Source organism: Clostridium sp. AM29-11AC, assembly GCF_003480545.1.
GTDB classification, from domain to species: Bacteria; Bacillota; Clostridia; order Lachnospirales; family Lachnospiraceae; genus Otoolea; species Otoolea saccharolyticum_A.
In genome coordinates this window covers 115344-227949 of the sequence record NZ_QUJI01000003.1, presented here as the reverse complement: position 1 = coordinate 227949, position 112606 = coordinate 115344, and the positions used below count along the sequence as shown (strand labels likewise).

Sequence of the window (112606 nt, the reverse complement as noted above, 5' to 3'; positions counted from 1 at the left end):
GCGTCCAGTTCGTTCAGTGCGCCCTTTATGGTGGTGCAGCCTTTATCCAGCATTTCCGCTATCTCTGCTATGGGGTAGACAATGTATGTCCGTCCCTCGCTGTCCTGCCAGCCGTTCTTCTGCGAAAGGGTGGAACGGTCTAACAGCAGCGCATATAACTCTCTTGCGGTGTGGGATAGGTCTGTTTCCAGCAGGAAACGGGGGTAAGGCAGGTAAGCGGGCAGCTCCGTTCCTGCGGTCATATAATCAGCGATAGGGTTCACCTCCTTGTGGTGTCTGTCTGTGGGTTCTGTTACGCTTTTAGGGGGCGTTTTTAAGGGAAAAGGATAAATGTATCACGCACCCTTTGACACCCTCCAAAAAAGCCTTGATTTATGCGGGTTTGAAATGCCCTAAAGCGTGACATTTCTCCCTTTGTTTCCGCTTCCGTTTGGCGGCGTTTATCCGCTTCATGCGTCCGGCGCAGTCCGGGCAGTATTTCCCCCGGTTGGATTTTGGGAAGAAGAACGCCCCGCAGACAGCGCAGCGTTTCCGGCTTCCCCGGCGCAAGAGGGCGGCTTCCAGTGCTTCATCAAGGGGCAGGACAGCGGCGGTAAACCAGCGGCAGAGCAGCGAATAGCTGATACTCTGTACACACACGCAAGGCTCGCCGTCCTCCAACAGCAGGCAGTTCCCGCTGTCATAGTTGCAGCACTCATGCACAAGGCGGCGGGCTGCCCGGTACTGGCGGTAGTCCATGCGGGGGATATTACCGTTCATGGCTCTGCTCCTTTCTGCGCTGCGGCTCGCTCCGGCGTAAAATCTGGTCGATATTGCCCTTGACAGTCTGCAAGCGGCGGTACTCCTCCCGTTTTGCCCGGTAATCGTTGTAGCCGCTGTTTTTCTCTTTGATAAGGCTTTCAATCTCTGCTTGCAGGGATTTATAGCTCGGCAGCTTGGAAATGCCGTTCTCCCTGAAATAGCGGGCGGCTGCGTCTGCTATGATAAAGTCACTTTCATGCTTCTGACGGTAGGCTGCTTTTGCTTTGGCGTTTTTCTGCTGTTTCAGCCCGTCCCGGACAGGGCGGGTCTTGGAATAGGCAAGCACCTGCCGTTGCAGCTCCTTTTTCCCGTTCAGCGTCTTTTCCACCTGCTTCAACCACGCAAGGCTTTCCTGCATGGCGGCATAGGCGGCAGAACAGGCTTCGTCCAGTTCCTCCGGGGAGGAAAAGCCGTACTGCTGATAGGCGGTAACGGTAGCTGCCATTTGCTTTAGGTTGTGCTTTGCCGCCCAGCGGTCATAGCCCACGCCCTTGCCCTCGGCTCGCTTGGCTTCCCGGTCAACCATGCGCTGCAAGGTGTTGTCTGCCGGGGTGGTTTTTGCAGCTTTTTCCCCTTGTAACGGCTTTTTAACTGCGGCAGGGTATTCGGGTATGGCTTTGGTCTGTTCGGCAGCTCTGTGGGCGTTCTGCGTGAGCAGGGCAAGGACAGCAGCCTTGTCAAAATCGTCCCCCAGCTTTCGGGCTGTGATAGGCTTTGTCCTGTCCGGCGTGAGGTAGGAAAGCCGCCCCCGGCTCTCCTTGACGGTCACACCCTCCCGCAGCAAAAGGGAAGAAAACTCGTCAAAGCTGCCAGCTTGGGAAAGTGCCTGCCGTATCGTCCGGCGCAGCTTCGCCTTGTCCGTTTCAAACTTGGTGGGCTTGGTCGGCTGTCCGGCGGCTTCTCTGGCGGCGTTCTCTTTGTCAAGGGCAAGCTGCCCTTTCTTTGCCGCCCAGTATTCCCGTTCGGTTATCCGTTCCTTGCTGCCGTTCAAGAGGTCGATTTGGTAAAGCCCCTCCCGGTGGCACATTTCCATGACTTCGCTCTTGAAATATTCCATAGCGGCGTTGGTGCAGCGGTGCTTGCAGCCCTCCAGCGTGTCGGCTGGTCTGTCCATGTAGGGCAGAAGCGGGACTTCGTAAATCCGCAGGGAGTTGATGACGATATGCACATGGATATTCCCGCTGTGGTTATGCCCGTCCGGGTGGGTGCAGATTAGGGCTTGGTGTCCGGGGAAATGCTCCTTGCAGAACTGCTCGCCCAGCTCCTGCGCCCGGTCTACGGTCAAGCCGTTGTCTGTCCCGTCCCGTGGGTCAAAGCTGATGATATAGTGGTGGCTTTTCACATCTTCCCGTTTTTGGTTTTTCTCATAGCGGAGATTGGCTCGCATACAGGCAACAGCGAAATCCTCGCCCCCGCAGTTGAGGGAAGAAATGCGGTAATCCTCCCTCGGTATCAGCCGCCCGTTTTCATCAAGGGTGGCTTTCATGGTAAACTCGTCATGCTCAAATGTGAGATAGGCTTCCGCTGCGCCATAGTCGGCGTTTTTAGAGCTGATATGTTTGAATGTTGCCAACAGCGTCACCCACTTTCTGCAAGACTTCAAACTTTAGGGCAGCAAGGTCGGAAACCGCCGCCCGTACCTCCCCGGCAAGCTGCGGATAGGGACTGTGCCACTCGTTCAGCGTCCGGGCTATCTGGTTTAAGTTGCCGCCGATCCTCCCGTATTCGGCGGTCAGCTTCCCGACAGCGGCAAGCAGCTCGTCATTGATGGGGGAAACGGTTATGATGGGGCGTATGGCTGCCCCGGTTATGGCTTGCCGGATAAACTCGGCTTGGCTCATGTGGTAAGCAGAAAGCCGCTGGGCAAACTCGGCGTATTCTTCCTCGGTCATGCGTGTTTTGACTACCCGGCTGCGGTGCGGCGTGTTGTATCGTTTCATAGGTGGTTGACCTCCTTTCTGTGCGTGGTGTCCTCTCACTAATAGGAGAAAAACAGGGTGTGAAGCGGAACTGTTTTTGAAAAATCCGAAAAATATTTTGAGGGGTTTTTCAGCGGCGCAAGCCGCATAAGCAGGGTTTGGGGAAGGCACTCCCCAACAAGATTCCCGCAGGGGCAAAATGAGCGATAAGCGAATTTTGGCACCTCGGTAGAATCTTGCTCTAAGAAACTGCCGGCCTGCCGTTCACTTGCTACTGCCACTTTTTCAGAAAATCTATAACCAGCTTTTTTTATAAAAGGCTGCGGGCTGGCGTTTTTCCCTTACTCCCTACAAACCACAAAAGAGCAGAATGGACGGACTTTCCGGCAAGAACTTTTCCGGCGGCTCGGTCTTTCCCGACAATAAGGCGTTTCGGAAGCTGCGTTTTGCCCGCTGTCTGAAAAAAATGGCAGCCTTTTTTGGTTTCACTGTCTAATACGGAACTTTTGGAAATTTGCCAAAAATGGACGCAAAAAAAGCAGCAAATCTTTTTCGGATTTACTGCTTCATGTGCCGCTGCGGTGCGGCGGGATGGATATTCAGTTGAAATAAAAGAGGATGGTGGTACTTTAGTCTATCGACTCTTTACTAACTATTAGGTAATCTTGAAAGATTTTCCTTGAATTTATCTAAAGAATGTTCATTGTTTCCCGCAAAAATAAGTGGAATTGTATATTCATATGATATGCCATTTTCATAGTCCGATAATTGTATTTTTATAGTATCATCCCTCTCATCTTTAGGTGCTATATATATGAATGAATTTTTATTTATATCAGATATTTTCCCTTTTTCAGAAGAAACAGTATAACCCCAGTCTGTTAAATTTGTCTTTATTGTAACTTCTGTTTCTGTTTCTTTTCTAGTCTGCAATGCTGTTTTATCGATTTGGATATCAAAAGGAGTCGAACCTAACAATTCACTGTTTATATTTACAAGTTCTTCTCCATTTGTTTTAGAAATATTAGATTCATCTTCATAATTTTGTTGAGATTCATCTTTTGGTGTTTCTCTGTTACATCCTAATAAAAAGCATAAAATAATTAGTACTAATACAGAAAGTTGTTTTTTTTGCATTTATTTCTCCTTTCATATTATCAAAGAAAGCACTGAGAGTACTTTCAAGAAATTTTGAAATATTCTCAATGCTTTCTATTTTTTGATCATAAACTTGCCGGTAATGATACTATGTTAATTTATCTCTTTCGCGTAACCTTTGTTGCAATATACACATGCACCATTCACCCATTTGTGAGACATTTCAATCGTCTCAACTTCATAAATGCTTACTTCTCCACAAATTAAACATTGTTTGTAATTATATACATGACGTGTCGCACATTTATCCCAGTCATCATATATATATACCAGGCATTTCATCTTCATATCCATAGTACTGGGGAGAACCCCAACTATGAGTATGAGCGGCAAATACAGTCATTGGAGCAGCTACAATTCCAGCTACTACTGAAAGTGCTAAAATAGATTTTCTTAAATTCATAAGTTCCTCCCTTTCCTTAAAAATACATAGCTCTTTGTTACATTGTCATTTTAACATAATAATTGGTAAAATGCAATAATTTATTTTCTATTTACGAGAAAATACTGTGCATATTATCTTATTTAGGAATAGTTAAGGCGGCTACCTAAATCTTTTTATTACTTTACCGCACATGAGCATTCGCACCGGGGTTGTCGTTGCCGTAACCTTCCAGCAGGTTGATGACACCCCAGATGCCGAGACCAGCGCCCAGAGCGATAACGAGGGTCTGAAGAACGGTGATAGCCTGATTGAAAAATGCCATAAATTATAGTTAGCCGGAATCATTTGAAAAGTTTGATTTAGTCATTCATAGGCATACAAAAGCCGGAACAATCGGCACCCGGTTTCCGGGGCCTGATTCCGGCTGTCCTCCTTTTTTCATTATTTTTTGGTGATTGTCCGCTTTGTACGCCGATGGCCCCATCCGGGGCGGTTGAGGCGGGTAGATAAGATCACTCCTATTACAATAAATTTGGACAGGAAAGCCGGACAGCCAGTCCGGCTTTCCCTCCATCTCGTGCCTAAGCTACAATGAGAGGAGCAACTGGCTGACCAATCACTCCTTGGGCTTGTATGTCCGTGTGAAAGACTGTTAGCCATCCTCTCGTTGCAGCGTTCGATTTAAGCAGGTTGAACCACCGGATGTCGGAGAGTTCGTGTCACACAATAGATTGAATCGGCAGCGAGAAAAGATGGATTCCGGTTGCAGATTCTTTGTATTGGAGGAATGTGAATGAACTGCGTTGGCATCGATGTTTCCAAGGGTAAGAGCATGATTGCAGTCATGCGGCCCTTCGGAGAGGTAGTGGTTTCACCCTTTGAAGTACGTCACACCGCCAATGAACTGAGCGAGCTGGCAGGACTGCTCAAAAGCCTGGACGGCGAGACCCGTGTGGTGATGGAATCCACGGGTAATTACCATGCTCCGGTGGCCTGGCTGCTCCACGACGCGGGCCTTTATGTCTCGGTAGTCAATGCAATGCTGGTGCATGACTACGGAAACAACAGTTTAAGACGGGCCAAAACCGACAAAAAGGATGCCGTAAAGCTGGCCAACTACGGTCTTGACCACTGGCTCACATTGCCGAGATATATCCCGGAGGAGGATACCCGACTCATGCTGAAAATCTGCTACCGGCAGTACCAACAGTATTCCAAAGTTCAGACCATGCTGAAGAATAACCTGATCTCCCTGCTGGACACCACCTTCCCAGACGCAAATCGCTTGTTTACCAGTCCGCCCCGCGCCGATGGCAGCGAGAAGTGGGTGGACTTTGTCGCTACTTTTTGGCATTGCGAGTGCGTTTGTGGCCGGTCTGAGAAGGCCTTTACTACCCAATACCAGAAGTGGTGCAGAAAGCACGGCTACAATTTCAGCGAGGATAAGGCGCTGGATATTTATGCCTCTGCTTGCAGACACTTCGGTGTCATACCGAAAACGGATACGGCAAAACTTTTGGTAGAACAGGCCATTTCTCAACTCCAGACAACTTCTTCCGCGTTAGCTGCTCTCAAACAGGAGATGCAATCCCTGGCAGCTTCTCTGCCGGAGTATCCTGTAGTGATGGGGATGTTTGGTGTTGGCCCAACCCTCGGCCCTCAACTCCTGGCTGAAATTGGCGATGTACGCCGTTTTCATTCCAAAAAAGCGTTGGTTGCCTTTGCGGGTATTGACGCCCCGCCCTACCAATCCGGTCAAATAGATGTCCGTAGCCGTAGCATTTCCAAGCGAGGATCTGCCTCACTGCGCAGGACGCTCTTTCTGGTGATGAGCGTCATCCTGCAATGTGCTCCAATAGACGAGCCGGTGTACCAGTTCATGGACAAGAAACGCTCTGAAGGCAAGCCATATCGTGTCTACATGATGGCCTCTGCCAACAAGTTCCTGCGCATCTACTACGCTTCTGTGAAAGCCTACTTGGAATCCCTGGAGCACGACTGATTTTTACACTCTATACCATCTGGCTGGCCGCCGTTTTAATTTTGAGATGCTCAGCGGCTTGATTTTGTATTGCATTTTTTCGCCTCCCTAAAAATCTGAAATTTCTACTTGACTTTTATTAGCAGGTCTTTCACAGCGGAACAGATTTACACGCCCTCTGCGTCTACTTCATACACATCGTAGACCTCGTTGGGCTTGAGCTTGAGCCGGGTGGACAGGAACGCCTCGATGTCAAAGGCGTTCTTGGGGTCCGCGTCGGCGGTGTACGGGTAATTGGGGTGCTTGGTGATGTCGTACTTGTCCGAGAGGAAAGGCCGCACACCGCGCAGCTGGAGGATACACTTGCCGCCGTCCATGACGGCCAGTTCATCCTGGCTCATAAGCTCTTTGCCGAGCTTTTGGTAGTTAAGAGAATGGGATGTCTCGCGGCCCCGGCTCTCGCCGGTGTTGTAGGTGTCGATGGTCTCCTTGCCCAGCACGGCGGCCAGCTCCTTGAGGGTTGTCGGCTCTTTGCCGCCCAGGAAGATGGAGGTATCCATGTTGCCGATGATGGTATCGGCGTTGTCCTTGTAGATAGCTTTGAGCTGGGACTGTGCTTGCAGCACCAGGCAGGCGGAAATCTCACGGCTTCGGATGGTGGCAACCAGCTTTTCCAGCCGAGGGATCTGTCCAATATTGGCGGCCTCGTCAATGAGGCACCGCACATGGACCGGCAGCCGCCCGCCGTACACATCGTCCGCTTTTTCGCAGAGCAGATTGAACAGCTGGGTGTAGCACATGGAGATCAGGAAGTTAAAGCTATCGTCCGTGTCGCTCATAATCAAGAACAAGGCGGTTTTCCGGTCTCCCAGGGTATCCAGCTCCAGCTCGTCGTAGGCCGTGACCTCCCGCAGCTCCGCGATGTCGAACACGGCAAGGCGCGCACCGCAGGAAATCAGGATGGATTTTGCGGTTTTGCCCGCAGCCAGCTTGTACTTTTTGTACTGACGGACGGCGAAGTGGTTGGGCTTCTCTGCCTCCAGCGCGTCAAACATCAGGTCCACGGGGTTCTTGAACTCCTCGTCATCCTCCCGGACCTCCATCGCGTTGATGAACTCGATGAGGGTGGAGAAATTCTGTTCCTCCACCGGGGCCTCGTAGTGGATATACCCAATGAGGGCGCAGTACAAAAGCGTCTCGGCCTTAACCCAAAAATCGTCCCCGGCCTTGCCCTCGCCCTTGGTGTTGGCGATCAGCGTCGTGACCAGTTTCAAGATGTCCTTTTCGGAGTGGATGTAGGCAAAGGGATTATAGTGCATGGACTTCTTGAAGTTGATGGTATTGAGGACTTTGATCCGATAAGGCTCATAGATGTCCTTGCCGTGCTTATCCTTCATGGGCTTGCCGTCCTTGCCCAGCTTGGGTGTGCCGCGCTGAAGCATTTTGCCGCACTCCACCAGGATGGTGCCTTTTGGGTCTGTCACCACATAGGAGCTGTGCATCTGCATCAGGTTCGGTTTCAGCCAGAAGCGGGTCTTGCCGGAACCGGAGCCACCGATCACCAGCACATTTTTGTTTCTGGCGGTCTTGGGGTCCTTGGGGCGGCTGTTCATGGTCAGGCTCTCGGTTTTAGTCAGAATCACATTGTTCTGGAACACCGGGTCGATGTAGGGTGCGATGTCCTCATGGGTGCCCCAGCGGGCGCTGCCATACTCCATACCGTGCCGGTACTTCTTGGCGTTCTTGCTTTTGAGATACACGGCCAATCGCAGGCCAGCGCCGCAGCACAGCCCCACCAGCAGGTCCAAAGGGTGCAGGCTGGGCCACCAGCTGGCCAGCGCCACCGGCAGCGTGGAGAAGAACGAAAGCATTTTTGCCGAAGCGTCCGCACCCACGGCCATCCGCCATCCTTCACCGAAGTTGGTTGCGAACAGCCCCATCAGGATATAGGGCATATTCAGCAAAAGGAGCTTTTTGATGTCAAGTTGCTTTTTCATCTTCATCGTTCCAGCTCCTTCCGCTTGTTCCGGTCCACAACGGCGTGTTTCACCAGCTCTTTGAACTGGCTCAGCTTTGCCAGCACGGACGGACGCTCTGTTTTCTGCGCCTTTCTGACCTTCTTGCCGGTGTACTCGGTAAAGGCAGCGGTCAGGGCATCCGCATCGCGGCCTTTGAAAAAGATCAGGTACTTGGGCGGGGAGCTGCTGCGGTCCTTCTTCACCGCATAGTCAACGCCGTATTTCCGGGCGATCTTTTCAAACTCCTTGATGGAGGGGTCGGTGATCTCGATGTTGGAAACGCCCTGATTCTGGCCGATCAGCTGCTTCACCGTCTGTTTGCCGTGGGGAATCACGGGGGTATCCCGGCTTTTCTGCTTTTGCAGCTTCTTTTCCTTGCGGTGGGCAAGGTACTTGGTGATGGCGGCCTTAAACAGCCGCCCGGTAAACTTTGTTCCGCTGACTACCAGCGTCAAAGTCCTGTTTTCCACTTCCTCCTGCATAGGTCATCGCCTCCTTTCCACGGATTTTGCAGGGGTGGCGCTTGATACTAAGGCGGGACCACCAGCCGCCGCAGCAGGTATTTCATCATGGCAGGCTCCTTTCAACGCAGCTGATCGGAGCGGTCATAGTACAGATGTCCCTGGCGCACCTTGGCATGGCTGAGAATCTTGATGTGGCCCTTTTCCTGGTTCTCCAGGCTTTTCTGGTATCCGGCCTCCGTCAGAAACAGGCGGGTCCGTTCGCCTTTCCAGCCCACCGGCGAATCGTGGGTCAGCACATCGAAGATAATCATGTGCCGGGTGTCCTCGGCAAACCGCTCCAAATCCATGTACTCATGGCCGTGGTAGTTCTGCGCCCCGGCCTTGAGCCGCATTTCCTCCATCAGCTGGCCCACGGTCTTACGCTCAGGCATGGCGCGCACCTCCTTTCCCGCGTCCCTGGCCTTTCACAGTCAGGATACCGTCCAGGGTGGTAGCGGTGATCCGCAGGCGCTCAGCGGTGGCGATGTCATTCTTCACGGTCTCGTCGATGCCGTGGCCGCAGACCACCAGCACATGGGACCGGCGCAGATAGTCTCGCACCATATCCAGCCCGTCCTTGTGTTCCTGGGGAATCTCGTCCTTGAGGAAGGTGGACAAGAACAGAACCGGGCAGATGGGCGAATACCCGGCGTCGTACACCTGGCGGCAGTAGGTGGCAGCGTTCTCGGCGTTCTCATACTGGTTGTTGCTCCAGGGAGCCGTAATGTAGGCAAGAGGTCGTTTCATGGCAAAATCCTTTCTCCCGGTATTGCCGGGCAACAGAAAAGCGGCTGTTTACCAGCCGCCTGTGTTCATATCGTGATTGACTTGTACGGTGTAGTGATTGCTGATCGTGGTGGGCGCGTTGAACAGCACTGCAAGCAAATACTGTTTCATATTGCGGACCTCCGTGGTGTTTTTCTGCATACCGTCCATGACAAATCGGATATGCTCGCTATCCAGCTTCAAGAACCGGGAGCGCACGACTTCATGGGGAAAGTCGCTGCCAGCGATCCGAGTGGTTTTACGTTTGGCACAAACGGTCTCCACCATCAGCTCCACAATCTCGTCCAGGTCCTCACGGTAGGTCGAAAACTCTCTGCACAGATAGTCATACTCGATGTTCTCCAGAATCAATTCCCGATAATTTTCTATCTCTGAGACAGACATCGCATCCCTTCCTTTCCGTTCCGGCAGCTGTGCTGCCGCTGTTTCCCGGAAGGGAATGGAATCGGTACTTGCTCCATGAGTATTTTGTTTTTGAGTATTTGGTTTCTCTATATTTAATTCTGCGGGCTTTTCCGTATCCGGTTTATCCAGATACGGGTTTTCCGTATCTGGTGAAGCCGTATCTGGTACAGCCGTATCCGGCCTTGGCGTTTCTGGCTGCCTGGGCTGGGGTTTCTCATAAATCACATACTCGGTGTCGCTGATCCGGCCTTGTTGGTCCCGCAGCTGGTTCCGCACGATGTAACCGGCGGTTTCCAACTCCCGCAGCGCACTGCCGATGGCATCAACGCCCTCCTTGCAGATTTTCGCAAGTCCACGGGTAGTATAGTTCCAGTCATCAGGCAGGGATAACATCATGGAAAGAAGCCCCTTTGCCTTGAGGGATAGTTCGTGGTTCCGCAGGTGATGATTGCTCATCACGGTATAATCTTTGGTCCGTTCAATGCGAAAAACGGCCATTGACTTCACTCCTTTCTAATTTTAGGGCATGAAAAAAGCCACAATCCTTCGTGAAAAAGACTGTGGCTTTCAGCTGTTTTTGTTGTTCTGCCAGGGCCGGTAAGGACGCTTGTACTTCGGCGGATGACTGAACATCGGCTCATGCTCCGAAAACGGGAGGGTCTGCAAAACCCGGTCAATGTCGGTGGATTCCATATCATACTGGGACTGGCAACTTTCCCGGATGGCATCTTTGATGCTCTGGACAGTACACATATTCATTCCTTTCCTTTCGTAGTGATAATGAGTTTACGGGTGGCGGCGGCGCTTGTCCGGTTTGAAGTCGAGCACATGGCCCTCGATCACACGGGCATACCGCTTGATTTTGATTTCCCGACGCTTCTGGCTTACGAGGGCGGCCTGATACCCGTCCTCCGTAAGAAACAGCCGCATATCATCGCCGGGGCAGCCGTAGGAACAAGGGCGCTGAACGGAAAACTCGATCATCCAGCGGGTGCTGTCCTGAAAACGCTCTACGGCCAAGATATTGTGTCCTTTCAGCTCACGGGCTGAAATATCCCTCATAGGCGGCTCCTTTCATCGTTCCTGGTCTCTCTGGCGCTTCTTCTGCCACGCCTCCAGCAGTTTGATAATGGTTTCCTGCATCCGCTGGGGCGTATAGCTTTTGGGGAAATACTTCCGCAGGGTGTCGGAGGTGAAAGTCACTTTGTCGAGATCACTTTTCTTTTCCTCACCCATGATGACGCGCATCATATCGAGGGTCAGATGTCCCTCCTGGCTGTATTTCTTGAGTCGCTGAGCCTGGGAGAGAGAGGGGGTAGCCTGTTCGCTGTCCATCGCGTCCAGCAAATCCCGCTGTTCTTCTTTTTTGAGAAAGGACAGCTCATAAGCCGGATTGAGGGCGATTTTCTTTTCATCGACCATATCCAGCAGTTCGGGAATCAGCTCCGTCAGGCGGATATAGCGCTGCACCTGGTTCCTACTCGAACCAGCCTGCTGCGCCAACAATTCATCTGCACGCAACTTCGTCCCAAGTTGGGACGAAGTTAAGTCCCCCCGTGCGCCTTGGTGTTTCATAGCCTCCAGCTTCATCTTGTAAGCAAAGGCCCTTTCGCTGGGGAGCAGGCTTTCACGTTGTAAGTTGCTGTCCACCATGATGATAGTGGCAGCATCATCGTCCAGGTCTCGGACAATGACAGGCATGGTTTCTTTCTCGGCCAGCTCACTGGCCCGGTGCCGCCTGTGACCGGCAACCAGCTCATAGCCGCCCTCCGGGTCCGGGCGGGCGATCGCCGGAACCAGAACACCATACTGCCGAACGCTGTCGGCGGTCTCCATCATGGCCTCGTCATCCTTGACTTTGAAGGGATGCCCCTTAAATGGGTGCAGCTCAGACAGCGGAATTTCCTGTATCTTCTCCAGCTTGGCATCCTGGCGGCTTTCCTCGGTGGAAAACAAATCATCGTATGGAGCCAGCTCTACTTTTTTCGCGCTGCTTTTCAAGTTTTATCACCTCCTTGGTCAGATTCTTATAGCCCTCGGCCACCTTGCCATTAGGGTCATGGGCAAAAATGCTTTTGCCCTCGGCGCTGATCTCCTTTGCCCGGACAGAATGGGGAATCTCGGTGCCGAACACCTTGATTTTGCTGCCATAGGTCTCCCGCAGCAGGGCGGCAATCTCCTTGGCGAAGTTGGTGCGGTTGTCCACCATCGTCAGCAATATGCCGTCGATCTGGAGCTTGGGGTTGATCTGCCGCTTCACCTTGTTTACGGTCTGGAGCAGCTGTTCCAGGCCCTTGGCGGGCAGGTACTCCGCCTGAACGGGGATTATGACCCTGTTGGCGGCGGCCAGGGCGTTGACCGTGAGCATACCCAGGGATGGCTGGCAGTCAATCAGGATATGGGAATACTGTCCCTTGAGCGTGTCCAGATACTGCCGCAGGATGGTCTCTCGGCTCATGGCGTTCACCAGGGAGACCTCCATGCCGGAGAGCTGGATGTCTGCGGGCATCAGGTCAACGCCCTCCGGGTGGTGCAGGATACCCTCGCCGGGGCGCAGCGGCTCGTCCATCAGGATACGGCCCATCGCGTCGGACAGGGTAAAGGGCAGCTTGTCCGGCTGGGGGTGGCCCAGGCTGATGGTCAGGCTGCCTTGCGGGTCCCCGTCGATCAGCAGCACTTTCTTTCCGGCCTGCGCCAGCCCAATCCCCAGGTTCGCGCAGGTGGTTGTCTTGCCAACGCCGCCTTTCTGGTTGGCGATGGCGATGATTTGCGTGTTCAATGACTTCACCTCATTTCTGAATTGTTCTATGGCTTCTGGAAATAGAAAAAGCCGCCACTTCAAAAATTGAAAGTGACGGCCTTTTCTTATCCCGGAATGAAATTCCCCGGAAACGCAAAAAGCGCCCAGTAGAAAATACTGAGCGCTTGGCGATTAGATTTATTCTCTTTTGTTCAAATTAGGTCAAATTCAGACAAACCGTTTTCACGAAAAAGGTCTCTTGGAGATGTATAAATAAACATCCCCTTGGCATCCCAAAATCGCGTCTCGGTTGTCCTATTTTTTAACCCATAAGCCCTCTTTTTGGGGTGGTTGTCCACCATTTAACCCATAGAAAACGGGTTAAAAGAGGCTTCGTTCTGTCAAATTGCGTCAAACCATTTGAAAAGGAAAAACCCCGGAAACCGCGTAGTTCCGGGGTTTTTGACCACTTTTGATAAAGTTTAGCGCTTGCTGAACTGCGGAGCGCGACGGGCAGCCTTGAGGCCGTATTTCTTTCTCTCTTTCATTCTCGGATCACGTGTTAAGTATCCTGCCTTCTTGAGAACTGGTCTGTACTCAGCGTCTGCCTGAAGAAGCGCTCTGGAAAGGCCGTGACGGATAGCGCCTGCCTGTCCTGTGAATCCGCCTCCGTGTACGTTTACAAGTACGTCGAACTTGTCAACTGTCTCTGTAGCAACAAGCGGCTGACGAACTACAACCTTTAATGTCTCAAGGCCGAAATACTCGTCGATGTCTCTCTTGTTGATTGTGATCTTACCTGTACCTGGTACAATATATACTCTGGCGATAGATTTTTTTCTTCTGCCTGTTCCGTAGAATTTTGCGTTAGCCATTAGTGTTTCCTCCTTCCAGCACCTTTAATTAAAATTTGATCTCTAAAACTTCCGGCTTCTGAGCTGCCTGCTCATGCTCTGGACCTGCATATACGTGAAGTTTCTTAATCATGCTTCTTCCTAAAGGTCCCTTTGGAAGCATTCCCTTAACTGCTAACTCGATAACCTTCTCCGGCTTCTTAGCCATCATCTCTTTTAAGGTTGTCTCTCTCATTCCGCCTACATAGTCGGAGTGATTGTAGTAGATCTTCTGGTCAAGCTTCTTGCCTGTAACCTTGATCTTGTCAGCGTTTACTACGATTACGTAGTCGCCGCAGTCGATGTGTGGTGTGTAGATCGGCTTGTTCTTTCCTCTTAAAATCTTTGCTACCTCAGATGACAGACGACCTAATGTATAACCTGTAGCGTCAACTACATACCATTTTCTCTCAATTGTTGCTGGACTAGCCATAAAACTCTTCATTGGTTGACCTCCTGTTTACTCAGTTTTCGAGATTAACTTTATCAATAAAATATCTGTTCCGGGGCTTTGGTACAGACATTTCTCACTGATGTCACAGTTATACATTATATTACACGTTGCCAGACGTGTCAACCTCTTTTTCCCTTTAAAATCAAGGTTTTTTCCGGTTTTTATGGCAGTCCTGCCGCACCGCCTGCGTGCTTTCTGAAATTCTTCCGGCAGGGAGAGGCGCCTTTTTTGATGTATTCTCCTGTATGGCTTCCTATGTAAACTTTATATAGATCATTTATATAGGAAGAAACTCCTTCCGCTCAGCGGCGCGGCCCTTTCTGGGATAGTCTTTCCGTGAGAGCCTCTACCTGAGCCCCGGAACCTCCGTCTCCAGCTCTACGATAAATTCTTCCCCGTCCACCACTACGCGGTATTTTTTCTTTGCCACATAGGGGTTTCCGGACGCTGCAGCTGACGCCACGGCCATGGCAACGGCCTCCCTCTCCTTTGCGCTGCCCTTCTCAGGCACAAAGTCGAGTTTTTCCTTCATTGCCTTTAATTCCTCTAACTCCTTTACGAAGGCATCCTGCGCCTCCTCCACGGTGACGGCCCGGAAGGTTACCTTGCAGCCTGGCTTCAGCTGGGCTGCCTTCGGAAGATCTACAGAAATCACTCCCGCAATCTTCGTGTAGCCGCCGGTTGTCTGGTGATCTGCCATCATCACGATGGGCTGTCCGTGGGACGGAACCTGAACGGCGCCGAAGCTGATGCCGTCTGTGATAATGTCTCCGCCGTTTTTGTGCTCAATGGTCTCCCCCTCAAACCGCAGTCCCATGCGGTCTGCCTCGTTGGTGAGGGTGTAGGTGCTGCTCAGAAAGGTCTGAATTCCCTTTTCTGTAAAGCAGTCGTCCTGAGGTCCCAGGATCACCCGCAGCTCGCAGGAGGCCCCTGAGAAGTCATCGGCAGGGAGAACGCGTCTGCTCATGTTCGGAAGAGTGGTCTTTGGAGCAGTGAACTCAATCTCATCCCCAGGTCCCAGCTTCCTTCCCTCGAAGCCTCCCAGGTTGGATTTCAGGTGGGTGGACTTGCTGCCCATCACCACCGGAATATCAAGCCCTCCGGCAAATGCCACATAGGCGCGGCTTCCGCTCTTAATTCCCATAAAGCTCATGGTATCGCCTTTTTTTGCAAGGACTGCCTGATACATGGGGATATCCTTTCCGTTGAGCTTCGCCCCCAGATCGCCTCCGGTCACTGCGATGATATTGTCAGAGGTAAAGGTAAACATCGGCCCCATGAGTGTCACCTCCAGGACAGCCTCATTCTCATCATTTCCCACCAGAATATTGGCCTTTCTGAAGGACAGAGTGTCCATGACTCCCGCTGCCGGAACGCCGAATTCCTGGTATCCGGTGCGGCCCATGTCCTGGATCGTTGTGATAAATCCTCCGTTTGCAAATTTAATGCCCATGTCCTACACCTCCTTCGCGTATTTCACATACTGGTACGTGCTGTCTGCTACCTGTTTCTCGATCTCTCTGTACTCCTTCTCTGTGACAGAGCGGAATTTGATATACTGACCTGCAGAGAGAAGGATCGGCTCCTCCCTGTCGGCGTCGTAGAGCTTAAGAGGGGTACGCCCGATTAACTGCCAGCCTCCCGGCGAGGCCACCGGGTAAATTCCCGTCTGCTCTCCGGCAATTCCCACAGAGCCGCCCTCGATCTTTACCCTGGGGCTTGTGAGACGGGGCGTCGCAATCTCCTTGCTCATTCCGCCCAGGTAGGGGAAGCCGGCGATAAAGCCCAGCATGTAGATCAGGTATTTCTTCGAGGTGTGAATCTTTATCACCTCGTCCACCGTCTTGTGGTTGTGCTTTGCCACGTTCTCGATGTCAGGCCCCATCTCTCCTCCGTAGAGGACAGGGATCTCGATCACCTCAGGCGGTGGAATCACGATGCTTCCCAGAGAGCCCATAAGCCCCTCAAACTCCTTCGTCAGCTCCTGAAAGCGGATAACCTCCGGCCTGTAATTGACCAGCAGAGAGCGGTAGGTGGGAACGGTTTCCACGATTCCCGGAATGCCGCTCTTTTCCACTGCAATCTTAAAGGCCCTGATCTGTCTGTTGATCTCAGGGCTTATCTCATTTCCAAACTCAACGCTCACAGAGCTGTCGCCTGCGGCGAGATATCTGATTTTTCCCATGGCCATTTCCTCCATTCTTCCAACATGCGCCGGAAACCCTTTCCGGCCCCGGCGCATCAATTTCTGGTTCTTATCAATGATAATTCTGTGTTCAGCGCACCTTCGCGGCTGCCTCTTATCCGAAGATGGTGAGAATGCTTGGCAGGGATCTCACCGCTCCGATTCCCGTTAAGATTACAGCCACTATGCCGAGAACCAGGAGAATCGTCGGATGTTTATAGTGATCTCCCACAATCTTCTTATTCCTGCTGGCTGCCAGAATCGTGATCAGCGTCAGCGGAAGAATCAGTCCGTTGACAGCGCCTGCCAGTACCAGAAGGGTTGCAGGCTGTCCGAGCAGCGTCATAACAACGGTTGATACGGCGATAAAGCCAATGACAAACCACTTCTCATTCTCCATAATAAACGGATGCAGCGTCTTTAAGAAGGAAACAGAGGTGTAGGCTGCTCCGATAATGGAGGTAGTGGCGGCAAAGAAGATAACAAGGCCGAAGATCTTATATCCAATCACGCCTGCTCCTGCCCGGAAGGCCTCTGCCGGCGGGCTGGCAATCCATCCCTCTGAGCCTACAATCTCAGGCATGGCTGTCACCACACCCAGAACTGCCAGGAACAGCAGGATTCTCATGGTTCCTGAAACGCCCACGCCCATTAATACAGACTGGCGAACCTTCGGAAGATCCTTCTCACCCTTGTATCCTGCATCGAGAAGCCTGTGGGCTCCTGAGAAAGCGATATAGCCGCCGCAGCTGCCGCCCAGAAGGGTGATTAGCGGAAGCACCAGATCTCCCGCCTGGTCAAAGCTGGCGATTCCCGCCACAGCCTCTCCCACCGGAGGCTTCGACTTGATTACCACGTAGAGAACCACGAGAATCATAATGCTTCCCAGATACTTTGTCAGCTTATCCATGCCTTCCTTCGCGTCCTTGGATAAGAAGATCAGGATTCCGATGGCTCCTGAAATGATGCAGCCTGCCGGAATCGGAAGGCCGAACATGACATTCAGTCCCGTGGCTCCGCCGCCTACGTTTCCGATGTTGAACACAAAGCCGCCCAGAGCCACTAAAAATGCGATGAAATATCCGAGTCCCGGGATCACCTTATTTGCGATATCCTGGCCTCTCATACCGGATACGCCGATAACCGACCAGATGTTTAACTGTGTCGTCACATCCAGAAGGATCGTGCACACGATTACCATGGCGAATGTAGACATATACTGTCCTGTAAAGGTGGCCGTCTGCGTCAGGAAGCCAGGCCCGATAGCGGAAGTGGCCATCAGAAATGCTGCTCCTATGAGGGCAGTCATATTGCCCTTTTCTTTTTTGTCTCCCATATGTAGTTTCCTCCAAGATTTTGTTTTCGCCCCTCGCCGGGCACAGGTCTGCTATCTCATCAGATTGGAGATAACAACTCCCTCTTTCTCAAGGGTTTCTCTGATATTCTTCACGAATTCCAGAGCCTTCGGGTTATCCCCGTGCACGCAGATGGAATCTGCCTTGATGTCGATGTCCTTTCCGCTGATGCTCTCGACCTTTCCTTCCTTTACCATGCGGACTACTCTCCTGATGGCCAGATCCTTATCCTTGATCACAGCTCCCGGGAGCTTTCTGGAAACCAGAGTTCCGTCATCATTGTAAGCCCGGTCTGCGAACACCTCGCTGGCTGCCCGGAGGCCTACTTCCTCAGCTGCCGTGATCATCCTGGAGCCTGCAAGTCCCATGAAAATAATGTCCTTGTCCACCTCGTAAACGGCCTCACACATGGCTCTGGCCAGCTTCTCGTCCACAGCGGCCATATTGTAGAGGGCTCCGTGAGGCTTCACGTGCTGAATCTTTACTCCATGACCCTTGGCAAATGCCTGCAGCGCGCCTAACTGGTATTTCACATAGGCCTTGGCCTCCTCGGGAGTCACTGCCATGTTCCTGCGGCCGAATCCCATCAGGTCCGGAAATCCCGGATGGGCTCCCACTGCTGTGCCAAACTGCTTTGCCAGGGCAACGGTCTTTTCCATCACCATGGCATCGCCTGCATGCCATCCGCAGGCTACGTTGGCAGATGAAACGTACTTTAAAATCTCCTCATCCATTCCGATCGTGTAGTTGCCGAAGCTCTCTCCCAGATCACTGTTCAAATCTACAAAATACATAGCACTACCTCCTGTTGTTCCTTCCTGTGAAAACGGGCAGTCAGCTCTGCCGGCTGCTATTTTCGTTTATATAGACAAAATTTTAACTGATTCACCTGTGCTTTTCAATCATATTTTCTTTTTTCTTAATTTTATTTTTAGAAATAGAAAAAAACCGTGCAGAAACGCACGATTGTTCTGTGCGTTTCTGCACGATGTGTATTTTCGCACCGGAGGGCTGCCTCTGTCACTGCAGCTCTTCCTTTCGCTCCAGCTTTCTCTTCATGGAAAACCGGGTAATGCCAAGCAGCGCGGCAGCCTTTGTCTGGTTTCCGGCACACAGCTTTAAAGCCTTCTCCATATACAGCCGCTCCAGCTCCTGCACCTCCTTTTCCAGATCCACTGGCCCCTTCTCCAGATCCTTTATGGGGAAGCTCTCCCCCTCCTTATCTGTCTCCTCCCTGCTTCTTCCCGCCAGCTCTACGTGTTTTTCCAGTACCCGTCCGGGGCTCAGAAGGAAGCATCTCTCAAAAATGTTTTTCAGCTCTCTCACATTCCCCTTCCAGTCGTAGAGCAGAAGTTCCCGCATAAATGAGGGCTCCACCTGGTCGATGCTTCTGGCAAACTGCTTATTGTAATAGTCCAGATAGTAATCGCAGAGGACCGGGATGTCCTCCCTCCTCTCCCTGAGTGGCGGAATCACAAGCTGCATGACATTCAGCCGGTAAAACAGATCCTGCCTGAACAGACCCTGCTCCACAGCCTTTTCCAGATTTCTGTTTGTGGCTGCAATGATCCTCACATCCACCTGAATATCCTCCAGCCCGCCTACCCTCTTGATCTTCCTGTCGTCGAGGAAGGTCAGGAGCTTTGACTGCATGGAAAGGGGCATCTCCCCCACCTCGTCGAAAAAGACGGTCCCTCCGTCCGCCATCTCGATGAGCCCCTTTTTCGTCCTCATAGCCCCTGCAAAAGCCCCTCTCTCATAGCCGAACAGCTCATTTTCCAGAAGGTTTTCCGGGATGGCTCCGCAGTTGATCCGAACCATCAGGCCGGGACGTCTGCTCATATCGTGGATCAGGCGGGCGGCCACCTCCTTTCCTGTTCCGGTCTCCCCCCGGATCAGCACATTGACGGAGCTGTTTTCCCCCAGTATCCCGATATGCCTTCTGATCTGGCCCACGGCGTCGCTGATTCCCAGAAACTCCTGTGTCTCTCCCTTTAGATATTCCAGAGACTCTCTGCTTCTGGCCTGCTCCACGCTCCTCTTCACGGCCAGCTCGATGTCATCAATGTCAAAGGGCTTTAAAATATAGTCATAAGCCCCTCTCTTTACGGCCTCCACTGCCTGCTCCACCGAGCCGTAGGCTGTCATCAGAATCACCTGGACATTAGGATCCAAAGCCTTGAAGGTGGCTATCTCGTCTATGCCCTTGCTCTTTTCCAGCAGATTGTCAAGCAGCACAGCCTCCGGGTGGAACTTTTTTGCTTTCTCCACCCCCTCCTCCACAGTTTCGGCAGACCAGGTTTCATGGCCCCGATCCCTCAGCCCCTCCTCTAAGGTGTAGCGGATCAGAAATTCGTCGTCTACGATTAAAATTCTGCTCATATCATCCCTCCATGCTCAGAAAACATTCCTCCTGCAGTCTCATCAGCTCTCCTGCCCCGTATGTTTCTCCGGCTCTTCCAGACCTTTTGTCTCAAAGCAGAGCCGTACCCTGGTTCCGGCTCCCGGCGAACTCTTAAGCTCCAGAAAGCCCCTGTTCTGCTCCACCAGCTTCTTCACGATGGCAAGCCCCAGTCCGATCCCGTTGACGCTTTTCGTGTAAAACGGTTCCATCGCCCTCTCAAGTTCCTCCGGCGTCATCCCGCAGCCATTATCCGTAAGGGTGATCTCAGCCAGGCGGCCGGGCCACTTTTCTCCGCTGCCCTGAGCGCCGCCTGCGGTCCGGGCCGTCAGGCGGATCACCCCCTCCTGTCCCTTTCCTATGGCCTTGACACTGTTTCCGATAAGGTTGTGGAGTATCTGGCGAAGCTCATTTCCATTGAGCCAGGCCTCAGGCTCCCCCTCCACTTCCGCGAAAAAGGAAATTCCCTGCTGCTTCAGCCCCTTTACGTAGAACAGCTCCAGCTCCCGCAGAATCGGCTCGAGGGCAGTCAGCTCCCTGACGCTGTCCTTTTTCACCGCCAGGGTAAACAGATCGGTAATCAGGGCAGTCACCCGGTCAATCTCCCGTATCATGCTCTCGCAGAGCATCCGGTCGCCCTCCTTTGCAGCCCTTCCCTGCAGCAGCTGGATGCCTGAGCGTATGCCGGCAATGGGATTTTTGATCTCGTGGGCCAGCGCTGCAGACATGCGGCTTGTATACTCCATCTTCGTATAGTTGTCCATATTTTTCAGGAGCAGCTCAAAGGTAGTCGCCAGCTGCCCAATCTCATCCCGGCGTCTGACCGCCTCGAAGCGGTAGCTTCTGTAGCCTCCCCTGTTTTCATTGATCTCCTGGCAGGTGCGGCCCATATTCCGGATGGGCAGGGCAATATTGTAAGAGATAAAAATGCTGGCCTGTATGATAATGAGGAGAGCGGCGATGGCGCCGATGACCACATATCTCTGGCTTTCCACCATCTGCTCCAGAAATGCCTTCCTGTCCACCAGAAATTCCAGCTTCCAGCCAAGGGTATTTCCCCCTTCCTCTGCAAGCACCGCCAGTTCCCTCCCGGCCGGAATCCCGGGATCTGCGATCACCTGCCCTCTGCCGTCCGTTATCCTCAGATACTCATGGCATTCTTTCCGGTACCGCTCCCGTATCTCCTCCTGTGAAGCCCTGGGCGCCAGGAAATCGATATTCTGGTTGGTGACAGTGAACATCTGCCTGGCCATGGATTCCAGGCTGTTTTTCTGAATGGTATAGCCATTGTAAAAGGAAATGGCGCCGAATCCGCAGATAACGATGATACCCACCGCCAGAAACGGAAGCAGAATCTCATTTTCCAGCTGAAACAGCCAGCTCTCAAATCTTCTCACCAGACGCTTCACCGTCATCTCCCTCCTTCCCCTCTTTCTTAATGTCCCGGCCTGCTCTTCTCTCTCCCCAGAGAGAAACAAGCAGATACACTGCCGTGGAGCAGGCTGTGGCAGGAAAAGCCCAGTATACGGGAAGGGCCATCCGGTAGAACAGACCGCTGCAGACCGCCCCTGTGAAAAAGGCTGCCAGCGCTCCCTGCCTGCTGCCCCGTTTCCAGTACAGCCCTCCGTAAATCAGAGGCGTAAACATGGCTGAAAACAGTCCCCAGATATCGCTTCCGAAGGAGAGAATGTCTCCCGGCGGGTTGAGCGACAGGAGAAGGGCAGCTGTCCCGCCGATGAAGATGAACAGTCTTGTGAGATTTAAGAGCCGCTCCTCTGAAAGTCTCCGCCCGGCCAGCTCGTTTGTCACGTCGTAGGACAGGGAAGAACCGATCAGAAGGAGCTGGGAATTGGCCGTAGAAATGCAGGCCCCTATCACGCTCAGCAGGAAAAAGCCGCTGAACCTGGAAAACATCATGTTGTTGACTGCATAGACAAAAATATCATCCGTGGCGCACCGGTCTATCAGCTCAGGGTACAGAATGCGAAGTCCCAGCCCGATCTCTGTCAGAGCAAAGTAGACGGCGGCCAGAAAGAGAAGGGCCCACACAATCATCTGCCGCGCGCTCCTGTGATCCTTCGCCGCCACTATTCGGATCAGATACTGGGGATTCGCCGCCAGTCCCATTCCCCATCCAAAGAAGGTGGTAGCATACATAAAAGCAGAGTATCCCTCAAATACGCCTCCCCCTTCCGCCGCAAAACCCCTGGCCGCTGTCCGCTCTTTCACCAGGCTGTCCGTCAGAAACCACGCTCCCTCCACACGGCTCAGCACTGTAAAGTACACGATGGCAACGCTGATCGTGAGCATCACCAGGTTGCAGGCATCTGATTTGGTGACCGAGTTAAATCCTCCGAAGGTAGAGTACAGGATAAACAGGTAGACGAGAAACACTGCTACCTTATAGTCAATGTTCAGAAGGCTGGCAGCCGCAATCCCGAACCCCTTGATCTGGATCACCAGATACAGGATGTAGCCTCCTGCCGTCAGAAGGCCTGACATCACCTGCAGAAGCCTGGAATCAAACCGCTTGCCGAACAGCTCCGGTATCGTATAAATTTCATACTCCCTGAGCCTCCCCACAATGGAGTACAGAAGCAGGGCTCCGATAAACCATGGGATCACGGACACTGCCAGCACCCGCGTTCCGCTCTGGTACACATTTCCCGTATAACCCAGAATGGTGGCAGCCGAGATCCAGGTTCCCACAAAGGTAAAAAAGAGCGCTCTCGTCCCGTTCTTCCTCTCCCCGATGAAAAACTTCGATATGGAATCGCTGTCCCTCAGCGAAGATTTACCGATAAAGAGAAGAAGAAAGGAGTAGAGCGTAAAATATGTCAGATATACTAACGTCCGGCTCATTGCCAGGCATCCTCCCTTTCCAGCTTATGCCATACAGGCATCGGTAAGCGCCGCCCTTCCGGCCGCGCCGTCGTCCCCCGATTGCCGCTTTATCCCTCATACACCGCCGTCAGAAAACCGCTTCCGGGAGCTTCTCCCTCCGCATCCGGCCCTGCCAGGCGGTAGTAGCCAAACTTGTCCCCCGGATGAAGCCTTCCGGCTGCCCCGCAGGTTCTCTCCCCTGTCCCGGCGGCCTCCGGGCCTGCAGAGGCAGGGCCTGTAAGCCCGGTATCTGTCACATACACCCGTTTGGCACCGTTTCTCACCGCCTGGTGAATCATGCGCCGCAGGACGCCGTCAAGCTCCCCGTCCTCGCACCGCTCAATGGTTAAGACAGAATAGCCCTCTGAGAGATGCCTCTGATCCAGGCAGTAGCTCCAATGTCTGTTTTCTCCCCTCACACAGTCTGCCGGCTCCTTCTCATACTCCATACTCACCAGCGTCAGCCCCTTAGCCGGGATCGTCGGACCTGCCGCCGCCCTGTCCCTGGCCTCCAGAATCTCCTCCATATACTCCGGCGGCCATACGCCCATGCCGATCTTTACAAGGGTTCCCGTGATAATGCGTACCATATTGTAGAGGAAGCCGCTTCCGCTGATGCGGATCACAATCACGTCGTCTGCCCCCCTGTCAACCGTAAGGCTGTAGATCGTGCGCACCGTCTCTTCCGCCTGGGTTCTCACCGTGCAGAAGCTCTTAAAATCATGCTCTCCCACCAGAAAGGCGGCTGCCCTCCTCATTTTCTCCACATCCAGGTCAAAATAGCAGAAATGACAGTACAGCCGGTTTAAAGGCATATCGATTTTCCGGTTCAGGATCTTATACTCATACGTTTTCACACAGTTGGCCTTCCTGGGGTGAAACGTCAGAGGCACCTCCTCTGATTTCTGAACCCTCACATCCTCCGGCAGCCTCTGGTTCAGGGCAAAGCAGATTTTCTCCGGCGGGATCCGGCTCTCTGTGTCGAACACCGCAATATTTCCCATAGCGTGCACGCCGGAATCGGTGCGGCTGGCTCCCACCACCTGAATCTCCTCCTTCAAAAGCTCTGAGAGCGCCCTGTTTAAAACCTCCTCTATGGTGATTCCGTTTGGCTGCAGCTGCCAGCCGCAGTAATTGGTACCATCATAGGCAACCGTCAGTCTGATCCGTTTCATCTGAACATTCCTTTCCTGTCTTGTACTCCTGTAGTTTCCATCACCAGACACATTTTAGCGGTTTATCTTCCCTGGCCGGAGAGACAAACCGCTAATCTGGGTTATAAGAATATTTTAAGAGCTGCCATAACTGCCAGATAAGCAAAGAACAGCACATAGGCAATTCTGTCCCTGCTTTCGTAGCGCAGAGGCTTCATCTTCGTTCTTCCTTCTCCTCCCCGGTAGCACCTGGCCTCCATGGCCATGGCCAGATCCGTGGCCCGGCGGAAGGCGGAGATAAAAAGCGGCACCAGAATCGGGATCATGCTCTTGGCTCTCTGAATCAGGTTTCCGCTCTCGAAATCGGCTCCTCTGGCCATCTGGGCCTTCATAATCTTGTCCGTCTCCTCCACCAGAATGGGGATAAAGCGCAGCGCAATGGACATCATCATGGAGATCTCATGCACCGGAACCCGGAAGCGGTTAAGGAAATGAAGTCCCTTCTCCAGACCGTCTGTCAGCTGGTTCGGCGTTGTGGTGAGCGTCATCACCGACGAGCCGATCACCAGATAGATCAGGCGCAGTCCCATGAAAACGGCAAGCCTGACTCCCTCCCTCGTAATCTGCAGAAATCCCACCTTCACAATAGGGGTACCCTGCGTGAGAAACAGGTTGAAGCTGACGCTGATAATCAAAAGAAATACCACCGCCTTAAGCCCCTTAACCATGAATTTAAACGGAACCCTGGAACAGCGGATCACAGCTGCCAGCACAAGGGTGGCCAAAACATAGCCCCACACGCTGTCAGCCAGAAACAGCGAGATGATAAATACCATGGTTCCAAACAGCTTTGTTCTGGGATCCAGACGGTGGATACACGAATCCACCGGATAATACTGTCCCAGCGTTATATCTCTAATCATACTCTCTCCTGCCTGCCGAGGAATGAAAGCAGCGCATCCCTGGCCTCCTCTACTGTCGTAATTGTATCTGAAATCCCGACGCCCTCAGCCCGAAGCTCCTGCACAAGGTAGGTCACCTGAGGCGCCGCAAGCCCCATGGATTCCAGCTCCTTCCAGTGCCTGAACACCTCCTTGGGCGTCCCGTCAAACACCTTCCGGCCGTGATCCATCACCATCAGCCGATCCACGTACCTGGCCACATCCTCCATACTGTGGGAAACCAGAATAATGGTGAGTCCGTGCTGGCGGTTCAGCCGCTCGATCTGTTCGAGAATCTCATCTCTTCCCCTGGGATCCAGCCCTGCCGTGGGCTCGTCCAGGATCATCACCTCCGGCCGCATGGCCAGCACTCCTGCGATGGCCACCCGCCTCTTCTGTCCTCCGGAGAGCTCAAAGGGGGAGCGCTTATAGAACTTCTCGTCCAGTCCCACCAGCTTCAGGGCATGTCTGGCCCTCTTCTCCACCTCCTCAGCGGAGAGCCCCAGGTTTTTAGGCCCGAAGCAGACATCAGAGAACACATCCGCCTCAAAGAGCTGGTGCTCCGGATACTGGAAAACCAGCCCGACCTTGCTGCGCAGCTCCTTCATGCTGTATCCCTCGCTGTATATGCTCGTCCCGTGAAATAAAATATCCCCGGAGGTGGGCCTGATAAGCCCGTTCAGGTGCTGAATCAGCGTAGACTTTCCTGACCCGGTATGGCCGATCAGCCCGATAAACTCTCCGTCCCTGACCTCAAAGCTGACATCCTTTAAAGCCTGCTGCTCAAAGGCAGTTCCGGAGCTGTACTTGAAGTTTAAATCAATGGCTCTGATGGCAGTCTCACCCTGCCCCTCTTTCCCGCCGGCTTCTTTGGCCGTTTCAGAAGACCGGGGTTCCTCCGCTGCCGGCTTCTTAAGAAGCTCTCCGGGGCAGACAGAGAGAAAGGCATTTGTAAATTCCTTCCGATCCAGAATGCCCTCCGGCATATTTACCCCGGCATTCTTAAGCTCCCAGGCCAGCTCTGTCACCTGAGGAACGTCCAGGCGGTATTCCTTCAGCTGCTGTACCTGGGCGAACACCTCCCTTGGCGTCCCATCCATCACCACGCGCCCGTCATCCATCACAATCACCCGGTCTGCATGGATCACTTCCTCCATGTAGTGGGTGATGAGAACAACTGTGATTCCCTCCTTCTGGTTCAGCTCCCGCACTGTGCGGATCACGTCTGCCCGTCCATTGGGATCCAGCATGGCCGTGGGCTCGTCCAGGACGATACACTCCGGCTTCATGGCCATCACCCCGGCAATAGCTACCCTCTGCTTCTGTCCTCCCGACAGGCGGTTCGGTGACTTTTTCCGGTAAAGGGTCATTCCCACCGCCTTCAGGCTTTCATCTACCCGCTTCCAGATCTCCTCTGTGGGGACGCCCAGATTTTCCGGACCGAAGCCCACATCCTCCTCCACAATATTTCCGATAATCTGGTTGTCCGGGTTCTGAAACACCATGCCCGCCGTCTTTCTCACATCCCAGAGACGATCCTCATCTGCCGTGTTCATGCCGGCCACCCAGACTTCGCCCTCTGTGGGAAGCAAGATCCCGTTTATGTGCTTGGCAAAGGTGGATTTTCCTGAACCGTTATGGCCCAGAACCGCTACAAAGCTCCCCTTCTCAATCTCCACATCCAGATGATCGATGGCACGCTTTTTCTCCTCAATTTTATCTTCCTCATCCCGCCTGATATAGTCAAACACCAGGCCTGCTGCTTTAATTATATTCATCTCAATTCCTTCTAAAATCCAGACCCTGCCGTTCCTGCGACCTGGCAGAAAACGACAGTTTCCCACATCAGCTGTCTTGTTAAATTTTAGATTACTTTCAGGAAAGAGTCAAGCGGTTTACTCGCGATGCGGCGTATTGGAAGCCTCTCCCTTCCCGCCGCTTTCTCAGGCCTCCCTGACAGCTGCCTCAAAGATAGATGCACAAAAGCAGAAAGCGGAGGGAGTGCAGATGGCTTTTCCCGCCTGCACGCTCTCCGCCTGCTTCTCATTATTCTGCCCCATCCGGCTCCGGCTTTCGGCATCTTCTGTGTCCGTCGGCCCAGAAGGCCTGTGAGCCTGTGAACTGCTTACAGACTACTCTGCCCGGCCATTTACGTCCAGGCGCCGGCCGTCCACTACCGTATCATAGAGCATTTTTCCGCTTGCATCAAAATAGTAGGCATTTCCCGGTCCCAGCTCGTACCAGCCGGTCGCCATGGCCCCTGTCGGATCCAGATAGTACCAGGTTCCGTTTTCATTCAGCCAGCCTGTCTTCATCCTTCCCTGTTCGTCCAGATAATACCAGCGCCCTCCGACATTCTGCCAGCTGGTTGCCGCATTGGCATCCTGGTCAAAATAGTACCAGCTTCCGTCAATATATCTCCACCCTCCGGAGGCTCTCACACCGTTTTTGTCCGTGTACTGGTATCTCCCGTTCACCTGTTCCCAGCCCTCGCTCATCCTGCGCAGGGTGACAATCCTCTCCGACTCAAACGCGTCTCCGGCAGACAGGGCTTCCCCGCTGCCTGAAGCCAGCGCCTTGACAGTGTAGAAATAGACTCCCTCCTCCTGCATATAGGCAGTGAGATCCGCAGAGGTTCCCGTGAGAGTCAGCATATTCACATACTGGTTATCTGCAGCATTTTCCTCTCCGCTCTCCTGAGTTCCTGCGCGGTAGAGCCTGAGCTGATACGCCTTTGCATAGGGAACCGGTCTCCAGACAGCTGTTCCCTGGCTGGCACTGTCCCATCCGGCGCTCTCCGTCTGCCCCAGCTTCAGCACAGGCGTGTAGGACACCGTAACCTCCAGAACGCTTCCGTTTTCTCTCTCTTCTGCTGAAATGTATTCTGCCCCGCTTACCCGCACAGACGGGCTGTTTCCATTTTCACCAAATGTCAGGCCTTCATCCGCTCTCAGGACAATTTTCCCGGTGCGTGCCTTTCCCGGCTCCCAGTCTGACACCCTGACATCCCATGACACGTTTTCCACCGAGCTTTCGCTTCCGGTAACCTGTACCTTTGGCTCTTTCACGGTCCCCGGCTCATACTCGTTTCTTATGCCAATCTTCACCTCGGCAATTTTGCCGTCTGCCAGGGCGGGAAATACCATCCCCGCTGCCAATGATATGACCGCGCCTGCCAGGACCATTCTCCTGTTTCTGCTTCCTGCCATTTTGCTTCCCTTCCTATCTGTCCTGTCCCTTCCATTCTCGAGCTTTCTCTGCCCTCTATCTTCTCCAGATTCCGCTTCCGTCTACATAGAAGGTATCGATCGTCGTATTGACCGCCAGCTCTCCGCTTCCGGGATAGAAATAATACCAGTCATTTCCTATCTGGCGCCATCCCTCATACATGGCTCCGGAATCGCCCAGATAATACCGCTTTCCATTCAAATCCAGCCACTGATTCCTGTACATGGCCCCCACAGTCCCGTCAGGCCCCGGATTCAGGTAGTACCAGCCGGAATTAGTCTGAATCCAGCCGGTGAGCATAACTCCCCTGTTTCCATCTGAGACAGGGTTCAGATAATACCAGTTGTTGTTCTTATACTGCCAGTCCGTCAGCATCCATCCGTCAGCGTCGAAAAGGAACCACTGATTGTTGAGAAGAAGCCAGTCATTCTTCTGATAGCTGCCGTCCGGGTAGCGGTACCACCAGCGGTCGCCCTGCTGGATCCATCCCACCTGGGCGGTTGTGTTGTTGCCTGCGCTGTTCTGATTGTTGTAATCGATTTTTCCGGAGCCGTCTGACACTGATTCCTTTCCTATATAAATCTCATCTGAATCTGTCCAGTCGCTGCTCTTTGCATAATCCTTCTGGCTGTCATTCTTGGCCACAGAGCGCACTTTAAAGCTGTAGGTTCCGGCGCTGGTCATATAGGGATAAAAATTAATCTTGTTGCCCTGATACCCTTTCACCTTGTATACCGTGCTTCCTCCCCGGTAGAGGGTAATATCATAGGCATCCACCCGATCCACGGAATCCCACTTTGCAAGCCCCAGAGTCGTATCGCTCCACTCGGCCTCCTCCGGAGCCTCAAAAGTTCCCTCCACCGGATCTGTCTTGATCGTAACCTTCAGCCGGTCGCTTCCGGAACGGCTGGCTGAGACAAATTCTCCTCCGCTCACCTTCACATTGCTGGACTTATACGTGCCCTTAAAGGTGTACTCATCCGGATCCTTGGCCTCCAGAATTACCTTAAACGTGTAGGTACTTCCGATCTTAACCCCGCTGCTGCCGACGGAGCTGCTCCACTCAGGGTCTTCCACAATCTCATACTTGGCGCCGTCTGAGACCATGACATTTGCCCCTTCTCCCTTGGAACCGTAGGATAAATCCGGCAGATCGTCCCCCGGCTCCAGCTCTATCTTAACATCAATATCCACCTTGGAGATCGTCTTGGAAGCCGCAAACACAGTAAGGCTCCCCCCTGCCGCAAGTAAGGCAGACATACAAATCAACGCCAGCGCCTTCGCATACCCCGCTCTGCTTTTCATACTACCATCCTCCTTTTTCCTGCTCTATCTTATGTCTCCCCATCGATCGCCTGCTCTCTCTGCTCTCCTGCAGGGTGCCGGCGCCGGGAAAGCCCTCAACGCTATTTTCTATCTTTATTATAAACATCGGGGCCGACAGGCGTCAACTTACGATATTCTTGCGAAATCTTAAATATATTTCCTTATTTTTCCTGACGAAAGGCCTGGGGGAAGCTCGTTTTCAATGACAGGGAGGCCCTGAGCCTTCTCTGAAGGCAGTCGGAAATACGGCTGCCTGAGAAGAAAGGTATCAACCTTCTCACCGCTTCCCCTCATCTCCATCCCCATCCAGAAGCTTCCACCCCGCTTTGTAATTTTCCTATCAAAAGTCATCCAGTACCCATGGCAAAAGGAGAGAGGAGGAAGGCATTTTGTGACTTCGCTGGAACAAAATGCCTTCCTCCTCTCTCCGCCCGCCACCATCCTTCCTTTTTTCCCCACAAAAAAATCCCCCGGGGAATTCTCTCCCCGGAGGATCGGTACAGTCAGTCTTATACTAACTCAAGCAGAACTTCCATCGCTGCATCGCCCTTACGAAGGCCGATCTTAACGATTCTTGTGTATCCGCCGTTGCGGTTAGCATACTTTGGTGCGATCTCGTCGAACAGCTTAGCAGCCATATCTACGGACTTTGTGTTTTTCTTTCTTCCAGCCTTAGCGGTCGGAACCTCGGTTACTCCGTAGAGAACCTTTAACATCTGTCTTCTTGCGTGAAGTCTGGATGGCTTATCCTTCTTGATTTCCTTCTCAACTTCCTCGTAAACAGTTACTTTCTTTCCGTCAACGACTTCCTTCACTCTCTTGCCGTCAGCGTCCTTCTTGGCAACCTTTGCTGTTACCTTAACAGTCTCGTAGTTGTCCTTCTCCTTAACTGCAAGTGCAATTAAGCCCTCGGCGATCTTCTTTACTTCCTTGGCTCTTGCCTCAGTTGTAACGATCTTTCCGTTGTATAACAGGTTTGTCACCTGGTTTCTTAATAATGCTTTTCTCTGGCTGGAAGTTCTTCCCAGCTTTCTATATCCTGCCATTATAAAATCCTCCATTTGTGGAACATCCGCCCACGCATCTTCGGGCTTACTGGACGGATGCTTTTTGTCCATAAATCAGTTTCGGTTCAGAAGGAACCTCCCTCCTCAGAAAGGAATGCCCTTCTGCGAAGGCGGGGAACGTATTCCTCACTCTCCGCTCTCCTGCAAAGAATCTGCCCTTTGCAGGACTCCGGTTTCCCGGCTTTCGCTGTCCTCCAGCCATCTTAGGACCGTGGATTACTCCTCGCTCGGATTTAACTGTAAGCCCAGCTCCTTTAACTTGGCAAGCACCTCTTCCAGGGATTTGCGGCCCAGGTTTCTCACCTTCATCATATCCTCAGGAGTTCTGTTGCACAGCTCCTCCACAGTGTTGATGCCTGCGCGTTTTAAACAGTTGTATGAACGGACGGATAATTCCAGTTCATCAATGTTCATCTCGAGAACCTTCTCCTTCTCATTGTCTTCCTTCTCCACCATAACCTCAGCGGTTCTGGCGTTTTCGGAGAGGTCAATGAAAAGGTTCAGATGCTCGCTTAATACCTTAGCTGCAAGGCTCACTGCCTCGTCCGGAGCCAGGGTTCCGTTTGTGAAAACGTCCAGAGTCAGCTTGTCGTAATCTGTAACCTGTCCCACACGGGTGTTCTCAACAGACATGTTCACGCGCTCTACCGGAGTGTAGATGGAATCTACTGCAATCACGCCGATAGGAAGATCATCGCTCTTGTTCTTGTCAGCGCTGATGTATCCCCGGCCCTTTGTGATGGTCAGCTCCATGTAGAACTTGCTGTCAGCTCCGCCGCTCAGTGTGGCGATTACCTGATCCGGATTTAAAATCTCAATGTCAGAATCAGCATTGATGTCAGCGGCTGTCACGACGCCCTCGCCCTCGAACTCGATATACGCTGTCTTGGGCTCGTTTGTTTCGCTGCTGTTCTTGATTGCCAGACTCTTGATGTTCATGATAATCTCAGTCACATCCTCCTTCACGCCGGGGATGGAACTGAACTCATGCAGAACGCCGTCGATTTTCACCTGACTTACTGCTGCTCCAGGCAAAGAAGAGAGCATAATTCTTCTTAAAGAATTTCCTAATGTAGTGCCGTAGCCTCTCTCGAGCGGTTCCACTACAAACTTGCCATATCTTTTGTCTTCTGAAATCTCAGCAATTTCAATTTTCGGTTTTTCAAAATCGAACACTAATAGCCCCTCCTTCTGGGAAGTTAATTAAGGGCTGGCCTTAATTATTTGGAGTATAACTCGACGATAAGCACTTCGTTTACAGGAACATCAATCTCGTCTCTGGTCGGTAACTCTTTTACTGTACCTCTTAAGTTCTCCTGATCAACCTCTAACCAGGCCGGTACAAGTCTTCCTGCTGTTACCTCTAATACGTCTTTATATCTCTGTGAAGATTTGTATTTCTCTTTGATCTCGATTACATCTCCGGCCTTTACCAGGTAGGACGGGATGTTTACGCACTTGCCGTTTACAAGTACGTGCTTGTGGTCAACGATCTGTCTTGTCTCTTTTCTTGTGCGGCCGAATCCCATTCTGAACAGAACGTTATCCAGTCTGGACTCCAGAATAATCATCAGGTTTGTACCAACCTGTCCGTTCATTCTGGAAGCCTTTGCATAGTAGTTTCTGAAAGGTTTCTCTAACACACCATAGATGAATTTTGCTTTCTGCTTCTCTCTTAACTGGAGACCATACTCGCTCATCTTCTTATTAGCTCTCTTTGAATTTCTATTTGATTTCTTGTCGATTCCTAAGTAAATTGGATCAAGGTCAAGAGATCTACATCTTTTAAGAACAGGAACTCTATTTACTGCCATCTTAACTCTCCTCCTATATTAGACTCTTCTGCGCTTCGGCGGACGGCATCCGTTGTGTGGTACCGGAGTTACGTCCCTGATGCTTGTTACTTCCAGACCGCAGGCCTGAAGGGCGCGGATTGCTGCCTCACGGCCTGAACCAGGTCCTTTTACCATAACGTCTACAGATTTTAATCCATGGATAAGAGCTGCCTTTGTTGCAGTTTCTGCAGCCATCTGTGCTGCATATGGAGTAGATTTCCTTGAACCTCTAAATCCCAGACCGCCTGCACTTGCCCAAGATAAAGCATTTCCCTGTGCATCTGTTAAAGTAACGATTGTGTTATTAAAAGATGACTGGATGTGCGCCTGTCCGCGTTCAACGTTTTTCTTTACACGCTTTTTTGTCACTTTCTTAGCAGTTGACACTTTTTTAGCCATTTTAAACTAACCTACTTTCTCTGATATTGAATCCTGTTAAACCCACTGTATCACCTAACCTGATTCATGTTTACATTGTTACTTAATTATTTCTTCTTGTTTGCTACTGTCTTCCTTGGTCCCTTACGTGTTCTCGCGTTGGTCTTTGTCTTCTGACCGCGAACCGGAAGGCTCTTTCTGTGACGGATTCCTCTGTAGCATCCGATCTCCTGAAGTCTCTTGATGTTCATGGCGATCTCTCTTCTTAAATCACCCTCAACAACCTGAGTATCAGCGATGATTGCTGCCAGCTTTTTAACCTCGTCGTCTGTTAAATCCTTAACACGTGTGTCAGGATTCACGCCAGCCTCTGCGAGAATGCGGTTGGAACTTGCTCTACCGATTCCGTAGATGTAAGTTAAACCGATCTCGACACGTTTTTCTCTTGGTAAATCAACACCTGAAATACGAGCCATGTGTTTAGTACACCTCCATTAGTTTTTCTTTCATTCAATCCACAAGTATTGCTAAATGCTTGATTCATATGAACAACTTATCCTGGTGGTTCACATGAAAAGCGGTGTGCGAAAAAATCAGGCAGACTATTTATCAGCCCTGTCTTTGTTTGTGCTTTGGATTTTCACAGATTACTCTGATACTGCCTTTTCTCTTGATGATCTTGCATTTTTCGCAAATTGGTTTAACCGATGATCTAACCTTCACAGTAATTCTCCTTTCCGTAATAGTCCGTCCACCTAAGGACACACAACGCGCAGTTTGTTGCATATTGCAGTCCTCAAATGCGGGCCTACAGGTACATCTATCAAACAGTCCGACCTCTCTCAGCCTGGGTTCACAGCTTCAAAAGGGCAGATCTATTCTGATGCCTCAACAAAGTTCGCTAGAGCATTATAACACTTATTTTTATAGATTGCAAGCGGATCTTTGCTTATTTTTCCTTGTTTTTACGGGATTTTCCGGTACCCGGAGACTGCCCGGGAAGGGGAGGCTGCAGGAAGTGCAGATGGATGTAGCGGGACGGGATGGAGGATGGCGGGGAAGATAGCTCGGAGGATGGTACGGAGGAGACGGAGAATGGTACGGAGGAACGAGTGAGAAAATTTTGTTCCAGCGAAGTCACAAAATTTTCTCACTCGTTCCTCCTTCCACTACGGTGCTGCCCGCTTTCGGCTGAGCACAGAATTTTCTGCCGCCGTGCTTTTTCTGAATCGTTTTTCCTGAGCATTTCTCCCGACTGAGCGTTTCTCCCGATTGAGCGTTTCTCCCGAGCCGTTCCGCCGAGCCGCCATTTCCAGTCCGTCTTTTCCAGTCCTTTTTCCGGCCCGTTTTTTCCGGTCCTTCTCCCCGTAAAACTCTCCCGCTCCGTCTTCCTCCCTATCTCCCAATCTCCCCATCTAACTATCCGCCTATCTCCCCGCTTTCATCCGCTCTGTCCCCTTCCCCCATCTCTCTTTTTTCTTCCCCCAGAAAAACAGAAGGAATGTCCCGGAAGGCAGAAGAAAGGTGCGGATTTTGTGACTTCGCTGGAACAAAATCCGCACCTTTCTTCTGCCATACCCCCATTCCCCCTGTATCTTTTCTCTCCTTCTACTTATCCCTCCAGATAATGCGTCCCTTGGAGAGATCGTAAGGGGACATTTCCAGTGTTACCCGGTCACCCGGTAAAATTCTGATATAGTTCATGCGGAGCTTTCCGCTGATGGTTGCAAGCACCTTGTGGCCGTTTTCCAGCTCTACCTGGAACATGGCGTTGGGGAGCTTCTCCACAACGGTTCCCTCAATCTCGATTACGTCTGCTTTGGACATTATACTCTACCTCCCGGCTAAATTTCTCTCTCTTTTTTCCAGTTTCTGATAAAGAGGCGGATTTCCTCATTTACTGTGGGACGTCCGGCAAGAATTGCCTCTGTGAGCCCTGCCTCTGAAAAATGTGTCGGCTGCACATGTTTTTTCTTCTTTTTCTTCGGCTTTTCCACAGGGCGCAGCTTTCCGTCCGACAGGTAAACGTATTCCGGTGTTTCCTCTGTTATGATAAAAAAGCTGTCCTTGTCATGTCCCGCAAGGGAACGGACAAGGCTTCCGACTTTATATTCTGCCATGTTTCACCTCAAAAGTCAAGGCGGCGCAGCCCGCCGTCTGTTCCTGTCAGCGCAGAGATAAGATCTCCGGCTCATCCTCGGTTATCAGGATTGTGTTTTCATAGTGGGCTGAAAGAGAACCGTCATCTGTCACCACGGTCCAGTCATCGTCCAGCCACACAACCTCACAGGAGCCCTCGTTAATCATCGGCTCGATGGCCAGAGTCATGCCTGGCTGCAGAAGAATTCCCTTCCTGCGCCTTCTGAAATTGGGGATCTCCGGATCCTCGTGCAGGTGGGAGCCGATCCCGTGTCCTACCAGATCCCGGACTACTCCATATCCAAAGCTCTCGGCATAGGCCTGAATTGCTGTGGAAATGTCGTTCAGGTGATTGCCCGGCTTCGCAAACTTGATGCCCTCAAAAAAGCTCTGCCTTGTCACCTCAATCAGCTTCCTGGCCTCCGGGCTTATCTCCCCGATCCCGTGGGTCCTGGCTGCGTCGGAGTGGTATCCCCTGTAAATCACTCCCGCATCCAGGCTGACAATGTCGCCCTCGTCGATGATGTGATCCTTGTGGGGGATTCCATGCACCACCTCGTCATTGACCGACACGCAGATGGAAGCCGGATAGCCGTTATAGTTCTTGAAGGAGGGGATGCAGCCGTAGCTGCGGATAATTTCCTCTCCCAGCCGGTCAATGTCAAGGGTTGACATGCCCGGCCTGAGAGCCTTTGCAAGCTCCTCGTGGGTGATGGCGAGAATCCTTCCCGCCTCCCTCATCAGTTCAATCTCCCTGGGAGATTTAATGGTCACTGCCATAATATCTGCTCCTGAAATAAAATCCTGTCAACTGTATCTTTCAGGCTGCCCTGGGCAGTGCGGACTGCCCTGCCATATCCGTTCCCGGCGGCATGCCGGGGCAGATGGCCGGGCACCGCTCCGTCCAGACTTATCCGAAAATTTTTACAATGCTCTCGAATACCTGATCCATACTCTGTGTGCCGTCTACAGAAACGAGGACGCCTGCCCTCCTGTAGTAGTCGATTAACGGCTGTGTCTGCTCGTGGTAAACCGCCAGGCGCTTCTGCACAGTCTCCGGCTTGTCGTCGTCCCTGAGAACCAGCTCTGCGCCGCACTTGTCGCAGATTCCCTCTGCCTTAGGCGGAGCAAACTGTACATGGTAGGTGGCGCCGCAGGTAATGCAGGCCCTGCGCCCGCTCATTCTCGATACGATGTTCTCATCCGGTACATCCACGTCAACTGCATAGTCAATCTTCTGTCCCATCTCCTCCAGAGCCTTTGTCAGGCTCTCTGCCTGAGGAATGGTCCTCGGGAAGCCGTCCAGCACATAACCGTTCACGCAGTCCTCCTTCTTGATTCTGTCGAGGAGCATTCCGATTGTTACCTCATCCGGAACCAGAAGTCCTTGATCCATGAACTCCTTCGCCTTCATACCAAGCTCTGTTCCCTCCTTGATATTCGCTCTGAAGATATCTCCGGTGGAAATGTGAGGAATCCCGTATTTCTCGGCAATCCTCTTAGCCTGTGTTCCTTTTCCCGCCCCTGGTGCGCCTAACATGATAATCTTCATAAGATCCGCCTCCCGTGTTATAAAATACCCTGATATTGAAAATGTTATATAGTTTTTATATCAGAAAAGGATTTCCCCTCTTTTTGCAGGGTTCTCCCAACCTGACTTTCCCATACCTGAGGCCTGTCTCTCTGTCCGGCCTCTCCCATCGGGACGCCCCGGCCGCCGCAGTGCGATCCCCGCGGAGCGTTTTTATATAGCAGGGAACGAAGTTTCCTGTTATATAAAAAAGAAACGCCCTCTGCCGGGAGCAGGCAGCATACACATGCCGCCTTCCTCTCCCGCCCAGAAGGCGAATCGTTTAGTCGTTCAAAAAGCCTCTGTAATTTCTTACAAGCAGCTGAGCCTCTATTGCCTTGATTGTCTCCAGGATTACGCCCGCGATGATGATCAGGGACGTACCGCCGAAGGACAGTCTGTTGATATTGAACACACCGGATGCGATGATCGGGATCAGGCATACAATTACCAGACCGCAGGCACCGATGAAGATAATATAGGTCAGAATGCCTGACAGATAATCGGACGTCGGTTTTCCGGGACGGATGCCCGGGATGAAGCCGCCGGCCTTTTTCATATTGTTTGCAATCTCCAGCGGATTGAAGGTAATGGATGTGTAGAAGTACGCAAACACTACGACCAGTCCGATGTAGATTAACACGCCCACTGAATAAATCGGAGCCTCCGGACGGAACCAGGAGCTGGAATTTAAGGCCCTTAAAATATGGCCCGGTACAGAGAGCGGATCAACCTTCAGGAACTCGGAGATGACAACCGGGAAGCTCATCAGAGAGGATGCAAAGATAACCGGGATAACGCCGGCTGTGTTTACCTTCAGAGGGATGTTTGCGGACTGGCCGCCAACCATCTTTCTGCCCTGCATCTTCTTTGAATACTGTACCGGGATAATTCTCTTAGCATCCTGAAGAATAATAACAAATACCACGATGGCAGCGATAATAGCCACAATGATGACCACAGATACAACCGCAGCACCGATGGGCCTTCCCTGAACGAAGCGCTCGTACAGAGAAATCATGTCACTTGGAATCGTGGAGAGGATATTAAAGAGAAGGACTATAGAGATACCGTTCCCTACGCCGTGCTCTGTAATACGCTCACCAATCCACATGAGCATGGCGCTTCCGGCGGTCATGGCTGCAACCGTCACGATGACGTTCAGCGCTGTGAACTCCAGAAGCAATCCCTGGCCTCCGAAGCCGATTGCCATGGCTCCTGACTGGAGCAGGGCAAGTCCGACTGTCAGATAGCGGGTGTATTCCTGAATTTTCTTTCTGCCCTCTTCCCCGTCACGCTGCATCTCCTCCAGTTTTGGAATCGCAATGGTGAGAAGCTGCATGATAATGGAAGATGTGATATATGGTGTGATGCTCAAAGCGAATACCGAGAGGTTCGTGAAGGAACCTCCGGTAATCGTATTGAAGAACCCAAATGCATCGTTAGACTGTCCTGAAAACAGCTCGGCAAAGAAATCTGTCTTTACGCCCGGGATGGGAAGCTGGGAACCGATACGGATCACAACTAACATCGCGAATGTAAAGAGCAGCTTCTGCCTTACCTCCTTCACTCTAAAAGCGTTCTGGAGTGTTTTTAACATACTAGATCACCTCGCAGGTTCCGCCAACAGCCTCGATCTTGGCCTTTGCTCCTTCACTTACTGCATCTACTTTTACAGTGAGCTTCTTTGTGAGCTCGCCGTTTCCGAGAATCTTAACGCCGTCGCGCGGATTCTTAACGATACCTGCTTCGATTAATGTCTCTACTGTCACTACTGTGTCATTCTCAAATCTCTCAAGAGCGCTTACATTGATGCCGATAATGTCCTTACCGTTTCTGTTTGTGAAGCCTCTCTTAGGAAGACGTCTGTATAAAGGCATCTGACCGCCTTCAAATCCCGGTCTTGTAGCTCCGGAACGTGCCTTCTGTCCTTTATGTCCTTTACCAGCAGTCTTTCCGTTTCCTGAGCCATGGCCACGGCCTCTTCTGAAGCTGTCGCTGTGCTTAGAACCTACAGCTGGCTTTAAGTTGGATAATTCCATGACTGCACCTCCTTACAAAATCTTAGTTCTCTTCAACTTTTACTAAGTGTCTAACACTCTGAATCATGCCTCTAACAGCGCCGTTGTCCGGCATCTCAACTGTCTTGTGAAGTTTGTTTAAGCCTAATGCTTCAACAGTTGCTCTCTGCTTCGGAACAGCACCGATAGGGGATTTTACTAATGTGATCTTTAATGTCTGTGCCATTTCTAATCTCCTCCTATTAGTTCAGAATCTCTTCTACAGATTTACCGCGGAGCTTTGCAACCTCTTCCGGAGTCTTTAATGCGCATAATCCTGTTAAAGTAGCTAAAACAACATTTGTCTTGTTGTTGGAACCTAAGGATTTTGTACGGATATTCTTATATCCTGCAAGCTCCAGTACGGAACGTGCCGGACCTCCGGCGATGATACCAGTACCTTCAGGAGCCTTCTTTAAAAGCACGTTAGCGCTTCCGAATTTTCCAAGGAAATCGTGCGGAATGCTGTTATTCTCATCAAACGGAACTGCTACAAGGTTCTTTGCTGCGGCCTCCTTGCCCTTGCGGATAGCTTCCGGAACCTCAGCGGCCTTTCCAAGGCCGGCACCTACGTGGCCGTTCTTGTCACCAACTACTACTAATGCGGAGAATCTCATTGTACGTCCGCCCTTGACAGTCTTGGATACGCGTTTGATTGCCACTACCTTATCTTCTAACTCGAACTGGGTAGGATCAATGATTGTACGTTTCATCTGTATTGTTCTCCTTCCTACTAGAATTCCAGACCAGCCTCACGAGCTGCGTCTGCTAATGCCTGAACTTTACCCTGATAAATAAATCCGCCTCTGTCAAAGACAACTGTTTTGATACCCTTCTCTAATGCTCTCTTTGCGATTACAGTACCAACATAAGCGGCAGCCTCTACGTTGTTTGTCTTAGCAAGCTCGGCCTTAACTGCCTTCTCTGCTGTGGAAGCAGCAACTAAAGTATTGCCAACTGTATCATCAATGATCTGAGCATACATATGATTATTGCTTCTGAACACTGCTAAACGCGGTCTCTCGGCTGTACCGGAGAAACGATTGCGTAATCTAGCGTGCTTTTTCTCGCGAATTTCGCTTCTTGACTGTTTGCTAACCATCTTCACACTCTCCTTAATTATTTCTTACCTGTCTTACCAACTTTGCGTCTGATTACCTCGTCAGCGTACTTGATTCCCTTGCCCTTGTACGGCTCAGGTCTTCTCTTGTCTCTGATCTCGGCTGCGTACTGGCCAACCTTCTCTTTGCTGATACCCTTAACGATGATCTTGTTCTGTCCGTCGAGAACTGTCTCAATTCCCTCCGGATCCTCCATCTCTACCGGATGAGAGTATCCAAGGCTTAATGTGAGCTTCTTGCCCTGCTTAGCTGCCCTGTAACCAACACCGTTGATCTCGAGAACCTTCTCATATCCCTCTGTTACGCCGTGGATCATGTTGTTGATTAAGGTTCTTGTAAGGCCGTGTAAAGATTTCATCTTCTTTAAGTCGTTCGGTCTTGTAACGACGATCTGTCCGTCCTCTTCCTTGATGGACATTTCTACTGGTAACGCTCTCTCAAGTGTTCCCTTTGGACCTTTTACAGTCACTACATTGTTCTCTGCGATTGTAACAGTTACACCTGCCGGAATCGCAACTGGCATTCTTCCGATACGTGACATGCCTGTCTACCTCCTACTTAGATTTTCGGAGAAGCCGCATGGGGCTTCTCTGTTTTCAGTTTTCTATCTATGGAAATTCCCGTCAGGCCGGAGGCCTGTGGGATTTTCTATCGCGGGTTTTTGGTGGGGCAAAGAAATGCGTCTCGGGACGTATTTTCGGCCACCACAGTTCGCTCAGCTAAGCTCTGCTGTCGCCTTTGGCTCTGCATCGCTAAGATTCGCGAACGGCCTCGCACTAAATTCGCCTGTCGCCTGACGGCTCGGGCTCATTAAGTTGCTTTCGGCCTACCAAACAAATGCGAGGACCTCGCCGCCTACTCCTAAGCGTCTTGCCTCTTTGTCTGTGATAACGCCCTGGTTTGTGGAAACGATGGCGATTCCAAGGCCGCCGAGTACCTTCGGCATATCCTCTGTGTTAGCGTAAACACGGAGACCTGGCTTGGAGATTCTCTTGATACCGGAAATGATCTTCTCGTTTTTGTCCTTTCCGTATTTTAACTCGATGCGGATGGTGTTGAAACCGTTGTCCTCAACGATGTCATATTTCTTAATATATCCCTCTCTTACAAGGATGTCAGCGATAGCTAACTTCATCTTGGAAGACGGAACATCTACTGTATCGTGCTTAGCAGTGTTTGCATTACGGATTCTGGTAAGCATATCTGCAATCGGATCGCTCATTGTCATTTTGAGTTTGCCTCCTTATTTTCTCTTCATATGAGGTTCAGCCTGTTCTTCCGGACAGTTCGGCTCCGGGCGCTGAACCCGGGAGAGCTTCCCGTACCCACGGGGCTTTCTCCCTGTTTTATTTGCTTTCGCGGCAAAGATGCGTTTCACCACGTTCTCTCTGCCACTACAGTCCGCTCAGCTAAGCTCTGCTCTCGCCTGCGGCTCGGCCTCGCTAAGATTCGCGGACGGCCTCGCACTAAGCTCATCCTTCGCCTGCGGCTCGGATTCGCTAAGTTGCTTTCGGCCTACCAGCTTGCCTTCTTTACTCCCGGGATTTCGCCCTTGTAAGCTAACTCGCGGAAGCAGATACGGCAGATGCCGTATTTTCTTAAATATGCGTGTGGACGGCCACAAATTCTGCAGCGGTTGTACTCTCTTGTGGAGAATTTTGCCGGACGCTGCTGTTTAATCTTCATTGAAGTCTTAGCCATGATAATCCTCCTAATTATTTCGCAAACGGCATGTTGAATAAGGTTAACAGTTCACGAGCTTCCTCGTCTGTCTTAGCGGTTGTAACGAAGATGATGTCCATACCTCTTACCTTATCAACCTTATCATACTCGATCTCCGGGAAAATCAGCTGCTCCTTGATTCCGAGCGCATAGTTTCCTCTTCCATCAAATGCGTTAGGATTTACACCGCGGAAGTCACGTACTCGCGGCAGAGCCAGGTTGATTAAACGGTCAGCAAACTCATACATCTTCTCTCCGCGAAGAGTAACCTTGCATCCGATAGCCATACCCTCTCTGATCTTGAAGTTAGCCACAGACTTCTTAGCCTTTGTTAAAACTGCCTTCTGTCCTGTGATGATTTCCATATCTCTTACTGCGGAGTCCAGAACCTTAGCGTTTTCCTTAGCCTCGCCAACACCCATGTTGACAACAATCTTGTCTAACTTCGGCACTTCCATGATATTCTTGTATCCGAATTTCTTCATCATAGCGTCTACGATTTCGCTCTGATAAATCTCTTTTAATCTAGCCACTTTTGTTCCTCCTCTCCGTAATTAGTCGATTACCTTGCCGGTAGCCTTTGCAACGCGGACTTTCTTGCCGTCTCTTACCTCAAAGCCAACTCTTGTAGCCTTGCCGTCAACAACAAGCATAACGTTGGAAATGTCAACCGGACCTTCCTGATGAACGATGCCGCCCTGCTGGTTCTGAGCGCTTGGCTTTGTGTGCTTTGTAACCATGTTGCATCCCTCAACAGTTACGGTATTCTTCTTTGTATTTACGGCGAGAATTTTGCCGGTCTTGTCTTTATCTTTACCTGTGATAATCTTTACCAGATCACCTTTTTTGATTTTATGCACAGTCGGCACCTCCTTACAGTACTTCCGGAGCCAGAGAAACGATCTTCATGAACTGCTTCTCACGAAGCTCTCTTGCTACCGGCCCAAAAATACGAGTTCCTCTTGGGTTCTTGTCATCTTTGATAATTACTGCTGCGTTCTCATCAAACTTAATGTAGGAACCGTTACTGCGGCGAGCGCCCTTAACGGAACGTACGACAACGGCCTTTACCACGTCGCCTTTTTTTACAACACCGCCTGGTGTTGCATCTTTAACGGAAGCGACGATAATGTCACCGATATTAGCATATCTTCTTGTAGATCCGCCCATAACACGGATGCAAAGAAGCTCCTTCGCACCTGTATTATCAGCAACCTTTAATCTGGTTTCCTGCTGAATCATGCCGAATACTCCTTTCTGATTAACTACCTTGCTTTCTCGATAATCTCAACAAGTCTCCATCTCTTGTCCTTGGATAAAGGTCTTGTCTCCATAACTTTTACAGTATCACCGATTCCGCACTGATTCTCCTCATCATGTGCTTTTAATTTATAAGTTCTCTTAACGATCTTGCCGTATAAAGGATGTTTTACGTGGTCTTCGATAGCAACTACAATTGTCTTGTCCATCTTGTTGCTTACTACCTTGCCAGTACGTGTTTTTCTTAAATTTCTTTCCACGGTAGAGCTTCTCCTTTCGATCATTTCCTCGTACAGAGGATTGCATCTGTTCCCTCTTCTTCAGAGGACTCCGTTATCTCATCGGGCATCGCGCAGGTTTTCCTGCCCCGCCCTGTCATCAGCCATGAAGGCTATCTATAAGCTGTGCAGATTAAGCTAACTTGGATTTCTCTGTAATAACAGTCTGAATCCTGGCGATGTTCCTGCGAACTTCCTTAATTCTGCTTGTATTGTCTAACTGGTTGGTTGCATTCTGGAATCTTAAGTTGAAAAGTTCCTTCTTAGCAGCTACTAATTCTTCATTTAATTCTGCAGCTGATTTTGCCTTTAAATCTTCTACAAACTTATTAATTTTCACTGTTATCACCGCCTTCTAAATCTGCCTTAGAAGCAATTTTGCACTTGCATGGAAGTTTGTGCATTGCAAGACGTAATGCTTCTCTCGCTGTTTCCTCTGGTACTCCCGCGATCTCAAATAATACGCGGCCTGGTTTTACTACTGCTACCCAGTATTCAAGAGCGCCTTTACCGGAACCCATTCGAGTCTCTGCCGGCTTCGCAGTTACTGGCTTATCTGGGAAAATCTTAATCCAAACCTTACCACCACGCTTGATGTAACGTGTCATGGCGATACGGGCTGCTTCAATCTGGTTGCTTCTAATCCAACATGGTTCTGTAGCGACTAAACCGAACTCACCGTAGCAAATTACGTTTCCTCTTGTAGCTTTTCCTCTCATGGAGCCACGGAACTGTTTACGACGCTTAACTCTCTTAGGCATTAACATTATTTATCGCTCCCTTCCTTATTTCCTTTCACAGGAAGAACCTCGCCTTTGTAGATCCAAACCTTAACGCCAAGCTTTCCGTAGGTTGTATCTGCCTCAGCGAAACCATAGTCAATATCTGCTCTTAATGTCTGAAGCGGGATTGTACCCTCGCTGTAGAACTCTGTACGGGCCATATCAGCACCGCCAAGACGTCCTGCAACGGCTGCCTTGATACCCTTAACTCCTGCCTTCATGGATCTGCCCATAGCGGACTTCATGGCACGGCGGAAGGAAACACGGTTCTCAAGCTGCTGTGCAATGTTCTCTGCAACCAGCTGAGCATCTCTGTCTGGTCTCTTAACCTCTTTGATGTCGATAAATAACTTCTTGTCGGTAAGCTTCTGAACCTCAGCCTTAACCTTCTCGATCTCGGAACCGCCGCGGCCGATAACCACGCCTGGCTTAGCTGTGTAGATGATTACCTTTACTCTATCAGATGCGCGCTCGATCTCAATCTTGGAAACACCGGCGCTGTATAATTTCTTCTTAAGGTATGTTCTGATCTTGTGATCCTCAACCAGATTGTCAGCAAAATCAGCTTCAGCATACCATCTTGAGTCCCAGTCTTTAATAACACCGACTCTTAAGCCGTGTGGATTAACTTTCTGTCCCATATTTGCCTCCTTAATTATCTCTCGTCAAGCACTACAGTGATGTGGCTCATTCTCTTCTCGATTCTGTAAGCTCTTCCCTGTGCTCTCGGTTTAACTCTCTTCATTGTCGGTCCCTTGTTTGCGTAGCACTCTGCTACATACAGGTTCTCAACATTCATCTGGTTGTTGTTCTCAGCGTTTGCGATTGCTGACTCTAACAGTTTCTTTATTAAAGTAGAAGCATATCTGGGATTGTAAGTTACAATACCAAGTGCTGTCTGCACGTCCTTGCCTCTGATGGCATCTAATACGAAGCATGCTTTCTGAACGGATACTCTAGCGTAAGATAACTTTGCGGATGGTCTTGTATCCTTGTTAGCATTTCTTTCTCTCTTAATCTGGGATCTATGTCCTTTAGCCATTTGTGAAACCTCCTTTCAAAGCGTAAGTCTATCTGCGGGCTTTCTTCTCGTCTTTTCCGTGGCCTCTGTAAGTTCTTGTGGCAACGAACTCACCAAGCTTGTGTCCTACCATATCCTCTGTTACGTATACCGGAACATGCTTTCTTCCGTCATGAACTGCGATTGTGTGTCCTACCATCTGTGGGAAGATAGTGGAACGGCGGGACCAGGTCTTGATAACCTGCTTCTGGCCTGCTGCGTTCATAGCATCGACTTTCTTTAAAAGATGCGCGTCTGCAAATGGTCCTTTTTTAAGTGAACGAGCCATTTAATTACCTCCTATCGAACGATTACTTGTTAGCGTTTCGTCTTCTTACGATTAACTTGTTGGACTGTTTGTTTTTCTTTCTTGTCTTAAGACCAAGAGCTGGCTTGCCCCAAGGTGTGCATGGACCTGGACGACCGATACCAGTCTTACCCTCACCACCACCGTGTGGATGGTCATTCGGGTTCATAACGGAACCGCGGACTGTAGGTCTGATACCCATGTGACGCTTTCTACCAGCCTTACCAATGTTAACCAGGTTGTGATCTCCGTTTCCTACAACGCCGATAGTAGCGCGGCAGATAATCGGAACCATTCTCATCTCGCCGGAAGGTAATCTTAATGTGGCATATTTGCCCTCTTTCGCCATTAACTGAGCGGAGTTGCCAGCGGAACGAACCAGCTGTCCGCCCTTTCCTGGGTAGAGCTCGATGTTGTGAATCTGAGCACCAACCGGAATCTCGGAAAGCGGTAAGCAGTTTCCTACCTTTGCCTCAGCCTCCGGGCCGGACATAACCTTCATTCCGTCTGTCAGTCCCTGTGGTGCCAGGATATATGCCTTCTCGCCGTCTGCGTAGCAGATTAAAGCGATGTTTGCTGTTCTGTTCGGATCGTACTCAACACCGATAACGGTTGCCGGGATACCATCCTTGGAATTTCTCTTGAAATCGATGATTCTGTATTTTCTTCTGGAGCCGCCTCCGCGGTGTCTCACAGTGATTTTACCCTGATTGTTACGACCAGCGTTCTTCTTTAAGGATACTACTAAGGATTTCTCTGGTGTTGTCTTTGTGATCTCGGAGAAATCAGAGCCAGTCATATGTCTTCTGGAAGGTGTATATGGGCTGTATGTTTTGATTCCCATGACTTAAACTCCTTTCTGATGCCGGATATAGTGTTCATCCGGTTGGTTTGCCGGAGGACTTACAACGCCTCCTGGTGTGTTCTCAGTGAAAAGCGACATAAGGTTCGCCGCTTCCCCTAATTATAATCCTGCGAAGATCTCAATCTCCTTGCTGTCCTCTGTCAGCTTAACGATTGCCTTCTTTGTCTTTGCAGTCTTTCCGAATACCAGACCTCTTCTCTTTGTCTTTCCGTCGAGGTTCATGGTGCTTACAGCTGCTACCTTTGTTCCTGGGAACATTCTCTCAACAGCCTCTTTGATCATGGTCTTGTTTGCTTCCGGATGAACTAAGAAAGTATATTTCTTGTCGCTCATAGCGTTCATGCTCTTCTCAGTTACAACTGGTTTGAGGATTACATCATAGTACTGAATATTTGCCATTATGCGTACACCTCCTCGATAGAAGCTACAGCAGCCTTAGTTGCCACTACAGTGTTATATTTCAGAATGTCATATACGTTGATTGTGTTTACGGAAGCTGTCTTAACTGCCGGAATATTTCTTGCAGATAATGCAGCGTTTGCGTCAGCGCCTACTACCAGGGCCTTCTCAACCTTTAAGTTCTTCAGAACCTCAGCAAATTTCTTTGTCTTGATCTCTGCGAAGCTTAACTCGTCAACAACGATGAACTTGTTCTCGTTTACTCTGCTTGTAAGAGCGGACTTGAGAGCCAGTCTCTTCTCCTTCTTGTTTAAGCGGATTGTGTAGTCACGTGGTGTCGGAGCGAATACTACGCCGCCGCCTGTCCACTGCGGAGCTCTTGTTGAACCCTGTCTTGCGTGACCTGTTCCTTTCTGTCTCCACGGTTTTCTTCCTCCGCCGGAAACTTCGGAACGTGTTTTAGCTTTCTGTGTTCCCTGACGCTTGTTGGCTAACTGAGCTACTACAGCAAGGTGAACTAAGTGCTCGTTCACTTCTACGCCGAATACAGCATCGTTTAACTCTAATGTGCCAACTTCGTTGCCTTCAATATTGTAAACAGATACGTTTGCCATCTGTATGTTCCTCCTTTCCTATAAAGCCTACTTGCTGACTTTAACAGTCTCTTTGATTGTTACTAAGGATTTCTTTGGTCCTGGCACTGCGCCCTTAACAAGGAGCAGGTTGTTCTCTGCGTCAACCTTTACAATCTCCAGATTCTGGATTGTCACTTTTACGTGGCCCATCTGACCTGGCATGCCTTTGCCCTTGAATACGCGTCCTGGTGTTGTAGCGGAACCGTTGGAACCCTGATGACGATGGAACTTGGAACCGTGAGCCATAGGTCCTCTGTGCTGGCCATGTCTCTTGATGGCGCCCTGGAATCCCTTACCTTTGGAAATAGCAGTAGCATCAATCTTGTCGCCTGCAGCGAAGATGTCTGCCTTAATCTCATCCTTTACGGAATACTCGGAAGCATTCTCAAAACGGAACTCTCTGACATATCTCTTGTAGGAAACGCCTGCCTTGTCGAAGTGTCCCTTTACCGGCTTGCTGACTAACTTCTCTCTCTTGTCAACAAAACCAACCTGTACTGCCTCGTAGCCGTCGTTCTCTGCTGTCTTAACCTGTGTAACCACACATGGTCCAGCCTGAAGAACTGTTACTGGAGTTAAAACTCCGTCTTCGTTGAAAATCTGAGTCATTCCAACTTTTGTAGCTAAAATCGCCTTCTTCATTTTTTGACCTCCTGTCTTTTTCTACAGCGGAACGCGGGATGTTTCCGCGTTCATCCTAGAACAGTCCAGAAATCTATCTAAACCCTTCAGGATAACTGACAAATCTTATTTGTTCTTCATCTTGATGTTGATGTAAACACCTGCCGGCATTTCCAGTCTGGATAAAGCATCCACTGTCTTCTGGCTTGGTGTGATGATGTCGATGAGTCTCTTGTGAGTTCTCTGCTCAAACTGCTCTCTGGAATCTTTGTCCTTATGAACAGCTCTTAAGATTGTAACAACCTCTTTCTTTGTTGGTAACGGCACCGGTCCGCTCACCTTAGATCCGTTCTTCTTTACAGTCTCGATGATTTTTGCAGCAGACTGGTCAACCAGCTGATGATCATAAGCTTTCAATGTGATTCTCATTACTTGACTTGCCATAAAAAAAGTCGCCTCCTTTTCGTACTATTTGAAGCACGACAAGCGGTGACTGTACACATATCCGTGTGTGTCATACAAAACTCCACACTGAATCCTCCATATAATCAGGTATTCTCTAAAGTTGTACAGTGACTTGTCGCCAGTTTCCTAACTTGACATTCGCTCCACGGAAAACCTGCCATCTTACAGGCAGCAACCTCACGCTTCATCGCTATCATGCCACAGCCTCTGTATCATATCATAAGTTTCCTTGAATTGCAAGGGATTTTTCAGGGTTTTTCCTCATTTTTTCAAAGAAATTTCCGTGGATTTTCAGAGGTTTTTGGGCATTTTGACGAGGGGAGGGCGGGACGGGGATACACGGCAGAAGAAGGAGGTTTTTCAGTTCCAGCGAAGTCACTGAAAAACCTCCTTCTTCTGCTCCCCACTGTACTCCGGCCCGCCGAAAAGAGAGGAGAAAAGGTGAAGAGGAACTTCCTTTCCGGCCCCTCTCGTTTTCGCTCCCCCCGGCAAAAAGAGAAGGAAGGACAGATTTTTGTGACTTCGCTGGAACAAAAATCTGTCCTTCCTTCTCTTTCTCTTGCCCTTCTTTCTCTTGCCCCTTTAATCCCACGGAACCGGCTCGTAGGGGTCTCTTGCGTACTCGTCGCCGTTGTTGGACTCTTTATCTACTTCAATGACGATTCCCGACTTGTTCGTCTCAAACCGTGTGCCGCTGGAGTCCTTGACGGTTGTGTCTTTGGCAATCTTGCCTGATGTATTTACAAGGTAATTGTTTCCGTCCACACGGATTACCTCGTACTTCGTGCCGCTGTCAGCCTCCTGAAGCTTTCCTTTATAAAAGAGGTAATTATTCTTCACTCCCGTGTACCCGCGGCCGGCCTTGCTGCCGCTCTCGGTAAAGTAGTACTCGCACTTTGTGCCGTCGCCCTCCTCGATATCCATGCGGCCCTTCTGCACGGAGCTTGTCTGCCTGTCGCCGAAATAGTAGGTTTCAAAATCATTTCCGTCCTTCAGGTTTCTGAGGCCGTAGACAGGGTTTCCGTTATTGTCAAACAGGTAGGTCACGCCGCCGATCTTTTCCAGATCCCGGACAGTGGCTTCCTCCACAGCCGGGCCTACCTTTGGCTCACCGTCGCTCTCGAAATAATACCACTGTACCTCGTCCTCCACATCCCCGTCATAGTCCTCCGGCGGATAGGTGGAGTACCAGCCCACAGTCAGCTTTCCGTTGTCCTGGAGATAGCGGTAGTCGCGGAAGTTGTCCTCATCCCCGGTCACGCAGATCCAGCCGGTCTGCATCCGGCCCTCCTCGTCGAAGTAATAGTTGACGCCGTCTATCTTGTATTTTTTGTAATTGTCTCCTCCTGTTTCCGGCATGTAGCGCTTGCCGGAGCTCTGGAAGTAATACCAGTGGTGATCCTCGTCGTCCTCATAGGGGCGCATCTTGTCGTCGTCATCGTCGTCCGCATCGGGATCTTCCAGATACTGCCAGCCTGTGCGCATGGTTCCGTCGTCTCCCAGATAATAAAGATCGTCATCTGCCCAGCCGGTCTGCATCTCGCCGTCGCTGTTGAAATAATACCACTTTCCGGAAATCTTCTGCCAGTTGTCGGAAACAGCCTTTCCGTCGCTCTCGAAGTAGTACCAGACCTGTCCGGCATTTGTATCCCAGCCGTCATCCTTCGGAGCCAGCTGCATCCACTTTCCGGCCACCATGATTCCGTTGGAGTCCACATAGTACTCGTCGTCCACCCAGGTGTTGAGGGCCATGTTCCCATTATAGTTGAGGTAGCGCCAGAGGCCGTCAGCCCCTTTTCTCCACTCGTTTGTCACTTTATTTCCGCTTGAATTGTAATATACCCAGTTGCCGCCGGACTGCTGCCACCCTTCGGCGAGGCTGGCCGTCGCTCCGGCCAGAGTCAGCGCGACCGAAAGGCCCAATACGGCGATTCCTTTTCTCTTCATTCAAAATCCTCCCGCAAATACCCATTTTTTCCTATCTACCATTCTAGCAAGAGCCGGACAAATATTCAAGCGAAATAATCTTTCAATTCTATTACGAAATTTTCTGCAGAATGGCTGAAGCCTTTCCGCACAAAACGCAAAACCTCTTTGACACCCGTTCCTGCGGAATATATAATACTCATATGCATCATGCATAACCAAAAAAACGGCAGCCGTAAGGTTCTTTAAACCCCGGGTCTGCTGTTTTAGCCAAAAATAAAAAATTCAAATTTAAGGAGAACAATACATATGTGGATAGCTGACGGCTGGAAAGATTATGAAGTAATAGACTGCTCCAGAGGTGAAAAGCTGGAGCGCTGGGGCAGGTATCTGCTTGTCAGGCCGGATCCCCAGGTTATCTGGGATACACCGAAAAGGCACAAGGGATGGAAGCGGATGAACGGCCATTATCACCGAAGCTCCAGGGGAGGAGGCGAGTGGGAATTTTTCGATCTGCCCGAGCAGTGGACCATCCGCTACAGAGAGCTGACCTTCAACCTGAAGCCCTTCAGCTTCAAGCATACCGGCCTGTTTCCGGAGCAGGCCACGAACTGGGACTGGTTTGGAGAGAAGATACGAAAGGCCGGAAGACCTGTAAAAGTTCTCAACCTGTTTGCCTACACCGGAGGCGCAACCCTGGCGGCCGCCAAGGCAGGCGCCCATGTCACTCACGTGGATGCCTCCAAGGGAATGGTGACCTGGGCCAGGGAAAATGCCCGTTCCTCCGATCTTGCCGATGCCCCCATCCGCTGGATCGTAGACGACTGCGTCAAATTTGTGGAGAGGGAAATCAGGCGCGGCAATCACTACGACGGAATTATCATGGATCCTCCGTCCTACGGAAGAGGACCTAAGGGAGAGATCTGGAAAATTGAGGATTCCATCCACCCCTTTGTGCAGCTCTGCGCCAAACTTCTGTCGGATCAGCCTCTGTTCTATCTGATTAACTCCTACACAACAGGGCTGGCTCCGTCTGTCCTCACCTACATGCTTTCCACAGAGCTGGTTCCGAAGTTCGGCGGAACGGTGCGCTCTGAGGAAATCGGCCTCCCGGTAACAGAGAGCGGACTGGTTCTCCCCTGCGGAGCCTCCGGCAGGTGGGAGAGCAAAAACTAGGCTGCCGCCTGTTTTCTCATCTTCCCCCGCTGATTACCCTCCACAGAGGCCCTGCATATTTTCTCAGGAACTCTCCCAGCTTCCAGGCCAGAATCACACAGATAACCGGAATCGCCAGGTAGAGAAGCAGGGCCGTGAGGGCGGAGTGGGGAAGGAGAGCTGCTCCCAGCTTGTTGATTCCCCTCGCCAGTATAAAGTGGATAGTATAGAGAAAAAATCCGTACTTCATCCACTCCCTGGCATCCGGCAGCCTCATTCCCGGCACCGCCATCCAGAGGGTTACAGGCACGGTAAACCGGTAGAGAACTGTCTCAAACACGGAATGCCTGACTGTGATGCCCTGGTAAAAGTAAACTGCAAGCACGGTTCCGATCACTGCAGCGGCGGCTCTGACAGCCGTCCCTTTCCTGCCCTGCAGCCGCCGTTCCTCCAGAAAATCTTCTGCATGGAGCGCTCCGTAGGCGGCTGCGCTGTAATAAAAAAGGGCGTCCATATTGACAATCGGTATCTGAATCAGATTTTTGATGCAGTACAGCTCCGCCCCAATCACAAGAATGCCGGAAACCCTGTTTTTCAAGAGCGGATGCAGAAGCGGCGAGAGAGCGAGCAGGAAAATAAGCTGGTACATATACCAGAACACCGGATTATAGGTAAAATGAAGCACCGCATCTGCCATAGCCGGAATGCTGAGCTCCACCGCTGTCTTGTCTGAAATCCAGGCCAGATACGGGATGCGTCCGGCTGCCGCATAGCCCAGATAGTAGAGGAAATTCCAGAGCAGGTAAGGAAGCAGAACCGTCCGTATCCTCCGCTCCATCTTGGGCCCTATATCTTTATAGGAACACTTCCTGTAAAACTGGTAGGCAGACAGCATGAAAAAACCGGGCACTGCCACCGGCCCCAGAACGTCTGCCAGAATGTGCTGGAACTGCCAGACCACTTCTGAAGCCCCGCCCTCAGCCGGAAGCGCCAGAAACATATCTGCATTATAGCTGTGAATCATCACCACCATAAGGCTGAACAGAAAGGCCGCAAAGCACACCTTATTGTGAAATTTCTTTTCTGTCAAGGGCATCCCTCCTGTCTGCCTGTCCCATCGTTTTCCTGTTCCCGAACCAGATGTTCTCTTTCATCCTGTTCTGTCTCCTTTGTCTTCTCTGTCTCCTCTGTTTTCCCTTTTCCTGTTCCGCTTTGTTTCTGCCGGTCTTCCCCGCTGCCTTCCAATATATCAAAAGCACAGCCTGTGATCGTCATTCGCCGCTCGCTTGCGCTCATTATATCCTTATACTCGGTCACAGTGCTTTCGTTTCTGCATACAGCCGGCAGATAAGATATGCCCACGCAGCCAGAGCAGTGAGCGTAAGCCCCCATGCGCTCAGGCGTCCTGACTCCATCCACGTACCGAAGGCGGCCGCATCCAGGGTCAGCGCTGTCAGATTCGCCGCTATGTGAACAGAGGCAGCGGCTGTCACTGTGTGAAAGCGCTCTGTAAGGAATGCGAGAAAAAGTCCCATGAGCCCCGCATAAATCCCCTGCTGTACATTTCCGTGATAGATCCCGAATACAGCAGCCGTTGTCAGAGCGCAGGCCCAGACGCCAAACCTCCTTCTGAGCCTTTTATACATCAGGCCCCGGAACAAGACCTCCTCGGCAAACGGGATCAAAAAGCCCGTGCAGAGAAAAGTCAGAGCTGCAGCCGCCGCGCCGCCCGCCCGGGAAACTGTCGGCTCCGCGGCGCTCACAGCCGTCTGTGCCAGCGCAGATTCAGAAATCTCTGCCGGCACCAGGGCAGCTGCGGAAAGGCAGATGAGTCCGCTCATCCCAATACAGTAGCAGACACCTGCGGCGGGAAGCTTCCAGGCAGCTCTCACCCATTTTCCCTTGCTCTGCGGTCCTCCAAACCGGCCGTCTCCCTCCTGCTCCATCCTGGTATTTCCAGGCCTCGGCCAGTACCAGAAAATTATGACAGCCGCCCCCATGCCGCTTGCAGCCTGGGGAAGAACCTCAGTCAGAAACACAGCCGCTCCCGCCTCCCCGGCAGAAGCCCAAATACCTGACATACGCCAAACAGCTTCCAGAACAATCAGTGCCGTCTCCGCTGCAAGCCCGTAGAACAGCAGGGGCAGAAATGCGCTCAGAACAATCTCTGCAGTTTTATGGCTTCCTGCATCTGGCTTTTCTGTCTGTCTCCTCTCGGCGCCTGTCATTTCAGCCCTCCATCTCTCCGTTCTCCGCCTTTTATCTTTCTGCTCCATCCGGGTTTCAGCCCTATGCCCCTCCGGCCAGCTCCATGGCTTTCCCGGCATCCAGCATTCCGCCTGTGGCCGTCTTTCCATCCATAGCGCTGTTCTCCTTTACAGAGGAGAGGATGAGCTGGCGAAGTCTTCCCGTATCTGTATCCGGGTAAGCAGATTTTATCATGGCAGCAACTCCCGTCACCATGGGAGCTGCCATGGAGGTTCCGCTCATGTAGGCGTACTGGTTTCCGGAGATCGTGCTGAGAATATACTTTCCCGGAGCTGCCAGGTCAACGCCTGCCGGGCCGTAGTTGGAGCTGGGATCCAGGTTTCCGTCCAGCCTCATGCTGGCCACGGAGATCACATTGTCCAGGTCAAAGGCCGCCGGGTACACCGGAGACTCATCAATATTGATACCGTTTCCGCTTCTGTCGCCGTTTCCGGCGGCAACCACGAAGAGCATGCCGGAATTTTTCATGGTGTCATAGAGCTCCTGATTAAATCTGGCTGTGCCGAAGCTCAGATTGCAGATAGATGCCCCGTTGGCCTCTGCGTAGCGTATGGCCTGAGCCACATGTTCCGGCGTCCCAATCCCCTCTTCCGTTCCCAGGACTTTGATTGGCATAATCTTCACATAGGCAGGATCGCAGATGCCGGTGATCCCTCTCCCGTTTTTAGCCGCAGCAATGGTTCCGGCCGAGTGAGTTCCGTGGTTATCCTCCCTGCCTGAATAGAGCTGATTATTTCCGGCATAGAAGTTCCATCCGTTCACATCGTCCACATAGCCGTTTCCGTCATTGTCTGTCCCGTCTCCGGGGGTCTCATCTGCATTTGTCCAGATTCCGCCGGACAGCTCCTCATGATCCGTCTGAATTCCCGTGTCGATAACAGCCACAACCGTTTCGGTTTTCCCCTCCACGGCATCATAGGCAGCTCTGGCAGGAGTCAGGTTGATATCCATCCCTGCTTTGGCAAAGGTAGTTCCCCGGCTGTCCACCTCAGGCCCGTAGGCAGGCCCGCCTGTCCGGGAGGTCAGATTCTGAAACGCGGCTCCCGCCCCGCTGTTTTTGTCAGTCAGACGAAACAGGCCATTGTTCAGGAATCCCCACTGATACTCATTGTAAGGGTCTCCTCCTGGATAGGCCTGTGTTCCCGGGCCCGCGGCAAACGCCCTCACGGCTCCTTCCTTTTCCTGTGTCTCTGTCAGAGAAGACCTTACCGGTGCCGGAAGGGCTGAACATCCCGCCTGCAGCAAGGCTGCAGCCGACAGTACAGCTGCAGGCAGAAGCACTGCAGACAGAAGCGCCCCGGACACAGCCGGAGCCCTGAAAAGCTCCCGTCTCTGTTCCCTGCTGTTTACTTTTCTCATATTATTCCTTTTCCTCATCATGACTCCGGCCTTTCACGCTTTACTCTCCGCTCTGCTCCGGTCCTTTCGCAGAGGCCTTTTTCTCGGATTTCTTTTTTCCGTCCTTTTCTTTGGCCTTCTTCTCCTGGTCCTTCTTTGCCCTTTTCTTTTCCTTATCTGCCGGCTGCTTTTCTTTTTTTCCTCTCTTCTCTCCCCGGTTCTCCTCCGCTCTTTCCTTTAAGCCGATGAAGACTACGATGGTTCTGGCCGGTACCAGAAACTGCTTCTGCTGTTCCAGGCACGGCTCCTCTCCCTCTTCGTAGATGCCGTTTCTCTCTCTGTCATCTGTGTTAAAGGCCAGATGCCATTTCATCCCTTTGGGGAGCTTTGGCAGGGCAAACTCGTGGGGCTCCCAGTGCATGTTATAGGCGGTAAAAAAGTAGTCATCGGGTGTATTGTCCGCCTTTTTTGCGTACTCGCCACAGTACATGATCCCCAGCTGGCGGCGGAAGTTTTCAAACTCCGGGCACCAGGCCTTCACGCCGTGGTAGGAGACATCCGGGTGTCCGCAGGCCAGGTAATCCATCACCTTCGGCTCCTGGGCCATATGGAAAACAGGGTGTTTCTTTCTAAAGGCAATCACCTGTTTCGTAAACTCAAAGATGTCTCTGTTTGTCTTAAGCAGCCCCCAGTCCAGCCACGAGGTCTCGTTGTCCTGACAGTAGGAATTATTGTTTCCCCCCTTGGAAAATCCAAATTCGTCGCCGGACAGCAGCAGAGGCGTGCCCTGGCTTAAGAAAAGCATGAGCAGCGCATTTCTGATCTGCTTGCGCCTCATGGCAGCTACCTTTTTCTTGCGGCTTGGCCCCTCTACGCCGCAGTTCCAGGTATAGTTCCAGGAACTTCCGTCCTGATTGTTCTCTCCGTTCTGCTCATTGTGCTTCATCTCATAGGTGACGGCATCCATGAGGGTAAAGCCATTTGTGTTGGCCATATAGTTTATGACGCCATAGCCCTTCGGATTTCTCCTGTTTCTGAAAATCAGGCTGTTCATCTGATCCTCGTCGCCCTTCAGAAGCCTTCTCATGTCAATCAGGAAACCGTCATTGTACTCCGCCAGATGGCGCCGGCCCGGTGTTTCCTCCTCCCAAAAAGCAGCAAACAGCTTGGTTTCTGACAGCCACGGATCATCTCTTAAGGCCGGGCAGCCGGCAATTCCCACCAGGTGCACGCCGTCTACGTGGTACTCCCTCACCCAGAAGCGCACTGCCTCTGAGATGACAGCGGCGCTCTCCTTTCCGGTGAAGTACAGCTCGATAACCAGTTCCAGGCCGTTTTGGTGAAGCTCCTTCACCAGCTCCTTGAACTCCCGCACCGGATTCTTCTCCCCACACGCCCCGGAAGCATAGGACTCCTTGGGCGCAAAGAGCATGCCGGGGGTGTATCCCCAGTAGTTGAGTTTTCCGGTGGGCCGGTCCACGCCGTAAGGATTTCCGTCTGCGCCGTCAGGCAGCATGACCTCCTCAAATTCGTTGGGCGGCATCAGCTCCAGGGAGGTGATGCCAAGCTCCTTAAAATACGGGATCTTTTCTGCAATGGCCCTGAAGGTCCCAGGCTCTGCTCCGTTTTCAGCTTCCTCCTCTTTTCCATCCGCGCCCTTTGAACCAGCCCGCATGGTCAGCCCTCTTGTATGGATCCTGTAGAGGATCATATCCTCATACGGGATCTGAAGGGGCCTGTCGCCTTCCCAGTCAAAGCTCTCAAGCTCAAACCTGCTCCTGAGGGGAGTATCCACATGGGAAAGCTCTCCCCAGGTTCCATGTCCAGTAAAAGAGCGGCCAAACGTGTCCGGCATCTCCTTTCCATCCGATAAAACGGCATAGGTCAGGCCGGAAAAATCCTCTCCCAGGAGCTTCATGCACCGCATCCTGCCCATTCGGGAGCCCTTCGGGAACGGGAACACTCTCCGTTTCTCCTTCTCCTCTCCATCCGGCCCCTGCTCCTGCTCATATACTGCGAGGCTCACCTCTTCCCCGGCAGCCTCCGTGCAGATGTACACGCCGCCTTCTGTCTTTGTCACTCCCGGCTGAAAATATCCCGGTTCTTCCTCTGACATAATCAGTTTTTCTATTTTCACGCCAATCTCTCCAATCCCGGGCTTCACGCCTGTATAAAAATTATTTTCTGTTTCTTCCTAAATATAACTAACAGCTAACGGCTGTTCTGCTGCGCAATCCGTTCTGACAGTTCATTTAAGTACATCCATCGCTCCATTTTCTGCTCCAGAAGCGCTTCTGTCTCTTCCTTTTCCTTCATCAGAGCAGACAGCTTTGCATAATCTCTGGCAGCCCTGTCGATCTCAGGCCCCAGTTCTTCGATCCTCTGTTCCAGCTTTGCAATTTCATCCTCGATGGTCTCCCACTCCTTCTGCTCCATGTAGGTGAATTTGAGCTTTTTAACCTGGCCCTCCTTCCAGTTTTTTCTGGAATTTTTCTCCTGACTGCCGTCGGCCTCACCGTCCCCGGCAGCCTCTCTGCCTTTTTCTCTTCCGGCCCTGGCTCCTGCAGTTTCCTCTGCCTCCTCTCTCTCCTGTCTGGAAGCCTGGTAGTCTGTAAATCCGCCCTCATACTGGCAGATTTTTCCATCTCCCTCGAAAGCAAAAATCCTTCTCACAACCCTGTCTAAAAAGTACCTGTCGTGGGAGACAGTGATGACAATGCCCTGGAAGCTGTCAAGATAGTCCTCCAGAATCGTGAGCGTTCTGATATCCAGGTCATTGGTAGGCTCGTCCAGAATCAGCACGTTGGGAGCATCCATCAGGATTCTCAGCAGGTACAGCCGCCTCTTCTCTCCGCCGGACAGCTTTCCGATCACCGTATACTGCACAGACGGAGGGAACAGGAACCGCTCCAGCATCTGGGAGGCGGAGACGCTGCCGTCCGGCGTCCTCACATACTCGGCCACATTTTTAATGTAGTCAATGACTCTAAGGTCATTGTCCATGGCCTCATTTTCCTGGGAAAAATACCCGAGCTTCACTGTCTGGCCGATCTCTATCTCCCCGCTGTCAGGCTTCACCCACCCGGCAATCATCTTCATCAGAGTGGATTTTCCGCTTCCGTTGGGTCCGATGAAGCCGACTCTGTCATTTTTCAGAAAAATATAGCTGAAGTCCCGGATCAGAGTCTTTCCTTCGTAGGCCTTGCTAAGATTCTTAAGCTCCACCGTGGTCCTTCCCAGGCGGCTTGCAATGGAGCCAAGCTCCACCTCCCCGTCATACTCAGGGCCGCTTTTGGCACTCAGGGCCTCAAACCGCTGGATCCGCCCCTTCTGCTTGGTGGAACGCGCCCTGGCTCCCCGCTTCATCCACTCCAGCTCCACCCGGAGGATGGACTGGCGCTTTCTCTCTGACGCCTCCTCCATGGCCATCCGCTCCGCCTTCAGCTCCAGAAAGCCCTCGTAATTCGTCTGGTAGCTGTAGAGTTTCCCCTTGTCAAGCTCCACAATCCGGTTGGTCACACTGTCCAGAAAGTACCTGTCATGGGTGATCATGAGAAGGGCGCCCCTGAACTTTTTCAGATACTCCTCCAGCCAGTCAGCCATGGCGCTGTCTAAATGGTTGGTGGGCTCGTCCAGGATCAGAAGATCGGCTGTGGAGAGCAGGACGCTCGCCAGGGCTACCCGCTTTCTCTGGCCGCCGGAGAGCGTCTCGATCTTCGCCGTCCAGTTCGGCACATCCAGCTTCATCAGCATGTTCTTGGCCTGTCCCTCCAGATCCCAGGCCTGCTCATGGCCCTCATTTTCCCGGATCACACTCTCCAATACCGTATACCCGGGCTCAAAGACAGGGTTCTGGGGAAGGTAGCGGATATAGAGGTTCCTCCCCTTCACCACGCTTCCCTGATCCGGCTCCTCAAGTCCGGCCGCTATCTTTAACAGCGTGGATTTTCCGGTTCCGTTGATTCCGATCACTCCTACCTTTTCCCCCTCGTTGATGGAAAATGCAGTGTCATCAAAAAGCAGACGCTCTGTGTATGATTTTGTGAGATGTTCGATTGTCAGTAAATTCATGTCCGTTCTCTCCTGTTCTGGCTTCCCGCTTCAGCCGTTCCAGCCTATAGTTTTGACTGTTTCGTCTTTTGGTTTCAGCGGTGTCGGCTTATGGCTTCTGGCTGTCTTGAATGTGCAGGGTTCTTATTCCCGCTTTCTCCGGCCCTCAGCCCTTTACTTGATCACCAGCTCTACCGGGCAGTGGTCAGAGCCCATAATCTCCGTGTGGATGGAAGCGCTCACCAGCCTGTCCTCCAGGCTCTCTGAAACGCAGAAGTAGTCGATACGCCACCCGGCGTTCTTCTCCCTGGCCTTAAAGCGGTAGGACCACCAGGAGTAGACCCCCTCCGTATCCGGGTAGAAATGTCTGTAGGTATCGATAAAGCCTGCATCCAGCAGGGCGGAAAACTTTCCTCTCTCCTCATCGGTAAAGCCCGCATTTTTCCTGTTTGTCCTGGGATTTTTCAGATCGATCTCCCTGTGGGCCACATTTAAGTCTCCGCAGAAAATGACCGGCTTTTTCTCTTCCAGCTTCTTCAGATAGGCGAGAAAGGCGTCCTCCCACTCCATGCGGTAGGGCAGACGGGCCAGCTCATTCTGTGAATTGGGCGTATAGCAGGTCAGCACATAGTAGTCCTCATACTCTGCCGTAATCACTCTCCCCTCGTGGTCGTGGGCGTCAATTCCCAGGCCGTAGACCACGCTGATGGGCTCCTCCTTTGAAAAAAGCGCAGTTCCTGAATAGCCCTTTTTGTCAGCGTAGCTCCAGTACTGATAGTACCCCGGTATATCAAGATCAATCTGACCGGCCTGAAGCTTACTCTCCTGAATGCAGAAAATATCTGCGTCCAGCTTACGAAATACGTCGAGAAAGCCCTTTCCCACACAGGCCCTCAGGCCGTTCACATTCCATGAAATCATCTTTTTCATTCTGTATTGTTCTCCTTATCTCCCTAAGCCCTGTCCCTGTCTTTCGGCGCAGAGACAGAGCAAAAGGGCACTGCACGCTGCAGCTTGCTCTCTGCCGGCAGCTGTCTCACTGTGGCTTTAGTATAGCATTTTCTTGTATATTTTGGAAGGGGATCGGATCGCTTCAGCCGCAGACTTTCCTCTGCCGCCATGTGTTCCTTCTCGCTCCTCCTTCATCACGGGAGAGCTGATGGGATTTCCATAAACAAAAAACAGAAGCCCGCTTCCCGCAGATATCTGTCCTTCGGGAAGCGAGCCTCTGTCTGATTTTAATTTCTTTATACCCGGGAACCGTACAATGGCTCTACAGTCCTGCACTAATCTTCTGACGGGCAATTTTATGCTTTTCCACATATCCGGTCAGTATCAGGGTGAGGGCTCCGTCTCCGGTTACATTGCAGGCTGTTCCGAAGCTGTCCTGAAGGGCAAAGATAGTCAGCATCAGGGCAGTTCCCATCTCGTCGAAGCCGAGGACGCCTGTGATAAGTCCCAGGGATGCCATAACCGTTCCTCCAGGAACACCGGGTGCTCCCACGGCAAACACGCCCAGCAGCACACAGAACAGCACCATGGTAGGCAGATCCGGGATCGCTCCGTAGAGAATCTTCGACACAACCATGACGAAGAAAACCTCTGTCAGCACAGAGCCGCACAGGTGGATATTGGCAAACAGCGGGATTCCGAAGTCGACCATGTCATCCCTGAGCGTAGGCTCAGACTTCTTGGCACACTCCAGAGCCACTGCAAGGGTAGCGGCCGAGGACATGGTTCCCACAGCCGTGATATAGGCGGGCCCATAATTGCGAAGTACATTCAGAGGATTCTTTCCTGTATACAGACCGGCAAGTCCATAGAGAAGGGCCAGCCAGATATAGTGACCCACCATAACAATCAGAATCACCTGCACAAACACCGGGAACTGCTTTGTAATGGAACCCTCATAGGCCAGGGAGCAGAAGGTCATGGCAATGTAAAACGGAAGAAGAGGAATAATGATCTTCTTTACAATATCCAGCACAATTCTCTGAAACTCATCGAGCACAGAAGTAATAGTGCCCGCCTTTGTCCAGGTGGCTGCAAGGCCGATGAGCACAGAAAATACCAGCGCGCTCATAACCTCCATAACCGGCGGTATGGAGAGCTGGAACACCACCTCTGGAAGCTCTTTCAGCCCCTCCACATTGGGGTTGATGGACAGCCCGGGAATGATTGCAAATCCTGCTGCCATGGAAAACAGGGCTGCTCCCAGGGAGGATGCATAGGCCGCCAGAAGAGCGATTCCCAGCATCCTGGAGGCGTTGCTGCCCAGCTTTGTGATGGACGGGGCAATAAACCCGATAATAATGAGGGGGACACAGAAATTGATAAACTGTCCCATAATGTAGTTCAGCGTGACAACCAGATTCATCAGCCCTTCATTTGCATAGAGGCCGATGAGAATACCTGCCGCCACTCCCAGAAGGAGGCGAAACGGCAGACTGCCAGTCAGTTTTTTCATAAAAAATCTCCTTTCCTACCCGCATTCCCTCTCTCCGGCCGCCGTGTTCTGAGGTTTGAAAACAGGGTTCTGAACTCAGCCAGGGCTGCCGGAGCGGGAATGCATCTTTCCCTTATATAAATTATGCACCGCTTCTGTCTGCGAAACAATTATAACAGAAATTTTTATCTTTTCCATCTTTGTTTTTATTTCCAGAAATATTTTCCAGCCAGATGAAATAAACTGGAGATATGCGTATTTAAGTCCTGATCCCAGACTGCAGTCCTCCAGCTCCTGATAACAGGAACCCGGCGCAGTGCGATCCCCGCGGAGCATTTTTATATAACAGGGAACGAAGTTTCCTGTTATATAAAATAAAGACAGCCCTCTCGCCCCGTATCGGGCAAAAGCGGCTGTCCTTCAGGCAGGTCTTCTTTCCCTGCTATCTTCTGTTATTTTCTGTTATATCCTGCTATTTTCCGTTTTCTTCTGTTTTCTCCGCTCTTCTTCCAGGCTTCGCTCTCCCGGCTATATGCCTGAAAGCCCGCCCGGCGTATTTTCTTTCTGCAGGCAGAGGCAGCTTTCCACTACTGCTCCTGCCACAGCTTCTGAGGATAATATCCCGAATCCTTCAGTCCCTGGATGGCATCCATCACCATCGGCTTATCCTCTTTATAGGTAACACCGTACCACTTGTCGGCGCTCTTTAAGACTGTCACCTCAGCCTTCCCCTCTTTTAAAAGCTCATCTACCACAAAGGGGAGGAAATACTCGCATTTTTCCGGGTTTACGGGGAGGTTTTTGTCGAGAAATACTGTAAAGCGCCCTTCCAGCTCCTTAAGCATACTCTCTGTAAAGCCCCACATGTTCATGGACACCAGGGTATCTTCAGGAAGGAAGGTCCAGGTAGCTCCTCCGTCCTCTGTGTATTCCGCCCTGTCCCCATGCTTTTCTATCCGTGTGCGCTCGTGAATGTCAGCCAGATGGCCCTTCTCATCTGCCGTGCAGACGCCCCGGGACACATGGCCGTTCTCTGTCAGGGTGTTGTACAGTCTGTAGCCCACCATGGCATACTGGTACTTCTCGTTGTCCCCCTGCTCAGAGAGCTGGCGGTAGATCTCGCGGAAGGCCGTCTTTCCATAGTAGTCGTCTGCGTTGATCACCGCAAATGGGCCGTCTATCACATCTTTGCAGCAGAGGACCGCGTGCCCTGTTCCCCATGGCTTTACACGGTTTTCCGGAACACTGTAGCCCGCCGGAAGGCAGTCTGTCTCCTGGTACACATATTCTACCTGAATGTGCTTCTCCATCCTGTTTCCGATGTGCTCCTTAAATTCCTTCTCAATGGCCTTCTTGATAATGAAGATAACCTTCTCAAAGCCTGCTTCCTTTGCGTCAAAAATGGAAAAGTCGATAATCAGATCTCCGTCGTGATCCACCGGATCGATCTGCTTTAAGCCGCCGTAGCGGCTCCCCATCCCTGCTGCCATAATCACCAGCACCGGTTTCTTATTCATGGTATGCCTCCTCGTTTTGAAACAGCAGGCAGCTGCTTCGCCTGAAAGACAGCTGCCGGCTTTCTTCTGCCCCTTAGTCCTCGTTCTCCTCAGCCTCTGTCAGCGTAAATACCTGGCGCTTTCTTGCCATCTCATCGCTCTCCAGGTACTCGTCGTAGGTGGTGATCTTGTCGATCAGCTTGCCGTTTACGATCTCCATAATGCGGTTGGCTGTGGTCTGGACAATCTGGTGGTCACGGGATGAGAAGATAATCACGCCCGGGAATTTTGTCATTCCGTTGTTCAGCGCAGTGATGGACTCCATGTCCAGGTGGTCTGTAGGCTCGTCAAACATCAGCACGTTTGCACCGGAGATCATCATCTTGGAGAGCATGCAGCGAACCTTCTCTCCTCCTGAGAGAACTCTCACCTTCTTCACGCCGTCGTCTCCGGCAAAGAGCATACGGCCCAGGAAGCCGCGGACATAGGTGACATCCTTCACCGGCGAATACTGTGTCAGCCAGTCTACGATAATGTCGTCATTGTCAAACTCTGCGCTGTTGTCCTTGGGGAAGTAGGCCTGGGTGGTGGTCACGCCCCACTTGTAGCTTCCCTCGTCCGGCTCCATCTCTCCTGCCAGGATTTTAAACAGCACGGTCTTTGCCTGCTCATTGGGGCCTACCAGAGCCACCTTGTCCTCCCGGTTCAGGATAAAGGAAATGTTGTCAAGCACCTTCACTCCGTCGATGGTCTTGGAAAGGTTCTCCACGGTCAGCACCTCATTTCCGATTTCACGCTCCGGGCGGAAATCGATGTATGGGTACTTGCGGCTGGAAGGACGGATCTCGTCCAGCTGGATCTTTTCCAGAGCCTTCTTTCTGGAGGTCGCCTGCTTGGACTTGGAGGCGTTGGCGGAGAAGCGCTGGATGAACTCCTGAAGCTCCTTGATCTTCTCCTCCTTCTTCTTGTTGGCCTCCTTCATCTGCTTGATCATAAGCTGGCTGGACTCATACCAGAAATCATAGTTTCCGGCATAGAGCTGAATCTTGCCGTAGTCAATGTCGGCAATCTGTGTACAGACCTTATTTAAGAAATAACGGTCATGGGAGACCACGATAACGGTATTCTCAAAGTTGATCAGGAACTCCTCCAGCCAGGCGATGGCATCCAGATCCAGGTGGTTTGTCGGCTCGTCCAGAAGAAGGATATCCGGATTTCCGAAAAGGGCCTGGGCCAGAAGCACCTTGACCTTCTGGGCGCCTGTCAGGTCGCCTACCATCTGGTAATGGTACTCTGTCTCAATTCCCAGTCCGTTTAAGAGGTTCGCCGCATCAGACTCGGCCTCCCAGCCGTTCATGGTGGCAAACTCGCCTTCCAGCTCTGCAGCCTTGACTCCGTCCTCCTCCGAGAAGTCCTCCTTCATGTAGATAGCTTCCTTCTCCTTCATGATCTCGTACAGGCGGGCATTTCCCATAATAACCGTGTCGAGAACCGGGTACTTGTCGTACTTGAAGTGATCCTGCTGTAAGAAGGAAAGACGCTGTCCCGGGGTGATAATCACATCTCCGTTTGTAGGCTCCAGCTGTCCGGAAAGGATTTTTAAGAAGGTTGACTTTCCTGCTCCGTTGGCGCCGATCAGGCCGTAGCAGTTGCCCTCCACAAACTTGATGTTTACATCCTCAAACAGTGCTTTCTTCCCTACCCGTAATGTTACATTGCTTGCACTAATCATGTTTTTTCCCTTTCATTTTCCTAATTTGGCTTTTATGGCTTCCTTTGCTGCAATCCACGCCCGGCTGTCATCTGTCTTTGTATCTGCAGCTGCACCTGCAGGCGCCGGGGCGTGTTTCTCTATGTTTAAAAGAGGGGGATTTTTACGTCCCCCTCTGAATTCTGCCTATTCTATTGTACAGGAAAATTTGTATTTTTCAAGTACCTTTTCTCTGATTTTCCCTGATTTTACCTTGCTTTTCGGGGTTTCAGGGGCTATCCTGCTCTGCTTTGCTTTTCGGAACCCGGCAGTGCAGCTTATGGGAGTTCTCTCTGGTACACTGTTGAAGTCCGCCAGCAGACATTGTATAATATCTCTATATATTATCCGAATACTGACGCCGTAATTGATCCTGTAAAAAAGTGTGTACATTTCTGATTCACAGCTCTATTTTTTATGCAGGATTTTCTGCTGCTATTATTTTTGACGGAAGCCGGCAGAGCCTGAACTCTTTGTCAGGATGATCTATCCCGTAAACATTTCGGGCGTGTACGAGACAGGCTATAGTATCGTATATCCGGGCGTCATCTGCCGATAAGTCCGCTCGTCATTATGCCTGTATTCTGTGCTATGAAAATACCGGAAAGCTCCATGGCAGGAGCCGTAAAAGGATAAGGCCAGGTCTTTTTAAATGAGTTATAATTTTGATTAATACAAAGACAGGAGCGGCACAGACAGCGCTGAATTTGAAGTCCTGTCAGACAGGCAGCCTCCCCATAGGGAGCGTGAGGCCAGTCAGGCTGAAATTCAGCCGGCAGGTCTCCCTCCGCTGACCTGCAGTCTGAGCTGTATTGCCGGGCTGTCTGCTCTGCTGTTATTATTATTCATCACTTTATCAACCAGGAGGAAGCAAACATGAAACACTCAGAAAACATTCCAAAAATCAAGGTGGGAATCGTGGCTGTCAGCCGCGACTGCTTTCCCGAATCCCTGTCCGTTTCGCGCAGGGAGGCTCTTGTCAATGCCTACAGGAGCAAATATGATGCCGACGATATCTATGAATGCCCTGTCTGCATCGTGGAAAGCGAGATCCACATGGTTCAGGCCTTAGAGGATATTAAAAAGGCCGGCTGCAGCGCTCTGTGTGTATATCTGGGAAACTTTGGCCCGGAGATCTCCGAAACTCTGCTTGCCAAGCATTTTGACGGGCCCAAGATGTTTATTGCCGCCGCCGAGGAGAGCGGCTCCAATCTGACACAGGGGCGCGGCGATGCCTTCTGCGGAATGTTGAACGCATCCTACAACCTGGCCCTCAGAAATATCAGAGCCTACATACCGGAGTACCCCGTAGGTGACGCGGAGGAATGCGCCGACATGATCCACGAGTTCCTTCCTGTGGCGCGGGCTGTGGCAGCCTTAAAGGAGCTTAAGATTATCAGCTTCGGCCCGAGACCCTTAAACTTCCTGGCCTGCAACGCCCCCATCAAGCAGATCTACAACCTGGGCGTTGAGATCGAGGAAAACTCAGAGCTTGACCTTTTCGAGGCCTTCCACAAGCACGACGGGGATGAGAGAATCCCGCAGATTGTAAAAGAGATGGAAGAAGAGCTGGGAGCCGGCAACAAAAAGCCGGAGATCCTTCACCGTCTGGCCCAGTATGAGCTGACCTTAAAGGACTGGATCCGGGATCATAAGGGCTACCGCAAGTACGTGGCCATTGCCGGAAAATGCTGGCCTGCCTTCCAGACCCAGTTCGGATTTGTGCCCTGCTATGTAAACAGCCGTCTGACCGCCCAGGGAATCCCGGTTTCCTGTGAGGTTGACATTTACGGCGCTCTCAGCGAGTTCATCGGCACAGTGATCAGCCAGGATGCGGTAACACTTCTGGACATTAACAATACGGTTCCGAAGGATCTCTTCGAGGAGGACATCAAGGGCAGATTCCCCTATACCTTAAAGGATACGTTCATGGGCTTCCACTGCGGCAATACCGCCTCTGAAAAGCTGTCCTTCTGCGAGATGAAGTACCAGATGATCATGGCCCGCTCCCTTCCCGAGGAGGTGACGCAGGGAACTCTGGAGGGAGACATCGCTCCCGGAGAGATTACCTTCTACCGCCTTCAGAGCACGGCAGACAATCAGCTTCGTGCCTACATCGCAGAGGGCGAGGTACTCCCTGTGGCGACGCGATCCTTTGGCTCCATCGGAATCTTTGCCATCCCCGAGATGGGGCGCTTCTACCGCCATGTGCTGATTGAGAAAAACTTCCCTCACCACGGGGCCGTTGCCTTCGGGCGCTTCGGAAGAGAGCTCTTCGAGGTATTCAAATATCTGGGCGTGCCGGTGGAGGAGATCGGCTACAATCAGCCGAAGGGCGTCCGTTATCCGACGGAAAACCCCTTTGGACGGATGGAATAGGGAAGACCTATTGTTTATGAATGTTTTGAATTAATTAGGAATCATTTTGAATGTTTTATCTGCAGCCCGGCCGGATTTTCCTGTCCGGGCTGCAGATATATGGGAGGAATTTATGTATTTTATAGGAATTGATCTGGGAACCTCGGCCGTCAAGCTCCTCTTGATGGACGAGGAAGGAACTGTATGGAACACGGTAACAGAGGAATATCCCATCTGTTTTCCGAAACCGGGCTGGTCAGAGCAGAACCCTTCCGACTGGTTTGAAAAGACCATGGCCGGTTTAAAGAAGCTGACGCAGGGAATTGACAGGTCACAGATCCGGGCAGTCAGCTATTCCGGACAGATGCATGGACTGGTGGCCCTTGACGAGGAAGATCGGGTGATCCGGCCGGCCATCCTGTGGAATGACGGGAGAACCGGCCGTGAGACAGACTGGCTGAATCAGGAGATAGGGAAGGAATGGCTGTCCGAGCAGACGGCCAATATCGCCTTTGCAGGCTTTACCGCCCCGAAAATCCTGTGGATGCAGCACCATGAACCTGAATTGTTCAGACGGATCCGCAAAATCATGCTTCCGAAAGATTATGTAAACTATCGTCTGACGGGACAGTTCTGCACGGACTATTCAGACGCTGCCGGAACCCTTCTTCTGGACGTAAGAAACAGGTGCTGGTCAGAGGAAATGCTCCGTCTGTGCGGCATCAGCGAATCTGTCCTGCCCCGTCTCTGTGAGAGCTTTGAGCAGACAGGAACTCTGCTCCCTGAAATCGCAGCAGAACTGGGCTTTCCAGACACAGTCTTCGCTGCTGCCGGAGCCTCTGACAATGCGGCAGCCGCTGTGGGAAACGGGATTATCGGCACAGGCGCAGAGGGAACCGGAGAGGGAACAGGCCACAGCCCGGCTGCTGCCGGCGGATGCAGCCTGTCTCTTGGAACCAGCGGGACCATTCTCATTCCCTCCAGCCAGTTTTGTCCGGTCCCCTCCAATGCCCTTCACGTCTTTTCCCATGCCGACGGGGGCTGGTACATGATGGGCTGCATGCTCAGCGCCGCCTCCTGCTGGAAGTGGTGGACAGAGCAGGTCCTGCACACCAGCGACAATGACACAGAACAGGCTCAGATAGAGTCCCTGGGCCATAACAGGGTTTTCTATCTTCCCTACCTGATGGGAGAGCGATCCCCCCACAATGATCCGAACGCCAGGGCCGCCTTTATCGGAATGGATGCCTCCACCACCAGGGCAGACATGAACCAGGCCGTTTTGGAGGGCGTCCTCTACGGCCTGCGGGATTCCCTGGAAATCGCCAGGGCTCAGAAGAACGCGCCGTCCTTTGCCCGCATCTGCGGAGGCGGCGCCAAGTCTCCTCTCTGGAAGAAACTGGCTGCCAATATCCTGGGCCTTCCGGTGGAAGTGCCGGCCAACGAGGAGGGGCCTGCCTTCGGCGCAGCCATCCTGGCCGCAGTTGCAGGCGGTGCCTTTCCATCTGTTCCTGCAGCCGTGGAGAAGCTCTGCAGGGTAAAGGAGACGGTACTCCCCGAAAAACCTCTTGTGAAAGCCTATGAGGAGGGATATGAAACATTCCGGCTTCTCTATCCGGCCTTAAAGAAGGTATTCGAAAAATAGTGCGGCAGAAGAAAATTGATTTTCTACAGCGCTGTCCCCTTCTTTGGCACATAGAAGGACTTCATATCAGCGCCCTCCAGCCTTAAAAGCTCCGTCTTTGCCTGGATTCCGCCGCCAAACCCCGTCAGGTTTCCGCCGGAGCCCACCACGCGGTGGCAGGGAATGATAATGCCGATGGGATTATGTCCTACTGCCCCTCCCACCGCCTGGGCGGACATGCGCTTAAGCCCTTTCTTCTCTGCCACTGCCCCGGCAATGGCTCCGTAGGTGACGGTCTTGCCGTATGGGATTTTCAGAAGCTCCTCCCACACCAGGCGGCGGAATTCACTTCCCTCCGGTGCAAGGGGCGGAGTAAAATCAGGGGTTTGGCCGGAAAAGTAGAGATCCAGCCACCGAAACGCCTCTGCCAGAACGCCGGAGGGCTCCTGAACCACAGTGATCCGGGTTCCCTTTTCAGGGATTCTGGGATACCGCTCCCTTTCAAAGGCAAGGCTTTTCAGGGCATCGTAACTGGCTGTCAGCGTGAGGAGTCCCACCGGAGAGGGATACACTGCCCGGTACTCTGTGCTTATCTGCTCTGCTTTTGTCTGGTGTTCTTTCATCTGGTTCGCATTCACCTTCTCTGTGACCGCCCTGTCCTTTTTGTTCCCGTTCTTCTCAGACATCTTTATAAACCTCCGTTCTTCTGTGACGCTCCATTCTCCTGTGATCCTGGCCGGGTATTCTGCCCCATTTTCTCTCTCGCCTCTGTTTCGTTGTGCGCAGCTGCCTCCATTCCCGCCTGTTTTCATCCCTGCTCGAAACTGAAGCCATAAATCTGCGCTCTCTGCCATATATTATAATAAATTTCCTGCAGAAAAGAAAGCCGGACAGCCGGACTGGAACAGTCCCTTCCAGGATCCCCGGGGGACTGACCAGTTCCGCTCTGGCTGCCATTTTGCAGCGCATCTGTAAAGGACACAGACCATGAATTCTAAAAAATCTCCCTCCTCCTTTTCGCCTCTGGCCGCGGCAGTCTTCACCCTCTTTCCGCTCTTATGGGGCTTTCTGTCCTCTCGGGCCTCCGGGGACATCCTCTCGGTGTACGCCTCTCTCCATCAGCCTCCCTTGAGCCCTCCCGGGGCCGTCTTCCCTGTGGTATGGACCCTCTTATATCTTCTCATGGGTTTTGGCTTTTATCTGGTCATCCGTGAGGGGATCAAAAAAGGGGCAGACCTGAGACCTGCCTCTGCTTCCTACCTGTTTCAGCTCCTTTTGAACCTTCTCTGGCCCATCGTCTTTTTCCGTCTCGGGCTTCGCTTCGGGGGAACGGTTCTGGCTGTTCTTCTGGCAGCGGCCGTACTCCAGATGATCCGGGAATTTGGAAGCATCAGCAGGAGAGCTGCCCTCCTTCAGCTTCCCTATCTTCTCTGGTGTCTGTTCGCCTCCTATTTAAGCGCCGGCACTGCAGTCTTAAATCTGGGCTGGATTTGAGGTTCTGTTAAACGTCCAGGCATAGCTGCATTTCCGCTGAAAAGCTGCAGCTGTGCCTGCCTCTCTTTTTCTTAATCACCTCTGTATCAGAAATTTTGAGATTTCTCATCTGACCCATAATTTTCCAGACGGGCGGTTCAGAGCTTTTTCTTTTTTTCCATGTTGAGATCTCCATGCTCTTTCACATAGGGAATGGAGCCCAGCTTTTTATCATAACCTCTTCCCGAGGCAAAGTATTCAAAGCCAAGTCTCTTTTCATTTCCTCTTGTCCTGTCGTAATACACGGACAAAAGACCTGCGATAATCTTCTGAAATCCCAGATAATTTTCATGTTCTCTGTGCTCAAAGAGGAAATAATCCGCCTGTTTTTTTGTCTTTTTTCCGGGCTGCTCTCTTTTAGGGCCGGATTTGCAGACAGACCACCGGCTCAGCACTCCTATGTATCCGGGAAACCAGTCATAACGGTTTTTTCCTTCCTGACAGAATATCCTGTCCAGACTGGCAAACACTTTTTCTCCCTGGCGCGCCGCTGTATCACTTTCCTTTGTATCCATGGCAGCCAGCGCTAAAAAGGGGCCCTTAACCTCCTGATCCAAAGCATTTTTCCCCGTGCACAGTCTCCCCGCCTGTTTAAGAGCATTGATCTCCTGCTCAAGCTGAGAAAAGTACAGATTCTTTTTTACTGAAATTACGCCGATAACTCCTTCCGGCGGAACAATCGCATGATCTCCCATTCTCAGAAATACAGGATAGGATGCAGAATCAAAGATAATCAGATCCAGCTGGGAGGAGTGAGCATCCCTGTCCCCTGCCCGCTCCTTTTTCCCGCTCCCGGTCTTGACCGCAGGCCGAAGGATGAAACCAGTCATCACCTCCAGACCTGCCGGAAGAAATTTCTGAATATAACTTTTGAGCAGCGCTTCCACATACATCCCGTCTTCACCGGTGTGAGCGGCCCCTTCCCTCCCATCTGCAGGTATGAGAACCTGAAACTGCCTGTAAGTTTTAAGCATCGCTTCCGCCTCGTTTTCTACGAAGGTTCTGATCCTTGTCCCGTCCATTCACTTCTCCTCTGTTTCATATAAGTTTTCAGGGATTCCCCTCTCTACTCAATGTGGAACCACCATCTCTGGCACTGGTCGATGAGTTTTTCCAGATTCCTGATCTTTCCCTGCAGGGCTCTCTGGGAAGAACCCTGTCCATTTTCCCCTTTCAGGAAGGTGATCAGAAAGGCTCTGTAGCCGCACAGATAATTGATCAGAGATTTTTTATTGCTGAACCTGGTAACAGAGCCATCTGGAAACATTAAATTCACGTTATCGATCACTCTGGGATCTCTCAGCTTTTTTATGTCTGCCTCATAGGGGCAGCCGTCCAGCTCCCTCCTTGCATCGAAATAAGCGAGAATCCTGTTAATCTCTCTCAGCCGTTTTCTGGAAGGCCTGACAGAACAGCCATTTTCCTCTCCTCCCACCACAAACCCTGACAATGAAATCTCACCTTCTGCCATATAGGTTTTCTTTTCATTGAGAGAAAAACCATTTTCTTTGAGGATATGCTTGATCATCCTGTACACGAACAAATCCCTTCTGAAGTCCAGATAGTCACTGGAAAACATCATATCATCTGCGTATCTGGTATAGATCAGATCCTCCTGATAAAATTTTTTTCCTTCCCTGACCTTCCTCACAGACTGGCAGTACTTTAAAATACGCTGATCGATCCTTCTGAAAACAATATTTGACACAGCAGGGGAAGTGACAGCTCCCTGGGGGAGTTTCCCATTAAAAGTCGTAATCTCCCCGATATTTTCTCTGATTTTCTCATCCTGGACAAATTCCTCCAGGCTTTTTATCACCTGTTCTTCTGTCACATGATCGAAAAAGCGGCGTATATCCAGACGCATATGGAACTTCTTTCCGCAGTGAGGTCTCAGGTAATCCTGGTAGCTCAGCCCCCTGACAAAACCTGCCGCTGCCTTGGAAAGCGGAATTTTCGCAAGCAGATTTCTGTTCAGATTGTTCTGAAGCTGATATAATCCGCTGGTCTTGTCCACCTGGCAGATAGTCCTCTCTTTTCCCCTGTCTCTGATGTCAAAGACGATATAGCTGTTTTCCTTTTCTGCCAGACTGTTCTCAATAAACAGCTGGCTCTTTCGCAGGATCCTTTCGCAGTAATAATCCCATCCATAAATCTTCTTCATCTGCATCGCTCCGAACGGGCACCGTCTTGAAAATTCGCAAGGTGTTTAATAATTCCCCGCCATCCTTCCCATTTTCTGCCGGTACCCCAGTCAGAAAGTGGCTCTCTCACCCTGGTCTGTGGAACTGTCGCTCCCTCAGGGTCTGTCTCTCTGCTAGTATTGAGATCAGGTTGCTGCCCGTTCTATGATTTTTTCTACTATGTTTCTCTGTTTTCCGCTTCTGAATGCCAAACCTCATCCGAAAAGCTCTGGCTCCTCCAGCCTATTCCTGGCTCATCCCGCATACCATATGCATCAGTTCTCCTAACTCCGGGAAATCTCTCTCAAAGGTCTTTCTGAAAAACTCCCTCCTTCCTTCTTTTTCCATCTTTCTGAAAAATTCTCTCTGCTCCTGCGGACCAGAATCCTCAAAGCCTGCCAGCCGGCAGAAATAAAAGCAGAGCCAGTCGGCTGCCCAGGAGGTCTTCGAGATCAGATTTCTCTCCATCAGCCTTTTCAGCTCCTCGTCCATGGCCGGATTTTCCTTTTTAATCCCCCGGTAATTCATTCCATAGTCGCACTCCCCTCCCAGCAGGAGACGCACGAAGGTGAGCCTCTCTCCCTCCCCCGGAAGGCCCCTGTAAAACGGAATGATATTGTGATAGCACACCGGAAAACGCTTCTCCAAAAACTGCAGGAACAGAGGAAGATTTTCCGCTGTCACCAGCATTCCCTCAATCGTTGTGCGGGCAATAAAAATCCCGTATTCTTTAAAATATTCCTGAATCAGACTGACAAACTCCTGATAGTTTTCATCCTCTGCAAGATAGAACGGCTTTATGTAATGAAACCGGCATTTTTCCGCCATTCGGTATATGCGGTTTCTTCTTGCCGCCAGGGTAGCCCTGGACGAGGAGCGGGATTCTGTTTTCTTATAGAAAAAATAATTTTCCCCTGTCCTGCACATATGAAAGTATTTTTTCTTCAGCTTCTCCGGATAGGTGTAAACCTTATCCAGATCCATGAGAATGGTTACCGGTATGCGGTATCCCCTGTTTTTTGGGGAAACGATGCGGTACACCACGTCGTCACTCATGCCTTTGATCAGCTCTGCCTGCCCCAGCAGAGGATAAAGCTCCTTTAAAAACCGGCTTTGAAATACCTCCAGCTCCGTTTCTCCTTCCACCAGAAACAGGGCCCTGGCGAAGTATGCACTGGCATGCTGATCCGTGATAAAATAGCGCTCCCTCATTTCACTGTCCTGCCGGAACATCTGAAAACGGGAGATTTTCGTCTCCTCCCCTCTTCGGTAGACCTGATAGAGCTGGTTCTCTCCCCCCTCCTGCACCAGAATATTTCTGATCAGTCTGGCCGAATGGGTGGCCAGCAAAACTCTCACATCATACCTGCACTGGCTGAAAATTTCCGCCAGTTCATCGATCATGTGACTGTGAAGGGAGATTTCAGGCTCATCCAGTATCACTAAAGGTTCCTTCATCTTCGTTTCCGCCATCAGCCTCAGGATATGGAAAAGCAGATTCGTAAAATTAAACGCATTGGTGCCATTGGAAAACTCCGCCAGGCTGCTCTCGTCAAACTGATATCTTTCCCCGGACAGATACAGTTTAGACAGGGCCACTGCAAACTCTTTTCTGGAGTAGGGCTCAATTTTAATGTTCTTCCGCTCCAGCCCGCCCTGTATCCGATCCAGCCGGCTTTTCATCTGTCCGCTTACCTCTCCAATGGCATTTACCAGCTCCTGGCGAAGTTCTTTCTCCACCGTATTTTCCGGCTTTACAAGATCACCCACCAGCCTCCAGAGTACTTCCCAGTTCACCAGATCGATCTGTCTCGCATCCACAAAATAGAGGGGAAAGAGGCCTGCTATCAGCTTTCTGGTATCGGCATCATGGCTCCAGCGCACAGGCATATCCCGGATCTTTATCATCCGCACAGTCATCATATCCTCTGCAGAAATTCCCAGAATCTTTTCATAGTAGCTGGCATACCTTGTTTCCTCATTTCTCAGGTTGACCCGGGCGTACTGCTTCAGCCGGCCCAGATCGTAGGTCAGGGCAATTTCTACACGGTTATTCAGACGGTTGTTGTGGTCGAAAATCTCATCCGACTCGGAGCGGGAGATAAGATTATCATAAAAGTACCTGACAGCGGAGAGGATATTGCTCTTTCCTGTTCCGTTTTCCCCTAAAAGAGCTGTGACACCGTTCAGGCGGAATACGCAGCTGCTGATAGACTTATAATTTTTAATTGAAATCTCAACTAAAGACACGGCATGCCTTCTTTCCTGTGTAAAATCTGCGCATAAAATCAGTTAAAGCAAGGTGATTTTCTGTCTTTTCTTTTTCTGTATCACAAACTCAGCATTTTGATTTTATTCTACAAAAAAATACCAGAAAATTCAACCATTTTCATCATGCCGTGTCTGATGATGTTATGTCATAAGAAAGAATCCTGCTTTGCAGGATTCTCCGCCTGCGGCGGGTCGCAAAAGCGACATTTGCCTCCCCCGGAAAAATTAATGGCAGATACGGTTTTCATCGTATCCGAAATTCATGTAATGTTCGTAGTAAGCAGGCAAGTTGTCTCCAAAGGCCTGCACCAGATCTGCATTATTTTCTTTGTATACGCTTATATTAAAGGCTTCTGAGGCCACACGCCCCTCCTTCATTCCTGATGTCAAGAAGTGATTCAGAAGGTCCTCCTGGTTATATCCGAATGCCCCGTACAAATCTTCATTGTGATCGGCATAATATACAGCGTCAAAGATTCTGTCTATATGCTCAGGGACAGCTGGTGTAGCCGGCTCCTGTGCCGGAATACCTGCCCCAGTTCCAGTGCTGCCGGAGCCGGTGCTGCCAGAGCCACTGCTAACGAAGCCGCCGCTGTACGGGCAGACACCGTTTGTATGCAGGTGAGCCGGATGACCGCCGCAGTGATAGTGATAATTTCCCAATCCGCTTTTGTTTTTATTGTCCCTGTGTCCTCCGTATGCGTCGGTGCGCCCGCTGTGGGCCTCCGCCACAATCAGGCCGGAGGTTCCCACAACGGTCTGGGGCGCCCATGTGCATAACGCCAGTGCGGTCAGAAATACTGCTGCTTTTTTCTTTTTCATACTCATTCTCCTTTGTGGTGCATCATTCTGTTCGCTCTCTGATTTCTCATCCTTCCGGTGAGACATACCGGAGAGAAAACCAGAGAGCAGGTATCCTGAGTATATCATTTTTCACAGCCGACTTCTACTGGCTCACTATTAACCATATCAGGGTCTGCTAAGCCTTTTCAGTGCCTTCATTCCGTAATGGCCTGCAAATACGAACAGTTCCATGATTGCAGTCTGTAAATGCTCCCAGCTGATGCTCCATCTGGTGTGTCTGGAAATCCGTCAGCCGGCCCACCTTCAGAATGCCGTTCTCAGCCATGGCAGAGTCCCACATCAGGTTGCCTCGGGCCTGCAGGTCGTTCTGATCGGCAAGTAAGCGTCTCATATTCACAACCGTGTTCCGCATGACTGCCAGTGCCACATCATCAGACACATTATCCTCGTCCGACTGACCAAGGTAAGTTTCCATGGCATGGCTCAGGGTGTCGAATGCCCCGGAAATCACCAGGTTAGCTTAAAATATCGTCATTTTTCTATCCTTCTTAAATGTCTGCCCGTAAACCCCAGGCGAGCGTGTGCCTTATCAGCGCGGTTTATGCCGGCTCTGTTTCCCTAGGTTTTTCCCTCCTCCTGCTTTACAACCCCATACAGCATAATATCGAGAATTTTAGAAACATTCACTTCGTGATCCTCCATCAATGCGTGCATATCTTTTTTTCCATAATATTTACTCTGAAAATAGCCATTAAACATCTCGAAAAATATCATAAAATACTCCATGGCCGTGTCGGCTGTGATTCCCTCCCTAAGGTGTACCTCCTGCAGAAGCGCCCTGAAATAGTCTGTATAAAATTTATCATACCCCTGTCTGAGTACACCGATTTCCCTGCGCAGGTGCTCCGGCGGCTGGAGAACTGTGTTAAAAAATATGTTGCAGTAATACGGATTTTCCTGAAAAAACTTTTGCCGCATGTTCAGGAGATTCTGTATATTTTCCCCCATACTTCCGGCTTTCGATTCCATGCGCCGGAAATATGCGGTCATCTCGCAAAAGCATTTTTCTACGCACTTTAAATATAATTCATCTTTATTCTTAAAGTTATGATATACCAGCCCCTTGGAGATCTGGTTCTCATTGCAGAGTGTCGTCAGGGAAGCGCTGTCATAACTCTTTGTCCCGAATTCTGCTATTGCGGCAGACAGGATTCTCTCGTAAGTGCGTCTCGTCTTCTCCTCTTTTCTCATGTCTGCACCCCTCTATTCTTATTATTAACCATGTGGTCAATAATAGTTTATGCCAAACAGACCCCATAGTCAATCCCCTGTTCTTTACTTGCCCCCTTACATATCATTTCCCATATTTTTTGAAATGCTCCGCTTCATAGTATTAAACAGGAGGACGCATACAATGATTGTTAAAATATCAGCCGCCGGCTGAGAGAAGTATATCCCTTTCACTCCCAGCATGCCCGGCAGTATCAGGATAAAGGGCACGTAAAACAGACACTGGCGGATAAGCGACAGAAACAGCCCCATCCGCGGGGAGCCGATTGTCTGAAATGTAATAGTCATCATGTAGCACAGGCCAAATGCCGGATATAGAGCCACCTGTGAAATCAGCAGCCATTTCCCGTAGTCAACGACCAATGGATTTCTGTTAAACAGCAGAATCAGAGGCTTCGCCAGCACAATATAGAATATTGCCACCGCAACAGTTAAAACCAGGGAACCCTGCAGAGCAAACCTTGCCGACTGTCTGAACCGTTCCCTGTTTTTTGCGCCAAAGGCATAGGAGGCCACCGGCTGATATCCCTGCATAAATCCCATAATCACATAACATCCAATCAAAACCAGCCTCTGGACAACGCCGTACGCTGCAATAATCAAATCGGAATCCGGAAGGGTTTTTGCCGCTATATTAGTCAGAGAGGCAGCAACTGCCAGGCATATCTGAATAACTGCCGTGGGGATTCCTATTGAGACAACCTCCCATATCAGGCCTGCTGAAATTTTGAAGTATTTCGGTTTAAGCTGAATCACAGAAAAGCCGCCCACATAAAAAATCACTAGAATGACAAAGGTAACACACTGTGAAACGGTAGTTGCAAGAGACGCGCCCTCGACACCCATATTGAGTCCCCACGAAAACATAAATATGGGATCCAGGATTACGTTCAGCGCAGCTCCAGTAATAACAGCAATGGATGAAACTTTCACAGAGGATTCCGCTCTCGCCGCACAGTTAAGGCTCTGCGCCGGCAGATTAAAAAGAGCCGCAATAAACATCCAGAACGCATAGTCCCTGGCCTGAGGAAGCACAGCATCAGATGCGCCGAAGGCCCGCAGCAGCACTTCCATGAAAATAAGACCTGTTATACACAATCCGGCACCAATCATCATGGAAAATCCCACAATCGTCGTAACCGTGCGGCTGGCTGCCTCTCTGTCGTTGGCTCCCAGCTGCCTGCCCGCCAGAACACCGGCCCTGCAGCAAAAATATTCTCTATAGAGACCATAATGAGGAGCAGCGGCAGAGTCACTCCCACTGCTGCAAGGGCAGTGTCGCTGCCCAGCATACCGATATACACCGTATCAACAATGTTATAGACAGCTTTTGCCAATAATGCCAGTATTGCAGGAACCGCCAAATCGATAATCGCTTTGGAAGGTTTTACAGAAGACAAAATAGATTCTTTTTGGATATTCTTATTTTTCGTCATTTCCCTCACCTACATTTCAAGACAAAACGGTTGTCAAATTTCAGTAATCTTTCTGTGTTCACAGATACCATTGACGGCTGAAAGGAAAGCGCTTTATTGACCGATCGGTCTATAAATGTATATTATCACTTATAGACCATACGGTCAATATTATATTCAGTATTATGTTTATATTTTGGGATTATTCCAAAAGATGTGATTTGTGATTTCAGAAAGATGTCTCGGCAGAAGCCAGCTGACATCCAGAGTTTCTGGACAGCTTTTGTCTCTGATAAAGCTGAATATTTCATATTAAGTATGGCTGTTTCGCCTGCGGCGGGCCTCTTTACCGGAAAATGCTGCTCCGCCGGTGACTTTCCGGACAGAATCGTTCAGTCACGGACAGCCCGGCGGATGACAGGTTTCGTTGATTACCGTTCGGCCTGAGTCAATAGGGCGGCGGTTTCCACATGGCTCGATACGTTCATTTTGATGTCAGATAGTTCGTCTGTTAGCGGAAACATATCCACATAGGTGAATAAGAACATATCAACTGGATTTTTCCTTCGCTTCGAGCCTGTCAGTAAATGGGAACACGTCAACTATAACATCTTTTCCTTATTATATACCAAACAGAGGGATTGCGCCATCGCTTCAACCTAGCTGCAGCGCCGAGTGCATGACATTTTCATCGTCTCAACCTATCTCTCTTCAGTATTGTACGATGGCTCGATGTTCCTGCTGATTTTGATACAAAAGGAAAAGCCCTCTCCGGGGCAAATGCCACTGAAAAAGGCTTGAAATAAGGGCTTCCGAGGTTATGCACTGACTTTGGAAGCCCTATTTTTATGTGTTCAGTTTTGTCTCCACCGTTCAGCAGTATGACGAGGTGTCAGTCTTGCGGTATAACGGTTTTGAAATAATTAAAATGTGGAGCAAAATTAAAAGGTTGTCATCCCCTGTTTTTCGTCAATCAATAAATAACATTTTACATAGACGCTGAATCATCATCCAAAATATGGGTACTAACAACTTGACTTCCGGCGTACATGAGATACTTCACACCGCTTGCCACAGCCATCTCCTCGGCGGCTGCCTGTTTTGCCTTAACCACGGTGTCATCAATCTTGTTGTCTCCCTTGACCTCGATAAGCTGATAGGAACCGTCCATCATCTTTGCGAGGAAGTCAGGATAGTACTGACGGATTCTGCCTGATTCTGGATCGTAGTAGTGCACGGAAAGATCGCCCTGGTTGGAAGTAAACATTCCCGTGAAATAGACTTCTGCGACCTTGCCGCTCGTGATGTACTGCATAAAGCATTCCTTCTCCGGGATGGAATCGAAGCAGTAAGTGTCGGCGTGGAAGCTCTTCTTAAGCTGCTCCAGCGTAAAGCCCGGATAGCGATTGGTAAGCACGAGGTCATCCTTTGCGGAGAATTCGTAGTAACCGGCATCCTTTGGTTCACGCAGCAGTACCAGTTCCTTATCCTCGGTCTTCAGTTCCGAGGTAATATCAAAGAGCGCATGGAACACAGTCGGGATGACGTAGTCATCCAAGACAGAGTTATAACGATTGACCGCATCAAGAACCGTGTCGATTCCATCCACTGATTCTCGGAGAATTCTCGCGGCAAGGATACAGGAAATATTCAGATAACGAGCCACTTCTCCTGCGAGGGAAAATTCGCTGAACTTCATATTATCCTGGAGATAGTCAATATTCTTTTCTTTGACAGTGGTATCACGAGCAAGGCTGTCACGTTCGTACATGATGCTGGCATACTTGGAGAGGTCAGCGTCTACCAACTTGAAGTCCACGGGCTCGGAGTATTCCTTTTCGTGGAGAGTATACTCGTGCCACACACGCTTGAGTGTAATTGTCCTTGGCGGCGGTAGAACACGCACCTGGTATTTGTGGCGGTCAGCATTGGACGGATTCTTGATGTCCTTGATCTCCATGTTGAAGTTCTTATGAAGCTCATCGTCCAAGGTATCGTAGTTCTCTTTGGAGAGAAATACTGTGGCCGTCAAACGCTCGTCCGTTATAGCACGGAGGCAGCGCATTGTTGCCTGGAGAACGAATATCTTTGACTTCGGGCTGCGGAAAAGAGCTACAGCAAACAGAGACCGACAGTTCCAGCCCTCCTTACCTTTTTCAACGAGGATAATAAACTGCTTCTCGTTTCCTTCCGTTCCAGGAACATCAAGGTTATTGAAGTCTCTGATGTCATCGTTCTTTGTGTACTTTGCATCGCCGACATTCAGGAGAATCTTCGATGCTGGAATACCGAGGTTAGCGAGTATCCTCTCAAGCGCAGGCTTGACCTCTATGGCCGCTTCCTCAACGCCTGCCGCATAGATAGCAAGTTTCGGATTCAGACCTTCATAGGTCTTCCCGCCGTAGCGCTCCCAAAACGTGGTTACCGCAGCTTTGAGGAATTCATCACTTTTAACGTTCTCAAAACCGAGCGGGTCAGCATCTTTCAAGAAACCATTCCAGATGGATTCACGCAGACCGTAAGCATATACCACTTCCGGCAGAAGCTGGTTCTTTACATATGGCGTACCCGTATAGTTATAGCAAGCCACGATAGAGGTATTCGCTGCGAGCAGATTGATAGTATCACGAAGGCTTGTCTTATTCGCTCCGCTCGACCGGATCTGCTTTTCGAGATCTGCACCGAAGAGGTGGTGCGCCTCATCGACATACACGCCGAGCTGCGGAAGACGACAGAGTTTTTTGAAACGCTGGTTATCCATCAGCGTGGTATCATCCCAGGCATCGTCCTCGTCATCATCTCCGCCGTAGACCGCAGAGAGAAGGGAGCTAGAACCACTGAATAAAGTTTCAGCAGCAGATACCTCTTTACGCTTTTTCTTTACAATGATTTTCTGCGTGTTCGAGATGATGATGTTGAAATCGGAATCATCAATTGTATGCAGAATTGTTCCTGTCTCATCTAAAAAGTGAAACTTGATGTTGGAATCAAGCACACGGGCATACTCCGGCGGAACGACCTTTGTTTTGTCGAAAGTCATGATTTCACGGAGCGATTGGAGTACGGTTTTGTCCGGCGCAAACACGAGGGCGTTGTGGCAAAAACGCTTGTCCCTCGGATACTTCTTCGCAAGCAGAAACTCGTAGAAGATGCAGGTCGCCATAAGGATGGTTTTGCCAAGTCCCATTGTGAGTGCATAGATGTAGTTCGGGTAGTCCTCGCGGTATTTCTCCATTTGCTTGAAAAGCGTGTCGGTCTGCTTCTCGGTAGGAGCGTCAAAGAGACGAATCTGACCGCCTTTGTCGATGGCATAGTAAGATGCATCGGAGAAGCGATCTCTTTTGTGACGCCAGTCATCGAACATCTCATAGATCTGCTTGTTGTTCATGAATTCCTTCACAAAAACATACATTTCCAGTGCCTCAAACTGCGGTTTGCGCAGAAAGGCATGAGGATTCTCCTCGCTGTCGTTGTAGGCGAGGAACTTCCTTGTGAGGTCATTGTAACGGGAACGAATCTTTCCACGGTTTGTGCTGTAGTAGTACCACAGTTGTTGACTAAAGGAAAAATTCGGGTCAAACTTATCTGCCATTTAACGCACCTCCACTTCCAGCGACTCGGAGAGCAGGTCGGTAATCTTGACTTTAATCGTGCCAGAACCTTCTGGGATATCGTAGATGCCCTTTACCATCTCATTCTTGCCGGGGATATCTGTCACGGCCGGCTGCATGACTACGCCATCATAGTTCCAGTCAATCATGATGGAGTCGACCAGCTGATGCCAGTCCTCCACGTATTCTTTCTGGAGGGAGAGCTTCTGCATCAGGTTCATCGGGTAGAAGGCGCGAACAACCAGCTTATCACCCTCACGAACGATTTCTGCCTCGGAGTCACGCTTGAGCTGTAGGTCTTTCTTGTCACGCAGAATATCTACTATCTGGACATCCACCTTGTAGTCGGACAGCTCCTGCTCCAGCGCACCCTTCAGGTCAGGCTCGTGTCCCATGCAGACGATGGTGATACGCTCCACTGGTTGATTCGGATTCTCCTCCTTGCGTTTTTCGTATGTCTTGTACGGAAGGTTTGCAAGGAGTTCCTTCAAGTCAGCTTTGGTTGCAATACGGTTGACCGGCATAATTTTAACCATTCTGCCATCAAGTTCTCCGTCCCAGACATCGCCCTGCGGGAACGGTTGGATTTCCAAAGCGGAAATCAGGAGGTCGCGGGCTTCTACGGGATTGCGGAAGAAATCGTAGTTATTCACGTTGTAGACCTCAAAGCCCGTGTACTTCACGTCCTTCTCCAAAGCTGAGGTGTCCATTCCCTTTGCCTTAAAGAAGTCGATAACCTTGCTGCGTTCTTCGGCACTCAGTTCGGTGTCTCCACCTGAACTTGCTGCGGCGAGGTAAGGGGCAGACTCCTCCGCAACCATGGAAAGCTGCGGTTGGATCATCTCATAGGTCACAGGCTTATGTTCTGGTTCCAGTTCCTTTGCAACGGCAAGTAACCGCTTTGTAGTCGTCTGAATGGCCCCCAGATTGATGTCTGCGCCGATGAAGCGTCTGCCGAGCTTCATAGCTACAGCTTGAGTGGTACCACTGCCCATAAAGCAGTCGAAAACGATATCCCCAGGATTTGAAGATGCAAGAATTATCCTTTCAAGCAATTTTTCTGGCTTTTGCGTTGGATATCCAACGGGTTCAACTTTATCCGCAGGTTGTAACATGGAAATTTTCCAAACGTCATCTATCCGTTTTTCATATGACATTTTATACATGACATTACCATCTTCGTCACGTGCATTTATTGCTTTTCCATCGACAAACTTGCGAACAAGCTGCTTGACTGGCTTATCTCTTTTTTCATATTGTGTATTGAAGATATATCCTGGCCCTTTAGCATATAGGAGAATTCTATCTGTGGTTCGGGGAAAACAAGCCGATTTAGGTGCCATTTTATTATAGTAATACCATGTTATTTCATTGACAAAGTTGTCGGCTCCAAACAACTCATCCATAAGAATTTTAAGGTAGTGCCCTTTATGCCAGTCACAGTGTAAATAGATACAGCCTTTTTCAGAAAGCAATTCTCTCATGATAATCAAACGCTCATACATAAATTGAAGGTATTCGTCATTTGTCCAAATATCGCCATATTGCTTTTCCTCAAAAGTAGAGTTATCCGTTTCTGTTTTCCCTATCCCTTTGATTTCAACTTTTTTCTTATATTCAACACGACTGTCGAATGGGGGGTCAATATAAATCAAGTCGATCTGCCCTCTATATTTTTTTAGCAGATGGCTCATGACCTGGAGATTATCTCCCCAGAAGATCTTATTGATCCAGCCATTCTGTTCCTGGCCATAGGTTTCCCGCAGCTGCGCAGGGTAATACTGCGTGGAACGGTAAGGACGCTTGCCAGTCCAGCGAAGTTCGGGAAATCCCTTGATTGTAGGTCTCTGTTCAAATTCAAACGTAAGCTGCTCATCCATTGTGGTTATCCTCCATTTTATCGTTTCTTGGGTCATATCCGTATTTCTCGGCCACTGCTGTTATCTCGGCAGCTCTGATGGGGATGAGCTGCTGTTCCTTGTATAAATCCCGTCCAAGTAAACCGTGAAGCACGATGTATTTATCTGTTTCAAGCAAATTCGGGTTTTCACTCAAAAAGCCGTTTACACGTTTCAGCATTTCCGGGTCTGTCAGCTGTGCCAAAGTCGAATCAATGTCCATCTCCCCAGCATCGTGCAGTTTCTTAAGGCTGCTCAACATTCCCAACCAATGATATAGGACTTTTCGTTTTTCGGCGTCAGCCTCTTCCTGCGTCATCTTCGTACCGGCTTTCGGCTGTTTTACGGCAATGTCCGTACTTGCCTTTGCTTTTGCAAGGACTGCATCCGCTTTCAGTTCCTTTGAGGTAAGCGCCTCCTTTGTGCGATGGTAGAACGGTACAATATGTTCATGCCATACATTCGGAAGCACCTCATAAAAGAATTTGTCAACAGCCCAATCGATAATGATATCACTGGTCTCCATCACCGTGTCCCGAGCGGTATCCTTGAGATAATCTTCAATGGAGGATCTTCTTCCGGTGGGAGTGGCTGGTGGCACAGAGGTTCTTTGCTGAACTGTAAGCGCATCTTCTACATAGTGTTTTAGTTCCCTCAGAACCCTGTGAGGTTTGCGATTCATGAGCCGACCGTACTCATCGATAAAAGCCTCGTCGTCTTTCCATTTTCTAAAAAGCTCATCGTCAGGAATGATGTATATGATGTTGTTTTTCCTTACTCTATGTTCAGCCATGTTATCACTCCCTTCTTATTTGTTTCTGCAGTAAAACCGGAAGTCACACGCACCACAGACCTTTGGATCTTTGGCGCAGCGATGAAAATCCTTCTTCATGATTTTATGCACCGTATCATCGAATACCGCCATTGTGCCCTCCACAGCGGACTTCGTGTATGGATATGTGATAGTTGGTACTCCGCTGTCCTCGCCGGTATAGTACAGGTGCATTTTGCTGACCTTTTGCCCGGTGCGCTCCTCTACGAGGTGAGCGTAGATATGAAGTTGCCGTCGATATTGTTCAAGCTGCTCCCGATCTTTCACCATGTCAGGTTTTCGCTGAGATTTAAAATCCACAATCTCAACGGTATCTCCCTCGCCGCGAATTAAGTCAACCTTTCCCTCAATAATATAGTCAGGCTTGACCAGCGAAACATCGACTTCTGCTTGCTGTATCTGCGACCAGTCACCGTGCTGTCTGTCCACATAGCGTAGCACCTGTTTCAGAGCCGCCTCACGCTGGGGACCGGCGAGGTAAGTATGCTCGGTTTTTGTCAGCGACACATAGTTGAAGTTAAACCATCGGCTCACATTCTCCTCAGTGATTGTCTGTTCCTCATGCCGCAGGGCGGCGCGGTGTATGTCCTCTATCGTTTCATGCACGAGCGTACCGAAGAGCATAGCGTTCGCACGAACGGGCATGAATTCCAGTTCCTTGTAGAACTTATACTGAAGAGCGCAGGTCTCGTAAACCGTGATATGCGATGTGAACGAATAGGTGTTCTTTATGTTCACACCCTTTACCGGCTTGAAATCAAACTCCCTTATATCAAAACCAGGGCTTTCTACGGATTGCAGTTCCCCGTAGATGTCTTTGAAGTAGTTGCTAGGCGTTCGCTTGTCCTCATTGCAGGTCAGGATCAGTAAATCCTGCGCGCGGGAGAAGGCCGTGTAGTAGAGCCGCCAGAAGTCAAAGTACTTCGTGACATCGTAAGGTTCAAACGCCGGACGCTTGAAGTATCTCTCCTCAATCTGCATCATGAGGTCATTCGTGTTCTTCCTCGGCACATTCGCAAGGGAATCCACAAGGACGATAGGGAACTCCATGCCCTTGGACTGGTGTATTGTAAGGAAGGAAACACAGCCGCTCGGTGCGTACTCCGAATCGTCCTCGTATTCCGTAATACCGCCGTTAAAGAGCAGACGTAGATACAGATTGAAGAGCATTTCGGTGTTGGCATCTATTCTGCGTTTTCCACGGTAGGTTTCTGATGATAAGACGTCCACTCGGTGGAGGTACTCAAACTTACCGATTATCTGCGTCAGTTTTGCAAGGTTTCGAGCCGGTCGGATATCAACCACGCCAACATCCATTTCCGTATCGAGAATCCCTGCAAAAGGCTGGAATTCAAAGAGCTGGTACATCAGACCGCAATAGGCGTAGTCCGTTGCTCCCTTCAAACCGACATGGTCTTTACCTCTGCGCCGTATCCACTTCAAAAGATCGGAATTCTCCGGCTGTGTGAGGTACTCGTTTGCTGCCATGATGCAATTGCGGTAGTAGGTCAGATGCTCCGGCTGCAGAAAGGTGTAATCACCGTTCTCCAAGCCCTGGATATAGCGCGGAAACATGAGCATGAGGCAGCCGAGAGCAAGCCGTATCTCGTCACGCTGGAAAAACATATCCGAACGCGGCGAATATATATTTATATGATTCTCCTCAAGGAAGCGGGCAAGTGCTGTTACTCGCGGATGTTTCACGGAATTGAAGAGAAATGCAATCTGATTATAGTCCGTAAGTTTTCCGGAGGCTTTCAGGTCGTTGATAAACTGCAGTATCTTTTCGTGCCACTCATCCGTATCGTCCATACCTGCGAGTTTCACGACTGCGGGACTGTGGAGAGTGGTTTTCTCGTGTGGTTCGATCCTTTTATCGTAACGGAAGTTATCCCAGCGAAACTTGAACTTCGCACCGTCTGTGGTAGCCATCCACTCATTGTAGAAATCAACGATGTCACTGTTGGAGCGGTAGTTGATGACCAGCGGAATCACTCGGCATTCGCCTTCTGCAAACTTCTGCGGAAACTCCAGGATATTACGAATGGTAGCACCTCGAAATCGATACAAGCCCTGGTCATCGTCACCGACCACGCAGATGTTCTTATGGTCTCCGGCGAGAAGAAACACGAGCTGCTCCTGAATGAAGTTCGTGTCCTGGTACTCGTCCACCATGATGTGTGTAACCTTGGCGCGAAGCTCCTCCAAAATCTCGACATTGTCCTGCAGCAGACGATAGGCTTCAATCTGGATAGACGAGAAGTCCATCAAATTGCCCTCAGTGAGGACATCGCGGTACTCCTTCAGCATCCGTCCAAGAGCCGCAATCGACAGGTCAGTATCGGACATCAGTTCCTCTGGCGTCACCAATTCTTCGGAGAGGTTATTCACATAGTTGCAGATGGCTTCCGACTGCCTCCATGCGCCGCCGTTCGGCAGAGCAACCTCTACCTCCGGGATATTCCGGAAACGGTGGATATTCTGGAACACCATGTACTGCTGGTCGAACGCATCCAGGAGACGGTAGTTTCTGCGAAGTCTTGTAAATTCAAGATGCTCCTTAAGGATACGAAGACAGAGTGAATGGAACGTGCCGATATACATCTCATTGATGTTCGCCACGACGCCTCGATCCGACAGTTCATTCGTGATTCTTGTAATCAGCTCCTTTGCCGCCTTCTCCGTAAAAGTGGCAATAAAAATGCTTTCCGGCTTTACGCCGCATTCCTCTATGAGATAAATTGCTCGTTGAACAAGCGTGTAGGTCTTACCTGTTCCAGGTCCCGCAGTAATGAGGACGGGACCTTTGGCAGCAGCTATCGCTTTCCGCTGTCCCTCGTTTGCATTTCCAAAATCAAACATATCGGTACCTTACATCCTTTCCTATAACTGTTCCTCAGATGCGGGACTTCCGTCTGGTACAACTTCCATAATATCAGCAATGTCACATTGAAGCGCAGTGCATATCTTAAGGAGAACCGCTGTGCTTACATTATCCCCATGCGTGAGTTTGGCAACAGTGGAGGAACTGAGCTGCGCCGCTTCTCTTAAATCCTGCTTCTTCATATCTTTGTCAATGAGTAACTTCCATAATTTTTTATAGCTGATAATCATGCATATGCTCCTCATATTCGTAACTCTTTGTTTCCATCGCGGGTTAGTTTCTTTCAAATAACTCAACGGTTGCATATTAGTATAGCACATTCTGTTTCTGAAATCGATAGATAAGTGCGAGAACGCAAATTTTTATTTTCGCATATCGGGACCATATTGGAGCCAATAAGATGCAATAATTTGCGCTCGTGTTCAAAGGTGTTCAAAGATTCCCCTGGATAGCTATTGACATATGAGCCAAAATAGTGTAAACTAAAGGTTACAGTCCGTTACTATGACTGAGAAAGAGGAATCGATAGACTATGAAAGCCGAACTGATCGCAAATATTATCGCTGCTCATTGCTCCGGGGATGAGAGTTCCTTCAAGACCGCTGTGGAAGCTTTGGCGGCTGACGAGGATAAGAAAGGAAACAGCCGTGTTTCCAGTATGCTCCTTGATGCATATAAGGGGAAAAATATAACTCTAATGAAGAAACCGGATGTTGCACAGCCCGCCGGAGGAGGATTCGCTGTCCAGTCCGCTGGGAGTAGCGCTTTTACCCCGAGAGACAAGGACAGCCTTCTGGAGCTTTACGATATTATTCACCCGGATATATCACTCTCTGATGTCGTGCTTCCTGAGAATCAGCGGAAGCTCCTCTTGCAGATTTTGGAGGAACGCCAGAACAACAGCAAGCTGGCAAAGCATAATCTCCCTCCCGCAAACCGTCTACTACTCTGCGGACCTCCTGGATGCGGAAAGACGATGACGGCAAATGCCATAGCTCACGAACTGAATCTGCCTATGGCTTATGTGAGGATAGACGGTCTTATATCCTCCTACCTTGGGCAGACCAATGTGAACTTAAGGAAGATATTCTCCAGCATAGGAAATCAGAGCATCGTCCTTTTTCTGGACGAGTTTGATGCCATCGCCAAGAAACGTGATGACGGTCATGAGATGGGCGAACTGAAGCGTGTCGTTACGGCTCTGCTCCAGAATTTCGATAATATGCCGCCGAATGTATTTTTGATTGCGGCTACCAACCATGAGCATCTGCTTGATCCCGCAATTTTCAGGCGATTCAACTATATTATCAATATCGGATACCCGGATGCAAAGCAGCGGAGTGAACTGATTCAGCGGTGGTTTAAAGACTATACTGTAGAAACCGAGGTAGATATACAGAAGCTTACTGACCTAACTGCAGACCGTAGCGTGGCACAGATAAAGGAACTGGTTATCTCCGCTGCTAAACGCTATGTGACCACGGATAAGGCGGTTACGATGGAGGATATGCTAGAACTGCTTATCCAGCAGATGACGAACAATTCAAACGGGGCCGGTGTGGTGGATGCCGCCGTCGATCTGAAAGCAAAGGGCGTGAGCGTCCGTACTCTTGCGAAAGCAATCGGGATGCCACATAACACTCTTAGCTACCAGATAAATAAGTTAACCAAGGGCAAAGAGGTGGATGAATAGGTATGGCAGATGATTTCAGACCCCATCTCCTCATTACTGAGGATGATGTAGAGGCTATTGAGAATAAAAAGCAGGCTCGGAATAAAGACCTGGGATTGGATCGGATGAAGCATGGAACGAAACTTTCTACAGGTCTTCAGGAAATTGTGTCTGCCTATACCCGCATTCAAGGGACGGATTCTCTTCGTGATGAGGATATCCGTCTGTTTGAAGTTGTCCTGCAAGAGGGTGAAAAATTCTCAAATAAAACACTACGTGAATTCTTGGAACAAGAAGGGATGACCCTCACCAAGGTGAAAGATTCACGTCACGCCATTGTATCATCATCAAAGTCCAAATTTGATTCCCTGCAACAAAGAGTAGGTGCTTACCGTGATAACAAGCGCAGTAACAAGAAATTTCAGTACATAGAGGATTTTCAATTTCCGGACGGAATGGGAAAACAGGCTCCTTCCATAAGAGAACTGCTTGAGCGCGAGGCTACTTTCCCACTCGATGTTGAAATCATGGAACAATTGCTTCCAAAAGGTACCGATCCGCAGGTGCAGGCTCGTGCCGAAGAGAGGCTGATTGCCCTTATTGAGCAGAATCAAGGTAGAATCCAGGCGAAGCCATATAAACTTTCTGATGGAACACGTATTGTCCGTGCGGAGATTCCTCTTGGTAAACTTGAAGAGATCTCCGGGGATACTATTGTCAGTCATGTTGCGCCGACAGGTTTCTATGCCACCTCACCGATGTATACTGTACAGGCGGGCACTCCAATGACGCTTAATCCCAATGTTTCAATTGACGAACTTCCTATCGTAGCGGTGCTTGATACTGGTGTGGATTTTCCACCGGAACTTGAGCCGCTGGTAGTGGAGCATTGGGTACCTACGGGAGCAGCTCCCGGTGACAAAAAACACGGCACCAATGTGGCAAGTAAGGTCGCTTTTGAGAATCTCGGTGAGCAGCTTGCATCCGGTATTCTAACACCACGGGCAAGGATTATCGACTGTAATATTCGAGGTCTCGATCCGGATTCCAACAAACCGGATCGTCCGGATCTTATTTGTAACAGCACCATGATTGCAAGAATCAAAGAGGCTGTCCTGCGCTATAAAGACATAACCAAAATCTTCAACTTCTCATCAAGCGAGGAGACTCCTATCCAAGGCGACGAAATCAGTATTCTCGGATACGAACTGGATGTCCTTGCCATTCAGTATGGTGTGAAATTTACCATTTCAGCTGGCAATCATTATCTGTATCGTAGTCAGGACTCCCTCGAAGACATCTTGCAAGATGACGACAATAGAATAGCAGCACCAGCAGATTCCATGCTGAATATAGCAGTCGGAGCTATTGTCGGTGCCGAACACAAGGAAGGTTTGAGCCGCCAATATGATGTAGCTCCCTATTCGAGAATCGGTCCGGGCTTCCGAGGTTTCCGTAAACCCGATATTGTATCTCTTGCTGGAACGATGACCAAGGCTGACTTCGTACCACCGGATGAATATGCCATGATGATTGCCAGTGGCGGTCAATGGGCATTTGAGGCGGGTACAAGTTTTACGGCTCCTACTGTTGCGGGAGACCTTGCTGAGATATCACAGTCTGTGCCGAATCAGGATATCCTGATGTCGGAGGCACTTCTCTATCACGGTGCCGAGATGCCTATCAGCGAGGTTGCAAAGAAAAAAATCACAAGGGACGAAAATGCTTTCTATGGCAATCTTTACGGCAGAGGAATATCAAATCCTCTTGTGAGTATGTTTTCTACTGCTCATCGTGTGACCTTCCTCCACAGGGGTACGATGAATAAGAAATTCAAGCAGCATGCCAAGTTTCTCATGCCGAGTGTTTGCGATACGCAGATGGATATGAACAAGAGAGATAAAAAAATACGAGTGACAGTAACCTGTGTCACACAACCGCCTGTTGATAAAACTAAGGGTGCTGAATATCTCGGAGCATATGTCAACGCATCCCTTCATTCACGAAACAGTAAGGATAATCTTGTTACAAATAATCCGTCAGAATCAGATGGTCGCAAGGATTGGGATACCTGTTTCCACTTCGAGCAGGAATTTTCAAGTTTTCACGGTGGTGATTGGGAAGTATGGCTTGAACTTCATACTCGCTATGATGTGGAGGACGACCAGGAGATCGACTACGCTCTTGCCATAACGATAGAGGATTTAACCGAGTCGCTGCAGTTATACGATGCTGTTGTGAATGAAGCACAGAACCGCTTCCCAGCAGTTCAGCTTATACGTCTTCCTGTTCGCACATAAAAAGAGAACGAGGTGGTCTCTTTGCCAAGAAGTCACCTCGTTAATCTTTAATCTTTGCGCTGGCTTTTCAAGAATGCAATATACTGGTTGACCTGATCAATCTCTTCTTGACTCAAGTCTTCCGTATCCTTTATGCCGGTAGCTACTGTACTGCTTTCTGTTTCCGCAGTAGGCTCATCAATATATCCGGCCGCTGCCATCAAATCCTCATAGGGCACACCGAGTGCGGACGCTATGGAGCGGAGAACCTGCGGAGAAGTTTGTTTTCTAAGACCGTCTTCTATTCGCTTCACTTCGGTATGGCTGATAGCGGCAAGTTCTGCAAGCCTTCTTATCGACAGCCCTTTTTCCGTTCTTTTTTCCTTTATATAAGTCCCGAGTTCGTTCATAATAATCCTCCTCGCTTGAACCACTTTCATTATACCATGGGTGTAACCTAAAAGCAACATTTTTTGAAAAACCTCTTGTGTTTTGTAACCTAAAGGTATATACTATAAAAAAACGGAACCTTAGAGTTCCACAGCCACCCTGCCACCATAATGCGGTATGTATTTTGAGAATGGTGGAACCTTTAGATTTTGGAAAGGATTATTAGATGAAGCCAAACATAGAGTATGTGAAACAAGAGATGGAACACCGCGAATGGACAGGCAGTCAGCTTGCTATGAAAATGGGCGTTTCTCGGATGGAAGTGAGCCGTCTTTTGCGCGGAAAACGTATCGGTGGTAAGAAGTGCATCGGAGGTCTTATCAAGGCTTTTCCCGATGCAGAACTTAAAGATCTATTTTTTTTAGATTGAGTGGAACTTATAGTTTCCGCAGAAAGGAGAATCGTATGGAACAGGTCAAGAATCTCGATGACAAACGTGTTTGCGACCAAAGCAAGGACGGCAAGGTCATCGTTATCCGAAAGAAAGACTGCATTACACGAATCACTGCCAATGCAGACAGAACACTCAAGATTACGCATGAGTATGCGAAATAAATTCAAACAGAAATCCGTGAGAGCGCCAGACGACAGTACGGATACCTGAATCAAGGTATCGTTCTGTCGTTTTTCTTTTTTGAAGGCTAAATCTGTCCTGAGCATGACATAAAACTGCTCACCGCCTGGCGCCGCATCACCTGATCACTGATGGCTCAACGGTATCCGGCGGTACAACTCAATATCACAGCTGCCTTTTGAGCGGGTTAGCTGCAATCCGAAACGGAGAGCTCCGTTTGGACTGCGGTTAGGTTTTTACACCCATTTTGTGGCAGCGCCCAGAGTCCTCCGTTTCGAGAAATCGACAAATGGAGGACTTTTTTATGAAAACCAATGCCAATCAGAACACGTCCGTTATCTACTACCGTCCGCTCAAGCAGTGGATCGAGGTTACCCAGGAACAGAAGCGTGACTGGGAGCGGTTCGTAGGAACAACCCGAAAGGCAAAGCAAAGAGCCGGAGCCTGTTGCATCCCATTTAAGAAAAGCTACAAATGTGACGGTCTTTGCGAGACCTGTGAGTTTCGCTGCATCCCGAAGGACTCTCCCCAGCATCTCTCCATTGACACAGAGATAGAGAACGCTTACGAAAACGGCGTCTCCCGCACTAGCTTCCTTGCGGACAGCAGGCTGACCACAGAGATCGATATCGACACCCTGATCTTGAACGGTCTGCTCTCGGAGCTTCAGGCGTCAGACCCAGAAAGCTACGAAATCCTCATGGCCATTGCGGACGGGCTTTCCGAACGTGCCGGTGCAGAGCGATTACATATGCCCCGGAACACCTTTGTGTATAAGAAAAGTCAGCTTCTGAAACGGTTCAGAGAAAAATTCTAAAAATCTTTCGGCCAATTCCTCCTTTCCCGTCCAGATGGGTCATTGAAAGGCAACACAAGACGCCTTGGGAAAGGAGGGACAGCCGATATGAGTTACAACGCAAACCATTATGACACCCGTACCGACGAGGACATTGTTGATGTCCTGACCGCAATCAGCGTGGTGTCAAGGAGACTGGCAAGCAACCTGACCATCGCACGCCAGCAGAGCAAATCCAGGGAAGGAGGAAAATCACATGAGCAGAATGAGCGATATGGCACAGACCATCGAAGAACTCCGCAGTGCTGCCGCTGCTATTTCGGATGCCGCTGACTGGCTGACGAAGGTGTTCAGCGGAGAATCGCGGGTAGAGGATGCTCCTGCTTCTCCTCCTGAACCGGAATTGACTCTGGAACAGGTCAGAGCCGTGCTTGCGGACAAGTCCCGCCAGGGACACACCGCCGAGATCCGCGCCCTGCTTCAAAGGTACGGCGCATCCAAGCTGTCACAAATTGACCCCGCACATTACAAGGCATTACTCGCCGAAGCGGAGGTGATGACGGGTGGCAGTTAAGCACGCAGTCTTATCCGCTTCTTCTTCCGAACGGTGGCTCAACTGCCCGCCCTCTGCAAGACTGTGCGAAGCCTACGAGGACAAAGGCAGCGATTACGCCGCCGAGGGGACGGACGCTCATGCGCTCTGTGAGTTTCGGCTGAAGCAGGCTCTGGGGATTCCAGCGGATGATCCCATCGAAAACCTCTCCTGGTACAACGAAGAGATGGAGGACTGTGCCGCCGGGTATGCCACCTATGTATCGGAGCTTCTGGAGACTGCAAGGCAGACCTGCGTCGACCCGGTCATCCTGATTGAGCAACGAGTGGATTTCTCCCGCTGGGTGCAGGACGGCTTCGGCACCGCTGACTGCATCGTCATCGCTGACGGCGTGCTGAACATCGTGGACTATAAGCACGGCAAAGGCGTGGAGGTCAGCGCCGTGGATAATCCACAGATGATGCTGTATGCCCTCGGCGCTCTGGAGATCTTCGACGGCATCTACGACATTGATTCCGTCCGCATGACCATTTACCAGCCCCGGAAATCCAATATCAGCGTCTGCGTCATAGAAAAGGACAATCTGCTCGAATGGGCGCAGAACGACCTGGTCTATAAAGCAAAGTTGGCATACAAGGGCGGTGGCGATTTTCATTGCGGCGAATGGTGCCGGTTCTGCAAGGCAAAGGCAGAATGCCGGGAACGAGCCGAAGCGAATCTCGCGCTTGCCCGGTACGACTTTGAGGAGCCGCCTCTCCTGACCGATGAGGAGATCGCCGACATTCTGGACAAAGTGGACGCTCTTACCGCCTGGGCTGCGGACGTGAAGGAATACGCTCTCCGGCAGGCAGTCAGCGGTACATCGTTCCCCGGCTGGAAGCTGGTCGAGGGTCGCTCCAACCGCAAATACACCAGTGAAGCCGCTGTAGCCGCAGCCGTTGAGAGCGCAGGCTTCGACCCCTTTGAGAAGAAACTCCTCGGCATCACCGCCATGCAGAAGCTACTGGGCAAATCCCGCTTTGAGGAGCTTCTCGCGCCCTATATTGAAAAGCCGCAAGGCAAGCCGACGCTCGTGCGGTCGAGCGATAAACGGCCCGAATGGAATACCGCAAAAAATGATTTTATGGAGGAAATGGAATATGTCTAACAACACAAACAGAGTCAACAACCCTATGAAGGTCATCACCGGTCCCGACACCCGCTGGTCCTACGCCAACGTCTGGGAACCCAAGTCCATCAACGGCGGGACGCCGAAGTACTCGGTGTCGCTGATCATCCCGAAGTCCGACACCAAGACGGTGGCAAAAATCAAGGCCGCCATTGAAGCGGCTTACCAGGAGGGACAGGCCAAGCTGAAGGGCAACGGCCGCAGCGTGCCTCCTCTCTCCGCGATCAAGACCCCGCTGAGAGATGGCGACGTTGAAAGACCAGACGATCCCGCCTATGCGAACGCCTACTTCATCAACGCCAACTCTGCCACCGCTCCCGGTATCGTGGACGCAGACCGCAATCCTGTTCTGACCCGCTCCGAGGTATATTCCGGAGTGTACGGCAGGGCGTCCATCAACCTGTACGCTTTCAACAGCAACGGGAATAAGGGTATCGCCTGCGGTCTGAACAACCTGCAGCTCATCCGCCCCGGCGAACCCCTGGGCGGCAAAGCAAGCGCCGAAGCCGACTTTGCACCCGATGACGACGAGGATTTCCTCGGTTAAGACAAGGGAGGTAAACGACCATGACAATGATTCAAACGATCCTTCTCCTTGCGCTTCTTGTAATCTGGCTGTGCTTCAGCGTGGTTTTCCTGATCACCGCCGTGCAGTCCTTCATCTATGACCGCAAGCGCGAAAAACGTGAGCGGGAACAGGCAACCCGTGACGCAGAATATCACGAAAACCGCATGAAACTGCTGGAGAAATAAACAACCAATCCCCAGGGCGGCGGAGCGATCTGCCGCCCTATTGGGGTATGGAAGGAAGTGACGAAATGCAAACCTTATCGATTGACCTGGAGACTTACAGCGACCAGCTCCTTGCCAAAACCGGTGTGTACCGCTATGTGGAGTCTCCCGATTTTGAAATACTTCTCTTTGCCTACAGCGTGGATGGCGGTCCCGTGCAGCAGATAGACCTTGCCTGTGGGGAGAAGATCCCTTCAGAGGTTCTTTGCGCTCTGGAGGACGACAAGGTGACCAAGTGGGCCTTCAACGCCAATTTTGAACGCATCTGCCTGTCACGCTTTCTGGGCTATCCGACCGGTGACTATCTGGAGCCGGACTCCTGGAAATGCTCGATGGTCTGGGCGGCGTACATGGGGCTCCCCTTATCCCTGGAGGGAGCCGGCGCCGTTCTTGGATTGGAAAAACAAAAGCTGGCCGAAGGCAAAGACCTCATCAAATATTTCTGCCAGCCCTGTGCGCCAACCAAGACCAATGGTCAGCGCACCCGCAATCTACCGGAACACGCCCCGGACAAGTGGCTGGCGTTCAAGCGATACAACATCTGCGATGTGGAGACGGAGATGTCCATCCAGGCGCGGCTCTCCAAATATCCTGTGCCAGACGGCGTCTGGGAAGAATACCATCTCGACCAGGAGATCAACGACCGCGGCGTGGGGCTGGATATGGAATTGGTGCATCAGGCCATTCAAATGGACGAGCGTTCCCGCTTGGAGCTGACACAGGCGATGAAAAAACTGACCTCGCTGGATAATCCCAACTCTGTACAGCAGATGAAGCAGTGGCTTGCGGATAACGGTGTGGAGACCGATACCCTTGGCAAAAAGGCTGTAGCGGAGCTTTTGAAAACTGCGCCGCAGCTGCTGCAAAAGGTACTGACCTTGCGCCAGCAGCTTGCGAAATCCAGTGTTAAGAAGTATCAGGCGATGGAGACCGCCGTCTGCGCCGATGGCCGGGCAAGAGGGATGTTCCAGTTTTACGGAGCCAACCGCACCGGGCGGTGGGCCGGTCGTATCATTCAGATGCAGAATCTCCCGCAGAACCATCTGGGCGATCTGTCCGAAGCCAGAGGACTTGTCCGGGCAGGTGACTTTGCCGCTCTGGAAATGCTCTATGAGGATGTGCCGGACACCCTTTCCCAGCTGATTCGCACAGCATTCGTGCCGCAGGAAAACAGGAAGTTCATTGTGGCGGACTTCTCCGCAATTGAAGCCAGGGTGATTGCGTGGCTTGCCGGCGAGAAATGGCGGCAGGACGTATTCGCCGAGGGCAAGGATATCTACTGCGCCAGCGCGTCCCAGATGTTCGGTATACCCGTAGAGAAGCATGGTGTCAACGGCCACCTGCGACAGAAAGGCAAGATCGCCGAATTGGCTCTCGGCTATGGCGGCTCAGTGGGCGCACTTAAGGCTATGGGCGCACTGGAGATGGGGCTGTCCGAGGACGAGCTTCCTGCCCTGGTTTCCGCATGGCGGCAGGCGAATCCGAAAATCGTGCAGTTCTGGTGGGCGGTTGACCGCGCTGTGATGGACGCCGTCACCCGCAAGACCACCACGAAAACACACGGCATCGTATTCTCCGCCAGAAATGGGATGCTGTTCATCACCCTGCCGTCCGGCAGGAATCTTGCCTATGTCAAGCCCAAGATCGGGACGAACAAGTTCGGCGGCGACTGCATCACCTATGAAGGCGTTGGCGGCACAAAGAAATGGGAGCGTCTGGACAGCTACGGCCCAAAATTCGTGGAAAACATCGTCCAGGCAACCTCTCGCGATATCCTCTGCTACGCCATGCAGACCCTTCACTGCTGCTCCATCGTCATGCACATCCACGACGAGGTGGTCATTGAAGCCGACCGCCGGATGTCTTTACAGGCCGTCTGTGACCAGATGGGAAGGACGCCGCCCTGGGCAAACGGGCTGCAGCTTCACGCCAATGGCTACGAGACCGATTTCTACAAGAAAGATTAACGAGGTAACGCCTATGAGCATCAATAAATTCAACAGCGAGGGCTACTATGACCCTACCACCTATGAAGCCCTCACCAACATAGAAAAGGAAGAACGCGCCCTCCGCGCTTTCCGCCCCATCGTCTACATCTGCTCACCCTATGCCGGAGATGTGGCCGCCAATGTGGAGAACGCCCGGAGGTACAGCCGCTTTGCCGTGGACGCCGGATACATTCCCATTGCGCCGCATCTGCTGTTTCCACAGTTTCTCAGTGACGACAATCCGAAGGAGCGCCAGCTGGGGCTGTTCTTTGGAAACGCCCTGATGAGTAAATGCTCGGAGGTGTGGGTGTTCGGAGAACACATCTCTTCCGGCATGGAAGCGGAGATCCGCAGAGCCAAATGGAAGAACTACCGTTTGAGATATTTTACGACTATGTGCGAGGAGGTAACCGACTATGCGTGAACTGAACATCGCCTACGGCAACAACCGGCAGGCGAAGAGATGGGTCAACAAGACCATACGGTTTGACGATCTGAAGGAACGGCTCAAAGTGACCATTCGCACCACCGAGTCCGCCGAGGAATATGCGAAGATGAGCCGCGCCCAGCGTGACGCTGCCAAAGACCACGGCGGCTTTGTTGCAGGCGTGCTGAAGGGCGGCAGGCGCAAGGTCGATACCGTGGAAAGCCGCTCGATGGTGGCGCTTGACGGCGACCGCATCGACGCCGCTTTTCTGGATAGCTATGAGTCCCTCTGCCCCTATGCCTCTGCGCTGTACACCACTCACAGCAGCACAGAGGAGAATCCCCGCGTCCGGCTGGTATTCCCGCTGACCAGGGATGTGACCCCGGAGGAATTTGTGGCGGTGTCCCGCTATCTGGCTCAGATGCTGGGCATCGACTATTTCGACGAATGTTCCTACCAGCCCAATCAGCTGATGTACTGGCCGTCCACGCCGGCTAACGGTTCCTTTGTGTATAAGGAGACAGACGGCGGCTGGCTCGACCCCGATGCGATTCTCACAAAGCACCCGGAATGGACCGACCCTACAAGACTGCCCACCTCTTCCAGGGAAAGCAAGGCGAATACCACCGCACAACAGAAGGTGCAGGACCCGCTGACCAAAGAGGGCGTGGTGGGTCTGTTCAACCGCACCTATTATCCCATCAGCAAGGCGCTGGAGGCATTTCTCTCCGATGTCTATGAGCCGACCGACAATGAGAACCGCTGGCACCTGATCGCATCCTCCAGCATGGCGGGCGTGGAGATCAAGGAGGACAAGTTCGTCTACAGCCACCATGCCAAAGACCCGGCTTACCTCAAGCTGTGCAACGCCTTTGACATCGTCCGCACCCACCGCTTTGGAGATCTGGACGAAAAAGCGTCGTATAAGGCCATGTGTGAGTTCGTCATGCAGCAGGATGAGGTGAAGCTGCTGGCGGCAAGCGAAAGAATGGCAGATGCCGAGACAGATTTCTCCGGCAACGAGGATGCTGACTGGCAGAAGCGTTTCCAGTATGAACCCCGCTCCACGGTACTGAAAAACAACCTTCACAACATCACGCTCATCCTCCAGAACGACCCGCAGCTCCAGAATATCGTATTCAACCAGCAGCTGGACGGTATGGAGATCAAGGGCGAGGTGCCCTGGAAGCACCCGTCCAAATACTGGAGGGACGCTGACGACGCCCAGCTGATCAGCTATGTGGATTCCCACTACGGCACATTCTCCCAGCGCAATTATCAGATCGCTGTGACCAAGGTGGCGGACGACCGCTCCTACCATCCCATCCGTGAATATCTGGCGGCTCTGCCGGAGTGGGACGGCGTTCCCCGTGTGGACACGCTCCTTATCGACTATCTGGGTGCGGAGGATAATTCCTATGTCCGCGCTGTGACCAGAAAGACCCTCTGCGCCGCCGTGCGCCGGGTGCAGGAGCCGGGTGTGAAGTTCGATACCATGCTGGTTTTAAACGGTCCCCAGGGCATCGGCAAGTCTACCCTCATCTCCCGCCTTGCCGGGGAATGGTTCTCCGACAGTTTGAATCTGAGCGATACCAAGGACAAGACCGCCGCCGAAAAGCTGCAGGGCTATTGGATTCTGGAGATCGGTGAACTGGCGGGACTTCGCAAAGCCGAGGTGGAGACGCTGCGCTCCTTCCTTTCCCGACAGAACGATATCTACCGCGCCGCATTCGGCAGACGGGCAACGCCGCATCCGAGGCAGTGCATCTTCTTTGGCACCACCAATGCCGAGTCCGGCTATCTGCGGGATACCACGGGCAACCGCAGGTTCTGGCCTGTCAAAACGCCGGGCGGCGGCGCAAAGCACTCCTGGGAACTTACCCATGAAGATATCAGCCAGATCTGGGCGGAGGTGCTGGTGCTTGTGGAGAACGGCGAGAAGCTGCATCTGGCTCCCGACCTGGAGACACTCGCCAAGAGCGAACAGCGGGAAGCGCTGGAGTCCGATGAGCGCGAAGGGCTGGTGCGCGAGTATCTGGAAACTCTGCTCCCTGAGGATTGGGACGGCATGGATCTGTTCGACCGCCGCTCCTTCCTCGCCGGCGTCAATAATATCGGCCGTGTAGGGACAGTACGCAGAATCCGTGTCTGCAACATGGAGATCTGGTGTGAGCTTTTCGGAAAGGATCAGAGCAGCCTTGGCCGCGCCGAATCCAACAACCTCACAGCCATGCTCACGAAACTCGGCTGGGTTCGCAAGGAGAAAAAGGAGCGCGTCAAGCCGTACGGACCGCAGTTTGTCTTTGTTCCCGGCAACGTTCCTGACTGATTTTTCGGGAACGGTACGGATAAGGAACAGTTCCCAACACCAGGCGGTGTTCCCGGAGAAAGCTCTGGGAACGCCGTCAGGAACACACCGAATGTGCCGCCGCAAGGCAACTTTACAGGCTCCGTTCCTGTGTTCCTAAAAAAGCATATAAATCGGAAATGTATCAAAAAGGCTGTACAGAACCCGTAAATCACGCATACGCACGCGCGTAAGGATTTTCAGGTTTTTAAGAACACGGAGGTAAATCAAAATGTCAATGTATGAAATAGACAGCGCATATGTCCGCAGGTGTCAGAAGCGGCTCCAGGAATGGGGAGCGCCCCTCTCCGGCTGGTATTGTGAATATATTTACGATGTGGCCGATGAAGAGGAAGATCCCGATCACATCGACCTGTTCACCTGCGAACTCTGCGATTGTTCACAGGTACGCTTTGTCCATGTAATGCGGCATGACGAGTATTTTGAGACTGTTTCAGTCGGCTGTATCTGCGCAGGGATTATGGAGGGCGATATCCTTGCCGCCAGAGAGCGTGAGCGGCTTATGAAAAACCGAGCCAAACGGAAGCGGAACTTTCCTCACCGTCAATGGCGGAAGAACTGGTACGGCAACTATCAGCTGACTTATCAGGGCAGAAAGGTGTTTATCAACAATAAGGGCGGCAATCGCTACAGCGTTTATGTAGATGGCAAGACATCTTGGAGTTACAAGGGCAAACCCCTCGACAATTTTGTCTCAGCCGCCTACGCCGCTTTTGAATTAGCCGACCCCATAGAAAGGATACGCCCATGAGAGAAAAAGAAATTGAAAAGAAACTGACGCAGATGGTCAAACAAGCCGGCGGCATCTGTCCCAAGCTCGTCTCTCCCGGTTTTGACGGTATGCCGGACCGCATGGTGCTGCTGCCGAATGGACGGATAGGCTTTGTTGAAGTCAAGACTCCGGGAGAAAAGCCGAGACCGCTACAGCTTTCCCGCCACAGGCTTTTGCGGCGGCTGGGATTTCCGGTGTATGTGCTGGACGATATGGAGCAGATTGGAGGGATACTGGATGAGATACGAACCTCATGAATATCAGAAATATGCGGTGGATTACATCGAGACACACCCCGCAGCCGCTATCTTCTTAGACTGCGGCCTGGGAAAAACCAGCATCACGCTGACAGCCATAGCCGACCTGCTGTTTGACAGCTTCGAGGTCCATAAAGTGCTGATCATCGCACCCTTAAGAGTGGCGCGGGACACATGGACGTCTGAAGCGGATAAGTGGGATCACCTTCAGGATCTCATCTGCTCCGTGGCTGTCGGGACGGAAGCCCAGCGCCGGTCGGCATTGATGAGACGCGCTGACATCTACATCATCAACCGGGAAAACGTCCAGTGGCTCATTGATGAGAGCGGCATTCCCTTTGACTTCGATATGGTGGTGATCGATGAGCTATCCTCGTTCAAGAATCACCAGACAAAGCGGTTCAAGTCACTGTTAAAGGTCAGACCAAAGGTGAGCCGCATCGTCGGACTGACCGGCACTCCTGCGTCCAACGGTCTGATGGATCTGTGGGCGGAGTTTCGCATCCTGGACATGGGGCAGCGGCTTGGACGGTTCATCACCAAGTACTGCACCGATTACTTCACGCCGGACAAGCGAAACGGCCAGGTCATCTACTCCTACAAACCCCTGCCCTATGCAGAGGACGCCATCTACCGACAGATTTCGGACATCACCATCTCTATGAAGTCCGCCGACCACCTGCATATGCCAAAGCTGGTCAGCAGTGAATACACGGTTCGGCTTTCCGAGGATGAACAGAAAAAATACACGGACTTGAAACAGGAACTGGTGCTGTCGCTGGGCGACGCGGAGATCACCGCCGCCAACGCCGCCTCCCTCTCCGGGAAACTCTCCCAGATGGCGAACGGTGCAATTTACGATGACAGCGGCGAGACCATTCGCATTCACGACCGCAAGCTGGACGCTTTGGAGGATATCATCGAAGCCGCCAACGGCAAACCGCTTCTGGTGGCTTACTGGTTCAAGCATGACCTGACCCGTATTTCGGAAAGGCTGCAAAAGCTGCATATCCCGTTCTCCCGGCTGGATGACGCCGCCAGTATCCGCAGATGGAACAATGGCGAGTTACCGGTGGCGCTGATCCATCCCGCTTCCGCCGGGCATGGGCTGAATCTCCAGAGCGGCGGTTCGGCCATCGTGTGGTTCGGACTGACCTGGAGCCTGGAGCTTTATCAGCAGACCATAGCGCGGCTCTGGCGGCAGGGGCAGACTTCTGAAACAGTGGTGGTACAGCACATCGTCACAAAGAGCACCATTGACGAACGCATCATGAAAGCCCTCTCCAAAAAGGAGCATACCCAGACGGCCCTGATCGACGCCGTGAAAGCGGACTTGAAAATCTGAGACAATCTAAGAAAACCCGTGCCAATCCGAGGATCAAAATTTCGGAGGTGCGAATATGAGCAATATCACGATTTACGAGAACCTTGCGAACGCCATCATTCTCCAGGCGGTGAAGGATTACCGCATGGCGCTGAAAAGCCTGAAAGCCAACTCCCGTAATAGGACGGCACAAGCGGATAAAGCCGAAATTGAGCGGTTCTTCCGTTCGCAGTGGTATTCGGCACTCACAGATGTGAATGGTGAGATGCTGATCCGCTCCCTGCAGAAGGAGGTGGACGTATGACCGCAAAAGAATATCTGAACCAGGCGCGGCACCTGGACGCCCTTATAAACTGCCGCCTGCGTGAGATTGACTACTGGAGGGATTTATCGAGCAGCGTCTCAGGCAGTAATTTCGAACCGCACTACAATCCAAACAAGCCAACAGAAGCCCCTTTTGTCCGATGCCTTGAGAAAATCGACGCCATCCAGAGAGATGTGGCGGAAAAGGTGGCGTATCTGGTGTGTCTCAAGGAAACCATCAATGCAGCAATCGACAGGCTTGCCAGCCGCGAGGAGCAGCTGGTACTCCGTTACCGTTACCTGGACAACTGCTCCTGGGAGGAGATATCCCGGATGCTGAACGTGTCGCTTCGCACGGTACACCGCATACACGGGTCAGCTCTCCAGAATTTTTCTGTCCCGGATTGAAAGTTGGCACGGTTTGGCACAGTGTGACACACCCGTCCTGTGATATCATTACAATAGCGAAGTAGAATACAAAAACAGCCTTCACGGGAGCGATCCTGTGAGGGCTTTTCTTATGCCCCAAGGAGGTGAGACGATGCCAAGAAAACCAAAACGTCCCTGCTCCTACCCCGGCTGTCCAAGGCTGACGGACGGCAGGTTTTGTGAGAAACATCGGAAATCGGAGAACCAGAGATATGAAAAGTATGACCGGGATCCGGCTGCCAAGCGTAAGTATGGCCGGGCGTGGAAACGCATCCGTGACCGCTATATGAATGCACACCCTCTTTGTGAGCGGTGCCAACAGGAAGGCAGGCTCATCAAGGCGGAGCAGGTGCATCACATCAAGCCTCTGGCTGAAGGCGGCGACCACAGTGAAGCGAACCTAATGTCCCTCTGCCATTCCTGCCACTCCAAGATCCATGCGGAGCGCGGTGACAGATGGCATGGAAAAAGCCATCCAGTGGAGGACAGCTTTTAAACCTGGTGTGCCAGAATCCAGCGCAATAAATCTGTTGCTTCAATTTCTCCGGCGGCAAGCTGAAGGATTACATCAGAAAGCTCTGACTGTGTATGCTGCAGTTCAATCCCATTAAGAGCGAGAAATACAAGCATCGCGTGTGCTCCGATCCGCTTGTTCCCATCTACGAAGGGATGGTTTTTAACCAGACCAAAGCAGAGTCTTGCCGCTTTTTTCTGCAGCGATGGATATACATCCTCTCCGCCAAAGGTTTGAAAGGGAGCGTTTAATGCTGAATCCAGCATCCCCTCGTCACGCAGCCCGGAGGAACCTCCTGTTTCGGAGATGAGTTGGTCATGGATAAGAAGTATTTGTGATTTGGATAATCTTATCATTTAGCGAGTACCTCATAAGCCTGACGGTTCTTCTCAATCAGTCGCTTGGAAATGGACATAACATCCTCATCGGAAGCAATCTGTTCCTGCTCTGCTGCCGAAAACTCCATGACAAGGTAACGAGGCACGTTGTTCTTCAATATGACGACTGCCCCGCTCTCGTCTACAAGACGTGCTACCTTAGAGAAGTTCTGGTTTGCTTCAGTGATAGAGACAAGGTTATTTGTATTGATGTTCATAGGGAAACCTCCTTTGCTTTCGTTACTTTTATTATATCCGAAAATAGGAGAAATTCAACCTACTCATTGTAAATTTTTTATGACCCAGGGGCGGTCAAAATCTCTACGGCTCTGCCCCGTGGGAACGGGCGCGGGGTCTCATGTGCGAAAAAAGCGTTTTCAAAAGGGTAATTAAGGGCGGCCTGCCGGGGCTGCTCATTTTTTGAGGAAAAGAGGTGAGAAAATGCCGACAAAATCCAATAACACAGGCGGTCGCGGCGGTGCGAGACCCGGTGCGGGAAGGAAAAAGTCTGCCGTCAAGGAGAAGGCCGAGAACGGCAATCCGGGCGGACGCAGATTAGAAGTGCTGGATATTCCCGAAGTCGAGGGTGTTGATATGCCAAAGCCCCACGAGTTCCTCTCAGCCGAGCAGCGTGACGGAAGCACGCTCCAGGCAGAGGAAATCTACAAAGAAACCTGGGAGTGGCTGAAGAAAATCGGCTGTGCCGCAAAGGTGTCCCCACAGCTTCTGGAGCGGTACGCCATGTGCAGCGCCCGCTGGATTCAGTGCGAAGAGATGACCAACCGCATGGGCTTCCTCTCTAAGCACCCCACTACCCAGAAGCCGATCCCATCGCCGTTTATTAACATCGGCATCAACTACATGAACCAGGCGGTACGGCTGTGGAACGAGATTTTCCAGATCGTAAAGGAAAACTGCAGCACCGATTACGGGGATGTTTCTCCCCAGGATGATTTGATGGAGCGGCTGCTCAGAGCGAGGAAAGGATAACGATATGTTTGAAAAGGTAAATTCGAGCCATCCGGATAAGATGGCGGACCGCATCGCCGGTGCTATGGTGGATGCGGCATACAGAAAAGAAAATAATCCGAGGATTGCTGTGGAGGTTCTGCTCGGTCACGGCGTCTGCCACATCATTGCAGAGACTTCGGTATACATCCCGCAGGATGAGGTAGAGTCAATTGTGCATCGCATTGCCGGCAGGCTGCGTACAGATTATGTGGAAGTGCCGCAGGACAGACACCTTGCCGATAATCAGGAAGGAAAAATCCGCTGCGGAGACAACGGCATATTCAAAGGAATGCCGGTAAACAGGGAACAGAAAGCACTCTGCGAGATCGCCAGATGTGTGTATCACACTTATCCCTATGATGGGAAGTACATTTTGGATGGGGCAAGGCTGATTCTCTGCCAGAGCAATGCCAGAAGCCAGCACCTCAAGGAGTTGTATCCTCACGCGGAGATCAATCCGCTGGGAGACTGGACTGGTGGCACGGACGTGGACTCCGGTGCGACTAATCGGAAGCTGGGCAGCGACATGGCAGATTCTGTCACAGGCGGCGGTCTGCATGGGAAAGACCTCTCCAAAGCGGATGTGTCGGTCAACATCTATGCATGGCTGAAAGCACAGGAGACGGGAAAGCCGGTGCAGCTTGTCTGCGCTATCGGAGATGAAACGGTAGACGGGATTACCTACGCTGAGATCGTGGAGACGGCAAGGAAATACATCCAGAGCCTTGGCGGCTTTGAGAAATTTGCGGAATGGGGGCTGGTGCGATGAAGACGACAACGGAAATGCAGCTGGTGCCGATTGCCAAGCTGGTACCTTATGTGAATAATGCCAGGACACATTCTCCAGAGCAGATTAAAAAGCTCCGTTCCTCTCTGCGGGAGTTTGGCTTTATCAATCCGGTCATTATCGACCGGGAGTATGGTGTGATTGCCGGTCACGGACGTATCCTTGCTGCCAAGGAGGAAGGCATTAGGGAGGTGCCCTGTGTCTTTGCCGACCACCTCACCGAGGCTCAGAAGAAAGCTTACATCATCGCTGACAACCGCATGGCGATGGATGCCGGATGGGATGAAGAGCTTCTGCGAGTGGAAATTGAAGCACTGCAGGGCATGGACTTTGATCCTCTGCTCACCGGCTTTGATGAGAAGGAACTGGCGGCGCTGTTTGATGACGGCGCCGAGGCAAAGGATGATGAGTTTGATGTAGACGAAGAACTGGAGAAGCCGGTCTTTTCTAAAACCGGTGATGTGTGGACACTGGGACGCCACCGTCTGGTGTGCGGTGATTCCACGAAAGCGGAAACCTACGAAGTTCTCATGCAGGGAAAGAAAGCAAACCTGGTAGTGACGGACCCGCCGTACAACGTGAACTATGAAGGTACAGCTGGCAAGATCAAAAATGACAACATGGCCGCTGAGAAGTTCTATCAATTCCTGCTGGATGCCTTTACCAACATGGAAAAAGTCATGGCGGAGGACGCCTCCATCTACGTCTTCCACGCAGATACAGAAGGCTTGAATTTTCGCAGGGCATTCACGGATGCGGGCTTCTATCTCTCCGGCTGCTGTATCTGGAAGAAGCCCAGCCTGGTGTTGGGCCGCTCTCCCTACCAGTGGCAGCATGAGCCGGTGCTCTATGGCTGGAAGAAAAACGGGAAGCACCAGTGGTACTCCGACCGGAAGCAGACCACCATCTGGGAGTTTGAAAAGCCCAGGAAGAATGCGGATCATCCCACCATGAAGCCTATTCCGCTGCTGGCCTATCCCATCACCAACTCTTCTATGAGCAACACTCTCATTCTGGATCCCTTTGGCGGCAGCGGTTCCACGCTGATCGCCTGTGAACAGACAGACCGCAGCTGCTGCACCATCGAGCTGGATGAGAAATACTGCGATGTGATCATAAAAAGGTATGTGGAACTGAAAGGCTCCGCTGAGGACGTATCTGTGGAGCGGGACGGAAAAACTCTCCGCTACGCAGATGTAGTGCCGGATGAATAAGAGTCAGCCGCACCGGATTGTCTACTCTGCACAGTTATCATGGGAGTAAAACGGCATGGATTCTACAGCGAAATGTGCGGATACTGCTTGCTATTATCGGCAAAAAGAGTGATGAATGTACTACCAAAAACCGAAGGAGGAACGCACATGGAAATCAGCTACAATGTGACAGGCGCAAAGCGCAAGGAACTGGTGAAGGTTATTGCTGACACCACGGGAGCAAAGGCAGAATACAAATATATGCCGACCTGCAACTACGAGATTGATTATTTCACGGTCACGAAGGACGGAATGCTTCTTTTCGATGACCGGGCTGACAGCGAGGAAGTGGAGCAGGTGCTGGAGGCCATTGCGGCAGCAGGCTTTGAATGTGAGCCGCAGGAATCAGAGGAAATCCTCACCTCTGAAGAGTCTGTCCCAGAAACCGCAGAGTCTATGGAGACGAATACATCAGAAGAGGCTGACAACAATGAGGTAGAGGCTGCAGGGATTAATGAATCTTCGGAGCCGGAATCACAGAACGAGACGCTGGGGTTCACAGTGGAGATCCCGCTTGATAAGGTGGATGTAGGAAATCTTACGAAGCTTTTGGATGCCAAGGGATGCCTCATCAAGAAGGCGCTGGGAATCAGTGAGCTTCCCATTGAGGTGCTGGAGGAAAAGGCAGCATTCCCATGGTTTTCTGAGATGCCGGATGCTGATGCAGTTCAGGCATACACCCACTTCATTTCCGCACTCTGCCAGATGAGTAAAAACGCCAAGCGGGTGACGGTTACGGAGAAGGCGGTGGACAACGAGAAATACGCATTCCGCTGCTTCCTTCTGCGGCTGGGCTTTATCGGCGCAGAATACAAGACGGAAAGAAAAATCCTGCTGAAGAACCTGACCGGCTCCTCGGCATTTAAGAATGGAGGGAAAAAGCATGAGGCTTCCGAGTAGAGAAATCATTGAGCAGCTGCGCCGGGAATTTCCGGCAGGCACACGGGTGGAGCTGGTCCGGATGGACGATGCCCAGGCTCCTCCTGTGGGAACACATGGAACCGTCCTTGGTGTGGATGATACCGGATCGCTTCTCATGCACTGGGACAATGGCTGCGGATTAAACGTGGTGTATGGGGAGGATATGGTGAGAAAAATCTCCTGCGAAAACGCACCATAAGATACACAAGAAACTGTCCGCTCCTGCCGCTGATATTTGTATACATTATGTCTTAGAATTAGCTTGATAAATGTGTGCTTCAGAGTGATATATAGACTACCGAAAGGGAACAGCCCCACGGAAAACAAGCCACGAACAAGGAGGAGCACACCATGACAGAAAGAACCGCCAACCAGATCAAAGCCATGAAGCAGCAGACCATCGGTGTTGAGGTCGAGATGAACAGCATTACCCGCCAGAAGGCAGCCAAGGTTGCCGCCGACTTCTTCGGAACCGGCAGGTACGAGAACACCGCAGGCCGCAACGGCTACAGCACCTGGAGTGCCTGGGACGCACAGGGCAGGGAGTGGAAATTCCAGAAGGACGTTTCCATCGCAGGGCCGGATGAGCAGAAATGCGAACTGGTCACTCCGATCCTGACCTACCAGGACATCGAAACCCTGCAGGAGCTTTGCAGACAGCTCAGACACGCAGGCGCAAAGAGCGACGCCTCCAGAGGATGCGGAGTCCACATCCACATCGGAGCCAAGGGCCACACAGCCCAGAGCCTTCGAAACCTCGCCAACATCATGGCCAGCCACGAAAGCCTGATCGCCGAGGCTTTAAAGCTGGACCGCAGCCGCATGAGCCGCTACTGCCGCACGGTTGACCCCAGATTCTTAGAGCAGCTCAACAAGAGAAAGCCTAAGACCATGGCGGAGCTTGCAGACATCTGGTACACCAGCCACGGCGAGAACCACGGCAGGAACCAACATTACAACGGCAGCCGCTACCACATGCTCAACCTTCACGCCACCTTCACCAAAGCAACGGTCGAGTTTAGGCTCTTCCAGTTTGACGAGCCCACCGATAAGCGCAGAGGCGGCATCCACGCAGGGCAGCTGAAAAGCTACATCCAGCTTTGCCTGGCCTTAAGCCAGATGGCAAAGACGGTGAAGACCGCAAGCCCGAGACGTCAGCAGAACGAGAATCCCAAGTACGCCATGAGAACCTGGCTCCTCCGCCTGGGATTTATCGGAGAGGAATTCGCAACGGCAAGGGACTTCCTTACCAGAAATCTTTCCGGAGACACCGCATTCCGCCACGGTAGAAACGCCGCTTGAAGGACTTAGGTTAAAGGCCCTTCCCCAGACCGCTTCGGCGGTCTTAGGGTGGTAGAAGGACAGGTAACCTAAGTCCTTCAGGAAAGGATGGACACCATATGAAGAGATATTACATCGCTTACGGAAGCAACTTAAATGTCAGGCAGATGCGGATGCGCTGCCCTCACGCTACGATCCTCGGCACGGCAAACTTAAAAGGCTGGGAACTGCTGTTTAAGGGAAGCAAGACCGGCTCTTACCTCACCATTGAGGAATGTGAAAAAGGCACAGTTCCTGTGGTGATCTGGGAGGTGACAGCTTCTGACGAGGCAGCCCTCGACAGATACGAGGGATTCCCAAATTTCTATTACAAGAAGGACATCATGCTGCAGTACAAGGGCATCCGGACAGGAAAACGAAGAACGGTGACGGCTTTTGTCTACATCATGCATGAGGACCGGCCTATGGGAGTTCCCAGTGATTACTACATGCGCACCTGTATGGAAGGGTATAACACCTTCCGTTTTGATAAACGGGTGCTGGCAGCAGCTTACGAAAAATACAGGGAGGTGGGCAACCGTGAGAGATAACTCTATTGCAAGACTGGAGGTCTGCCCGCTTTGTGGAAGAGCCTACCACGGCGCTCCGGCTCTTTCCAGGGAGGACAACAAGACCCTTATCTGCCCGGACTGCGGCACCAGGCAGGCTCTTGCCTCCATTGGTGTAGAACCGTCTGAGCAGGAGCAGATTTTGGAGACAATACACCGACATACACAGGGGTAATATACACAATTTCCTCCGCTCATCTTTGTACAGTTTATGCCTCGAATTGACTTGATAAATATGTGCTTCAGAGTGATATATAGACTACCGAAAGGGAAAAGAAAAACACAAGGAGGCACACACCATGAAGAGAATCGAACTTTTTGAAAGAGCCATTGCAGAGAAGGCAAGAAACCTTAAGGATTATGGGATCAACAGCACCATGTTCTGGGCATACAGAAAGAGCATGGAGGCAGGAAACGACAGCATTGATTTTGGCGAGGTTATCTGGGATGAGGACATTGAAGCCATTACAGAGTGCATGAAGGAAAACGGCATCACCGAGTTTACCATAAGCAGCACATTTTCCAGCCTGATTCCTACCCTCGCAGCCTTTGAGAAACATGGATTTGCGATGGACGGACTTACGGAAGTAAATGCGACATACACAGACTGGCAGACCGGGCAAAGGGCACGGATTCCGGCCATCCGCATAAGACAGAAGTAAAAGAAACAACAGCAGAGACTGAGCCGCACGGCTCTTTCTCTCGTACAGATAGATTTTGAAAGTCGCAGCGATGCGGCTTATTTTTGTGGAGGTGAGACCTTGCGAAAGCTGAAGAAATACAAGCCTACCAGATTCATGGCGAAGACCTCGCACTACGATAAGGACGCCGCCGACTATGCGGTGATGTTCATCGAGTCCCTCTGCCACACCAAAGGCACCTGGGCGGGTAAGCCCTTTGAACTGATCGACTGGCAGGAGCAGATCATCCGAGACCTGTTTGGAGTCCTAAAGCCCAACGGCTACCGGCAGTTCAACACGGCCTACATCGAGATCCCTAAGAAACAGGGCAAGTCGGAACTTGCCGCCGCTGTGGCGCTCCTGCTCCTGTGCGGGGACGGCGAGGAACGTGCCGAGGTGTATGGCTGCGCCGCTGACCGCAACCAGGCAAAGATTGTCTTTGATGTGGCGGTGGATATGGTGCGGTTCTGCCCGGCGCTTTCCAAGCGGGTAAAGATCCTGGAATCTCAGAAGAAGATTACCTACCTGCCCACCAACAGCTCCTATCAGGTACTGTCAGCGGATGTGGCCAACAAGCACGGCTTCAACACCCACGGGGTGATCTTTGACGAGCTGCATACCCAGCCTAACCGGAAGCTCTTTGACGTTATGCTCCAGGGCTCCGGGGATGCCAGGATGCAGCCGCTGTATTTTCTGATCACCACGGCTGGCAATGACACCAATTCCATCTGCTATGAGGTACACCAGAAAGCCATCGACATTGCAGAAGGCAGGAAGATTGATCCTACCTTTTATTCCGTGATTTACGGCGCATCGGAGGATGAGGACTGGACGGACCCGGAGGTCTGGAAAAAAGCCAATCCGTCCCTTGGAATTACGGTAGGCATCGACAAGGTAAAAGCGGCCTGTGAGTCGGCAAAGCAGAATCCCGGTGAGGAGAATTCCTTCCGGCAGCTGCGTTTGAATCAGTGGGTGAAGCAGTCTGTGCGGTGGATGCCCATGGACAAGTGGGATGCCTGTGCCTTCCCTGTATCTGAGGATGACTTAAAAGGCCGTGTCTGCTACGGCGGTCTGGACTTGTCCTCCACCACGGACATCACAGCCTTTGTGCTGGTGTTCCCTCCCCTGGATGAGGAGGATAAATATTATGTGCTGCCTTATTTCTGGATTCCGGAGGAGACGGTGGATTTGAGAGTCAAGTGTGACCATGTTCCCTATGACCTGTGGGAGCGTCAGGGAATCCTGATGACCACGGAAGGAAATGTGGTGCATTACGGCTACATTGAGAAGTTCATTGAGCAGCTGGGAGAACAATACAACATCCGGGAAATCGCCTTTGACCGTTGGGGCGCAGTACAGATGGTGCAGAACCTGGAAGGAATGGGATTTACAGTCGTTCCCTTCGGACAGGGCTTTAAGGATATGTCTCCTCCCACCAAGGAACTGATGAAGCTGACGCTGGAGCAGAGAATTGCTCACGGCGGGCATCCGGTGCTGCGGTGGATGATGGATAACATCTTCATCCGCACAGACCCGGCAGGGAATATCAAGGCAGACAAGGAGAAATCAACAGAAAAAATTGACGGCGCCATAGCGACCATCATGGCTCTTGACAGGGCCATCCGCTGCGGCAACGACACCAGTGCTTCGGTTTATGACAGCCGGGGCCTTTTGTTTATCTGAAGGAAGGATGGTGATCTTATATGGGTATCTTATCAGGGCTTTTCCGCTCCAGGGATAAGCCGCAGGACCGTACATCCGGGAGCGCTTACAGCTTTTTCTTCGGGGGAAGCGCGGCCGGAAAGCGGGT

125 protein-coding genes and 3 pseudogenes (2 of these 128 only partly in view) are annotated in these 112606 nt (G+C 51.1%); 35 read left to right on the top strand and 93 right to left on the bottom strand.

Annotation, left to right across the window (positions count from 1 at the left end; translation table 11 throughout):
• From DW757_RS04060 to DW757_RS04025, 7 genes and pseudogenes are all read right to left on the bottom strand, one after another.
• On the bottom strand, positions 1–242 hold the 5' end (the start) of the coding sequence (locus DW757_RS04060; protein WP_002594233.1) for a replication initiator protein A. The gene continues 499 nt to the left of window position 1, outside the view; 242 of the gene's 741 nt are visible here — the first part of the coding sequence; the start codon lies at positions 240–242; the stop codon falls past the left edge of the window.
• Positions 243–372: 130 nt separating this feature from the next.
• Positions 373–759: a cysteine-rich VLP domain-containing protein gene (locus tag DW757_RS04055; RefSeq protein ID WP_002594234.1), complete on the bottom strand. Its 387-nt coding sequence runs from the start codon at positions 757–759 to the stop codon at positions 373–375.
• Positions 749–2374: a relaxase/mobilization nuclease domain-containing protein gene (locus tag DW757_RS04050; protein ID WP_002594235.1), complete on the bottom strand. Its 1626-nt coding sequence runs from the start codon at positions 2372–2374 to the stop codon at positions 749–751. The genes DW757_RS04055 and DW757_RS04050 overlap by 11 nt, the downstream gene beginning before the upstream one ends.
• Entirely contained in the window at positions 2346–2741 is a 396-nt protein-coding gene (locus tag DW757_RS04045) for a plasmid mobilization relaxosome protein MobC (protein ID WP_002594236.1), read from the bottom strand. The genes DW757_RS04050 and DW757_RS04045 overlap by 29 nt, the downstream gene beginning before the upstream one ends.
• A gap of 627 nt (positions 2742–3368) precedes the next feature.
• Positions 3369–3857 carry a hypothetical protein gene (locus tag DW757_RS04035; RefSeq protein ID WP_002569239.1) on the bottom strand — a complete coding sequence of 163 codons (489 nt, stop codon included), beginning with the start codon at positions 3855–3857 and terminating at the stop codon, positions 3369–3371.
• Positions 3858–4134: 277 nt separating this feature from the next.
• Positions 4135–4281, bottom strand: a complete 147-nt coding sequence (locus DW757_RS17580) for a hypothetical protein (protein WP_243033361.1) — start codon at positions 4279–4281, stop codon at positions 4135–4137.
• A gap of 175 nt (positions 4282–4456) precedes the next feature.
• Positions 4457–4585, bottom strand: a pseudogene (locus tag DW757_RS04025) (Maff2 family protein); the annotation flags it as partial.
• A gap of 471 nt (positions 4586–5056) precedes the next feature.
• Between DW757_RS04025 and DW757_RS04015 the strand changes: the two are divergent.
• Positions 5057–6265, top strand: a complete 1209-nt coding sequence (locus DW757_RS04015) for an IS110-like element ISEnfa110 family transposase (RefSeq protein ID WP_002382856.1) — start codon at positions 5057–5059, stop codon at positions 6263–6265.
• 146 nt (positions 6266–6411) lie between these two features.
• Here DW757_RS04015 and DW757_RS04010 read toward each other — a convergent pair whose 3' ends face one another.
• From DW757_RS04010 to DW757_RS03715, 59 genes and pseudogenes are all read right to left on the bottom strand, one after another.
• Entirely contained in the window at positions 6412–8241 is a 1830-nt protein-coding gene (locus DW757_RS04010; protein WP_026649524.1) for a VirD4-like conjugal transfer protein, CD1115 family, read from the bottom strand.
• 2 nt (positions 8242–8243) lie between these two features.
• The gene (locus DW757_RS04005) at positions 8244–8744 is read right to left on the bottom strand and encodes a PcfB family protein (RefSeq protein ID WP_002576352.1); all 501 of its coding nucleotides are present in this window, start codon (positions 8742–8744) and stop codon (positions 8244–8246) included.
• Between the two features lie 101 nt (positions 8745–8845).
• On the bottom strand, positions 8846–9157 hold the full coding sequence (locus tag DW757_RS04000; protein WP_002576353.1) for a DUF5720 family protein: 312 nt from the start codon (positions 9155–9157) through the stop codon (positions 8846–8848).
• Complete coding sequence (locus DW757_RS03995) at positions 9150–9512, bottom strand: hypothetical protein (protein WP_002578791.1); 363 nt, start codon at positions 9510–9512, stop codon at positions 9150–9152. The genes DW757_RS04000 and DW757_RS03995 overlap by 8 nt, the downstream gene beginning before the upstream one ends.
• A gap of 48 nt (positions 9513–9560) precedes the next feature.
• The gene (locus DW757_RS03990; protein WP_002576355.1) at positions 9561–10454 is read right to left on the bottom strand and encodes a DUF6017 domain-containing protein; all 894 of its coding nucleotides are present in this window, start codon (positions 10452–10454) and stop codon (positions 9561–9563) included.
• Positions 10455–10523: 69 nt separating this feature from the next.
• Positions 10524–10715 carry a hypothetical protein gene (locus DW757_RS03985; RefSeq protein WP_002576356.1) on the bottom strand — a complete coding sequence of 64 codons (192 nt, stop codon included), beginning with the start codon at positions 10713–10715 and terminating at the stop codon, positions 10524–10526.
• Between the two features lie 27 nt (positions 10716–10742).
• A complete protein-coding gene (locus tag DW757_RS03980; protein WP_002576357.1) occupies positions 10743–11018 on the bottom strand; it encodes a DUF5720 family protein in 276 nt (91 codons plus the stop codon).
• A gap of 12 nt (positions 11019–11030) precedes the next feature.
• The gene (locus DW757_RS03975; protein WP_002576358.1) at positions 11031–11957 is read right to left on the bottom strand and encodes a ParB/RepB/Spo0J family partition protein; all 927 of its coding nucleotides are present in this window, start codon (positions 11955–11957) and stop codon (positions 11031–11033) included.
• Entirely contained in the window at positions 11914–12735 is an 822-nt protein-coding gene (locus DW757_RS03970) for a ParA family protein (protein WP_002576359.1), read from the bottom strand. The genes DW757_RS03975 and DW757_RS03970 overlap by 44 nt, the downstream gene beginning before the upstream one ends.
• 443 nt (positions 12736–13178) lie before the next feature.
• Entirely contained in the window at positions 13179–13571 is a 393-nt protein-coding gene (rpsI, locus tag DW757_RS03965; RefSeq protein WP_008396280.1) for a 30S ribosomal protein S9, read from the bottom strand.
• Between the two features lie 28 nt (positions 13572–13599).
• On the bottom strand, positions 13600–14034 hold the full coding sequence (rplM, locus tag DW757_RS03960) for a 50S ribosomal protein L13 (protein WP_008396281.1): 435 nt from the start codon (positions 14032–14034) through the stop codon (positions 13600–13602).
• 355 nt (positions 14035–14389) lie between these two features.
• Positions 14390–15496, bottom strand: coding sequence for a biotin-dependent carboxyltransferase family protein (locus DW757_RS03955; protein ID WP_118751054.1), 1107 nt, complete (start codon positions 15494–15496; stop codon positions 14390–14392).
• Positions 15497–15499: 3 nt separating this feature from the next.
• The gene (gene pxpB, locus DW757_RS03950; RefSeq protein ID WP_118751059.1) at positions 15500–16228 is read right to left on the bottom strand and encodes a 5-oxoprolinase subunit PxpB; all 729 of its coding nucleotides are present in this window, start codon (positions 16226–16228) and stop codon (positions 15500–15502) included.
• A gap of 115 nt (positions 16229–16343) precedes the next feature.
• Positions 16344–17564 (bottom strand): NRAMP family divalent metal transporter, encoded by a 1221-nt coding sequence (locus tag DW757_RS03945; protein ID WP_118751053.1) that lies wholly within the window; start codon positions 17562–17564, stop codon positions 16344–16346.
• 51 nt (positions 17565–17615) lie between these two features.
• Entirely contained in the window at positions 17616–18377 is a 762-nt protein-coding gene (locus tag DW757_RS03940; protein WP_008396285.1) for a 5-oxoprolinase subunit PxpA, read from the bottom strand.
• Positions 18378–18603: 226 nt separating this feature from the next.
• Positions 18604–19965 carry a sigma-54 dependent transcriptional regulator gene (locus DW757_RS03935; protein WP_118751052.1) on the bottom strand — a complete coding sequence of 454 codons (1362 nt, stop codon included), beginning with the start codon at positions 19963–19965 and terminating at the stop codon, positions 18604–18606.
• Positions 19966–20007: 42 nt separating this feature from the next.
• Positions 20008–21399, bottom strand: a complete 1392-nt coding sequence (locus DW757_RS03930) for a HAMP domain-containing sensor histidine kinase (RefSeq protein WP_118751051.1) — start codon at positions 21397–21399, stop codon at positions 20008–20010.
• Complete coding sequence (locus tag DW757_RS03925; protein ID WP_118751050.1) at positions 21368–22846, bottom strand: sodium:solute symporter family protein; 1479 nt, start codon at positions 22844–22846, stop codon at positions 21368–21370. The genes DW757_RS03930 and DW757_RS03925 overlap by 32 nt, the downstream gene beginning before the upstream one ends.
• An 89-nt stretch (positions 22847–22935) precedes the next feature.
• Entirely contained in the window at positions 22936–24042 is a 1107-nt protein-coding gene (gene truA / locus DW757_RS03920; protein WP_118751049.1) for a tRNA pseudouridine(38-40) synthase TruA, read from the bottom strand.
• A gap of 101 nt (positions 24043–24143) precedes the next feature.
• Complete coding sequence (locus tag DW757_RS03915) at positions 24144–24944, bottom strand: energy-coupling factor transporter transmembrane component T (RefSeq protein WP_118751048.1); 801 nt, start codon at positions 24942–24944, stop codon at positions 24144–24146.
• A pseudogene (locus tag DW757_RS17985) lies at positions 24941–25786 on the bottom strand (energy-coupling factor transporter ATPase); the annotation flags it as partial. The gene DW757_RS03915 and the pseudogene DW757_RS17985, both read right to left, overlap by 4 nt.
• 132 nt (positions 25787–25918) lie before the next feature.
• A pseudogene (locus tag DW757_RS17980) lies at positions 25919–26740 on the bottom strand (energy-coupling factor transporter ATPase); the annotation flags it as partial.
• Positions 26741–27094: 354 nt separating this feature from the next.
• Positions 27095–28171: an N-acetylmuramoyl-L-alanine amidase family protein gene (locus DW757_RS03900; protein WP_118751045.1), complete on the bottom strand. Its 1077-nt coding sequence runs from the start codon at positions 28169–28171 to the stop codon at positions 27095–27097.
• 55 nt (positions 28172–28226) lie between these two features.
• Positions 28227–29495 (bottom strand): N-acetylmuramoyl-L-alanine amidase family protein, encoded by a 1269-nt coding sequence (locus DW757_RS03895; protein ID WP_118751044.1) that lies wholly within the window; start codon positions 29493–29495, stop codon positions 28227–28229.
• A gap of 530 nt (positions 29496–30025) precedes the next feature.
• A complete protein-coding gene (locus DW757_RS03885) occupies positions 30026–30562 on the bottom strand; it encodes a L17 family ribosomal protein (protein WP_015574664.1) in 537 nt (178 codons plus the stop codon).
• A 237-nt stretch (positions 30563–30799) separates the two neighbouring features.
• The gene (locus DW757_RS03880; RefSeq protein ID WP_008396298.1) at positions 30800–31759 is read right to left on the bottom strand and encodes a DNA-directed RNA polymerase subunit alpha; all 960 of its coding nucleotides are present in this window, start codon (positions 31757–31759) and stop codon (positions 30800–30802) included.
• A 44-nt stretch (positions 31760–31803) separates the two neighbouring features.
• Complete coding sequence (gene rpsD / locus DW757_RS03875) at positions 31804–32397, bottom strand: 30S ribosomal protein S4 (protein WP_008396299.1); 594 nt, start codon at positions 32395–32397, stop codon at positions 31804–31806.
• An 18-nt stretch (positions 32398–32415) separates the two neighbouring features.
• The gene (gene rpsK / locus DW757_RS03870; protein ID WP_008396300.1) at positions 32416–32817 is read right to left on the bottom strand and encodes a 30S ribosomal protein S11; all 402 of its coding nucleotides are present in this window, start codon (positions 32815–32817) and stop codon (positions 32416–32418) included.
• 86 nt (positions 32818–32903) lie between these two features.
• Entirely contained in the window at positions 32904–33272 is a 369-nt protein-coding gene (rpsM, locus tag DW757_RS03865) for a 30S ribosomal protein S13 (RefSeq protein WP_008396301.1), read from the bottom strand.
• Positions 33273–33405: 133 nt separating this feature from the next.
• Positions 33406–33519, bottom strand: a complete 114-nt coding sequence (gene rpmJ / locus DW757_RS03860) for a 50S ribosomal protein L36 (RefSeq protein ID WP_003497809.1) — start codon at positions 33517–33519, stop codon at positions 33406–33408.
• Positions 33520–33965: 446 nt separating this feature from the next.
• Complete coding sequence (locus DW757_RS03855) at positions 33966–34211, bottom strand: antho-RFamide neuropeptide (protein ID WP_243033358.1); 246 nt, start codon at positions 34209–34211, stop codon at positions 33966–33968.
• Between the two features lie 193 nt (positions 34212–34404).
• A complete protein-coding gene (gene infA / locus DW757_RS03850) occupies positions 34405–34623 on the bottom strand; it encodes a translation initiation factor IF-1 (RefSeq protein WP_008396304.1) in 219 nt (72 codons plus the stop codon).
• 17 nt (positions 34624–34640) lie between these two features.
• On the bottom strand, positions 34641–34916 hold the full coding sequence (locus tag DW757_RS03845) for a KOW domain-containing RNA-binding protein (RefSeq protein ID WP_008396305.1): 276 nt from the start codon (positions 34914–34916) through the stop codon (positions 34641–34643).
• 46 nt (positions 34917–34962) lie between these two features.
• Positions 34963–35715, bottom strand: a complete 753-nt coding sequence (gene map / locus DW757_RS03840) for a type I methionyl aminopeptidase (protein ID WP_015544463.1) — start codon at positions 35713–35715, stop codon at positions 34963–34965.
• Between the two features lie 130 nt (positions 35716–35845).
• Positions 35846–36487: an adenylate kinase gene (locus DW757_RS03835; RefSeq protein ID WP_008396308.1), complete on the bottom strand. Its 642-nt coding sequence runs from the start codon at positions 36485–36487 to the stop codon at positions 35846–35848.
• A 301-nt stretch (positions 36488–36788) separates the two neighbouring features.
• Positions 36789–38105, bottom strand: a complete 1317-nt coding sequence (gene secY / locus DW757_RS03825; protein WP_118751041.1) for a preprotein translocase subunit SecY — start codon at positions 38103–38105, stop codon at positions 36789–36791.
• A gap of 1 nt (position 38106) precedes the next feature.
• The gene (gene rplO, locus DW757_RS03820; RefSeq protein WP_008396311.1) at positions 38107–38547 is read right to left on the bottom strand and encodes a 50S ribosomal protein L15; all 441 of its coding nucleotides are present in this window, start codon (positions 38545–38547) and stop codon (positions 38107–38109) included.
• Between the two features lie 22 nt (positions 38548–38569).
• Positions 38570–38752: a 50S ribosomal protein L30 gene (rpmD, locus tag DW757_RS03815; RefSeq protein ID WP_008396312.1), complete on the bottom strand. Its 183-nt coding sequence runs from the start codon at positions 38750–38752 to the stop codon at positions 38570–38572.
• Positions 38753–38768: 16 nt separating this feature from the next.
• Positions 38769–39278, bottom strand: a complete 510-nt coding sequence (gene rpsE, locus DW757_RS03810; RefSeq protein WP_008396313.1) for a 30S ribosomal protein S5 — start codon at positions 39276–39278, stop codon at positions 38769–38771.
• A gap of 20 nt (positions 39279–39298) precedes the next feature.
• A complete protein-coding gene (gene rplR, locus DW757_RS03805) occupies positions 39299–39667 on the bottom strand; it encodes a 50S ribosomal protein L18 (protein ID WP_008396314.1) in 369 nt (122 codons plus the stop codon).
• Positions 39668–39684: 17 nt separating this feature from the next.
• Entirely contained in the window at positions 39685–40227 is a 543-nt protein-coding gene (rplF, locus tag DW757_RS03800) for a 50S ribosomal protein L6 (protein ID WP_015544466.1), read from the bottom strand.
• Positions 40228–40512: 285 nt separating this feature from the next.
• Entirely contained in the window at positions 40513–40914 is a 402-nt protein-coding gene (gene rpsH / locus DW757_RS03795; RefSeq protein ID WP_008396316.1) for a 30S ribosomal protein S8, read from the bottom strand.
• A 287-nt stretch (positions 40915–41201) separates the two neighbouring features.
• The gene (locus DW757_RS03790; protein WP_008396318.1) at positions 41202–41387 is read right to left on the bottom strand and encodes a type Z 30S ribosomal protein S14; all 186 of its coding nucleotides are present in this window, start codon (positions 41385–41387) and stop codon (positions 41202–41204) included.
• 14 nt (positions 41388–41401) lie between these two features.
• Positions 41402–41941 (bottom strand): 50S ribosomal protein L5, encoded by a 540-nt coding sequence (rplE, locus tag DW757_RS03785; RefSeq protein ID WP_008396319.1) that lies wholly within the window; start codon positions 41939–41941, stop codon positions 41402–41404.
• 21 nt (positions 41942–41962) lie between these two features.
• On the bottom strand, positions 41963–42268 hold the full coding sequence (gene rplX, locus DW757_RS03780) for a 50S ribosomal protein L24 (RefSeq protein WP_008396320.1): 306 nt from the start codon (positions 42266–42268) through the stop codon (positions 41963–41965).
• Between the two features lie 13 nt (positions 42269–42281).
• Complete coding sequence (gene rplN, locus DW757_RS03775) at positions 42282–42650, bottom strand: 50S ribosomal protein L14 (protein WP_008396321.1); 369 nt, start codon at positions 42648–42650, stop codon at positions 42282–42284.
• 23 nt (positions 42651–42673) lie between these two features.
• Complete coding sequence (gene rpsQ, locus DW757_RS03770; protein ID WP_008396322.1) at positions 42674–42952, bottom strand: 30S ribosomal protein S17; 279 nt, start codon at positions 42950–42952, stop codon at positions 42674–42676.
• Positions 42953–43079: 127 nt separating this feature from the next.
• Positions 43080–43286 (bottom strand): 50S ribosomal protein L29, encoded by a 207-nt coding sequence (gene rpmC, locus DW757_RS03765; RefSeq protein WP_008396323.1) that lies wholly within the window; start codon positions 43284–43286, stop codon positions 43080–43082.
• Positions 43276–43713, bottom strand: coding sequence for a 50S ribosomal protein L16 (gene rplP / locus DW757_RS03760; RefSeq protein WP_008396324.1), 438 nt, complete (start codon positions 43711–43713; stop codon positions 43276–43278). The genes rpmC and rplP overlap by 11 nt, the downstream gene beginning before the upstream one ends.
• A complete protein-coding gene (gene rpsC / locus DW757_RS03755) occupies positions 43713–44369 on the bottom strand; it encodes a 30S ribosomal protein S3 (protein WP_008396325.1) in 657 nt (218 codons plus the stop codon). The genes rplP and rpsC overlap by 1 nt, the downstream gene beginning before the upstream one ends.
• A gap of 14 nt (positions 44370–44383) precedes the next feature.
• Positions 44384–44770 carry a 50S ribosomal protein L22 gene (rplV, locus tag DW757_RS03750; protein ID WP_008396326.1) on the bottom strand — a complete coding sequence of 129 codons (387 nt, stop codon included), beginning with the start codon at positions 44768–44770 and terminating at the stop codon, positions 44384–44386.
• A 28-nt stretch (positions 44771–44798) separates the two neighbouring features.
• On the bottom strand, positions 44799–45077 hold the full coding sequence (gene rpsS / locus DW757_RS03745; RefSeq protein ID WP_008396327.1) for a 30S ribosomal protein S19: 279 nt from the start codon (positions 45075–45077) through the stop codon (positions 44799–44801).
• Positions 45078–45099: 22 nt separating this feature from the next.
• A complete protein-coding gene (rplB, locus tag DW757_RS03740; RefSeq protein ID WP_015544470.1) occupies positions 45100–45939 on the bottom strand; it encodes a 50S ribosomal protein L2 in 840 nt (279 codons plus the stop codon).
• 120 nt (positions 45940–46059) lie between these two features.
• On the bottom strand, positions 46060–46359 hold the full coding sequence (gene rplW, locus DW757_RS03735; RefSeq protein ID WP_087384753.1) for a 50S ribosomal protein L23: 300 nt from the start codon (positions 46357–46359) through the stop codon (positions 46060–46062).
• Positions 46359–46973 (bottom strand): 50S ribosomal protein L4, encoded by a 615-nt coding sequence (gene rplD / locus DW757_RS03730; protein ID WP_008396330.1) that lies wholly within the window; start codon positions 46971–46973, stop codon positions 46359–46361. The genes rplW and rplD overlap by 1 nt, the downstream gene beginning before the upstream one ends.
• Before the next feature lie 27 nt (positions 46974–47000).
• Positions 47001–47636 carry a 50S ribosomal protein L3 gene (rplC, locus tag DW757_RS03725; protein ID WP_008396331.1) on the bottom strand — a complete coding sequence of 212 codons (636 nt, stop codon included), beginning with the start codon at positions 47634–47636 and terminating at the stop codon, positions 47001–47003.
• Between the two features lie 105 nt (positions 47637–47741).
• Positions 47742–48059 carry a 30S ribosomal protein S10 gene (gene rpsJ, locus DW757_RS03720; protein WP_118751040.1) on the bottom strand — a complete coding sequence of 106 codons (318 nt, stop codon included), beginning with the start codon at positions 48057–48059 and terminating at the stop codon, positions 47742–47744.
• A gap of 238 nt (positions 48060–48297) precedes the next feature.
• Positions 48298–48672 (bottom strand): hypothetical protein, encoded by a 375-nt coding sequence (locus tag DW757_RS17225; RefSeq protein WP_147355627.1) that lies wholly within the window; start codon positions 48670–48672, stop codon positions 48298–48300.
• Entirely contained in the window at positions 48663–50027 is a 1365-nt protein-coding gene (locus tag DW757_RS03715) for a cell wall-binding protein (protein ID WP_118751039.1), read from the bottom strand. The genes DW757_RS17225 and DW757_RS03715 overlap by 10 nt, the downstream gene beginning before the upstream one ends.
• A gap of 288 nt (positions 50028–50315) precedes the next feature.
• Here DW757_RS03715 and DW757_RS03710 point away from each other — a divergent pair, with 288 nt between their 5' ends.
• Positions 50316–51182 (top strand): class I SAM-dependent methyltransferase, encoded by an 867-nt coding sequence (locus tag DW757_RS03710; RefSeq protein ID WP_015574655.1) that lies wholly within the window; start codon positions 50316–50318, stop codon positions 51180–51182.
• A 16-nt stretch (positions 51183–51198) separates the two neighbouring features.
• On the opposite strand, the gene DW757_RS03705 is transcribed toward DW757_RS03710, so the two are convergent.
• From DW757_RS03705 to DW757_RS03655, 10 genes are all read right to left on the bottom strand, one after another.
• The gene (locus DW757_RS03705; protein WP_182433244.1) at positions 51199–52251 is read right to left on the bottom strand and encodes an acyltransferase; all 1053 of its coding nucleotides are present in this window, start codon (positions 52249–52251) and stop codon (positions 51199–51201) included.
• A complete protein-coding gene (locus DW757_RS03700; RefSeq protein WP_044930707.1) occupies positions 52248–52436 on the bottom strand; it encodes a hypothetical protein in 189 nt (62 codons plus the stop codon). Before DW757_RS03700 ends, DW757_RS03705 begins: the two co-directional genes overlap by 4 nt.
• A 38-nt stretch (positions 52437–52474) precedes the next feature.
• The gene (locus DW757_RS03695; protein WP_243033354.1) at positions 52475–53389 is read right to left on the bottom strand and encodes a CPBP family intramembrane glutamic endopeptidase; all 915 of its coding nucleotides are present in this window, start codon (positions 53387–53389) and stop codon (positions 52475–52477) included.
• Positions 53390–53450: 61 nt separating this feature from the next.
• Complete coding sequence (locus tag DW757_RS03690; protein WP_015574653.1) at positions 53451–54788, bottom strand: S8 family peptidase; 1338 nt, start codon at positions 54786–54788, stop codon at positions 53451–53453.
• 40 nt (positions 54789–54828) lie between these two features.
• Positions 54829–56904 carry an alpha-amylase gene (locus DW757_RS03685; protein WP_347559956.1) on the bottom strand — a complete coding sequence of 692 codons (2076 nt, stop codon included), beginning with the start codon at positions 56902–56904 and terminating at the stop codon, positions 54829–54831.
• A gap of 74 nt (positions 56905–56978) precedes the next feature.
• On the bottom strand, positions 56979–58838 hold the full coding sequence (locus DW757_RS03680) for an ABC-F family ATP-binding cassette domain-containing protein (RefSeq protein ID WP_118751035.1): 1860 nt from the start codon (positions 58836–58838) through the stop codon (positions 56979–56981).
• Between the two features lie 153 nt (positions 58839–58991).
• Positions 58992–59747 carry an exodeoxyribonuclease III gene (locus DW757_RS03675; RefSeq protein ID WP_008396343.1) on the bottom strand — a complete coding sequence of 252 codons (756 nt, stop codon included), beginning with the start codon at positions 59745–59747 and terminating at the stop codon, positions 58992–58994.
• Positions 59748–60090: 343 nt separating this feature from the next.
• Positions 60091–61284 carry a dicarboxylate/amino acid:cation symporter gene (locus tag DW757_RS03670; protein ID WP_008396345.1) on the bottom strand — a complete coding sequence of 398 codons (1194 nt, stop codon included), beginning with the start codon at positions 61282–61284 and terminating at the stop codon, positions 60091–60093.
• A 566-nt stretch (positions 61285–61850) separates the two neighbouring features.
• A complete protein-coding gene (locus tag DW757_RS03660) occupies positions 61851–62780 on the bottom strand; it encodes a sugar phosphate nucleotidyltransferase (protein WP_008396347.1) in 930 nt (309 codons plus the stop codon).
• Positions 62781–62853: 73 nt separating this feature from the next.
• On the bottom strand, positions 62854–64491 hold the full coding sequence (locus tag DW757_RS03655) for an ATP-binding cassette domain-containing protein (RefSeq protein ID WP_015574646.1): 1638 nt from the start codon (positions 64489–64491) through the stop codon (positions 62854–62856).
• Between the two features lie 894 nt (positions 64492–65385).
• Between DW757_RS03655 and DW757_RS03650 the strand changes: the two genes are divergently transcribed.
• Together DW757_RS03650 and xylB are read left to right on the top strand one after the other, a co-directional pair.
• Complete coding sequence (locus tag DW757_RS03650) at positions 65386–66888, top strand: L-fucose/L-arabinose isomerase family protein (protein WP_118751034.1); 1503 nt, start codon at positions 65386–65388, stop codon at positions 66886–66888.
• Positions 66889–67000: 112 nt separating this feature from the next.
• Entirely contained in the window at positions 67001–68512 is a 1512-nt protein-coding gene (xylB, locus tag DW757_RS03645) for a xylulokinase (RefSeq protein WP_021966685.1), read from the top strand.
• Between the two features lie 23 nt (positions 68513–68535).
• On the opposite strand, the gene DW757_RS03640 is transcribed toward xylB, so the two are convergent.
• On the bottom strand, positions 68536–69345 hold the full coding sequence (locus tag DW757_RS03640) for a methylated-DNA--[protein]-cysteine S-methyltransferase (protein WP_182433243.1): 810 nt from the start codon (positions 69343–69345) through the stop codon (positions 68536–68538).
• A 133-nt stretch (positions 69346–69478) separates the two neighbouring features.
• Between DW757_RS03640 and DW757_RS03630 the strand changes: the two genes are divergently transcribed.
• Positions 69479–69985 carry a TspO/MBR family protein gene (locus tag DW757_RS03630; RefSeq protein ID WP_118751032.1) on the top strand — a complete coding sequence of 169 codons (507 nt, stop codon included), beginning with the start codon at positions 69479–69481 and terminating at the stop codon, positions 69983–69985.
• A gap of 137 nt (positions 69986–70122) precedes the next feature.
• Here DW757_RS03630 and DW757_RS03625 read toward each other — a convergent pair whose 3' ends face one another.
• From DW757_RS03625 to DW757_RS03570, 13 genes are all read right to left on the bottom strand, one after another.
• Entirely contained in the window at positions 70123–71046 is a 924-nt protein-coding gene (locus tag DW757_RS03625) for a DUF6602 domain-containing protein (RefSeq protein ID WP_118751031.1), read from the bottom strand.
• A gap of 44 nt (positions 71047–71090) precedes the next feature.
• Positions 71091–72188: a reverse transcriptase family protein gene (locus tag DW757_RS03620; protein WP_243033350.1), complete on the bottom strand. Its 1098-nt coding sequence runs from the start codon at positions 72186–72188 to the stop codon at positions 71091–71093.
• Positions 72189–72450: 262 nt separating this feature from the next.
• Entirely contained in the window at positions 72451–74457 is a 2007-nt protein-coding gene (locus tag DW757_RS03615) for a retron Eco8 family effector endonuclease (protein WP_182433242.1), read from the bottom strand.
• Between the two features lie 246 nt (positions 74458–74703).
• Positions 74704–75300, bottom strand: a complete 597-nt coding sequence (locus tag DW757_RS17575) for a YHYH domain-containing protein (RefSeq protein WP_015574633.1) — start codon at positions 75298–75300, stop codon at positions 74704–74706.
• Positions 75301–75457: 157 nt separating this feature from the next.
• On the bottom strand, positions 75458–75793 hold the full coding sequence (locus DW757_RS03605; RefSeq protein ID WP_347559955.1) for an iron-containing alcohol dehydrogenase: 336 nt from the start codon (positions 75791–75793) through the stop codon (positions 75458–75460).
• A 107-nt stretch (positions 75794–75900) separates the two neighbouring features.
• The gene (locus tag DW757_RS03600; RefSeq protein WP_008396373.1) at positions 75901–76533 is read right to left on the bottom strand and encodes a TetR/AcrR family transcriptional regulator; all 633 of its coding nucleotides are present in this window, start codon (positions 76531–76533) and stop codon (positions 75901–75903) included.
• Between the two features lie 96 nt (positions 76534–76629).
• Positions 76630–77748 (bottom strand): MATE family efflux transporter, encoded by a 1119-nt coding sequence (locus DW757_RS03595; protein WP_347559958.1) that lies wholly within the window; start codon positions 77746–77748, stop codon positions 76630–76632.
• The gene (locus DW757_RS17975; RefSeq protein ID WP_347559954.1) at positions 77685–78008 is read right to left on the bottom strand and encodes a hypothetical protein; all 324 of its coding nucleotides are present in this window, start codon (positions 78006–78008) and stop codon (positions 77685–77687) included. The genes DW757_RS03595 and DW757_RS17975 overlap by 64 nt, the downstream gene beginning before the upstream one ends.
• 967 nt (positions 78009–78975) lie before the next feature.
• Positions 78976–81579, bottom strand: a complete 2604-nt coding sequence (locus DW757_RS03590) for a TnsA endonuclease N-terminal domain-containing protein (RefSeq protein WP_118751028.1) — start codon at positions 81577–81579, stop codon at positions 78976–78978.
• Entirely contained in the window at positions 81580–83478 is a 1899-nt protein-coding gene (locus DW757_RS17570; protein WP_243033347.1) for a site-specific DNA-methyltransferase, read from the bottom strand.
• Positions 83471–84289 (bottom strand): hypothetical protein, encoded by an 819-nt coding sequence (locus tag DW757_RS03580; protein WP_118751026.1) that lies wholly within the window; start codon positions 84287–84289, stop codon positions 83471–83473. The genes DW757_RS17570 and DW757_RS03580 overlap by 8 nt, the downstream gene beginning before the upstream one ends.
• Positions 84290–84304: 15 nt before the next feature.
• Positions 84305–87190 carry an ATP-dependent DNA helicase gene (locus DW757_RS03575; protein WP_118751025.1) on the bottom strand — a complete coding sequence of 962 codons (2886 nt, stop codon included), beginning with the start codon at positions 87188–87190 and terminating at the stop codon, positions 84305–84307.
• 21 nt (positions 87191–87211) lie between these two features.
• Positions 87212–87442 (bottom strand): helix-turn-helix transcriptional regulator, encoded by a 231-nt coding sequence (locus tag DW757_RS03570; protein ID WP_118751024.1) that lies wholly within the window; start codon positions 87440–87442, stop codon positions 87212–87214.
• A gap of 302 nt (positions 87443–87744) precedes the next feature.
• Between DW757_RS03570 and DW757_RS03565 the strand changes: the two genes are divergently transcribed.
• Positions 87745–88905, top strand: a complete 1161-nt coding sequence (locus DW757_RS03565) for an ATP-binding protein (protein WP_118751023.1) — start codon at positions 87745–87747, stop codon at positions 88903–88905.
• 2 nt (positions 88906–88907) lie between these two features.
• A complete protein-coding gene (locus DW757_RS03560; RefSeq protein WP_118751022.1) occupies positions 88908–91184 on the top strand; it encodes a S8 family peptidase in 2277 nt (758 codons plus the stop codon).
• A gap of 47 nt (positions 91185–91231) precedes the next feature.
• On the opposite strand, the gene DW757_RS03555 is transcribed toward DW757_RS03560, so the two are convergent.
• Positions 91232–91573, bottom strand: coding sequence for a helix-turn-helix transcriptional regulator (locus DW757_RS03555; RefSeq protein WP_207665903.1), 342 nt, complete (start codon positions 91571–91573; stop codon positions 91232–91234).
• 206 nt (positions 91574–91779) lie between these two features.
• Here DW757_RS03555 and DW757_RS03550 point away from each other — a divergent pair, with 206 nt between their 5' ends.
• The 17 genes from DW757_RS03550 (at position 91780) to DW757_RS03470 (ending at position 103860) form a co-directional block, all read left to right on the top strand.
• On the top strand, positions 91780–91983 hold the full coding sequence (locus tag DW757_RS03550) for a helix-turn-helix transcriptional regulator (protein ID WP_207665902.1): 204 nt from the start codon (positions 91780–91782) through the stop codon (positions 91981–91983).
• A 35-nt stretch (positions 91984–92018) separates the two neighbouring features.
• The gene (locus DW757_RS17300) at positions 92019–92168 is read left to right on the top strand and encodes a hypothetical protein (RefSeq protein ID WP_182433241.1); all 150 of its coding nucleotides are present in this window, start codon (positions 92019–92021) and stop codon (positions 92166–92168) included.
• A gap of 323 nt (positions 92169–92491) precedes the next feature.
• Positions 92492–93004 (top strand): hypothetical protein, encoded by a 513-nt coding sequence (locus tag DW757_RS03540; RefSeq protein WP_118751020.1) that lies wholly within the window; start codon positions 92492–92494, stop codon positions 93002–93004.
• Between the two features lie 87 nt (positions 93005–93091).
• The gene (locus tag DW757_RS03535; protein ID WP_118751019.1) at positions 93092–93316 is read left to right on the top strand and encodes a hypothetical protein; all 225 of its coding nucleotides are present in this window, start codon (positions 93092–93094) and stop codon (positions 93314–93316) included.
• A complete protein-coding gene (locus DW757_RS03530) occupies positions 93240–93557 on the top strand; it encodes a DNA ligase (protein ID WP_118751018.1) in 318 nt (105 codons plus the stop codon). The genes DW757_RS03535 and DW757_RS03530 overlap by 77 nt, the downstream gene beginning before the upstream one ends.
• Positions 93547–94683 carry a DUF2800 domain-containing protein gene (locus DW757_RS03525; RefSeq protein WP_118751017.1) on the top strand — a complete coding sequence of 379 codons (1137 nt, stop codon included), beginning with the start codon at positions 93547–93549 and terminating at the stop codon, positions 94681–94683. Before DW757_RS03530 ends, DW757_RS03525 begins: the two co-directional genes overlap by 11 nt.
• Positions 94676–95251: a DUF2815 family protein gene (locus DW757_RS03520; protein WP_118751016.1), complete on the top strand. Its 576-nt coding sequence runs from the start codon at positions 94676–94678 to the stop codon at positions 95249–95251. The genes DW757_RS03525 and DW757_RS03520 overlap by 8 nt, the downstream gene beginning before the upstream one ends.
• Positions 95252–95271: 20 nt before the next feature.
• On the top strand, positions 95272–95457 hold the full coding sequence (locus tag DW757_RS03515) for a hypothetical protein (RefSeq protein WP_118751015.1): 186 nt from the start codon (positions 95272–95274) through the stop codon (positions 95455–95457).
• 65 nt (positions 95458–95522) lie between these two features.
• The gene (locus DW757_RS03510) at positions 95523–97463 is read left to right on the top strand and encodes a DNA polymerase (RefSeq protein WP_118751014.1); all 1941 of its coding nucleotides are present in this window, start codon (positions 95523–95525) and stop codon (positions 97461–97463) included.
• Positions 97464–97476: 13 nt separating this feature from the next.
• Positions 97477–97908, top strand: coding sequence for a DUF4406 domain-containing protein (locus tag DW757_RS03505; protein WP_118751013.1), 432 nt, complete (start codon positions 97477–97479; stop codon positions 97906–97908).
• Complete coding sequence (locus DW757_RS03500; protein WP_118751012.1) at positions 97901–100240, top strand: virulence-associated E family protein; 2340 nt, start codon at positions 97901–97903, stop codon at positions 100238–100240. Before DW757_RS03505 ends, DW757_RS03500 begins: the two co-directional genes overlap by 8 nt.
• Before the next feature lie 250 nt (positions 100241–100490).
• Positions 100491–101030, top strand: a complete 540-nt coding sequence (locus DW757_RS03495) for a hypothetical protein (RefSeq protein ID WP_204245141.1) — start codon at positions 100491–100493, stop codon at positions 101028–101030.
• The gene (locus tag DW757_RS03490; protein ID WP_055158968.1) at positions 101027–101308 is read left to right on the top strand and encodes a VRR-NUC domain-containing protein; all 282 of its coding nucleotides are present in this window, start codon (positions 101027–101029) and stop codon (positions 101306–101308) included. The genes DW757_RS03495 and DW757_RS03490 overlap by 4 nt, the downstream gene beginning before the upstream one ends.
• The gene (locus tag DW757_RS03485; protein ID WP_118751011.1) at positions 101289–102653 is read left to right on the top strand and encodes a DEAD/DEAH box helicase; all 1365 of its coding nucleotides are present in this window, start codon (positions 101289–101291) and stop codon (positions 102651–102653) included. Before DW757_RS03490 ends, DW757_RS03485 begins: the two co-directional genes overlap by 20 nt.
• A 55-nt stretch (positions 102654–102708) precedes the next feature.
• The gene (locus DW757_RS03480; protein ID WP_118751010.1) at positions 102709–102936 is read left to right on the top strand and encodes a hypothetical protein; all 228 of its coding nucleotides are present in this window, start codon (positions 102709–102711) and stop codon (positions 102934–102936) included.
• Positions 102933–103343, top strand: coding sequence for a sigma factor-like helix-turn-helix DNA-binding protein (locus DW757_RS03475; protein WP_087298908.1), 411 nt, complete (start codon positions 102933–102935; stop codon positions 103341–103343). The genes DW757_RS03480 and DW757_RS03475 overlap by 4 nt, the downstream gene beginning before the upstream one ends.
• 133 nt (positions 103344–103476) lie before the next feature.
• Complete coding sequence (locus DW757_RS03470) at positions 103477–103860, top strand: HNH endonuclease signature motif containing protein (RefSeq protein WP_118751009.1); 384 nt, start codon at positions 103477–103479, stop codon at positions 103858–103860.
• Here the strand turns inward: DW757_RS03470 and DW757_RS03465 are convergent.
• Together DW757_RS03465 and DW757_RS03460 are read right to left on the bottom strand one after the other, a co-directional pair.
• Positions 103857–104234 (bottom strand): type II toxin-antitoxin system death-on-curing family toxin, encoded by a 378-nt coding sequence (locus tag DW757_RS03465; protein WP_118751008.1) that lies wholly within the window; start codon positions 104232–104234, stop codon positions 103857–103859. The genes DW757_RS03470 and DW757_RS03465 overlap by 4 nt on opposite strands.
• Positions 104231–104473, bottom strand: a complete 243-nt coding sequence (locus DW757_RS03460; RefSeq protein ID WP_118751007.1) for a type II toxin-antitoxin system Phd/YefM family antitoxin — start codon at positions 104471–104473, stop codon at positions 104231–104233. Before DW757_RS03460 ends, DW757_RS03465 begins: the two co-directional genes overlap by 4 nt.
• A 223-nt stretch (positions 104474–104696) precedes the next feature.
• On the opposite strand from DW757_RS03460, the gene DW757_RS03455 reads away from it, so the two are divergent.
• The 11 genes from DW757_RS03455 to DW757_RS03405 form a co-directional block, all read left to right on the top strand.
• A complete protein-coding gene (locus tag DW757_RS03455; protein WP_118751006.1) occupies positions 104697–105245 on the top strand; it encodes a P27 family phage terminase small subunit in 549 nt (182 codons plus the stop codon).
• A gap of 4 nt (positions 105246–105249) precedes the next feature.
• Entirely contained in the window at positions 105250–106035 is a 786-nt protein-coding gene (locus DW757_RS03450) for an S-adenosylmethionine synthetase N-terminal domain-containing protein (protein ID WP_118751005.1), read from the top strand.
• Positions 106032–107267, top strand: coding sequence for a site-specific DNA-methyltransferase (locus DW757_RS03445; protein WP_118751004.1), 1236 nt, complete (start codon positions 106032–106034; stop codon positions 107265–107267). The genes DW757_RS03450 and DW757_RS03445 overlap by 4 nt, the downstream gene beginning before the upstream one ends.
• 147 nt (positions 107268–107414) lie before the next feature.
• On the top strand, positions 107415–108206 hold the full coding sequence (locus DW757_RS03440; RefSeq protein WP_118751003.1) for a virulence protein: 792 nt from the start codon (positions 107415–107417) through the stop codon (positions 108204–108206).
• Positions 108190–108426: a DUF4314 domain-containing protein gene (locus tag DW757_RS03435; protein ID WP_118751002.1), complete on the top strand. Its 237-nt coding sequence runs from the start codon at positions 108190–108192 to the stop codon at positions 108424–108426. Before DW757_RS03440 ends, DW757_RS03435 begins: the two co-directional genes overlap by 17 nt.
• Before the next feature lie 152 nt (positions 108427–108578).
• Positions 108579–109529 carry an amidoligase family protein gene (locus tag DW757_RS03430; protein ID WP_118751001.1) on the top strand — a complete coding sequence of 317 codons (951 nt, stop codon included), beginning with the start codon at positions 108579–108581 and terminating at the stop codon, positions 109527–109529.
• Positions 109530–109627: 98 nt separating this feature from the next.
• A complete protein-coding gene (locus tag DW757_RS03425; RefSeq protein ID WP_118751000.1) occupies positions 109628–110098 on the top strand; it encodes a gamma-glutamylcyclotransferase family protein in 471 nt (156 codons plus the stop codon).
• Complete coding sequence (locus tag DW757_RS03420) at positions 110088–110291, top strand: hypothetical protein (protein ID WP_118750999.1); 204 nt, start codon at positions 110088–110090, stop codon at positions 110289–110291. Before DW757_RS03425 ends, DW757_RS03420 begins: the two co-directional genes overlap by 11 nt.
• A gap of 124 nt (positions 110292–110415) precedes the next feature.
• A complete protein-coding gene (locus tag DW757_RS03415; protein WP_118750998.1) occupies positions 110416–110778 on the top strand; it encodes a hypothetical protein in 363 nt (120 codons plus the stop codon).
• Positions 110779–110877: 99 nt separating this feature from the next.
• Positions 110878–112479 carry a terminase TerL endonuclease subunit gene (locus DW757_RS03410; protein ID WP_182433240.1) on the top strand — a complete coding sequence of 534 codons (1602 nt, stop codon included), beginning with the start codon at positions 110878–110880 and terminating at the stop codon, positions 112477–112479.
• A gap of 20 nt (positions 112480–112499) precedes the next feature.
• On the top strand, positions 112500–112606 hold the beginning of the coding sequence (locus DW757_RS03405; protein ID WP_118750997.1) for a phage portal protein. The gene runs 1264 nt beyond the window's last position; the window shows 107 of its 1371 coding nt (coding positions 1–107); it begins with the start codon at positions 112500–112502; its stop codon lies beyond the right edge, outside the window.

Bases quoted from the DNA above. Each gene is read 5' to 3' on its own strand.
- DW757_RS04055 (WP_002594234.1), bottom strand. From the start codon at position 759: ATGAACGGTAATATCCCCCGCATGGACTACCGCCAGTACCGGGCAGCC.
- DW757_RS04045 (WP_002594236.1), bottom strand. From the start codon at position 2,741: ATGAAACGATACAACACGCCGCACCGCAGCCGGGTAGTCAAAACACGC.
- DW757_RS04035 (WP_002569239.1), bottom strand. From the start codon at position 3,857: ATGCAAAAAAAACAACTTTCTGTATTAGTACTAATTATTTTATGCTTT.
- DW757_RS17580 (WP_243033361.1), bottom strand. From the start codon at position 4,281: ATGAATTTAAGAAAATCTATTTTAGCACTTTCAGTAGTAGCTGGAATT.
- DW757_RS04015 (WP_002382856.1), top strand. From the start codon at position 5,057: ATGAACTGCGTTGGCATCGATGTTTCCAAGGGTAAGAGCATGATTGCA.
- DW757_RS04010 (WP_026649524.1), bottom strand. From the start codon at position 8,241: ATGAAAAAGCAACTTGACATCAAAAAGCTCCTTTTGCTGAATATGCCC.
- DW757_RS04005 (WP_002576352.1), bottom strand. From the start codon at position 8,744: ATGCAGGAGGAAGTGGAAAACAGGACTTTGACGCTGGTAGTCAGCGGA.
- DW757_RS04000 (WP_002576353.1), bottom strand. From the start codon at position 9,157: ATGCCTGAGCGTAAGACCGTGGGCCAGCTGATGGAGGAAATGCGGCTC.
- DW757_RS03995 (WP_002578791.1), bottom strand. From the start codon at position 9,512: ATGAAACGACCTCTTGCCTACATTACGGCTCCCTGGAGCAACAACCAG.
- DW757_RS03990 (WP_002576355.1), bottom strand. From the start codon at position 10,454: ATGGCCGTTTTTCGCATTGAACGGACCAAAGATTATACCGTGATGAGC.
- DW757_RS03985 (WP_002576356.1), bottom strand. From the start codon at position 10,715: ATGAATATGTGTACTGTCCAGAGCATCAAAGATGCCATCCGGGAAAGT.
- DW757_RS03980 (WP_002576357.1), bottom strand. From the start codon at position 11,018: ATGAGGGATATTTCAGCCCGTGAGCTGAAAGGACACAATATCTTGGCC.
- rpsI (WP_008396280.1), bottom strand. From the start codon at position 13,571: ATGGCTAACGCAAAATTCTACGGAACAGGCAGAAGAAAAAAATCTATC.
- rplM (WP_008396281.1), bottom strand. From the start codon at position 14,034: ATGAAGAGTTTTATGGCTAGTCCAGCAACAATTGAGAGAAAATGGTAT.
- DW757_RS03955 (WP_118751054.1), bottom strand. From the start codon at position 15,496: ATGGGCATTAAATTTGCAAACGGAGGATTTATCACAACGATCCAGGAC.
- pxpB (WP_118751059.1), bottom strand. From the start codon at position 16,228: ATGGGAAAAATCAGATATCTCGCCGCAGGCGACAGCTCTGTGAGCGTT.
- DW757_RS03945 (WP_118751053.1), bottom strand. From the start codon at position 17,564: ATGGGAGACAAAAAAGAAAAGGGCAATATGACTGCCCTCATAGGAGCA.
- DW757_RS03940 (WP_008396285.1), bottom strand. From the start codon at position 18,377: ATGTATTTTGTAGATTTGAACAGTGATCTGGGAGAGAGCTTCGGCAAC.
- DW757_RS03935 (WP_118751052.1), bottom strand. From the start codon at position 19,965: ATGAGCAGAATTTTAATCGTAGACGACGAATTTCTGATCCGCTACACC.
- DW757_RS03930 (WP_118751051.1), bottom strand. From the start codon at position 21,399: ATGACGGTGAAGCGTCTGGTGAGAAGATTTGAGAGCTGGCTGTTTCAG.
- DW757_RS03925 (WP_118751050.1), bottom strand. From the start codon at position 22,846: ATGAGCCGGACGTTAGTATATCTGACATATTTTACGCTCTACTCCTTT.
- truA (WP_118751049.1), bottom strand. From the start codon at position 24,042: ATGAAACGGATCAGACTGACGGTTGCCTATGATGGTACCAATTACTGC.
- DW757_RS03915 (WP_118751048.1), bottom strand. From the start codon at position 24,944: ATGATTAGAGATATAACGCTGGGACAGTATTATCCGGTGGATTCGTGT.
- DW757_RS03900 (WP_118751045.1), bottom strand. From the start codon at position 28,171: ATGGCAGGAAGCAGAAACAGGAGAATGGTCCTGGCAGGCGCGGTCATA.
- DW757_RS03895 (WP_118751044.1), bottom strand. From the start codon at position 29,495: ATGAAAAGCAGAGCGGGGTATGCGAAGGCGCTGGCGTTGATTTGTATG.
- DW757_RS03885 (WP_015574664.1), bottom strand. From the start codon at position 30,562: ATGGCAGGATATAGAAAGCTGGGAAGAACTTCCAGCCAGAGAAAAGCA.
- rpsD (WP_008396299.1), bottom strand. From the start codon at position 32,397: ATGGCAGTAAATAGAGTTCCTGTTCTTAAAAGATGTAGATCTCTTGAC.
- rpsK (WP_008396300.1), bottom strand. From the start codon at position 32,817: ATGGCTAAAAAAGTGTCAACTGCTAAGAAAGTGACAAAAAAGCGTGTA.
- rpsM (WP_008396301.1), bottom strand. From the start codon at position 33,272: ATGGCTCGTATTTCAGGTGTTGATTTACCAAGAGAAAAACGTGTCGAG.
- DW757_RS03855 (WP_243033358.1), bottom strand. From the start codon at position 34,211: ATGGGGAGATTGGGAGATAGGGAGGAAGACGGAGCGGGAGAGTTTTAC.
- infA (WP_008396304.1), bottom strand. From the start codon at position 34,623: ATGTCCAAAGCAGACGTAATCGAGATTGAGGGAACCGTTGTGGAGAAG.
- DW757_RS03845 (WP_008396305.1), bottom strand. From the start codon at position 34,916: ATGGCAGAATATAAAGTCGGAAGCCTTGTCCGTTCCCTTGCGGGACAT.
- map (WP_015544463.1), bottom strand. From the start codon at position 35,715: ATGGCAGTGACCATTAAATCTCCCAGGGAGATTGAACTGATGAGGGAG.
- DW757_RS03835 (WP_008396308.1), bottom strand. From the start codon at position 36,487: ATGAAGATTATCATGTTAGGCGCACCAGGGGCGGGAAAAGGAACACAG.
- secY (WP_118751041.1), bottom strand. From the start codon at position 38,105: ATGTTAAAAACACTCCAGAACGCTTTTAGAGTGAAGGAGGTAAGGCAG.
- rplO (WP_008396311.1), bottom strand. From the start codon at position 38,547: ATGGAATTATCCAACTTAAAGCCAGCTGTAGGTTCTAAGCACAGCGAC.
- rpmD (WP_008396312.1), bottom strand. From the start codon at position 38,752: ATGGCACAGACATTAAAGATCACATTAGTAAAATCCCCTATCGGTGCT.
- rpsE (WP_008396313.1), bottom strand. From the start codon at position 39,278: ATGAAACGTACAATCATTGATCCTACCCAGTTCGAGTTAGAAGATAAG.
- rplR (WP_008396314.1), bottom strand. From the start codon at position 39,667: ATGGTTAGCAAACAGTCAAGAAGCGAAATTCGCGAGAAAAAGCACGCT.
- rplF (WP_015544466.1), bottom strand. From the start codon at position 40,227: ATGTCACGTATCGGAAGAATGCCAGTTGCGATTCCGGCAGGTGTAACT.
- rpsH (WP_008396316.1), bottom strand. From the start codon at position 40,914: ATGACAATGAGCGATCCGATTGCAGATATGCTTACCAGAATCCGTAAT.
- DW757_RS03790 (WP_008396318.1), bottom strand. From the start codon at position 41,387: ATGGCTAAGACTTCAATGAAGATTAAACAGCAGCGTCCGGCAAAATTC.
- rplN (WP_008396321.1), bottom strand. From the start codon at position 42,650: ATGATTCAGCAGGAAACCAGATTAAAGGTTGCTGATAATACAGGTGCG.
- rpsQ (WP_008396322.1), bottom strand. From the start codon at position 42,952: ATGATCGAAAGGAGAAGCTCTACCGTGGAAAGAAATTTAAGAAAAACA.
- rplP (WP_008396324.1), bottom strand. From the start codon at position 43,713: ATGTTAATGCCTAAGAGAGTTAAGCGTCGTAAACAGTTCCGTGGCTCC.
- rpsC (WP_008396325.1), bottom strand. From the start codon at position 44,369: ATGGGACAGAAAGTTAATCCACACGGCTTAAGAGTCGGTGTTATTAAA.
- rplV (WP_008396326.1), bottom strand. From the start codon at position 44,770: ATGGCTAAAGGACATAGATCCCAGATTAAGAGAGAAAGAAATGCTAAC.
- rpsS (WP_008396327.1), bottom strand. From the start codon at position 45,077: ATGGCTCGTTCACTTAAAAAAGGACCATTTGCAGACGCGCATCTTTTA.
- rplB (WP_015544470.1), bottom strand. From the start codon at position 45,939: ATGGGAATCAAAACATACAGCCCATATACACCTTCCAGAAGACATATG.
- rplW (WP_087384753.1), bottom strand. From the start codon at position 46,359: ATGGCAAATATTCAGTACTATGATGTAATCCTCAAACCAGTTGTAACT.
- rplD (WP_008396330.1), bottom strand. From the start codon at position 46,973: ATGGCAAACGTATCTGTTTACAATATTGAAGGCAACGAAGTTGGCACA.
- rplC (WP_008396331.1), bottom strand. From the start codon at position 47,636: ATGAAGAAGGCGATTTTAGCTACAAAAGTTGGAATGACTCAGATTTTC.
- rpsJ (WP_118751040.1), bottom strand. From the start codon at position 48,059: ATGGCAAGTCAAGTAATGAGAATCACATTGAAAGCTTATGATCATCAG.
- DW757_RS03715 (WP_118751039.1), bottom strand. From the start codon at position 50,027: ATGAAGAGAAAAGGAATCGCCGTATTGGGCCTTTCGGTCGCGCTGACT.
- DW757_RS03710 (WP_015574655.1), top strand. From the start codon at position 50,316: ATGTGGATAGCTGACGGCTGGAAAGATTATGAAGTAATAGACTGCTCC.
- DW757_RS03700 (WP_044930707.1), bottom strand. From the start codon at position 52,436: ATGACGATCACAGGCTGTGCTTTTGATATATTGGAAGGCAGCGGGGAA.
- DW757_RS03695 (WP_243033354.1), bottom strand. From the start codon at position 53,389: ATGACAGGCGCCGAGAGGAGACAGACAGAAAAGCCAGATGCAGGAAGC.
- DW757_RS03690 (WP_015574653.1), bottom strand. From the start codon at position 54,788: ATGAGAAAAGTAAACAGCAGGGAACAGAGACGGGAGCTTTTCAGGGCT.
- DW757_RS03680 (WP_118751035.1), bottom strand. From the start codon at position 58,838: ATGAATTTACTGACAATCGAACATCTCACAAAATCATACACAGAGCGT.
- DW757_RS03675 (WP_008396343.1), bottom strand. From the start codon at position 59,747: ATGAAAAAGATGATTTCATGGAATGTGAACGGCCTGAGGGCCTGTGTG.
- DW757_RS03670 (WP_008396345.1), bottom strand. From the start codon at position 61,284: ATGAAAAAACTGACTGGCAGTCTGCCGTTTCGCCTCCTTCTGGGAGTG.
- DW757_RS03660 (WP_008396347.1), bottom strand. From the start codon at position 62,780: ATGAATAAGAAACCGGTGCTGGTGATTATGGCAGCAGGGATGGGGAGC.
- DW757_RS03655 (WP_015574646.1), bottom strand. From the start codon at position 64,491: ATGATTAGTGCAAGCAATGTAACATTACGGGTAGGGAAGAAAGCACTG.
- DW757_RS03650 (WP_118751034.1), top strand. From the start codon at position 65,386: ATGAAACACTCAGAAAACATTCCAAAAATCAAGGTGGGAATCGTGGCT.
- xylB (WP_021966685.1), top strand. From the start codon at position 67,001: ATGTATTTTATAGGAATTGATCTGGGAACCTCGGCCGTCAAGCTCCTC.
- DW757_RS03640 (WP_182433243.1), bottom strand. From the start codon at position 69,345: ATGGCAGAGAGCGCAGATTTATGGCTTCAGTTTCGAGCAGGGATGAAA.
- DW757_RS03630 (WP_118751032.1), top strand. From the start codon at position 69,479: ATGAATTCTAAAAAATCTCCCTCCTCCTTTTCGCCTCTGGCCGCGGCA.
- DW757_RS03625 (WP_118751031.1), bottom strand. From the start codon at position 71,046: ATGGACGGGACAAGGATCAGAACCTTCGTAGAAAACGAGGCGGAAGCG.
- DW757_RS03620 (WP_243033350.1), bottom strand. From the start codon at position 72,188: ATGAAGAAGATTTATGGATGGGATTATTACTGCGAAAGGATCCTGCGA.
- DW757_RS17575 (WP_015574633.1), bottom strand. From the start codon at position 75,300: ATGAAAAAGAAAAAAGCAGCAGTATTTCTGACCGCACTGGCGTTATGC.
- DW757_RS03600 (WP_008396373.1), bottom strand. From the start codon at position 76,533: ATGAGAAAAGAGGAGAAGACGAGACGCACTTACGAGAGAATCCTGTCT.
- DW757_RS17975 (WP_347559954.1), bottom strand. From the start codon at position 78,008: ATGACGAAAAATAAGAATATCCAAAAAGAATCTATTTTGTCTTCTGTA.
- DW757_RS03590 (WP_118751028.1), bottom strand. From the start codon at position 81,579: ATGGCAGATAAGTTTGACCCGAATTTTTCCTTTAGTCAACAACTGTGG.
- DW757_RS17570 (WP_243033347.1), bottom strand. From the start codon at position 83,478: ATGGATGAGCAGCTTACGTTTGAATTTGAACAGAGACCTACAATCAAG.
- DW757_RS03580 (WP_118751026.1), bottom strand. From the start codon at position 84,289: ATGGCTGAACATAGAGTAAGGAAAAACAACATCATATACATCATTCCT.
- DW757_RS03575 (WP_118751025.1), bottom strand. From the start codon at position 87,190: ATGTTTGATTTTGGAAATGCAAACGAGGGACAGCGGAAAGCGATAGCT.
- DW757_RS03570 (WP_118751024.1), bottom strand. From the start codon at position 87,442: ATGATTATCAGCTATAAAAAATTATGGAAGTTACTCATTGACAAAGAT.
- DW757_RS03565 (WP_118751023.1), top strand. From the start codon at position 87,745: ATGAAAGCCGAACTGATCGCAAATATTATCGCTGCTCATTGCTCCGGG.
- DW757_RS03560 (WP_118751022.1), top strand. From the start codon at position 88,908: ATGGCAGATGATTTCAGACCCCATCTCCTCATTACTGAGGATGATGTA.
- DW757_RS03555 (WP_207665903.1), bottom strand. From the start codon at position 91,573: ATGAACGAACTCGGGACTTATATAAAGGAAAAAAGAACGGAAAAAGGG.
- DW757_RS03550 (WP_207665902.1), top strand. From the start codon at position 91,780: ATGAAGCCAAACATAGAGTATGTGAAACAAGAGATGGAACACCGCGAA.
- DW757_RS17300 (WP_182433241.1), top strand. From the start codon at position 92,019: ATGGAACAGGTCAAGAATCTCGATGACAAACGTGTTTGCGACCAAAGC.
- DW757_RS03540 (WP_118751020.1), top strand. From the start codon at position 92,492: ATGAAAACCAATGCCAATCAGAACACGTCCGTTATCTACTACCGTCCG.
- DW757_RS03535 (WP_118751019.1), top strand. From the start codon at position 93,092: ATGAGTTACAACGCAAACCATTATGACACCCGTACCGACGAGGACATT.
- DW757_RS03530 (WP_118751018.1), top strand. From the start codon at position 93,240: ATGAGCAGAATGAGCGATATGGCACAGACCATCGAAGAACTCCGCAGT.
- DW757_RS03520 (WP_118751016.1), top strand. From the start codon at position 94,676: ATGTCTAACAACACAAACAGAGTCAACAACCCTATGAAGGTCATCACC.
- DW757_RS03515 (WP_118751015.1), top strand. From the start codon at position 95,272: ATGACAATGATTCAAACGATCCTTCTCCTTGCGCTTCTTGTAATCTGG.
- DW757_RS03510 (WP_118751014.1), top strand. From the start codon at position 95,523: ATGCAAACCTTATCGATTGACCTGGAGACTTACAGCGACCAGCTCCTT.
- DW757_RS03505 (WP_118751013.1), top strand. From the start codon at position 97,477: ATGAGCATCAATAAATTCAACAGCGAGGGCTACTATGACCCTACCACC.
- DW757_RS03500 (WP_118751012.1), top strand. From the start codon at position 97,901: ATGCGTGAACTGAACATCGCCTACGGCAACAACCGGCAGGCGAAGAGA.
- DW757_RS03495 (WP_204245141.1), top strand. From the start codon at position 100,491: ATGTCAATGTATGAAATAGACAGCGCATATGTCCGCAGGTGTCAGAAG.
- DW757_RS03490 (WP_055158968.1), top strand. From the start codon at position 101,027: ATGAGAGAAAAAGAAATTGAAAAGAAACTGACGCAGATGGTCAAACAA.
- DW757_RS03485 (WP_118751011.1), top strand. From the start codon at position 101,289: ATGAGATACGAACCTCATGAATATCAGAAATATGCGGTGGATTACATC.
- DW757_RS03480 (WP_118751010.1), top strand. From the start codon at position 102,709: ATGAGCAATATCACGATTTACGAGAACCTTGCGAACGCCATCATTCTC.
- DW757_RS03475 (WP_087298908.1), top strand. From the start codon at position 102,933: ATGACCGCAAAAGAATATCTGAACCAGGCGCGGCACCTGGACGCCCTT.
- DW757_RS03470 (WP_118751009.1), top strand. From the start codon at position 103,477: ATGCCAAGAAAACCAAAACGTCCCTGCTCCTACCCCGGCTGTCCAAGG.
- DW757_RS03465 (WP_118751008.1), bottom strand. From the start codon at position 104,234: ATGATAAGATTATCCAAATCACAAATACTTCTTATCCATGACCAACTC.
- DW757_RS03460 (WP_118751007.1), bottom strand. From the start codon at position 104,473: ATGAACATCAATACAAATAACCTTGTCTCTATCACTGAAGCAAACCAG.
- DW757_RS03455 (WP_118751006.1), top strand. From the start codon at position 104,697: ATGCCGACAAAATCCAATAACACAGGCGGTCGCGGCGGTGCGAGACCC.
- DW757_RS03450 (WP_118751005.1), top strand. From the start codon at position 105,250: ATGTTTGAAAAGGTAAATTCGAGCCATCCGGATAAGATGGCGGACCGC.
- DW757_RS03445 (WP_118751004.1), top strand. From the start codon at position 106,032: ATGAAGACGACAACGGAAATGCAGCTGGTGCCGATTGCCAAGCTGGTA.
- DW757_RS03440 (WP_118751003.1), top strand. From the start codon at position 107,415: ATGGAAATCAGCTACAATGTGACAGGCGCAAAGCGCAAGGAACTGGTG.
- DW757_RS03435 (WP_118751002.1), top strand. From the start codon at position 108,190: ATGAGGCTTCCGAGTAGAGAAATCATTGAGCAGCTGCGCCGGGAATTT.
- DW757_RS03430 (WP_118751001.1), top strand. From the start codon at position 108,579: ATGACAGAAAGAACCGCCAACCAGATCAAAGCCATGAAGCAGCAGACC.
- DW757_RS03425 (WP_118751000.1), top strand. From the start codon at position 109,628: ATGAAGAGATATTACATCGCTTACGGAAGCAACTTAAATGTCAGGCAG.
- DW757_RS03415 (WP_118750998.1), top strand. From the start codon at position 110,416: ATGAAGAGAATCGAACTTTTTGAAAGAGCCATTGCAGAGAAGGCAAGA.